Genomic DNA, 115,343 nt, shown 5'->3' on the forward strand with positions numbered 1-115,343 from the left:
GGCTGGATGTGAGCGCCCTGACCGGTATCGAACTCCTCGTCACACCGGCCCGGCTGAGCCGGGTGGCGCTGCGGCTCACCGCGGGCCCGGATCGCCGGCTGCTGCCGCTGGCGCTGTACACCGATTCGGGATCGGGCCGGGAACTGCATCTGCTGGGCCTGCGGCGGCTGGCCGACGCCCTGATACGCAGTGAACTCCCCTCGGCGCTGCTGGTCGCCGATGTCCTGGTGCATCAACTGCGCGCCGAGGCACGCGACGCGGGGCTGCCGGAACGCCCGCTGTATCGCGCGGTCGTCGCGGCGCGGTCCAAGGACTACGTCGGCACCGTCCGGCTCACCGACGAGGAGATCGCGGCCCTCTACTGAGCCGAACCCGCCCTACCGCTCGCCGCCGGGTCGTGGCGGGCGACGCGCTCGTGCGGCGGCGGAGCCGAGGTGCTCAGCCCACCGTCCAGGTCTCGGTACCGGTGAGCAGGTTCTGCAGGGAATCGCCGGTCACCGGGAACCGCTCGCGGGCCGCGGCGTTCTGGGCGCGGACACCGTCGTCGTAGGTGGGGCGGTCGACGGCCCGGAAAACGCCGGTGACCACATGGTCGAGGTCCTGGTCGGAGAGCCGCGACAGCGCGTAGGCGTATTCGGGATCGTCGGTGTGGGCGTCGTGGACGACGATCTCGTCGGCGGGGATATTCGTCGCCGGCACCACCGCCAGCCCGAATCCCCGGCGCACCACCGCGTACTCGCCGTCGGCGCCGAACCGCATCGGTTCGCCGTGGCGCAACCGGATCAGCCGCGATTCGCTGTCGCCGCGGCGCAGCACATCGAACGAGCCGTCGTTGAAGATCGGGCAGTCCTGCAGGATCTCCACGAACGAGGTGCCGCGATGCTCGGCGGCGGCCCGCAGCACCTCGGTGAGCCCGGCGCGATCGGAGTCCAGTGCCCGGCCCGCGAAGGTGGCCTCCGCGCCCAGCGCCACCGACAGGGTGTTGAACGGGTGGTCGACCGAACCCATAGGGGTCGACTTCGTCACCTTGCCCGGTTCGGAGGTGGGGGAGTACTGGCCCTTGGTGAGACCGTAGATCCGGTTGTTGAACAGCAGGATCGTCATATTCACATTGCGGCGCAGCGCGTGGATCAAATGGTTGCCGCCGATGGAGAGGGCGTCGCCGTCACCGGTGACCACCCAGACCGACAGATCCGGGCGGGTGACGGCCAGCCCGGTCGCGATGGCGGGCGCGCGGCCGTGGATGGAGTGGATCCCGTAGGCGTCGAGGTAGTACGGGAACCGGCTCGAACAGCCGATCCCGGAGACGAACATCAGATTCTCCCGGCGCAGCCCGAGTTCGGCCAGGAAACCGCGCACCGTGGCGAGGATGACGTAGTCGCCGCATCCCGGGCACCACCGCACCTCTTGGTCGGAGGTGTAGTCCTTGGCCTTCTGCGGTTCCGTCGCCGCCGGGACCCCGGACAGCCCGGAGACCGGGGTGATACCGAGTTCGGTGCCGGTCAGTGAGGTTTCGACGATCGTCATGATGCGCCCCCGTTCGTGCGATAGGTCGCCCGGGCCCGCGCGGCGACCACCTTGTCCTGTTCGAGGCCGGGCAGTGAACCGTCCAGGGCGGCGTCGATAACGCCGACGAGCTCCTGCGCGGAGAACGCCGTCCCCGCCACCTTGGTCCAGGGCTGGACGTCCACCAGGTATTTCGCCCGGAGCAGCAACGCCAGCTGACCGCCGTTCATCTCGGGCGCGACCACCGTGCGGTAGCGCCGCAGCGTCTCGCCGAGATCGGGCGGCAACGGGTTCAGATGCCGCAGAGACAACTGCGCGACGCGGGCGCCGCGACGCCGGACCCGGCGGCAGGCCTCGCCGATCGGCCCGTAGGAACTGCCCCAGCCGACCACCAGCACGTCGGCGTCACCGCCCGGATCGTCGACCTCGACCGGCGGCACCGTGATCCCGTCGATCTTGGCCTGCCGCAGCCGCACCATGAGCTCGTGGTTGGCGGGGTCGTAGGAGATATCGCCGCTCCCGTCCGCCTTCTCCAGCCCGCCGATCCGGTGCGCCCGGCCCGCCGTGCCCGGAACGGCCAGCGGCCGCGCGAGGGTTTCGGGGTCCCGGGCGTAGGGCAGGAAATCCCCGTCGCCGCCCGGATCGAAATCGGGGTCGATCGGGGGCAGCTCGGCGACCGTGGGAACGGCCCACGGTTCCGAGCCGTTGGCGATCGCGCCGTCGGACAGCAGCAGGACCGGCGTCCGGTAGGTGAGGGCGATCCGTGCGGCCTCCACGGCGGTGGCGAAACAATCGGCCGGTGAGCGCGGCGCCAGTACCGCCACCGGGGATTCGCCGTTACGGCCGTAGAGGGCCTGTAGCAGATCGGCCTGTTCGGTCTTGGTGGGCAGTCCGGTGGAGGGGCCGCCGCGCTGGACGTCCACGATCACCAGCGGTACCTCGGTCATCACCGCGAGTCCGATGGATTCGCTCTTGAGGGCCAGCCCGGGACCGGAGGTACTGGTGACACCGAGCGCGCCGCCGAGGGCGGCGCCCAGCGCGGCGCCGATCCCGGCGATCTCGTCTTCCGCCTGGAAGGTGGTGACGCCGAAATTCTTGTACTTGCTCAGCTCGTGCAGGATGTCGGAGGCCGGGGTGATCGGGTAGGTGCCCAGGAACACCGGCAGGCCCGCCAGCGATCCGGCGGTGATCAGGCCGTAGGCGAGCGCGGTGTTCCCGGTGATCTGCCGGTAGGTCCCGGCGGGCAGTGCGGCCGGGGCGATGCTGTAGGTGGTCGCGAAGGCCTCGGTGGTCTCGCCGTAGTTCCAGCCGGCCCGGAAGGCGAGGATATTGGCCTCGGCGATATCCGGTTTGGCCGCGAACTTCTCCCGCAGGAACTTCTCGGTGCCGCCGATCGGCCGGCCGTACATCCAGGACAGCAGGCCCAGCGCGAACATGTTCTTGGCCCGCTGGCCGTCCTTCTTGCCCACCCCGGCCGATTCGGTGGCGGCCAGGGTCAGCGAGGTCATCGGCACCTGATGGACCACGAAGTCCGCGAGGCTGTCGTCGGCCAGGGGGTCGGCCGCGTAACCGACCTTGGTGAGGTTGCGCTTGGTGAACTCGTCGGTGTTCGCGATGAGGGTGGCGCCGCGCGGCAGCTCGCCGAGATTCGCCTTCAGCGCCGCCGGGTTCATCGCGACCAGGACGTCCGGCTGATCACCGGCGGTGAGGATATCGTGGTCGGCGATCTGGATCTGGAACGACGAGACACCCGGCAGCGTGCCCTGCGGAGCCCGGATCTCGGCCGGGAAATTGGGCTGGGTGGCCAGATCGTTGCCGAAGGCCGCGGCCTCGTGGGTGAAGCGGTCGCCGGTGAGCTGCATACCGTCACCGGAATCGCCCGCGAAACGGATCACCACACGATCCAATACCGCTGCGCCGGAATCGTTTCCGGTGAGCGTGGTCTCGGGACGGCCGGTATTTTCCTGGTGCGAAACCATACGCGTGCGTCACTTCCTCGTCGAAATGAGCTGCCAATCGCCAAACTACCCCGCCGGGTGGGTACCGCGCCGGAAAAAACACGCGCCCAGTGTCGCTCTGACGTGCCCCGCCGCGCCGGAAGGGCACTGTTCAGGGCTGCTACCAGGCCGGATGCGGAGGGTGGAGGCCGATCACCCGCCCGCCGGCCGATCCCGGCCTCCGAGCGGCGGCGCTCCGGGTGGTACGACCCCGTCAGGCGAAGAGTTCGAGCTGCGGTGCGGTATCGGGGGCCGGGGCGGGTTCGGCGCTCGGCTCCTCCCGGTGCTCCGGGAGCAGATCGTGCGTACGCAGGAGCGGGTCGACCCGTTCCCGGAGCCAGGAGGCGTACTCCGGGGCCACCTGCGCGCCGCGCCGGTAGAGCGGGCGGTAGCGGCGCAGCAGCGCCGGATGGTGTTCGGCCAGCCAGCCGAGGAACCAGCCGCGGGTGCTGCCCCGCAGATGCAGCGGCAGCACCACCGCCGACGACGCGCCGGCCGCGGCGAGTTCGGTGAACAGTTCGTCGAGCTGGGAGCGGCCGTCGGTGAGATAGGGAATCACCGGCGCCACCATGATGTTGACCTCGAACCCGGCCTCGGCGCAGGCCCGCACCAGATCCAGCCGGGCCCGGGGTGAGGGGGTGCCGGGTTCGAGGCCGCGGTGCAGATCGGGTTCCAGGACGGCCAGCGAGATGCCGATACGCACCGGCACTTCGCGGGCGGCGAGGGTGAGCAACGGCAGATCCCGGTGCAGCAGGGTGCCTTTGGTGAGAATGGAGAACGGGGTGCCGGAATCGGTGAGGGCGCGGATGATTCCCGGCATCAGCCGGTAGCGCCCCTCGGCCCGCTGGTAGGGGTCGGTATTGGTGCCCAGCGCCACCTGTTCGCGGTGCCAGGACCGCCTGGTCAGCTCACGCCGCAGCACCGCCGCGATATTGGTCTTCACCACGATCTGGGTATCGAAATCGGTTCCGGCGTCCAATTCCAGATATTCGTGGGAGCCCCGCGCGAAGCAGTAGCGGCACGCGTGCGAACAACCCCGCATCGGATTCACGGTCCAGCGGAAGGGCAGGTTCGACTCGTCGGGGATCTTGTTCAGCGCACTCTTGCAGAGCACTTCGTGAAAGGTGATCCCGTCGAACTCGGGAGTCTGTACGGTGCGGGCGAACCCGGCCCGGCCGAGGCCGGGCAGTGCGCCGTCGTCGGCGTCCAGGGTCTGGTTCTGCCACCGCACCCGACCAGTCGAACACGCGTTCTAATGACTGTCAAGCCGCCGGGGTGAAATCGGAGAGTGGCGCCTGCGGGTCGGCGAAGAAGGCCACCAGATCCCGGACGGTGTCGTCGATCGGGCGCGGCTGGTATCCCAGTTCCCGGCCCGCCTTGCCGCGGTCGACCAGCGGCGCCGAAACCAGCGCGCCCAGAGCCGCCTTCGAGACTATATCGGTGCCGAGGCGTTTGCCGATCGGCTCCATCACCGGAATCAGGCCGGAAACCAGTTTCGGCGAGATGGAGAAGCGGGGTCCGCGTTTGCCCGCGTGCCGGGCGGCCCTCCGGCACAGGTCGAGCATGGAGATCATCTCGCCACCGAGCAGGTAGTTCTCCCCGGTGCGGCCGCGTTCACCGGCCAGGATCAGGCCGCGGGCGACATCACGGACGTCGACCAGATCGAAACCGCCGTCGATCATGGCCGGTATACGGCCGCGCGCGGCATCGCGCAGGGAGCGGTTGATCCGGGAGAGCGGGGTGCCGTGATCGGCGGGGCCGAAAACGCCGGTGGGATTGCAGATCACCGCGTCGAGCCCGGCCTCCACGACCTTGCGCAGTTCGATCTCCCCGGCCCATTTGGAGCGGTCGTAGACAGGCAGATCCGTGTCGGTGGAACGGAGCGTGGTCTCGTCGATGTTCCCGCCGCAGCTGTACTGATCGAAGGCGTGGATCGAACTCGCGTGGACGAACCGGCGCACCCCCACCGCGTGCGCGGCCTCGGCGACCACCCGGACGCCTTCGGTGTTCACCCGCCAGGCGAGGTCGTTCTTGTCCGCGAGGGTGATCACGGCGACCAGGTGGTACACGAGCTCCACGCCCTCGAGGGCGGCCCGCATGGATGCGGGGTCGAGCACATCGGCGCTCACCCAGGTGATATTCGCCGCGCCGGCGTCCCGGGGCGCCACCCGGTCGATGGCGACGACCTCGTCGCCGCGTCCGGCGAGCAGCGGGAGCAGATTCGTACCCAGATAGCCGGCTGCGCCGGTCACCGCGACCTTCATGGGGACGAGGATATAGAACTTGTTCTAATTTGCAACACGTTCTAATTCTGCCGCCCGCGCGCGGCCTCGTGCGCGGGCGGCCCGGTGGGCTATATTCGGGCGGCGACCATCGCACGCCGCAGGGGCGCATAGCGTTGCGGTGAAAAGAGTTCCATGCAGGTGGTCGCGACGACGTTCGGAACGAATCAGGGGGGAGCCCGATGAGTAATCTGTCGGTGGAGACCGAAGCGCTACGAGCCTTCGGCATCACCAACGCCGGAATCGGCACCGAAATCGCCGCCGCGGGTAACTTCGACACCCTGGCGCAGGTCGCGGCGATGACGCCGGTCTTCGGATTGATCGGCGCCGACTATCTGGCCATGTTCGCGGCCGCGCAGGTCCTGCAGGCGCGCGATATCAACGATCTGTCGGCCAAATACCAGAAACTGTCCCAGGCGGCCTTCACCTCGGCGCTGAACTACGACGGCACCGACGGCGGGAACGCCGGGGCGCTCGGCGCGGCGGGAGCGGCCCTGTGAGGCCGCTCGATACCGCCGAGGGCTCGGCGGGGCTGATCGCCCCCGAACTGCAGCAGGCCGTCCCCGCCGAGGCTCCGGTGACCACCGCGGCGCAGACCGCGCCGGATCCGAACGCGGCGATCCAGGACGTACCACTGGCCCAGCTCCCGGACGGCGAGGTCCCGGTCGAGGCACCGGAATTCGTGCTGTCCCAGCGGATCTCCGAGGACGGTCCCGCGGCCACCACCGTACCGGCGGGGGCGCCCGGGCTGTCCGGATTCCCGAACGACCCGGCCCAGGCCCAGGACATCCTCTCCGGTGCCGCCGAGGACGCCGCGACGCAGGCCGGGGACCTGCTCGGCGTGGTCAACCAGGCGGCGGCGCCGGTGGTCGACGCCGCCGAGGGTGTTCTCGGCCAGGTCACGGCCGCGGCCGGCGGCGCGGGTGCGCCCGCGGCCGCGGCGGCCGCACCCGGGACCGCCACCCCGGCGGCCGCCGCCCCGGCGCTGCCGTCCGATCCGGTGGGCGATCTGCTGAGCGGAGCCGCGCTGCCCGCACTACCGGGAATCGATGTGCTCTTCCAGCCGATCAAGGATCTGCTGAGCAGTTTCGGGACCGGTGTCATGGGCGCCCTCGACCCGACCGCCATCCTGAGCCAGTCCTCCCAGATCATCGAGCTGGCCATGGGGGTCGGCAAGAGCAGCCTGTCGGCGATGGGGCAGTCCTGGGAGAGCGAGGCCTCGCAGACCGCGCAGACCGCCGGTCAGGAGGCCAACAACTCCGGGATGCAGACCAGTCAGCGCGGTATCGATATCGCGGCGCTGACCCAGGCCGCGGCCACCGTGGTCCAGCAGGGCAACGGCCAGCTCACCACCATCGCCTCGTCGTTCCTGGGGCAGGCGGTCGCGCTGGCCCCGGTCGTGATGACCCCGCCCGCGCAAACCGCGCTCATCGCCTCGGCCACCCAGCACCTGGGCCAGGCGGTGAGCGTCGCCAATATCACCCGCGGCGATCTCGCCGGTAAGACCGCGGAACTCAACGGCATGGTGCAGCAGTTGCTCGGGGTCGACGGGCAGCAGGCCGCCGAGGCCGCCCAGAACGTCGCGCAGAGTATCGGCGAGCCGATCATGCAGCAGGCGCAGAGCGTCGCCTCGGATACCTCGGGCCTGGAATCGGTGCTCGGCTCGACCACGGGCGATCCGGCCTCGACCACGGCCGCCGGTGTGCAGTCACCGCTCGGCAGCCCCTCGGGTAGCCCGGGCCTGTCGACCGGGAGTCCGGGGCTGTCCACCGGATCGCCGAGCGGGAGTCCCGGTTCGCCCGGATCGCCCGCGCTACCCGGGGTGCCGGGCGCGACCCAGAATCCGATGAGCACCGTGCTGCGTCCCGGCGCCCTCACCGCCGGTATGCCCGGTTCCGCCGCCACCTCACCGGCCGGCTCCTTCATGGGCGGCGCGCCCGGCGGCGCGGCGGGGCAGCGCAACAACGACGAGGAACACGGTCGCACCGTGGAGGCCTACCGGAGTCCGACGGGTAACGACGATCTCACCGGACCGCTCGGCGAATCGGCGCCGGAGGTCATCGGCGCGGTGGACGCCGATGAGGACCTCGGCTACGACAACCAGTTCTGACCGGGCACCCGCCCGGCCGTCAGCGCAGGCCGGGCGGGTTGTTCAGATTCGGGGCCGAATAGGTGTCGCAGGCTTCGACCTGCCCGGTCCGATAGCCGTTCAGGAACCAGCGCTGCCGCTGTTCCGACGCGCCATGGGTCCAGACCTCGGGGTTCACCCGGCCCTGCGCGCTCGCCTGGATCCGGTCGTCGCCGACGGCGGAGGCGGCCGAGAGCGCGTCCCGGATATCGCTGTCGGTCAGCGGTCGCAGGAACGGGGTGTCCGATCCGGGCGCCGGGGTCCGGTCGGCGTAGTGCGCCCAGATCCCGGCGTAGCAGTCGGCCTGTAGTTCGGTGCGCACCGCGCCCGATTCCGGGCCCCGCGGATCCTGCTGCGCCCGCCCGATATCGCCGAGCAGGGTCTGGATGTGGTGGCCCACCTCGTGGGCGACCACGTACTCCTGGGCGAGCGGCCCGCCGGTCGCGCCGTACCGGTCGACGAGTTCCTGGAAGAACCCCACATCGAAGTAGGCGGTGCGGTCGGACGGGCAGTAGAACGGGCCCACCTCACTGGTGGCGTATCCGCAGCCGGAGGAGGCGCGGCCCGGATCGATCTGCGCATGCTCGTTGAAGGTCATGGTCGATCCCGTCTGTGAACGTGATTGCCACGGCTTTGCTCGGCTGTTCGCAATATATCGGTTTCCGGGTGCCCGAGGCGGCGCACTACGATGGCAACCGCATCCGGAGGCCGTCCCGGTGTGCTCCGAACGTCGAAAGGAAACCCGTGCTGCGCACCCACTTGGCCGGTTCACTGCGAAGTGAACAGGCCGGTCAGACCGTTACCCTTTCCGGTTGGGTGGCCCGGCGGCGTGACCACGGTGGCGTGATCTTCATCGATCTGCGCGACGCTTCCGGGGTTGCCCAGGCGGTGTTCCGCGAGGGACCGGCCGCCGAGCAGGCGCACCGGCTGCGGGCGGAGTACTGCGTGCGGGTGGTCGGCGTGATCGAGCAGCGACCCGAGGGCAACGAGAACCCGGAACTGCCGACCGGCGCGGTGGAGGTAAACGTCAAGGAACTCGAGGTACTCAACGAGAGCGCTCCGCTGCCGTTCCAGCTCGACGAGCAGCCCGGTGAGGAGGCGCGCCTGCGCTACCGCTACCTGGATCTGCGCCGCGAGGGCCCGGCCCACGCCATCCGGCTGCGGTCGAAGGTGAACGCCGCCGCCCGCTCGGTACTGGCGCGCCACGAATTCGTCGAGGTCGAAACCCCGACCCTCACCCGCTCCACCCCCGAGGGCGCGCGTGACTTCCTGGTCCCCGCCCGCCTGCAGCCCGGGAACTTCTACGCGCTCCCGCAGAGCCCGCAGCTGTTCAAACAGCTGCTCATGGTCGGCGGTATCGAACGGTATTTCCAGATCGCGCGCTGCTACCGGGACGAGGACTTCCGCGCCGACCGACAGCCCGAGTTCACCCAGCTCGACCTCGAGATGAGCTTCGTGCGCCAGGAGGATGTGATCCTGCTGGCCGAGGACATCCTGGTGGCGCTGTGGGAACTCATCGGTTACCGCATCCCCACCCCGATCCCGCATATGACCTACGCCGAGGCGATGCGCCGGTTCGGCAGCGATAAACCCGATCTGCGCTTCGGGGTGGAGATCACCGAATGCACGGAGTACTTCGCCGAAACCCCGTTCCGGGTGTTCCAGGCGCCCTATGTGGGCGCGGTCGTCATGCCCGGCGGTGCGAACCAGCCGCGGCGGCAGCTCGACGCGTGGCAGGAATGGGCCAAACAGCGCGGCGCGAAGGGTCTGGCCTATGTGCTGGTCGGCGAGGGCGGTTCCCTCACCGGCCCGGTGGCCAAGAACCTCAGCGATGCCGAGCGGGCCGGACTGGCCGCCCATGTCGGCGCCGAGCCCGGCGACTGTGTGTTCTTCGCCGCCGGTCCGGCCAAGGCGCAGCGCGCGCTGCTGGGCGCCGCCCGGTCCGAGATCGCGCAGCGGGTCGGGCTGGTCGACGAGAACGCCTGGTCGTTCGTCTGGATCGTGGACGCTCCGCTGTTCGAACCGGCCGCCGACGCCACCGCCAGCGGTGATGTGGCGCTGGGACATTCGGCGTGGACGGCGGTGCACCACGCCTTCACCTCGCCGAAGCCGGAATCGCTGGACACCTTCGATACCGACCCCGGCAACGCGCTCGCCTACGCCTACGACATCGTCTGCAACGGCAACGAGATCGGCGGCGGCAGTATCCGTATCCACCGCAAGGACGTGCAGGAGCGCGTGTTCAAGGTGATGGGGATCAGCGAGGAGGAGGCCCGGGAGAAGTTCGGCTTCCTGCTCGACGCCTTCGCCTTCGGCGCGCCGCCGCACGGCGGTATCGCGTTCGGCTGGGACCGGATCGTGGCGTTGCTGGCCGGGCTCGATTCGATCCGTGAGGTGATCGCGTTCCCGAAGACCGGCGGCGGCGTCGACCCGCTCACCGACGCACCCGCGCCGATCACCGCGCTGCAGCGCAAAGAAGCCGGACTGGACGCGACGCCGAAACCCGACGGCCAGGTCGAGACCGCGGCCGGAAACGGTGCGGTCCAGGCGGCGGGCAAGGGCGGCCCCGCCTGACCTCGCTCATACCGGAGAGATGGGCCCGCCGGTGAGCGTGCGATACGCGTAGGTGACCGCGATCGCCGCCACCGGCCCGGCCACCAGCAGGCCGAAACCGCAGGCGAGCAGGCCGAGCAGGGTGACCACCAGCACGGTCAGCACCAGGAGCAGGACCCGGCCCGGAGCCCGCATCACCAGCAGAAAACTGGATTTGATGGCCTCCACCGGCGTCTGGCCCTGTTCCACCGCGAAGTGCAGCGAGAACATACAGCCGATCCCCACCAGGATCCCGGGAATCAGGCACAACGCCGACGCGAGTGTCGTGGCCAGGAAGGCGAGCAGCGCGGTCAGGAACGCGTTGCCGACACTGCCGATATAGAAGTACGACCCGAAACCCGGCCGGTAACCGTCGGTTTCGTACAGGGCGCCGCGGACCAGCGCTGTCTGCAATACCCACAGGCCGGCCATCACGCCCGCGAACAGCACCAGCAGCGGCAGCACCGACGTCGGCTCGAGCAGCTGGACGATGGCGTAGAAGGCCAGGTAGATGATCAGGCCGAGGGAGGTCACCGCCACCCACGGGCCCGGATTGAGCCGGAACTTCTCCACGCCGTAGCTCAGCGCATGTCCGATATCGAGGTGACCCGGGATACCGGTGCCCACGGCCTGGTAGCCGTACACCGGGGCTTCGGCACCTGCGGCGTTCCGGTCCGTGCCGGTGGCGGTGTTCTGGTCCGGACCGGTGCCCGGGGGACCGTAGACCGGCTCGGCGGCGGCCGGCCGGACGGGCTCGGTCTCGATCTGGGTGGGGGCGCCCGGTGCGGTGCTCCGGCCGGAGGGCGAGGTGACGACCGGCGCGGGTTTTCCCAGGCCGACAGACCCTGCCGCAGACGGCGTGGCCGCCGACTGCGAGGGCGTCGCGGGCTCCGGCGGCCCGCTCGCGGCCGGCCCGCTCGGCGGCGGCGCCGGTGTCGCGGACGGCGTGGCCGGGGGTGGGGTGGCCGGTTCGCCGGCGGCGGGCGCGGACGACGGCTTGCCGCCGGGAGCGGATGGGTTGCCGGGCGTGTCCGGGGTTCCGGGGGAGTCCGAGGGGGAACGCGGTGTGTCGGTCACGCTGGCATACCTTTCGACTCAACTGGTTTCCGGTGTGGCGCACAGCAGTTCAGATCGAGAAAACCCGACCCGTACAGCGCTGTCAAGCAGGCCGGGCGCGCGCCGGAGAACACGCCTGACACGCCGGACGACACGGAAAGGTTGCGTAACCGCTCGCTAGAAGTGACCGAATGCGAGTAACTTGAGATGCGATGACTGCACTACTGGCCGAACGAGCCACCGAAGTCGTATCCGCAGCACAACAGTTGCTCACAAAGCGAATGGGTGCTCCGGTGAAGCTGAGTGATCCCGTCGAACTCAGCGGAAGCGGACGGACGACTGTCCTACGTGTACGGGTCGCCGAGAACGCCTTCTCCCTGCCACGCACGCTGATCATCAAGCAGGTGCGGGGCTCTGTCGCGGACCCCAAGAATGTGACGATCACCCCCGGTGTCGCCAGCGTCGACTCCGCGTTCCTGCGGGAAGCGGTGTCCTACCAGTTCACCACCGCGCTCAGCCGCGGTGAACGGCCCGGCGCCTACCTGATCGCGCACAGCCTGCCCGACCGGTTGCTCGTCCTCAGCGACCTCGGGGACAACACCCGGCTCACCGATGTGCTGCGCTCCGGCGCGGAACCGGCCACCCGCAACGCCATGATGGCATTCGCGCAGGCCCTCGGCCGGATGCACGCCGCGACCATCGGCCGCGAACCCGATTTCGTGGCCCTGCTGCGGCGTGTCGACGTCACCCATCGGGTCGACGGTATCGCCCAGCAGGCCGAAGCCGCGGTCGCCGAGGTCCCCGGCCTGCTCCGGCGCGAATTCGGCCTCGAGGTGCCCGATGAGGTCACCGAGCAGATCGCGCACGGCGCCCGGCTCTTCTCCGGCGGCCGGTTCCGGGCCTTCAGCCCGTCGGACCTGTGCCCCGACAATGTGATCATCAACGACGAGGGCGCCCGCATCCTCGACTACGAATGGGGCGGCTACCGCGACGCCACCCTCGATATCGCCTACGCGCTCGTATCCTTCCCCGGCTGCCTCTGCGATATCGAACTGTCCCGAGAACGCGCCGCGCAGATGGTGGAGGCCTGGCGCGCCGAAGTCGTCGGCGTCTGGCCCGCGCTGGCCGACGACGACCTGCTGGCCGGCAAGATCCTCGAAGCCCGCCTGATCTGGGCCTGGATGAGCACCTACTGGTTCCTGCCCGCCGACCACGCCCGCATAGCCGCCGCCCGCGAACACGGCCTCTCGGTCCCCCGCTCCGACGCCCTGCTCAACCGCTGGGCCGGAGTAGCCGAGGACGCCCGCTGCCTCGGCAACGACGCCGTCGGCGACTTCGCCGAAGCCGTCTGCGCCGTCATCGACGAACACCTGAGCTGAAACTTTGGAGCGGCTCCGCCGCTCGAGGCGGGGCCCTATTAACCCCGGTTCTTCACTCCCGCCGGTCGGTCGCTGCGCTCCCTCCCTCTGGTCGCTCCAGAACCGGGGCGGGCCCCGCCAGGCGGAGGGCGACCCTCGGGAAAGTGCGGGAAAGTGCTCGAGAAACCACGTGACGCCCGTGTGAACCGCTCAGCTGTGGCTGTCCCGGGCAGTCCGGACTGTGGGTTGCTGTCCTGGGCCTACCGGTTGGTAGAAGGGTTCGGCCCGCGTCTGCTGTCAGCGCTCGAAGCGCATGTGGCGAAGCCACGAGTCTCGAGCGCTGACAGCAGACGCTCAGGAGGGCCGAGCCTCGAGCAGCGGAGCTGCTCCATGCACATAGCTGGGAGTTGCTCAATAGACTCGATGGTCATGAGTGACGGTCTGTTCGATATGCCGGGTGCGGGGCCGGTCGCCGAGGGGATGGGGGCCTCGGGAGTCCCGGATCAGGCCGCTCGGGAGGCGGGGGTGCGGGCGCCGCTCGCGGTGCGGATGCGCCCGGCGACGCTCGACGAGGTGGTGGGGCAGCAGCATCTGCTCGGGCCCGGTTCGCCGCTGCGGCGGCTGGTGGAGGGGTCGGGGGCGGCGTCGGTGCTGCTCTACGGTCCGCCGGGTACCGGGAAGACCACGTTGGCGTCCCTGATCTCGTATGCCACCGGCCGCCGGTTCGAGGCGCTGTCGGCGTTGTCGGCGGGAGTCAAGGAGGTGCGGGCGGTCATCGATGTGGCCCGGCGGCGGCTGGCGGCGGGTGAGCAGACGGTGCTGTTCATCGACGAGGTGCACCGGTTCTCCAAGACCCAGCAGGACGCGCTGCTCGCGGCGGTCGAGAACCGGATCGTGCTGCTGGTGGGCGCGACCACCGAGAATCCGTCGTTCTCCGTGGTGTCGCCGCTGCTGTCGCGGTCGCTGGTGTTGCAGCTGCATTCGCTCGAGCCCGAGGATATCCGGGCGGTGCTGGCCCGGGCGCTGGCCGATCCGCGCGGGCTGGATGATCAGTTCACCGTCACCGAGGAGGCGCTCGACCATATCGTCCGAATCGCGGGTGGGGATGCGCGGCGGGCGCTGACGGCGCTGGAGGCGTCGGCGGAGTCGTCGCTCGACGGCCGGATCGATCTCGATCTGGTGGCCGCGAGCGTCGACAAGGCCGCTGTGCGCTACGACCGGGCCGGTGATCAGCACTACGACGTGATCAGCGCTTTCATCAAATCGATCCGGGGTTCCGATGTCGATGCCGCGCTGCACTATCTGGCCCGGATGCTGACCGCGGGGGAGGATCCCCGGTTCATCGCGCGGCGGCTGATGATCCATGCCAGTGAGGACATCGGGATGGCCGATCCCACCGCACTGCAGACGGCCACGGCCGCCGCGCAGGTGGTGCAGCTGGTGGGGTTGCCGGAGGCGCGGCTGGCGCTGGCCCAGGCGACCATCCATCTGGCGACGGCGCCGAAGTCGGGTGCGGTGGTGGCGGCGATCGGCGCGGCGATGGCCGATGTGGCGGCGGGCAAGGCGGGGGCGGTGCCACCGCATCTGCGGGACGGGCACTATTCGGGCGCCGCTCGCCTGGGCAACGCTCAGGGGTATCGGTATCCGCACGACGATCCGGACGGCGTGCTGGCGCAGCAGTATCCTCCGGACGAACTCGTGGGTGTGGACTACTACCACCCGACCGGTCACGGTCACGAACGGGCCGTCGGACCCCGGGTGAGCACGTTGCGCAGGATCGTTCGCGGACTGCGGCCCGGAAACCCGGCTCGGTGAAAAACGGGGTGCACGGCACCGGTAGGCTGGATATTCGTGCAGACCCACGAGATCAGACGGCGGTTCCTGGACCATTTCGTTCGTGCCGGGCATACAGAGGTGCCCAGCGCGTCGCTGATCCTCGATGATCCGAATCTGCTGTTCGTGAACGCGGGCATGGTGCAGTTCAAACCGTACTTCCTCGGCCAGCAGACTCCGCCCTACCCGCGGGCCACCAGTGTGCAGAAATGTGTGCGCACCGGTGATATCGAGGAAGTCGGCGTCACCACGCGGCACAATACGTTCTTCCAGATGGCGGGCAATTTCTCCTTCGGCGACTACTTCAAGGAAGGCGCCATCCGCTTCGCCTGGGAGCTGATCACGAAGTCCCAGGAGGACGGCGGGTACGGATTCGACCCGGATCGGATCTGGGTCACCGCCTACGAGGCCGATCCGGAGGCCGCCCAGATCTGGCGGGAGGTCGTGGGGATTCCGGAGGAGCGGATCCAGTTCCGCGACGGTAAGGACAACTACTGGGATATGGGCGTGCCCGGTCCCGGTGGGCCCTGTTCGGAGATCTACTACGACCGCGGTCCCGAGCACGGGCGCGACGGCGGGCCGGTGGCCGACGAGGACCGGTACCTGGAGATCTGGAATCTGGTCTTCATGCAGGACATCCGCGGTGAGGACAGCCCGAAGCTCGGGTTCCCGCCGGTCGGTGTGCTGCCGAAGAAGAACATCGACACCGGGATGGGCGTCGAGCGGATCGCGATGCTGCTGCAGGGCGTCGAGAACGTGTACGAGACCGATCTGCTGCGCCCGATCATCGACCGGGCCGAGGAACTCACCGGCCGCTCCTACGGTGTGGAGCATGCCGACGATGTGCGGTTCCGGGTCATCGCCGACCACGCCCGCACCTCGGCCATGCTGATCGCCGACGGCGTCAATCCCGGCAACGACGGCCGGGGCTACGTACTGCGGCGGCTGCTGCGCCGGATCGTTCGTTCGGCCCGGCTGCTCGGTGCCGAGCAGCCGGTGATGAGTGATTTCATGCGGGTGGTGAGCGATCTCATGGCGCCCTCGTATCCGGAGCTCGCCACCGATTTCGGGCGGATCGAAACGGTCGCCGTCGGTGAGGAGACCGCGTTCCGCAAGACCCTGAGCACCGGGTCGAAACTGTTCGACGAGACGGCCGAGCAGGTGAAGGCCGCGACCCCGTCCGGTAAGACCGGCACCATCTCCGGCGCCGACGCCTTCACGCTGCACGACACCTACGGCTTCCCGATCGACCTGACCCTGGAGATGGCCGCCGAGGCCGGGCTGTCGGTGGACGAATCCGGTTTCCGGTCGCTGATGGCCGAGCAGCGGCGCCGCGCCAAGGAGGACGCGCACGCGCGCAAGCACGCGCACGCCGATCTGTCGGTGTACAAGGAATTCGTCGACCGCGGTGATACGGAGTTCACCGGGTTCGACGAGCTGACGTCGGAAGCGCAGGTGCTGGCGCTGATCGCCGACGGTGTCCGGGTGCCGACCGCGATCGCCGGCACCGATATCGAGGTCATCCTGGACCGCAGCCCGCTCTACGCCGAATCCGGTGGCCAGATCGCCGATCGCGGCAGTATCACCGCGGCGGGGACCAAGCTCACCGTCAACGATGTACAGAAGATCGCCAAGAAACTCTGGGTGCACCGCTGCACGGTGGACCAGGGCCAGATCACCGATGGCGATGTGGTGCTGGCCCAGGTGGATCCGGCCTGGCGGCGGGGCGCTACGCAGGGGCATTCCGGTACGCATATGGTGCATGCCGCGCTGCGGCAGGTGCTCGGGCCCAACGCGGTGCAGGCGGGTTCGATGAACAAGCCCGGCTATCTGCGCTTCGACTTCAACTGGCAGGGCCAGCTCAGCGAGCAGCAGAAGGCCGATATCGAGGCCGTGTCCAACGACGGTGTGGGCGCCGACTACCCGGTGAACACCTTCGTCACCGATCTGCCGAAGGCCCGCGAAATGGGCGCGCTGGCCCTGTTCGGCGAGAACTACGGCGACCGCGTGCGCGTGGTGGAGATGGGCGGGCCCTTCTCCATGGAACTGTGCGGCGGTACCCATGTGGGTCATTCCTCCCAGATCGGCCCGATAACGCTGCTGGGCGAATCGTCGGTCGGGTCGGGGGTCCGGCGTGTGGAGGCGTTCGTGGGCCTGGACTCCTATCGTCATCTGGCCAAGGAGCGGGCCCTGCTCGCCGGGGTCGCGTCGATGCTGAAGGTGCCCTCGGAGGAGGTGCCGGGCCGGGTCGAGCAGTTGGTGGACCGGCTCAAGGTGGCCGAGAAGGAAATCGAGCGGACCAAGGTCGCTGCGGTGCTCTCCTCGGCCGGGAACTTCGCCGACGCCGCCGAACGGCACGGCGAGGTGCTGCTGGTCGCGGCGGCGGCGCCGAAGGGCGTGGCGGCCGGTGATCTGCGCACACTGGCCACCGATATCCGGGGACGGCTGGGCGGCAATCCCGCCGTCGTGGTGTTGCTCGGAAATAACGAGGGCAAGGTGCCGTTCGTGGTGGCCGTGAACAAACCGGCCCAGGAGAAGGGTTTCGCCGCCGGCGATCTCGTCGGGGTCTTCGGTCCGAGTATCTCGGGCCGGGGCGGCGGGAAGCCGGAGATGGCCCAGGGCGCCGGTTCGGACCCGTCGGGTATCGAAGCGGGTCTCGCGGCGGTCCGCGGCCATATCGGCGCACACGCCGGCTGATGGCGGCGTCCGGCGGCGGACCCTCCGTCGACCGGCCCGATCCCCGGGTCGACCCGGGGCGGGGCCGGCGGCTGGGTATCGATGTGGGCAGCGTGCGCATCGGCGTGGCGGTGAGCGATCCGGACGGGATACTGGCCACGCCCGTGGAAACCGTGCCGCGTGACGAGAAGGCCGGCCGGTCGCGGCGCGGTCCGCGCGGCGGGAATCCCCCGGGCGGGTCGCGTCCGGCGGCGACCGGACCGGCGCCCGCTACCGGCAAACCTTCCGTTCCCGCCCCCGCGGCCGGTACGGATATCGCGCGGATCGCCGCGCTCGCGGACGAATACGAGGTCGTGGAGGTCGTCGTCGGCCTGCCGCGGACGTTGCGCGGCGAGAAGGGCACCTCCGCGACCATGGCGTCGGAGTTCGCCGGAAGGTTGCGCGACGCGCTGCCCGAAGTGCCGATCCGGCTTTCCGACGAACGTTTGACTACGGTGTCTGCTGCACGCGCTCTGCGGGACAGCGGTGTTCGAGCGCGCGGACAGCGGCAGGTGATCGACCAAGCGGCCGCCGTCTCGATCCTGCAGAGCTGGTTGGACGAACGGAGTTCGATGATGAGGTCGGCCGAGGACGCGGCGCGTGCCGCGTTGTCCGGAGACGATGAATGACGGATCGATGGGCGCAGGCGGAGGCGCGATTCCGGCAGCGTGAGGCCGAACGGAAGTACCGCCGCGACGATCGGGCCTGGGCGCAGTCGCGCCGGGCACCGGCGCCGGTGGCCGCCGAACCGGACGGGGTCGCGGAACCGGATACCGGCTGGGACCCGTACGAGGACGACGACACCGCCGTCATCCCGCGCTATGTCGACGAGGAATTCGACGACGAGGAATTCGACGACGACTACGACGAACTCGACGACGAGCCCGAACCGAGACCCCGCAGCCATCGCCGCGCCCGCCCCGCGACGCGCCGCACGGCACCGCGCGGCGGACGGGCCGCCGCCCGCAAGGCCGCCCGGAAACAGGAGGGTGGCCGGCGCCGGATGATCTGGGTGGCCGCCGCGGTGCTGCTCGTGCTGGTTCTCGGTGCCGGTGTCTACAAACTCGTCAACCGCTACACCCCGGCCGAGGATTTCGCGGGACCCGGCGGCGCGCCGGTGGTGGTGCAGGTGAAATCCGGCGATACCGCCACCGAGATCGCCGAGACCATGGCGGACGCGGGTGTCGTCGCCAGTTCGGCGGCCTTCTACGAAGCCGCCGTGCAGAGCGAGGGAATGAACGCGGTTCAGCCCGGCTACTACGCGGTTCCCGAGCGCAGTCCGGCCGCCGACGCGGTCGCGGCGCTGGTATCGCCCGGATCGCGGGTCGGCAATGTGGTGATCTCCGAGGGCCGGCAGCTGCACGATCAGCACGATGTGAACACCGGCGCCCGCAAGGAGGGCATCTACACCAAGATCGCCGCCGCCAGCTGTGTCGGCGCCGAGGCCGAACGCCGGTGCGTCACCTACGAACAGCTCGAGGAAGCCGGCGCCAACCCCGATCTGGCCGCGCTCGGCGTACCGGAATGGGCGGTGGAGGGAGTGCGCCAGGTCCCGGACCGGCGCCGCCAGCTCGAGGGCCTGATCGCGGCCGGCAGCCTCGATTTCGATCCGAGTGGTTCCGCCGCGGATATCCTGCGTCAGCTGGTCACCGAGAGCGCGCGCAGCTACGAGGCCACCGGATTGCTCGAATCCGGCAAGACCAACGGCCTCAGCCCCTACCAGACCCTGATCGGCGCCTCGCTGATCGAGCGGGAAGCCCTGCCGCAGGATATGAGCAAGGTCGCCCGGGTGATCGTGAACCGGCTCGAGGTAGACCAGCCGCTGCAGTTCGACTCGACGGTGAACTACGCGCTGGACAAGACCGAGGTCGCCACCACCGACGCCGATCGCTCCCAGACCACCCCGTGGAACACCTACGCCATGCCCGGACTGCCCGCGACGCCGATCTCGTCGCCGTCGCTGGCGGCGATGGAGGCGATGGAGACACCCGAGCCCGGTAACTGGCTCTACTTCGTCACCGTCGACAAAGAGGGCACCACGTTGTTCACGCAGAGCTACAGCGAACATCTGCAGAACATCGACCTGGCCATGGAGAGCGGGATCCTCGACAGTGGCCGCTGAACCGGCGGGCGCGCCCGCGCCGCGCCGCGCCGCGGTGCTGGGCAGCCCCATCGCCCATTCGAAATCTCCGCTGCTGCATCTGGCCGCCTATCGCGCGCTCGGCCTGGACTGGACCTACGAGCGCATCGAATGCACCGCCGAGCGGCTACCGGGTCTGGTGGACGGTCTGGGCCCGGAATGGGTCGGCCTGTCGGTGACCATGCCCGGGAAGGAAGCCGCCCTGGCGTACGCGGACGAGCGCACCGAGCGAGCGGTACTGGTCGGATCGGCCAATACGCTGGTCCGGACCGCGACCGGCTGGCGCGCGGATTGCACGGATGTCGACGGTGTGCTCGGCGCGCTGCGCGGCGCCGGCGTGACCGGGTCGGCACGGGCGGTGGTGCTGGGGGCCGGCGGGACCGCCCGGCCCGCGCTGCTGGCCCTGGCCGAACTGGGCGCCCGTGAGATCACCGTCGTCGCCCGCGATGCCGGGCGCGCGGCCGGAGCCCGGACGCTGGCCGAGCGGCTGGGCGCCGATACGGAAGTGATCGGCTTCGACGCCCCCGACCTCGGGGCGCGATGCGCCGCGGCGGGGGCGGTGGTGAGCACCGTGCCGTATCAGGCGGCGGCCGCGGTGGCCGAGTCGGTCGCGCGGGCGCCGGTGGTGCTCGACGCGGTGTACAACCCCTGGCCCACCCCGTTGGCGGAAGCCGTGGCCGCGGCCGGGCATACCGTGGTCGGTGGACTGCAGATGCTGCTCGAACAGGCATACGGGCAGGTCGAGCAGTTCACCGGGCGGTCCGCGCCGCGGGCGGCGATGGCCGCCGCGCTGGACTGACCGGTCGCCGGGGCCCGGCGATATTCTGTAACGGGTTCTAGCCCGGGCCGCGGGGCGTTATGGTGATCTGCATGACTGCGTGGTTGTTGCGGGCATTGGCGCTCGGAGGCCTGGCCGTCGTGTTGCGAGTACTGCTCGGATTCGCGATGGGCTTCATCCCCACCTACGGATTGTGGCTCCGGCTGCTGTGCCTGGTGATCCTGATCGGGGCGGCCGTGGCCTGGGGTCTCCACGACGGCCGCGCCGACCGCCGCGCCCACGCGAACCCGGAACACGGCGCCGATCTGACCATCCGGTGGCTGCAGGCCGGAGTGCTGGGCGGCATCCTCTGTGGTCTGGTGTCCTGGGTGCTGGACTTCGTTCCGGGCGTCGACCTGGGCGATGCCGGGCTGCTCTTCGAGGCCACCGCCGCCTCGGCCTTCATCGTGCTGCTGATCTTCGTTCCCGCGCTCATCGGCGTCGGGGTGGGCCGGCGGCTGGCCAAACGGGACGGGCACCGGCCCGCCGATACCGATGTCCTGCGGCCGGCGGGCTCGCCGGCCTGAACCCCGTCACCGCGATCGGCCGGTCCCGCCCGATCGGCGTCAGGGGACGATATTCGGATTCCGCCGGAACATATTGTCCGGATCGTAGGTCCGCTTGATCGATGCCAATCGGGCGAAGGTCTCCGGCGGATAGGCGTCGCGAAGTCCCTCCTCGTCCCCTCCGGCCAGATAACCGGAGTAGGCGCCCGCGGCGTGTGGAGCCAGAGCCTGCCACAATGCCGCGGTCCAGGCCCGATGGTGCGCGTCCGGCCCGGTCTCGTCCCAGGCGTTGTCCACCGCGAGATAGAACGAGGCATCCCGATGGGCGAAAGCGGTCGCCGCGGCGGGCACCCGCGCCACGGCGCCGCCCAGTTCGCGCAGTGCGATCACGCCGTACGGGGAGGTCGCCCGGGCGGCGAACTCCACGACGGTATCGATCACCGCGTCGGTGAGATCCGGCAGATAGCAACTGCGCACCGCATGGGCCCGCGGCGTGGCCGCCGTCTCCGTCAGCCGGAACAGGCCGGGGTAGGGCATCGCGGTGACCGTATCGGCGAGCGGGATCCGGCCGGCCAGCGACCGTAACGGCGTCAGTGCCCGCTCCGCGCCGCCGGGGTCGCCGGAGTAGCACGGGAAGATCAGGTGGACCGGACTGCCGTGCGCCGCGGCCGGGATGAACGGCAGCGGTGGCGCCTGACCGATGAAGGTCAGCGTCGTCAGCGCATCGGGTGCGACGCGGACCGCCTCCGCGTAGGCACGCAGGGTGCCGGGAGCGAGCGGGTACACGAGCGCGCCGCCCAGTACGGTCGTCACGGGACGCAGACGCAGGTCGAGCGCGGTGACGATACCGAAATTGCCGCCGCCACCGCGCAGGGCCCAGAACAGCTCGGCGTTCTCGGTCGCGCTCACGGTCCGCAACCGGCCGTCCGCGGTCACGATCTCCAGCGACAGCACATTGTCGACCGTCATGCCGTACCGGCGCATCAACCAGCCCATACCTCCGGCCAGGGCGGCCCCCGCCACCCCGACGGCGGCGACATCGGCGCCGGGCGCCGCCAGCCCGAACCGGTGGGCGGCCGTGGCCAGTTCACCCCAGGTGACGCCCGCGGCCACGTGCGCGAGGCGGCGATCCGGATCGATCTCGATACCCGTCATCCGCGACATATCCACCACCGGCGCTCCGTCGGCGGTGCCGTACCCGGCGGGACTGTGGCCGCCACCGCGGACGGCCGGACGCAGCCCGTGCCTGCGCGCGTACCGCACCACTTCGGCCACCTCGTCGGCGGTGGCCGGCCGCACGATCGACGACGGCCACCGGTCGACGGCACTGTTCCATACCCGGCGGGCTCGTTCGTAGCCGTCGTCGCCGGGCCGGACGATATCGCCGGGCGGGTCGCTCGCCGGGTCCGGTGGTGCCGATACGGCGGGCCCCGGCGGCCGGTCGTCGTTCATGGTGTGCCTCCTCGGTTCACCGTCGCGCGGGTCGCCGGATCCCACCCCTCGGTGAGATCCCGCGACGGGCGTGGACGGCGCGGTGCGTCGAGTATCGGCGCCCACGGGCCCACCCGTCTTGGACAAAATTGACCGGCGCCAGAACACTGGATAGGAGAAGCTGTCGGACGGGGGCGGCGCTCGTGATACCGGATTCGGGCCACGAGCCGCCACCGAGGTGACGAGGGCGCAGAGGAGATGTGGCGGTGAGCGACTGCCCCGATACTGCCGGTGCGAGGGATCCGAACGCGGAGGTACGGAGCGTCGACCGGATGCCGGATGCCCGGCTGCGGCCGCTGCTCACCCGGCCCTACCAGGGTTTTCCGACGGCCGCGCGGCCTCGTGAACACCGGAGCATCCCGGCGGGCATGAGCGTGCAGATCGTCATCAAACTCGCCGATTCGCCCCGGCGCCCACCGGAGTTCCTGGTCGGTCCGCGCAGCCGCCATATCCCCATCGAGGGGGCCTGTGCGCCGTCCTATGTCGAGGTCTCACTGGACCCGCTCGGCGCCTACACACTCCTCGGCGCGCCCGGGGCCGCGCTGAACGGTGTGCTGTCGGATCTGTCCGATGTGATCGGCGCCCGATACCGGACAGTGGTCGACCGGATGCGCGAGCAGGGCACCTGGCGGGAGCGGTTCGCGCTACTGGACGAATTCCTGCTGACCCGCGCGGAATCCGGCCGGCCGCCGCCATCCGGTGTGGAGCGGGCCTGGTCGATGCTGACGGCGAGCGGCGGTGCGGTACCGATCGCCGCGATCGCCCGGGACGTCGGGTGGAGTCACCGGCATCTCATCACGACCTTCACCCACTGCACCGGGATGACGCCCAAACTGGCCGGACGGCTCATCCGCTTCGACCGGGCCCGGCGATATCTGGCAGACCATCCCGAGGCGGCTCTGGGGCAGGTCGCGGCTGCCTTCGGATACGCCGATCAGTCGCACCTCACCCGGGAGTTCCGGGAGTTCTCGGGTACCACCCCGGCCGGATACCGCCGTCGGTCCGGGACCGAATCCGTACGGCCGAACGACCGCACGGCATAGGCCGCGGTCAGAGCAGAATCGCGCTCCCACCCGGGGATCCGGCACCGGCGACCGCCGAGTACGCGGCGGCGAGCAGGGCCGGATCGGGGCCCTCGAGCCGGCCGGGTTTGGCCAGTCCGTCGAGTACCACGAACCGGAGTACACCGGAGCGGGTCTTCTTATCGGTTTGCATACTCTCCAGCAATTGGGGCAGTGCGTCGGGGTCGTAGGTGGTGGGCAGGCCGACGCTTGCCAGGATGCTGCGATGCCGGTCGGCGGTCGCGTCGTCGAGACGCCCGGCCAGCCGGCCCAGTTCGGCGGCGAACACCAGGCCCACGGACACCGCCGCGCCGTGACGCCACCGGTAGCGTTCCCGGCGTTCGATGGCGTGCCCGAGGGTGTGCCCGTAGTTGAGGATCTCGCGCAGCGCCGATTCCTTGAGATCCGCCGCGACCACCTCGGCCTTGACGGCGATGGCGCGCCGGATCAGTTCCGGGAGGACGTCACCGGTGGGATCCAGCGCGGCCTGCGGGTCGCGCTCCACCAGATCGAGGATCACCGGGTCGGCGATGAAACCGGCCTTGATGATCTCCGCCATCCCGGCGACGATCTCGTTGCGCGGCACGGTTTCCAGGGTCACCAGATCCACCAGGACGGCGGCCGGTTCGTGGAAGCAGCCCACCAGGTTCTTACCGGCCTCGGTGTTGATCCCGGTCTTACCGCCCACCGCCGCGTCCACCATGGCGAGCAGGGTGGTGGGCACGTGCACGATCTTCACCCCGCGCATCCAGGTCGCGGCGACGAAACCGGCCAGATCGGTGGCGGCGCCGCCGCCCAGGCTCACGACCACATCGCTGCGGGTGAGGCCGATCCGGCCCAGCACCTCCCAGCAGAAACCGGCGACCGCGAGTTCCTTACCCGCCTCGGCGTCCGGGATCTCCACCCGGTGGGCGTCGAGCCCGGCCTCGGCCAGGGTGCTGCGGACCACCTCGGCGGTCTCCACCAGCGACGGCTGATGGAAAAGGGCGACGGTGCGCACACCGCCCGCCCCGGTGACCACATCCACGAGGTCACCGAGCAGGCCGCGTCCGATGATCACCGGATACGGCTGTGCGGTGCGGACCTCGATACGCGTCGGTTCTGTCACGTGTGCTGCTCCGATCCTGTCTCTGTCTGCTCGGCCTGTTCTCGTTGCGCCCGGCGGGCCCGGGCCCGCCGCGCCCGCGCTCGCCGCGACCGGCCCGGGGTACGCATCTCGGTGCCGGATTCGGGACCGGCCGCCGTGCCCGCGGCCGCCGCGGCCCGGTCACCGGAGGTGTTCGCCGTCTCGGCCGTCTCGGTGACCCCCGCGGCCGCGCGCTGCTGTGCCGCCGAACGGCGGGCCCGCGCCCGGGCCCGGCGGCGAGCCCGGGATCTGCTGGTGCGCTGCGGGTTCGCGGCGGTGTCGTCGGCCGGCGGATCCGTAGTGACCCGCGCCGATTCCAGGGACAGTTTGCCCAGGATCGAACGGACGACCCGGCCGGGGCTGCGACCGTCGGTGCGCACCCGCACGGTGGCTACCTCCCGGTAGAGCGGTCGCCGGATCCGCATGAGCTCGCGGTACTTCGCACCCGGATCGGCGCCGCCCAGGAGCGGCCGGTGGGTGCTCGCGCCGGTGCGGCGCAGCCCTTCGGCGAGGCTGATCTCCAGGTAGACCACGGTTCGGTCGCGCAGCAGCGTCCGGGTGCGTTCGGAGAGCACGGCACCGCCGCCCAGTGAGACCACCCCGCGCTCGGTCCGCAGCGCCCGGCCCACGATCTCCTCCTCGATCCGGCGGAATCCGGGTTCGCCGTCGGCGGCGAAGATCTCCGGAATGGTCCGTCCCGCGGCCTCTTCGATCCCGGCGTCGGTGTCGTAGAGGTCGACGCCCAGTTCGCGGGCCAGTTTCCGCCCGATCGTGGTCTTACCCGCCCCGGGCGGTCCGATCAGCACCACCGGTGCGGTGTGCGGATCGGTCTGCGCGGTCATTACGCCGGGTCGGTGGCGACCGGGTCGCCCGCGCTCAAGTGCGGGCGACCGCTGATCCGCTTCCGGTAGCCGTCGAGGTTGCTCACCGTCTCGGCGATCGAATCGCCGCCGAACTTCTCCAGTACGGCCTGGGCCACCACCAGCGCGACCATCGATTCCGCCACCACTCCGGCCGCGGGCACCGCGCAGACATCGGAGCGCTGGTGGATCGCCACCGCTTCCTCGCCGGTGGTCATATCGACGGTGGCCAGTGCCCGCGGCACCGTCGAGATCGGTTTCATGGCGGCCCGGACCCGCAGCGCCTCGCCGTTGGTCATACCGCCTTCGAGTCCGCCCGCGCGGTTGGTGGAGCGCAGCACGCCGTCGGGCCCCGGACGCATCTCGTCGTGCGCCAGGCTGCCGCGCCGGCGCGCGGTCTCGAAGCCGTCGCCCACCTCGACGCCCTTGATCGCCTGGATGCCCATGAGCGCGGCCGCGAGTTTGGAGTCGAGCCGGTTCTCGCCGCTGGTGAACGAGCCCAGCCCGATCGGCAGCCCCGCGATGACGACCTCGACCACTCCGCCCAGGGTGTCGCCGTCCTTCTTCGCCGCCTCGATCTCGGCGATCATCGCGGCCTCGGCCGCCGAATCGAAGGCGCGGACGGGGCTGGCGTCGATGGTGTCCAGATCGCCGGCGGAGGGCACCACCCCGGTGGTGTTCGCCGCGGTGCCGATGGAGACGACATGGGAGAGGACCTCCACGCCGACCGCCTGGCGCAGGAACGCGCGTGCGACGGTACCGGCCGCCACCCGGGCGGCGGTCTCGCGGGCACTGGCGCGTTCCAGCACCGGCCGGGCGTCGTCGAAACCGTATTTGAGCATCCCCGAATAGTCGGCGTGGCCGGGCCGCGGCCGGGTCAGCGGGGCGTTGCGGGCCAGATCGGCCAGTTCGGCCTCGTCCACGGGGTCGGCGGACATCACGGTGGTCCACTTCGGCCATTCGGAATTGGCCACCTCGATGGCGACCGGCCCGCCCATGGTGCGGCCGTGCCGGACCCCGCCGATCACGGTGACCTTGTCGGCCTCGAACTTCATCCGGGCGCCGCGGCCGTAGCCGAGCCGACGGCGCGCCAGTTGCGCGGAAATCTCCTCCGAGGTCACCTCGACACCGGCGACCATCCCCTCGAGGATGGCGACGAGAGCGGGTCCGTGAGATTCTCCAGCAGTTATCCAGCGCAGCACGCCGACCATCTTCCCATGTCGGCGCGACGACCGGGGCACGCGGTCGACGGAGTTCGGCGGCCCGCCGGGGCGGCCGTGACCGGGATTGCCAGGTGATCACCACAGAACGAGCCCGATAAGTGTCGCGACACACATGGACGGCCCGTGTGGCACGGTCACCGCGGGGTGGCCGGGGGAGCGGGCGCGGGACGCGGCCTCCCCGGGCGGTGCGGCGGCGCGCGCCCGCCGGACCGGCAGCAGCACGGCACCGGCCACCGCCGTGCACACCGGTGCCGCCACCGCCGAACACACCCAGGCCTGGGCGCCACCGCCGAGGGCCGCCACTGCACCCAGCCCGAGCGCCAGTTTCACGTCACCGGCGCCCAGTGCCGCCGGTCGTAGCAGGTGGACGAGGAGATACGGCACCGCCAGCAGGGCCGCCCCCCGGATCGCCGTATCGAACTGACCGGCGAGGGCGGCATAGCCCAGTGCGATACCGGCGCCCGGCAGGGTGAGCCGATTCGGTAACCGCCGGGTCCGGATATCGGTGAGGCTCAGCGCGCAGCACCACAGGAGTACGAGGAGAAAACCGAGTTCCGCCATGCCTTTCACCCTCGCGGCCGCCGGGCCGCGATCGGGGCCTCGATCGCGGAATGTGGACAACCGGTCCGACGCCCCCGGATTGTGAACAACCGACGCTCCGGATCGGCCGGACGCGCGGTCTTGTGTCCCGGCGGCCGGTCGGCGGTAACTTTGATCCATGTCTGCTGATGCCGGCCGTGGCCCGCTGGTCCGGCCCGATTACGCCGTCCGGCGTGGGTTGCTGCGCAACCTGCTGGTGGAGAACGAGATCGACGGCCTGCTGGTCACCGATCTGGTGAATATCCGCTACCTCACCGGTTTCACCGGTTCCAACGCCGCGCTGCTGGTGCACTCCTGGGACACCCCGGACGCCGAGGACCGCACGGTGATCGCCACCGACGGCCGCTACGACACCCAGGTGGCCGCTCAGGTGCCCGATCTGCGGGCCGAGATCGCCCGCGCGGTCACGCGCCGGGTGGCCGAACTCGCGGGGGAATGGAAATTCGGGCGGCTCGGCTACGAAAGCCATATCGTCACCGTCGATCAGCATCGCGCCCTGCTCGAACTGGCGACCGGGCTGGAGTTCGTCGCCACCCCGGGCCTGGTGGAACAGTTGCGGATGGTCAAGGACGACTACGAGGTGGACCGGTTGCGGGCCGCCTGCGCGGTCGGCGACGAGGCGCTGGCGGCGCTGCTGGCGAACGGGGCGCTGCGACCCGGCCGTACCGAGCGCCAGGTCGCCCGGGATCTGGAATGGGCCATGTTCGAGCGCGGCGCGGCCGGTATCGCCTTCGAGACCATCGTGGCCGCGGGCGCGAACTCCGCGATCCCGCATCACCGCCCCACCGACGCGGTGCTGGCCACGGGCGATTTCGTGAAGATGGATTTCGGCGCCGTGGTGGACGGCTATCACTCGGATATGACCCGGACCTTCGTGCTCGGCGCCCCCGCGCAGTGGCAGCGCGAGGTCTACGACCTGGTGCACGCCGCCCAGCGCGCCGGCCGGGAGGCGCTGCGGCCCGGTATACCGTGCGCCGATGTGGACGCCGCGGCGCGCGAGGTCATCGCGGCCGCCGGGCACGGGCGCCTGTTCGTCCACGGCCTGGGCCACGGGGTGGGGCTGCGCATCCACGAAGCGCCCGGAATCGCCAAAACGGGCACGGGTACACTCCAGTCTGGCGTGGCGGTGACCGTCGAACCAGGTGTGTACTTTCCCGGCCGCGGCGGGGTCCGGATCGAGGACACGCTCGTGGTGCGCGAAGGGGGCCCCGACCTGCTCACCAATACCAGTAAAGACCTGACCGTCGTCGAATGACGCCGGTCGCCCGAGAACCGAGGAGACCCGAAGACAGTGGCGGACACCAGCGACTTCAAGAACGGCCTCGTGCTGAAGATCGACGGTAATCTCCAGCAGATCGTCGAATTCCAGCACGTGAAGCCGGGCAAGGGGCCCGCCTTCGTGCGGACCAAGCTGAAGAACGTGCTGTCCGGCAAGACCGTCGACAAGACCTTCAACGCCGGTGTCAAGGTGGAGACCGCCACGGTCGATCGCCGCGATATGACCTACCTGTACCACGACGGTTCCGATTACGTCTTCATGGACGGTCAGACGTTCGACCAGCTCTCCATCGCAGAGGGCACCATCGGCGAACAGGCCCGGTTCCTGCTGGAGAACATGACGGTGCAGGTCGCCACCCACGAGGGTGCGCCGCTGTACGTGGAACTTCCGGTCTCGGTCGAGCTCGAGGTCACCCATACCGATATCGGACTGCAGGGCGACCGCTCCACCGGTGGTACCAAGCCGGCGACCGTCGAGACCGGGGCGGAGGTGCAGGTCCCGCTGTTCATCAACACCGGCGACAAACTCCGCATCGACACCCGCGACGGCAGCTACCTGGGCCGCGTCAACTCCTGACGTGGCAGACCAGCCCGCGGACCGGAAATCCGCGTACAAGAAACTCGGCGCCCGCCACAAGGCCCGGCGCCGCGCGGTCGATCTGCTCTTCGAGGCCGAGGCCCGCGATATCGACCCGGCGGATCTGGCCGACGAGCGGATCGAACTCGCCGGGCGCGATCAGGCGGTGGCCCCCGTGCACGCCTACACCCGCACCCTGGTCGACGGGATCGCCGAGGACCTCGATCGGGTGGACGGCACCATCGAGTCCTATCTGCAGGATTGGACGCTGGGCCGGTTGCCGGCGGTGGATCGCGCGATCCTGCGGGTCGCGGTGTGGGAGCTGCTCTATGCCCCGGATGTACCGCCGATCGTCGCGGTGGACGAGGCGGTGGAACTGGCCAAGGAGTTGTCCACCGATGATTCCCCCGGGTTCGTGAACGGGGTGCTGGGGCAGGTCGTCCTGGTGGCTCCGCAGATCCGCGCGGCCGCGGCGGCCGCCGGACGCGCCGAATCCGATCCGGAGGACTGAGGTGCGCAAGTACCTGGTACTGGCCCTGCGTACCCCGGCCTACGATCCGGCGGTCGCCGAACCGCACCGCCGGTTCCTCGCCGAACTGCGGGCGGCGGGCATGCTGCAGGAATCCGGCCCGTTCACCGACGGTAGCGGTGGTGCCTACCTGGTCCTCGCGGATTCGCGGCAGGCCGCCGAGGCGGTGGTGTACACCGATCCGCTGCACACCACCGGCTCATCGCGGATCACCGTCCACGAATGGGAGATCACCGGCTGACCGGTGCCCGGATTCCGCGGTCCGGCTGCGCCGCGTACCTCGTTGAGAGGACGATAGGGTAACTATCGCAATATCCCTTGATATCGAGGAGCGCGGACAATGACCGAGAACGCGGGCGTCACCCTGCCCGAGGGCGGGTGCACCGCCGCCGAGGCCTGGGAGATCTTCGATCGGCTGCCGGCCGCGCGCGTGGACGAGGTGACCACCGGCCGCTGGCGCGGCGCGGAGTTGCCCACCGGTCATCCGATGGACGGCTCACTGTCCGAATCCGGCTGGTACGGCAAACAGTTCGACGCCCCCGACCAGGTACATCCGCTGCTGTTCACCGATGAGCGCGGGACCGTGTTCGCGGTGGATCCACGCCGGGTGCCGCTGTCGCTGGCCGGAAGGATCCCGGCGCACTGGCTGCGGCCGGTCCGCAACAATCTGCGCACCCTGGCGCCGCTGCTGCGTACCCGCAAGGCCACGGCGCGGTTGCGCGATATCGAATACCGCGGGGTGGTGAGTGCCGCGATGGTCTACGACCACCTGCCCATCATCGACCATTTCCGCCGCCTCGACGCGGACACCCTGCTCGGCGTCATGGATATGCGGGGGCTGTCCGAACCGTATTTCTTCGTGCTGAAGCGCTGATCGCGGCGCCGTTCAGGGCCGGAGGACGATCCGGCCCAACGGAACCCGGGACTCCAGCAGCCGATGCGCTTCGGCGGCGCGGTCGAGGGGCAGGATCGTTTCGACCGGAGGACTCAGCGCCGGAATCCGTTCGAGGATCGCGGCGCGGGCCCGGTGCACCCGTGCGTGGAACGCCGGTCCGGCGCATCCGGTCAGGGTGAGCCCGCGCGGGATCAGGTCCGGCGCCGCGACCCGGGCGGGCTCGCCGGAGAGCCGGCCGTAGCTCAGCATGCGCCCGGTGCCGGGTGTCATGGCGTCGAGCAGTGCGGTGGCGGAGGTGCCGCCCAGGGAGTCGAAGACGATATCGATGGTGCCGTCCGGCCCGGTGCCGATCTCCTCGGCCCACTGCTGCCGACGGTGGTCGATCACCTCGTCGGCGCCGAGTTCCTTCGCGCGGCGGGCCTTGTCGGGGCCACCCGCCGTCGCGACGACCCGCGCCGCGCCGAATTCCCGGGCCAGCTGGACCAGATAGCTGCCGACCCCGGTCGCCGCTGCCTCGACCAGGACCGTTTCGCTCCCGGTGAGCGCGGCGGTTTCCAGCAGGGCCAGCGCGACCGATCCGCTCATCATCGCCGCGGCGGCATCGGTGGTCGTGACATTCTCCGGTATTCGCGTTATCGATTCGGCTCCGGCGCACACGGATTCGGCATAGGAGCCGGTTCCGCCGGTATCGGCAACCACCCGCTTGCCCAGGTGTTCGGGGTCGACTCCCTCGCCCAGGCCGATCACCTCTCCGGCGGCCTGGAACCCGAACACCACCGGTGGCGGCGAGGCCATCGGGAAATCGCCGGACCGCAATCGGGTCTCGGGATACAGCACGGGGATCGCTTCGGTTCTGATCAGGACTTCGCCAGGTCCGGGCCGTGGCGCCGGCACCTCCCGCGGTACCAGGACCTCCGGTCCGCCGGTCGCTGTCATTACGATTGCCTGCATTGATACTCCATAAGTTGACTGCTGGTCCATTTACTCGTCGAAGATATGGACCGGCGGTCAAGTTGTCAACGGAAGTGGTGTGATGGCCCCCAAGGAACGTGCGGACGCCGCCCGCAACCGGCGCGTCATCCTGGATGCCACCGCGGCGTTGCTCGCCGAGCACGGTCCCGAGGCCGTCACGATGGACCGGGTGGCCGCCGCGGCGGGAGTCGGGAAGGGGACGATCTTCCACCGCTTCGGGAACCGGGCGGGGCTGCTGCACGAACTGGTGGCCGAAAGCGCGGTCGACCTGATGGCCGCCGTCACCGACGGCCCGCCGCCGCTGGGGCCCGGGGCGCCGGCCGCCGACCGGTTGCTCGCCTTCTTCGACGCGATGGCACGGCTGGTGATCGACAATCTGGCGCTGATGGAGGTCTACCGCTCGGTTCCGCCGCATCCGCGCACCGCGGAGTTCCACCTGTTCTGGCGCGACCACATCACCGCACTGCTGGGTGCGGCCCGGCCCGACCTGGACGCGGAGACGGTCGGCCGGTTGCTGATGGATGGGCTGGCGGGGCAGACCGTGCCCGAGATGGTCCGGGCGGGAGCGACCGACCGGCTGCTCGCGGCGGTCGCGCAGCAGGTGCGGGCGGTCCTGCGCGCGCCGTGACGCGCGTCAGCGCACGTTGCGCGGGCGGAACTGGATACTGATCCGCGGCCCCGTCGCCCGGCGGGTCTTGGGTACCGCGTGTTCCCAGGTGCGCTGGCAGGAGCCGCCCATGACGAACAGGTCACCGTGACCCGGGTGGAACCGCAGGCTCGGCCCGCCGGCCCGGGGGCGGAGCAGTAGTGGGCGCGGCGCGCCCAGGGTGAGGATGGCGACCATGGTGTCGTGGGTGGCGCCGCGGCCGACGGTGTCGCCGTGCCAGGCCACGCTGTCGCGGCCGTCGCGGTAGTAGCAGAAACCGGCCGTGCGGAACGGTTCGCCGAGTTCCGGGCCGTAGTGCGCGCTGAGGGATTCGCGTGCCCGCGTCAGGATCGGGTCGGGTAGCGGATCGGATTCGGCGTAGAAGCGGAGCAGGCGCGGAACGTCGACGACCCGGTCGTACATGGGCCGGCGTTCGGCCTGCCAGGGCACCGTCGCGGCCAGCCGGTCGAACAGGTCGTCGGCGCCGAGTAGCCAGCCGGGCCGGAGATCGACCCAGGCGCCGGCCGTGAGTGGGGTCCGCCGGGTCTCGGCGAGCGGGGTGAGTTCCGCCGCGCCGAATCCGTCGAACAGCGATCCCTGGAGTGCCATGCGGACACAGTAACGCAGTATTCGAACATATGTTCACATCGGCCCGGGTGCCTGCCGCCGGATTCCCTGGCGGATCTCGCCGGTTCGCCGCTGCCCGCCCGGCCGGCGGAGTTACCGTCTCGGGTGGGACCGGCCGCCGGCCGGTCGACGGAGTCCGGGCAGGGGAGAGCTGTGACCGAACCATCTGTACAGGTGCCGACGGCCGGGGTGGCCATGACCGCGATCGGTGTGGCGGTGATCCGGGAACGCGAGAGCCGCCGGCCGGATCGGCTCTACGACGATCCGCTCGCGGCGGCGTTCGTCGCGGCGGCCCGGCCCGGGTTCGACGCGGGGCGATGGTCGCGCCTGGAGGATCTGGCCGACCAGTTCTTCGAAGGCCGGTCGCTGGCGGTCCGGGTGGTGGACGACAGCGTGACCGAGGCGGTGGCCGCGGGGTGCGGGCAGATCGTGCTGCTCGGCGCGGGGCTGGATACCCGGGTATTCCGGCTCGGGCTGCCCGCCGACACCGTGTTCTTCGAAGTGGACCTGCCCGAACTGTTCGATTTCAAGGAACCGGTGCTGACCGCTCACGGCGCCCGGCCCGATTGTGAGCGCCGGGTCGTGGCGGCCGATCTGCGCGGCGACTGGGCGGATGCGCTGGCGCGGCGGGGGTTCCGGCCCGAGGTCCCCACGCTGTGGGTGGACGAGGGAGTTCTCAACTACCTCCCGCGACGTGACGCCCACGCGGTGGCGGTGATGATCACCGGACTGTCGGCGCCCGGCAGCCGATTCGGCATCGGCCGCTTTCAGGTCGATTCCGCCGAGTCGAAGTACCGGGCGCTGCGGGAGCTCGTGGCCGCGGACAGCGATGCCGCGCGCCCGGTCAACGGGCTCGGCCCGGACGCCGAGGACTGGTTCGCCGAGAACGGCTGGCGCACCCGGTTCCGCGCCTGGAACGATCTCGTCGCGCCGTACGAGCGCCCGGGCATGGGCGACGTACCCGGAATGGGGACGGTGCTCGCCGTCCGCGAATGATCGGCGGGCGCTACGGGTTCGCGCCGGATCGGGAAGCCCAGTGGGTGCGCAGCCGGGCGAGGACGGCGAGGGTGGCGGGGCTGTGCAGGCGGCGCGGATGTGTCAGGACGTGGATTTCGCAGGAGGGCAGCTCCGGGCCGCGCACCACGCCCAGATCGCCGGCGCGGATCTCGGATTCCACCGTGATCGCGGGCAGCGCGGTCCAGCCCAATCCGCTGGCCACGCACCGTTTGATGGCCTCGACGCTGCCGAACCGGGACCGGCGTCCCGGGCGGGCGCCGGTGGCGGCCAGGCACGCCGCCACATCATCGCTGTACCCGCAGCCCTCCTCGATCAGGAGTGCGTCGCGGGCGGCCAGATCCGCCCAGGTCGCGGGGGTCGCCGACCGATCCGGCCGGTCGAGGAGGAGCAGCGGCTCGGTGCCGAGCCGTTCCGTGCCGAGTTCGGTGACGGGGGCCCGGGGTTCCATGATGAGACCCACCTCGGCGGTCCCGCGGTACACCGCCTCGACGGCCTCGCCGAGACCTGCCGGTCCGACCCAGATCTGGATCCCGGGTTCGGCGCCCCGCAGTGCGCCGATCACCGCGGGTAACCGGTAGGTACACAGCGATTCGGGGGCGACGATGCGCACCGTCCCGGTCGGGCGGGCGCTGCCGCGCGCGGCCTCGTGGAGACGGTTCTCGGCGTCGAGCAGGTCTTCGGCGTGCTCGATCAGCCGGGCGCCCGTATCGGTCACCACCGCGCCGGACGGCAGCCGGTCGAGCAGGCGCCGGCCGAGTTGCTGTTCGAGGCGGTGGATATGACCGGTGACCGTGGACTGGGTGTAGCCGAGGTCGAGCGCCGCGGCGGTGAAACTTCCCGAGCGCGCGACCGCGAGGAAGCTGCGCAGAATCCTGGTGTCCATCGATGCGGTCCCGGGGTTGTCGCGGGCGGGGCTATCGAGTTTCGTGATGGGTTGGATAGAAACTCATTGTTGGACAGAATACCTCGTGCCGGTGAGGGTGGAGGGATACCGACGGAGGGAGGCCCGGCGAATGACCACGGAGACCGGAAGCGGCGGCAGTGCGAAATCCCGTATGCGGGTGCCGGGATCACCCGGAAGTCCGGAGCGTCCCCGGGGTTTCGGTGTACTGCTGGCGGTGACCTTCCTGGCGTTCGTCGACTACGCGGCGCTGCTGCCGGTGGTGCCCCTGTGGGCGGCCGCCGGCGGCGCGGGCAGTGTGGCGGTGGGCGCGACCACGGGGGTCATGATGGCGGCCACCGTCGCCACCCAGCCGGCGGTGCCGTGGCTGTTCCGGATCGTGGAGCTGCGCACGATGGTGGCGGCCGGCGCGGTGCTGCTCGGGGCGCCGACACCGCTGTATCTGCTGTCCGCGCAGCCGGCGCCGATCATCGCGATCACGCTCCTGCGCGGCGTCGGGTTCGCGCTGGTGGTGACCGCGGGCGCGACTCTGGTCGCCGATCTCGCGGCCGAGGGCCGACTGGCCTCGGCGGCATCGCGGTACGGGGTCGCGGCGGCGCTGCCCAACCTCGTCGCGCTCGCCGGTGGAGTCTGGGCCGCGCGTACCTGGGGCTTCGGGATGGTGTTCTGGGGCGCCACGGTGGCCTGTCTGGCGGGTGCGCTGCTGGCGGTGCGGTTGCCGGCCGGGCGGCGCGGCCGGTTCCGGTTCACCTCGATGACCGATGCCGCCGGGATCGGGGCGCCGATCGTGCTGTTCCTGGCGACGGCGGCCTCGTTCGGAGCGGCCACCACGTTCCTGCCGGTCGCGGTCGAGGACCCCGGGACCGCCTTCTGGGCGCTGCTCGCGGCATCGGCCGGGCTGGTCTGCGCGCGGCTGGCGGCGGGGGCGTTCGGAGATCGCTACGGTGCCGGGCGGGTGTTGCCGTTCGCGGTGCCGGGTTGCGCGGCCGGGCTGGGATGCCTGGCCGCGTCCCTCGAGTCGGCACCGGGACTGCTGATCTTCGGAGCGGCCCTGCTGGGCGCGGGATTCGGTGCCTGCCAGAACGATTCGTTCGTGCTCACCCTCGAGCGCCTGGGCCGTGACCGCGGCGGAACGGCGAGCACGATCTGGAATATCGCCTACGACGGTGGCCTGGGTGCCGGGGCCGTCGCACTCGGCTGGTTCATCGGCAGCGCCGGGTACGCGGGCGCCTTCCTCGGTATGGCCGCGGTCGTGGGCGCGCTCGCATTGGTCCTCTTCCGGCTCCCCGGGCGACGGCTACCGTGATCGGGGCGGCCGCGGGCCCCGCCCGTCCGTAAACTCTGCGGGCGAAGCGGTTTCGCCGACAACGGGAGGAACGATGACTGTGGGGACCGGGTCGGCGGGACGTACCTACGTCGTCACGGGTTCGGCGTCGGGGATCGGCGCCGCCACCGTCGCGCTGCTGCGCGAACGCGGGGCGACGGTGATCGGATGTGATCTCGACGAGGCCGATATCCGGGCGGACCTGGCCACCGCCGAAGGCCGCCGGTCCCTGGTGGATAGCGTCTCGGCCGCCGGGCCGATCGACGCGGTGCTGGCCATCGCGGGCGGCGGCCGGACCGGGCTGCTGGAAACCAACTACTTCGGCGCCGTGGCGACCCTGCGCGGTCTGCGCCCGCTGCTGGCGCGCGGTCGCGCCCCACGCGCGGTGGCGGTCTCGTCGACGTCGTCACTCGCGCCGGCCGACGACCGGCTGATCCGGGCGTGTCTCGACGGCGACGAGGCCGGCGCCGTCGCGCTACTGGACGCCGACCCGGCCCTCGGAGGTCCGACCGGTGGTTACGGTGTCGCCAAACGCGCGCTCAACCGATGGGTGCGCAACAATGCCCCGGCTCCGGAATGGGCCGGGGCGGGAATCGCGCTCAACGCGGTCGCCCCGGGAGTCGTCGATACGCCCGCCGCCTCCTGGATCTTCGCCGACGAGCAGACCCGCGCCGCCGTGGAGGCCGCCGCACCGCAGCCGTTCGGTGGTTTTCCGGGCCGGCCGGAATGGATCGCCGAGGCCGTCTGCTGGCTGGCGAGCCCGGACAACCGTTTCGTCACCGGCCAGATCCTGTTCGCCGACGGCGGTGGGGAAGCGGCGGCGGTCGGCGACCTCCATTGGCGCTGACCGGGATCCCCGAGCCGCCGCCGGGAGCCTGCGGAGCGCACCGCCGTCCGGCGGCGTAATCGCCGGCACATCCGCGCCGGACCCGTCCGCCCGTGTCCCGGCTCACACTCCCGGGCACGTTCTCACCTGGTGAAAGGCGCCGTCGAGCGGCTGATAGGCTGCTTCGCGTAAGACATCCTTTAACGGACCGTCCTGTGAGGCGGGGAAGGAGGTCGGCATGGCTGTGCCCGAAGAACGGGCCGCCACGTCCGGCGCTGCCGAATCGACGCCACCCCAGCAGCGGCATACGCCGGAATGGGTGGCGGCGGGGCGGGAGCTGTTGTCTCCCTCCGATGTCGGCCGGACCGTCGCGCGCATCGCGCATCAGATCATCGAACGCACCGCCCTCGATTCGGGGGATTCCGAGGCGCCCCGGGTGGTGCTGATCGGTATCCCGACCCGCGGCACCACGCTCGCGACCCGGCTCACCGACAAGATCGAGGAATTCTCCGGAGTGCGCCCGGCGCTGGGATCGCTCGATATCACGCTCTATCGCGACGACCTGCGCAGCAAACCACACCGGCCGCTCGAACGGACCTCGGTGCCCGAGGGCGGGATCGAGGACGCGCTCGTCGTCCTGGTCGACGATGTGCTGTTCTCCGGACGGACGGTCCGGTCGGCGCTGGACGGGCTGCGCGATCTGGGCCGGCCCCGCGCCGTCCAGCTCGCCGTCCTGGTCGACCGCGGGCATCGCGAGTTGCCGATCCGGGCCGATTTCGTGGGTAAGAACGTGCCCACCGCGCGCACCGAGGACGTCTCGGTGCTGCTGACCGAACACGACGGCCGCGACGGTGTGTTCCTGCATCAGGGGGAGGGACAGTGAGACATCTGCTGACGGTGACCGATCTGGATCGCGACACCGCCACCGAACTGCTCGACGAGGCCGAACGGTTCGAACAGGCGCTACTCGGCCGCGAGGTCCACAAACTTCCCACCCTGCGCGGGCGCACGGTGATGACCGTGTTCTTCGAGAACTCCACCCGTACCCGGGTCTCGTTCGAGGTCGCGGGCAAGTGGATGAGCGCCGATGTGATCAACGTGAGCGCGAGCAGTTCCTCGGTGTCCAAGGGGGAGTCACTGCGCGATACCGCCCTGACCCTGCACGCCGCCGGTGCCGACGCGCTGATCGTGCGGCATCCGGCGTCCGGAGCGGCCCACCAGATCACCCGCTGGTTCGAGGACTGGTCGCGCCGTTCGGGTAGCGGGGTGCCGGCCGTGATCAACGCCGGCGACGGTACCCACGAACACCCCACCCAGGCCCTGCTGGACGCGCTCACGCTGCGGCAGCGGCTCGGCGATATCGCCGGGCGGCGGGTGGTGATCGTGGGCGATATCCTGCACAGCCGCGTCGCGCGGTCCAATGCCTTCCTGCTCGCGACCCTCGGCGCGGAAGTGGTGCTGGTGGCGCCGCGGACCCTGCTGCCGGTGGGCGTCGAGGGCTGGCCGGTGCGGGTTTCCACGGACCTGGATTCCGAACTGCCGGGGGCCGACGCGGTGCTGATGCTGCGGGTGCAGGCGGAACGGATGAACGGCGGTTTCTTCCCCTCGGCGCGGGAGTACTCGATCCGCTACGGCCTGTCCGAGCGCAGGCTGGCGCTGCTCGACGAGCATGCGGTGGTACTGCACCCCGGTCCGATGCTGCGCGGCATGGAAATCGCGTCGTCGGTGGCCGATTCGCCGCGCGCCGCGGTGCTGCAACAGGTGACGAATGGAGTTCATATGCGGATGGCGGTGCTGTTCCGCCTGCTGATCGGCGTGCAGGAGGCCGTGGCGTGAGCGGGTCAGGCCCGGAGGCGGGAGCGGAGCGTAACCCCGCAGGGCCCCCGCGAACGCCCGGGCAATACGGCGTGAGCGGGTCGGGCCCGGAGGCGGTGCTGATCACCGGGGCGCGTCTGTACGGGGACGGGGAGCCGGTCGATGTCCTGATCTCGGGTGGTGTCATCCGGGAGATCGGTACCGGTCCGGCCGCCGAGGACGCGGAGATCATCGACGGTACGGGACAGGTGCTGCTGCCCGGTTTCGTGGATCTGCACACCCACCTGCGCGAACCCGGCCGCGAGGACACCGAGACCATCGAATCCGGTTCGGCCGCGGCGGCACTGGGCGGGTATACGGCGGTCTTCGCCATGGCCAACACCTCGCCGGTCGCCGACACCCAGGTCGTCACCGATCATGTGTGGCGGCGCGGCCAGGAGGTCGGGCTCGTCGATGTGTACCCGGTCGGCGCGGTCACGGTGGGGCTCGACGGTAAGCAACTCGCCGAGATGGGCACCATGGCCGCCGGGGTGGGCGCGGTGCGGATGTTCTCCGACGACGGTCACTGTGTGCACGACCCGCTGATCATGCGGCGCGCGCTCGAATACGCCCGTTCGCTCGGCGTACTCATCGCCCAGCATGCGGAGGAGCCGCGGCTGACCCGGGGCGCGGTCGCGCACGAGGGTCCGACCGCGGCCCGGCTGGGCCTGGCCGGCTGGCCGCGGGCCGCCGAGGAATCCATCGTCGCCCGCGACGCGCTGCTGGCCCGCGACGCCGGCGCCCGGGTGCATATCTGTCACGCCTCCACCGCGGGCACCGTCGAACTGGTGAAATGGGCCAAGGAGCAGGGCATCGCGATCACCGCCGAGGTGACCCCGCATCATCTGCTGCTCACCGACGCCCGGCTCGAGACCTACGACGCGGTGAACAAGGTGAACCCGCCGCTGCGCGAACTCTCCGATACCGAGGCGTTGCGGCAGGCACTGGCCGACGGGATCGTCGACTGTGTCGCCACCGATCACGCCCCGCACGCCGAACAGGACAAATGCTGTGAGTTCGCGGCGGCCCGGCCCGGCATGCTGGGGCTGCAGACCGCCCTGTCGATCATCGTGGAAACGATGGTGCGGCCCGGGCTGCTGGACTGGCGCGGGGTGGCCCGGGTGATGAGCGAACGCCCCGCCGAAATCGTCGGGCTCGACGATCAGGGCCGGCCGATCGCGGTGGGCGAACCCGCCAACCTGGTGCTCGTCGACCCCGACACCACCTGGACCGTCGCCGGCGCGGAGCTCGCCAGTATCGCGAACAACACCCCGTTCGAGACGATGTCGCTACCCGGCCGGGTGACGGCCACGCTGCTGCGCGGACGGATCACCGCCCGCGACGGTGTGGTCGCCGCGGGCGCCGGCGCCGGGGCGGGAGAGCGCTGATGGAACGCACACTGTGGGTACTGCTCTGCGTCGCGCTGTGGCTGCTGGCGATGTATCTGATGTATCGCGGCTGGCGTAACCGCGCGGCCCGGCAGGCCGAGCGGATCGGTGAACTGCCGGCGGTACCGCAGGACACCGGCGCGCGAATCCTGGAACCGACCACGGGCCTCTACCTCGGCAGCACCATGGCGCCGAGCTGGCAGGACCGTATCGCGGTGGGCGATCTCGGCTACCGGGCCACCGCGGAACTGAGCCGCTACGAAAAGGGGATCCTGCTGGCACGCCAGGGCGCCACGGCGATCTGGATCCCGCAGGAATCCGTGACCGCGATCCGGACCGAACGCGGGCACGCGGGCAAGGTGATGACCGAAGGCGGGGTGCTGGTGATCCGCTGGACACTGCCCACCGGGACCGAGATCGACACCGGATTCCGCGGCGACGACAAGACGGTGTATCCGGCCTGGGCGCGGGCAACGACGGGAGACGACGAGAAATGACGAGCACGACGACGGCCGCGGCCCTGGTTCTCGAGGACGGACGGGTGTTCCGGGGCGCCTCCTACGGTGCCGTGGGCCAGACCCTGGGCGAAGCGGTGTTCTGCACCGCGATGACCGGCTACCAGGAGACCCTCACCGATCCGAGTTACCACCGCCAGATCGTGGTGGCCACGGCGCCGCAGATCGGCAACACCGGCTGGAACGACGAGGACGACGAATCGCAGCGGATCTGGGTCGCCGGGTACGCGGTACGCGATCCCGCGCGGCGTGCATCGAACTGGCGCGCCACCGGCACCCTGCCGGGGCAGCTGGAACAGCAGAACATCGTCGGTATCGCCGGCATCGACACCCGGGCGGTGGTGCGGCATCTGCGCAGCCGCGGGTCGATGAAGGCCGGGATCTTCTCCGGCCCGGCGCTGGCCGGGACCGACGAACTCCTCGGCCGGGTGACCGGCCAGCAGTCCATGCTGGGCGCCGATCTCGCCGGTGAGGTGAGCACCGAGCAGGTCTACACGATCGAACCCGCGGGCACGCCCCGGTTCACCGTCGTCGCGGTCGACCTCGGCATCAAATCCAATACCCCGCGGATGTTCGCCGAGCGCGGGATGCGGGTGCACGTGGTGCCCTCGTCGGCCACCCTGGACCAGATCCTGGAGCTGAAACCCGACGGCGCCTTCCTGTCCAACGGCCCGGGCGATCCGGCCACCGCGGACGGCGCGGTCGCGCTGACCCAGGGCCTGCTCGACAAGGGCCTGCCACTGTTCGGCATCTGCTTCGGCAACCAGATCCTGGGCCGGGCGCTGGGCCGCGGTACCTACAAGATGAAATTCGGCCACCGGGGTATCAACATCCCCGTGGTCGAACACGACACCGGCCGTATCTCCATCACCGCGCAGAACCACGGGTTCGCGCTGGAGGGGGAGCGCGGCGAACAGTTCGACACCCCGTTCGGCAAGGCCGAGGTCAGCCATGTCTGCGCCAACGACGGCGTCGTGGAGGGGGTGCGCCTGATCGACGGCCGCGCCTTCTCCGTGCAATACCACCCGGAAGCGGCCGCCGGGCCCCATGACGCCGCGTACTTGTTCGACCGGTTCGCCGGTCTGATGAAGGGAGCCTGATGCCACGCCGTACCGACCTCGAACATATTCTGGTCATCGGTTCGGGTCCGATCGTCATCGGTCAGGCGTGCGAGTTCGACTACTCGGGCACCCAGGCCTGCCGGGTGCTGCGGTCGGAGGGCCTGCGGGTCTCCCTGGTCAACTCCAATCCGGCGACCATCATGACCGACCCGGAATTCGCCGATTCCACGTACGTGGAGCCGATCACCCCGGAATTCGTCGAAAAGGTCATCGAGAAGGAACGCCCCGACGCGCTGCTGGCCACGCTGGGCGGGCAGACCGCGCTGAACACCGCTGTCGCGCTGCACGAGCGCGGAGTGCTGGAGAAGTACGGTGTCGAGCTGATCGGCGCCGATTTCGAGGCCATCCAGCGCGGTGAGGACCGGCAGAAGTTCAAGGACATCGTGGCGAGCGTCGGCGGCGAGAGCGCCCGCTCCCGGGTCTGCCACACCATGGACGAAGTCCGGGACACCGTGCGCGAACTGGGTTTCCCGGTGGTCGTGCGGCCCTCGTTCACCATGGGCGGGCTCGGCTCCGGAATGGCCTACAACGATACGGATCTCGACCGGATCGCCGGCGGCGGCCTGGCCGCCTCGCCCACCGCGAATGTGCTGATCGAGGAATCCATCCTCGGCTGGAAGGAATACGAGCTCGAGCTGATGCGCGACGGCCGCGACAATGTCGTGATCGTCTGCTCCATCGAGAACGTGGACCCGATGGGCGTGCACACCGGTGACTCGATGACCGTGGCGCCCGCTCTCACCCTCACCGACCGCGAATACCAGAAGATGCGCGATCTCGGTATCGCCATCCTGCGCGAGGTCGGCGTGGACACCGGCGGCTGCAATATCCAGTTCGCGGTGAATCCCGCCGACGGCCGCCTCATCGTCATCGAGATGAACCCCCGCGTTTCGCGCTCCTCGGCGCTGGCGTCGAAGGCGACCGGATTCCCGATCGCCAAGATCGCCGCCAAACTGGCCATCGGCTACACGCTCGACGAGATCGTCAACGACATCACGAAGGAGACGCCGGCCTGTTTCGAGCCGACCCTCGACTATGTGGTGGTGAAGGCGCCGCGGTTCGCGTTCGAGAAGTTCCCGGGTGCGGACCCCACGCTGACCACCACCATGAAATCGGTGGGCGAGGCGATGTCGCTGGGCCGCAACTTCTCCGAGGCGCTGGGTAAGGTCCTGCGGTCGCTGGAGACCAAGGCCACCGGTTTCTGGACCGTGGACGACGGCAGGTGGGCCCCGGCGTCCGGTGATCAGGCCGATATCGACGCCGCGATCGCCGAGATCCTCACCGATCTGCGCACGCCGACCGAGGGTCGTATCTATCAGGTGGAACGCGCCCTGCGGTTCGGTGCGAGCATCGAAGCCGTCGCCGAGGCGTCCGGGATCGACCCGTGGTTCGTCGCCGAGGTCGCCGGCCTGGTGGAATTGCGCACCGAACTGCTGGAGACCCCGGTCCTGGACGAGGCGCTGCTGCGGCGGGCGAAGTACCACGGCCTGGCGGATCGCCAGATCGCCGCGCTGCGGCCGGAACTGGCCGGTGAGGGCGGGGTGCGCGCCCTGCGGCACCGGCTCGGCGTGCGGCCGGTGTTCAAAACCGTCGACACCTGCGCGGCCGAGTTCGAGGCCAAGACCCCGTACCACTATTCCGCCTACGAGCTCGACCCCGCGGCCGAATCCGAGGTCGCGCCCCAGCCCGATCGCGACAAGGTGATCATCCTGGGGTCCGGGCCGAACCGGATCGGCCAGGGCATCGAATTCGACTACTCGTGCGTGCACGCCGCGCAGACCCTGTCGGCGGCCGGATACGAGACGGTCATGGTCAACTGCAACCCCGAGACCGTGTCCACCGATTACGACACCGCCGATCGCCTCTACTTCGAACCCCTCACCTTCGAGGATGTGCTCGAGGTCTATCACGCCGAATCCGAATCCGGCACGGTCACCGGAGTGATCGTGCAGCTGGGCGGCCAGACCCCGCTCGGTCTCGCCGAGAAGCTCACCGTCGCCGGGGTCCCGGTGGTGGGCACCAGCGCCGCGGCCATCGACCTGGCCGAGGACCGCGGCGAATTCGGCGACGTCCTGGTCGCCGCCGGGCTGCCCGCGCCGAAGTACGGCACCGCCACCACCTTCGAACAGGCTCGTAAGATCGCCGCCGATATCGGGTACCCGGTACTCGTGCGCCCGTCCTACGTGCTGGGCGGCCGCGGGATGGAGATCGTCTACGACGAACAGTCCCTCGAGGGCTACATCTCCCGCGCCACCGAACTCAGCCCCGAACATCCGGTGCTGGTGGACCGCTTCCTGGAAGACGCCATCGAGATCGATGTCGACGCGCTCTGCGACGGTGACGAGGTATTCCTCGGCGGTGTCATGGAACATATCGAGGAAGCCGGGATCCACTCCGGCGACTCGGCCTGCGCGCTGCCGCCGATCACACTGGGCCGCAGCGATATCGAGGCGGTCCGCCGCTCCACCATCGCGCTGGCCAAGGGCATCGGCGTCAAGGGCCTGCTGAACGTGCAGTACGCGCTCAAGGACGACGTCCTCTACGTCCTCGAGGCCAACCCGCGCGCCAGCCGCACCGTCCCGTTCGTCTCCAAGGCCACCGCCGTACCGCTGGCCAAGGCGGCCGCGCGGGTCATGCTCGGCGCCACCATCGCCGAACTGCGCGCCGAGGGCATGCTGCCCGAAGGCGACGGCGGGCACGTGCCCCTGGACGCCCCGGTCGCGGTCAAGGAAGCGGTCCTGCAGTTCCACCGCTTCCGCGGCCCCGACGGCAGCCAGGTCGATTCGCTGCTCTCCCCGGAGATGAAATCCACCGGCGAGGTCATGGGTATCGACGCCGATTTCGGGACCGCCTTCGCCAAGAGCCAATCCGCGGCCTACGGTTCGCTGCCCACCGAGGGCACCGTGTTCGTCTCCATCGCCAACCGGGACAAACGCGCCATGGTGTTCCCGGTGAAGCGCCTGCACGACCTCGGATTCCGCATTCTGGCCACCGCCGGCACCGCGGAAATGCTGCGCCGCAACGGCATCCCCTGCGAACAGGTGCGCAAGCATTCCGATCCGGTCTCCGGTGGGGGCGCCACACCGCCCGAGCCGTCCATCGTGGACCAGATCCGTGACGGTGAGGTCGATATGGTCTTCAACACTCCCTACGGCAACGCCGGCCCGCGCGTGGACGGTTACGAGATCCGCAGCGCCGCGGTGGGGGTGAACATCCCCTGCATCACCACCGTCCAGGGAGCGGCGGCCGCGGTCCAGGGCATCGAGGCCAGTATCTCCGGCGGGCTGGGAGTGCGTTCCCTGCAGGAACTGCATTCGGCGCTGCGTGGCTGACGGCGCGACGGTGACGGCGGGCCGGATCGGAACAGCGGAGGACGAGACGATGACGAGTACCTTCGGCCGGCGGCTCGCCGCCGCCCAGCGCGCCCGGGGACCGATCTGCGTCGGTATCGACCCGCATCCGGCCCTGCTCGCCGCCTGGGATCTCACCGACGACGCCGACGGCCTCGAAACCTTCGCCGAAATCTGCGTGGAGGCCTTCGACGGCATCGCCGCGATCGTCAAACCGCAGGTCGCGTTCTTCGAGGCCTACGGGTCGGCGGGAATCGCGGTCCTCGAACGCACCATCGAGGTACTGCGGGCCTCCGGGACCCTGGTCCTCGCCGACGCCAAACGCGGCGATATCGGCTCCACCATGGACGCCTACGCCCGCACCTGGCTCGGCGACGGGCCCCTCGGGGCCGACGCTGTCACCGTCTCGCCCTACCTCGGGTACGGGGCACTGCGGCCCGCCCTCGACCTGGCCGGCGCCAACGGGCGCGGGGTGTTCGTGCTCGCCGCCACCTCCAACCCCGATGCCGCCGAGGTGCAGCGGGCCGATACCGGCGGCCGCAGCCTCGCGCAGGCGATGGTCGACGCGGCGGCGGAGAGCAACCGCGGCGAAGAGCCCGGGTCGGTGGGGGTGGTGGTCGGTGCGACGCTGGCCGAGATCCCCGATCTGACCGGGTTGAACGGGCCGATTCTGCTGCCGGGAGTGGGGGCGCAGGGCGGTACGGCCGCGGCTGTGCGGGCGTTGCTCCCCGCGGCGGTGTGGCCGGCGGCGGTGCCGAGTGTGTCCAGGGACGTGTTGCGGGCCGGGCCGTCGGTGGGGGCGCTGCGGGGACGGCTGGGAGAGTTCCAGGACGAGTTCGCCTGGTTGGGGTAGGGGAGTAATTTCGGAGCAGCTCCGCTGCTCGAGGTTCGGCCCTTCTGAGCGTCTGCTGTCGGCCCTCGAGACTCGCGGCTGCGCCGCATGCGCTTCGAGGGCCGACAGCAGACGCGGGCCGAACCCTTTTCTTCGGGCACGTGGGATTCGTGGTGGGGAGGGGCTGTGGGGGGAGTTGTTCGGTGTCCGGAGCGGGTGGGGTCGCGTACCGGGTGGGGCCTGTGCAGTCGGGTGGGGGTATGGGGTGCGGCTGTGTTGGAGAGGTTTGCGGGTGGGTGGTCCAACCGGACTATTCGGACGGCGGGATCGGTCGGGGAACGGGGTGGTTCGGGTGGAATTTGCCCGGCGGGGTGCCTTCGGGGGTGTACGGCCGAAAATTTCCGAGAAAATTCCTGGTAGGGCGGTTGGAGGGTTGCCGGCGGGCGCGGCGGCGGGCTGGTTATCGGACCGCAACTGCGCCTTTTTCTCCAAAACTGCCTGTTGAAGCGGCATTTCGTGGTCCGGGCGGTGTGGCGGGGGCGGGTGGCAAGCTGCCGTGCGGCGTGGTCGGCAAGGGGGCGTTACCGGGTCCGATTCATGCCCTGACCTGGGGGGTGGGTTCGCAATCCGGGGGCGTCGTGGGTACGGTCGCTGAGACTGCCGGGTAGTTCGGCAGGTCTTGATGCAATGAACGATGAGACGGAGGAACCGTGGCCCTTCCCCAGCTGACTGATGAGCAGCGCGCCGCTGCTCTGGAGAAGGCGGCTGCCGCTCGCCGTGCTCGGGCGGAGCTCAAAGATCGCCTGAAGCGCGGCGGCACCGACTTGAAAGAGGTCCTCGGCCAGGCCGAGACCGATGAGATCATCGGCAAGATGAAGGTGCGCGCACTGCTGGAAGCCCTGCCCAAGGTCGGCAAGGTCAAGGCGGAGGAGATCATGAACGAGCTCGAGATCGCGCCGACCCGACGGCTGCGTGGTCTCGGTGATCGGCAGCGCAAGGCGCTGCTCGCCAAATTCGATCTCGGCGCCTGACACCCTCGGTGATCGAGAACATGACGAAGGGTCGGCTGGTTGTACTGGTCGGCCCCTCGGCCGTGGGCAAGTCCACCGTGGTGCGCTGTGTCCGCGAACGGCTGCCGGAACTGGTTTTCAGCGTCTCGGCGACGACTCGGGACCCGCGTCCCGGTGAAGTCGACGGTCGCGACTACCGGTTCGTCAGCCGGGCCGAGTTCGACGCGATGATCGAGTCCGGCGATCTGCTCGAATGGGCGGATATCCACGGCGGGCTGCAGCGGTCGGGTACGCCCGCCGCGCCGGTGCGCGCCGCCCTGGCGGAGGGGCTACCGGTCCTGATCGAGGTCGACCTCGAAGGAGCGCGATCGATCCGCCGGGCGATGGCGGAGGCCGTGCTGGTGTTCCTCGCGCCGCCCAGCTGGGAGGAGCTGGAGAACAGGCTGCGTAGCCGGGGCACCGAATCGCCGGAGGTCATCGAACGCCGGCTGGAGACCGCACGGGTGGAACTGGCCGCACGTGACGAGTTCGACACAGTGATCGTGAACGACACCGTGACCAGCGCCTGTGAGCAGTTGGTATCGTTGTTCGTCAGCACGAATTCCAATTCGTAGCCCGATGCGCGGCAGGTGAGTCGCCGCGTGTCCGAGCCACCGACCCCGCAGGAGCTTCCTCAGTGAGCAGTACGGATATCGCCGCGCCCGCCTACGACACCCCGGTCGGCCTCACCAATCCGCCGATCGACGAGCTGCTGGACCGCACCTCGTCCAAGTACGCCCTGGTGATCTACGCCGCCAAACGCGCCCGCCAGATCAACGACTACTACAACCAGCTGGGCGACGGAATCCTCGAATACGTCGGCCCCCTGGTCGAGCCGCTGCCGCAGGAGAAGCCGCTGTCGGTGGCGATGCGGGAGATCCACAGCGATCTGCTCGAGCACACCGAAGGCGAATAACAACCCGCTGACGGGGCGAACGGCCGATAGGGCAGGAGGCGCGCTATGGCGCGGGTAGTTGTCGGGGTGGGCGGCGGAATCGCCGCGTACAAGGCGTGCGCCCTGGTGCGGCGGTTCACCGAGACCGGTCATACCGTCCGGGTGATCCCCACCGAAGCGGCGCTGCAGTTCGTGGGCAAGGCGACCTTCGAGGCGCTGTCCGGCCACCCGGTGCACACCGGGGTGTTCGCCGATGTGCCCGAGGTCCCGCATGTGCGCCTGGGGCAGGAGGCCGAACTGGTCGTCATCGCCCCCGCGACGGCGGACCTGATGGCCCGGGCCGCGCACGGCCGGGCCGACGATCTGCTCACCGCGACCCTGCTCACGGCCCGATGTCCCGTCCTCTTCGCGCCCGCGATGCATACCGAGATGTGGGAGCACGCCGCGACCGTGGCGAATGTCGCGGCGCTGCGCGCCCAGGGCGCCACGGTGATGGAGCCGGCGTCCGGCCGTCTCACCGGCACCGATACCGGCCCCGGCCGCCTGCCCGAGCCCGAGGAGATCTTCGGGCTGGCGACGCTGCTGCTCGAACGCACCGACGCCGTGCCCCGCGACCTGGAGGGCAAGCGGGTCGTGATCACCGCGGGCGGTACCCGGGAACCGCTGGACCCGGTGCGTTTCCTGGGCAACCGCAGCTCCGGCAAACAGGGGTACGCGCTGGCCCGGGTGGCCGCCCAGCGCGGCGCGCAGGTGACCCTCATCGCGGGCAACACCATCGAGATGGCGCCGCCGGCCGCGGTCGAACTGGTGCATATCACCACCGCCGACCAGCTCAAAACAGCCGTGGACAAACACGCGGTGGGCGCGGACGCGGTGATCATGGCCGCCGCCGTCGCGGATTTCCGGCCCACGTCGGTGGCCGCCGCCAAGATCAAGAAGGGCAAGGCCGAGCCCGAGAGCATCGCGCTGTCCAAAACCGAGGATATTCTCGCGGGTCTGGTCCAGGCGCGGCGCGAGGGGCAACTGCCCGGTACCGCGATCGTCGGATTCGCCGCCGAAACCGGTGACGACGACGGTGACGTGATCACCCACGCCCGCGCCAAACTGGCCCGGAAGGGGTGCGACCTGCTGGTGGTCAACGCGGTCGGTGAGGGCAAGGCGTTCGAGGTCGACACCAACGACGGCTGGCTGCTGGGGGCCGACGGAAGCGAGCAGGCGCTCGATCACGGCTCCAAAGCACTGCTGGCCAGCCGGGTCCTGGATGCTCTGGGGTCGTTGCTGCGCTGAGTCCGGCGCCGTCGGGGACCCGGCCCGGTGCCGGGTTCGGCTCGGCGTGATTCGAACTCTCCGCGTTCCCGCCGCCCCCGTCCACCGGGTATCGACAGGGGGCCTGACCAGCGTGCACGCCGCCGCCGGCCGGGGCGGGCATACCGGACGCGGAAAATCACCGGCCACGGGCGTACTGTTCGGAAACCTGTCCGGCGGACTGCTCGGAAGCTCCAATCGGTCGGCCCGTTCTAATAGTCTGAGAGTCCGGGGTGATGACCGCTAGCCGTGCGCTACGGTCCATCTGGGACACGAGTAACCGTTGAGGAAGAGGGAAACTGTGCGCACGTCCGGTAGCCGGCTATTCACCAGTGAGTCCGTGACCGAGGGTCACCCGGACAAGATCTGTGACGCCATCAGCGATTCCATCCTCGACGCCCTGCTGTCCCAGGATCCGCGCAGCCGGGTGGCCGTGGAAACCCTCGTGACCACCGGTCAGGTGCATGTCGCCGGCGAGGTCACCACCGAGGCCTACGCGGATATCCCGCATATCGTCCGGGAGAAGATCCTGGAAATCGGATACGACTCCTCGGCAAAGGGTTTCGACGGCAACTCCTGCGGTGTGAACATCGCGATCGGCTCCCAGTCGCCGGATATCGCGCAGGGCGTCGACACCTCGCACGAGGCGCGGGTCGGCGGTTCCGACGACGAGATCGAACAGCAAGGCGCCGGTGACCAGGGCCTGATGTTCGGTTACGCCAATACCGACACGCCCGAACTCATGCCGCTGCCGATCGCGCTCGCGCACCGGCTGTCCCGCAAGCTCACCGAGGTCCGCAAAACCGGCGTGCTGCCCTACCTGCGCCCGGACGGCAAAACCCAGGTCACCATCGAGTACGACGGTGACAAGGCCGTACGGCTGGATACCGTGGTCCTGTCCACCCAGCATGCCGCCGATATCGACCTGGACAACCTGCTGGCCCCCGATATCCGCGAGAAGGTCGTCGACGCGGTCCTGGCCGATATCGCCATCCCCGATCTGGATATCTCCGATATCCGCCTGCTGGTGAACCCGACCGGAAAGTTCGTGCTCGGTGGCCCCATGGGCGATGCCGGCCTGACCGGCCGCAAGATCATCGTCGACACCTACGGCGGGATGGCGCGGCACGGCGGCGGCGCCTTCTCCGGTAAGGATCCGTCCAAGGTCGACCGGTCCGCCGCCTACGCCATGCGCTGGGTCGCCAAGAACGTGGTCGCCGCGGGTCTGGCCGACCGGGTGGAGGTGCAGGTCGCCTACGCGATCGGCAAGGCGGCTCCGGTCGGGCTGTTCGTCGAGACCTTCGGCACCGAGAAGGCCGATCCGGCGCGTATCTCCTCGGCCATCGCCGAGGTGTTCGATCTGCGTCCGGGCGCCATCATCCGCGACCTGGACCTGCTGCGGCCGATCTACGCGCCGACCGCGGCGTACGGGCATTTCGGCCGCACCGATATCGACCTGCCCTGGGAGCGCACCGACCGCGCGGAGAAGCTGCGCGCCGCCGCGGGACTGTAGGTCTCCGCTCGCGTGGCGCGTCCGGCGTCCGGCAATCCGGCGGAACCCGGGTTGCCGGGTATGCCGGACGCCCCGGAGGCCCGCGCGGCCGCGGCCGGCGCGCCGGTGCGGTCCCGCGCGGGAACGCGTCGTCGGCCCCCGGCGCGGGATGCGGGTGAATCGGAGCAGCCGACCCATCCGATCGCCCGGGTGCTGCCGTTGCTCACCCCGGCTCATCTGGACCGTGACTTCGACTATCTGGTGCCGCCGGAGTTCGACGAGATCGCCCGGCCCGGGGTTCGTGTCCGGGTGCGGTTCGCCGGGCGGCTCGTGGACGGTTACCTGCTGAGCCGCCTCACCGAATCCGACCATCAGGGCACCCTCGTGCGCCTCGAGCGGGTGGTCTCGCCGGAGCGGGTTCTCACTCCGGAGATCCTCCGGCTCGCCACGACGGTCGCGGCGCGCTGCGCCGGCACGCGCGCCGATGTGCTGCGGCTGGCGATCCCGCCCCGGCATGCGCGCGTGGAGAACGGCGGATCCGCGAAAAGCGCCGCGAAGCAGAAGATCCGGAAGGCCGAGGCAGGCCCGGAGGCGCCGGAAACGGAGTCCGGGCACGAGGGGCCGGAGCCGCGCGTCGGCCCGCTGCCGGACGAGCCGGTTACCGGAACGGATCCGGCGGAGCCCGTCGGATCCGCCGATGCCGGCACCCGGGACCCTGCGCCCGATCTCCCGACACCGGCGGACGGCGAGAGCTCACAGACGGGCCGCGAGAGCGATTCGGAGCAGGACGCCGGCGAAACGCGGGTGCCCCCAGGGGAATCGGACCTACCGGCAGAGGCGGACGGGGACGCCTGGCGGCGATACCGGCACGGTGACGCCTTCCTGTCGGCCCTGGCCGGCGGCCGGGGTCCCCGCGCGGCCTGGCAGGCGCTGCCGGGGGAGGACTGGGCCCGTCGTCTGGCCGAACTGGCCGCCGTCGTCTGCGCGGCCGGGCGCAGCGCGATCCTGATGGTCCCGGACCAGCGTGATCTGGACCGGGTCCTGCGGGAATGCGAACAGCTCGTGGGTGAGCGCGCGGTCGGGTTGTCCGCCGGGCTCGGCCCCGCCGCCCGTTATCGGCGCTGGCTGGCGATCCTGCGCGGGACCGCGCGGGTGGTCGTGGGGACGCGCAGCGCGGTGTTCGCGCCCGCGGTGGATCTGGGGCTCGTCGCCCTCTGGGACGACGGCGATGACACCTATGCCGAACCGCGTTCGCCGTATCCGCACGCGCGTGAGGTCGCCATGCTCCGCGTACACGAGACGGGCGCGGCATTCGTGGCGGCGGGGTTCGCGCGCACGGCGGAGATACAGGCCGTTGTCGAATCGGGCTGGGCGCACGACCTGCTGGCCGACCGTGCGACCCTGCGCGCCGCCGCGCCGCGGATCACCGCACCGGGCGATTCCGATATGGCCCTCGAACGTGATCCCATCGCCCGCGCGGTGCGGATACCCGGGGCGGCGTTCGCCGCGGCCCGCCGCACCCTCGCCGCCGGGCACGGGGTGCTGGTCCAGGTGCCGCGGCGCGGCTATGTACCGGCTCTGGCCTGCACGAAATGTCGCGTCCCCGCCCGGTGCCGGCACTGTGTGGGCCCGCTGTCGCTGCCCGGCGCCGATCCGGGCGCCGCCGGAGATCAGACGCCGCAGAGCCCGGTGTGCCGCTGGTGCGGACGCACCGAGGCCGCCTTCCGGTGCCCGTCCTGCGGTGGCCGGGCCCTGCGCGCGGTCGTCATCGGGGCGGCGCGCACGGCCGAGGAACTGGGCCGGGCCTTCCCCGGAGTGCCGATCCGGGGCTCGAGCGGATCGGCGATCCTGGACACCGTTCCACCCGGACCGCAGGTCGTGGTGGCGACGGTCGGCGCCGAACCCGTGCTACCCGGCGGATACGGTGCCGGGCTGCTGCTGGACGGCTGGGCACTGCTGGGCCGCGCGGATCTGCGCGCCGCCGAGGACACCCTGCGCCGCTGGCTGGGCGCGGCCGCGCTGGTGGCGCCGGACGGGCAGGTGCTGGTCATGGCCGATCCCGCCGTGCCGACCGTGCAGTCGCTGCTGCGCTGGGATCCGACCGGCCACGCCGCCGCCGAACTGACCCAGCGGGCCGAAGTGGGCTTTCCGCCCGCCGCGCGGATGGCAGCGGTCGACGGCACCCCCGATTCCGTGGCCGATCTTCTCGCTGTGGCCGATCTACCGCCGGGGGTGGAGGTTCTCGGTCCGGTCCCGCTGCCCGTCGCCGCCCGGATGCCCGCCGGAACCCGCGGCGACGGCGACAGCGGTCCCCTCGAGGTGGAGCGGGTGCTGTTGCGCGCTCACCGCGCACAGGGCGGCGCCCTCGCCCGCGCGCTCACCGCCGCGCAGGCGATCCGGAGCAGTCAGCGCGCGGACGCTCCGCTGCGCGTACAGATAGATCCCCTCGATATCGGCTGACCGGCCGCGACCCGCGGTCTGCCCGGCCCGCCCGGACGCAGCCGGATCCGCCGCCACGATTCCGGTGGCCGCGGCCGGCTCGCGTACGACACCGGGGCCGGGGATCAGCCGATCGAGTGCGCGGGCCGCCGCACGGGCCCCGGTGCGGGCAGCCGCGCGTGCGGTCGTAGTGGGTGGCCTCCCGGTGGCAGTCGAGCGAATGACCATCATCCCGGTCCGGGAATTCTCCGGCGACTCTTGCGTTGGATAGATTGCCGATATATCGTCGATGCTATGCAAACAGATCGAGTAGCACAGGAGGCTGCTATGGAACACATCGAGAACGCGGAATTTCGCAAGGGTGGCCGGGGCCGCTGGTCCCGGCGGCAGCGGCCGGGCGCCGATTTCGGACCGGGGGGAGCCTCGTTCCGGCACGGCGGGCCGCCCGGATTCGGTCCGGGCTTCGGGCCGCAGTTCGGTCCGGGCTTCGGACCCGGGTTCGGTGGCCCGGGCTTCGGTCCGGGCTTCGGGCGCGGCCGGGGCCGCGGCGGTCGCGGCCGGCGCGGTGACGTGCGGGCGGCGATTCTGCTGCTGCTCACCGAACGCCCGATGCACGGCTACGAACTCATCCAGCAGATCCGGGAGCGCAGCGACGATCTCTGGCGGCCCAGCCCGGGGTCCATCTACCCCGCACTGTCCCAGTTGGAGGACGAAGGGCTCATCACGATCGAGAAGGTGGCCGGCCGTAAGACCGCGCAACTGACCGAGACAGGTAACACTCATGTCACCGAACACCGGGAAGAACTCGGCGATCCCTGGGCCGAGGTCAAGGAGGGCGTAAGCGAGCACACCAGTGATCTGCGCGCGCTGATCCCGCCGCTCATGGGCGCTGTTGCCCAGGTCGCGGCGGCCGGCACACCGGAGCAGGCGGCCCAGGCGGCCGAGGTGCTCACCGGCGCGCGGAAAGCCTTGTACCGCATCCTCGCAGAGGATGAGACACCGGAAAAGTAACGGGGTGATCAAGACCCGGTGCCCCGGTTTCCCGCAGGGCCGGCAGGGGAGAAGATTGTGTCGTGATACGACATGGATGGCCGATGGGGTGGGACGGTGCACAACGTGGCAGGCTCCTGCTACGGATGCTGACGGTGGCCGTCGCACTGGCTGGGTCGGTGGTGCTCGCGACCGCGGGCAGCATCGCCCAGCCGCCCGGATACCTGCCGCCGGTGATCCCCACCGACCCGGGCCCGCCCCAGCCGGACCATCTGGCCGCGGTGCTGTTCATGAAATCCCACCCGGGCGCGGTGCCCCGGGGCGTCAACGATTTCGGATGTGTCCCGGACGCCGCGCATCCGCGCCCGGTGATCCTGGCGCACGGTACGGACGCCAGCGCCTACACCGACTGGTCGGCCATCGGGCCGCGGCTGGTGGACGAGGGCTACTGCGTATTCGCGCTGAACTACGGGGGCCGGCCGGGTTCCACGAGTTACGGCACCGAGGACATCGTGCTCAGCGCACACCAGATCGCGTGGTTCGTCGACGAGGTCCGGTCCGCCACCCGGTCCGATCGTGTCGATCTCGTGGGATTCTCCCAGGGCGCCAATGTCACTCGCTACTACGCGAACAAACTCGGGGGCGCACCGAAGGTCGGCACCTGGGTGGGCGTGGCCTCGCCGACCTACGGCGGAGTCATGTACGGTCTGGTGCCCTTGGCCCAGCGGATCCCCGGGGCGCTGGATGTGGCCGCGCTGGCCATCTCTCCCGCGGCGGTGCAGCAGGCCCAGGGGTCGCCGTTCATGACCGAACTCAACGCCGGCGGCGATACCGTGCCCGGCGTCCGCTACGTCACCATCGGCAGCCGGGTCGACGAGATGATCCAGCCCTTCGAGAACATCGCCATCCGCGGGCCCGGCGCGCAGAACCTCGTCATCCAGGACCTCTGCCCGGTGAACCTGACCGGGCATTTCCACATGGTGTACGACCCGTTCGTCCTCGGCCTGCTGCTCGGCGCCCTCGATCCGGCCCGCACGGCGAAACCCGCCTGCGTACCGGTGGCGCTGGGCACCGGTATCCCCGAGGTGATCATCGGCGGCAATATCTGAGCGGTGGGCAGGGGTCACTAGAATGAGACCTTCCTGCCCTGCCCACCAGTCTTCGGGAGCCATCGTGACCGTCCAGTCCGTCCGCCTCTTCGGCGATCCGATCCTGCGAGCCCGCGCGACCGAGGTCACCGAATTCGGCCCCGAACTGCGGCAGCTGGTGACCGATCTGACCGACACCATGTACGACGACGGCGGCGTCGGTATGGCGGCCCCGCAGATCGGCGTCGGACTGCGGGTCTTCGTCTACGACACCGGTGACGCCCGGGGGCACCTGATCAACCCGGTGTGGACGGCGCTCGGTGACGAGGAACAGATCGGTCCCGAGGGATGCCTGTCCATCCCCGGTGTCAATCACGACACCCGCCGGGCGATGCGGGTCCGGGCCACCGGCGTGGACGCCGACGGCACACCGGTCGATTTCGAGGCCGAGGGCCTGCTCGCCCGGTGCGTGCAGCACGAAACCGATCATCTGGACGGCACCCTGTTCATCGACCGGCTCGACGCGCCGCTGCGCAAACAGGCCATGCGCACCATCCGTGAATCCGATTGGTTCGCCGCCGGGATCACGATCCGGCCGAGCCGCGCGCTGGCCGAGCGGGACCACTGATGCGGATCGTCTTCGCCGGCACCCCCGATCCGGCCGTCCCCGCGCTGCGGCGGTTGCTCGAATCCCGGCACGACGTGGTCGCGGTGGTGACCCGGCCCGACGCCGCGGCCGGGCGTGGCCGCTCGGTGCGGCGTTCGCCGGTCGGGCAGGTCGCCGACGAACACGGTATTCCGGTGCTCACCCCGCACAAGCCCGCGGAACCCGAATTCGCCGCCGCACTGCGCGATCTGGCGCCGGAGTGCTGCCCGGTCGTCGCCTACGGGGCGTTGCTGCCGCCGGAGATCCTGGAGATCCCGGCGCACGGCTGGATCAACCTGCATTTCTCGCTGCTGCCCGCCTGGCGTGGCGCCGCGCCGGTGCAGGCGGCGATCGCCGCCGGGGACGAGATCACCGGTGCCTCCACCTTCCGGATCGAGAAGGGACTCGACACCGGTCCGGTCTACGGTGTCGTGACCGAACGCATCGCTGTCACCGATACCGCCGGAGAACTGCTGACCCGTCTGTCCGACAGCGGCGCCGCCCTGCTGGAGCAGACCCTCGACGGTGTCGAAGACGGCACCCTGCAGGCGATTCCGCAACCCGCGGACGGTGTCTCGTACGCACCCAAGATCACCGTGGAAGCGGCCCGGGTGCGCTGGGACCAGCCCGCCCTCGCGGTCGGGCGCGCGGTACGCGCGGTCACCCCCTTCCCGGGGGCCTGGACCACAGTGGCGGGGACCCGGCTGAAACTCGGCCCGGTGGAACTGGTGGAGGACGCGCTGCCGGAAGGGCAGCTCGAGGTACGCAAATCGGAGGTTCTCGTGGGTACCGCGACCACCGCGGTGCGCCTGGGACAGGTCCAGCCGCAGGGCAAACGCGCGATGGCCGCCGTGGACTGGGCGCGTGGCGCCCGCCCGGCGCCGGGCACGGTGGCCGAGTGACCGGCCCGGCGAACGACCGGCCGCGCGGCTTCCGCCGGCACCCGAAACCCGAACCGGCTCCGGGCGACGCCGAGCGTGACCGCCCGGACGAATCCGGCGGCCCGGGCGGGCGACGCGCCGAACCGGGCGGTCGCCGGAACACCCCGGGCCGGGGCGAACGGGAGACCGATCCCCGTCGCGACGTCCGGCCGCCCCGGTCGGCGCGCGGCGACGCCCGGCCGGAGCACGGTGAGCGCCGGCCGCGGCGTGGTGACGCCGGATCGGGGCGCGGCGAGCGCCGGCCCGAGCGTGGCGAGTACGGACCGGGGCCGGGTGACCGGACGGGTTCGCGGTCGTCCGGAAGCGATTCCGGACAGCGCCGTGGCCGGCCGGGAAATCGCGGCGCGGATGACCGCGGGCGGGATTCCGCCGACCGTGGAGGATTCTCCGGCGGAGGTCCTCGCGGAGACCGGGACCGCCGCGGCGGCCCCCGCACGACCGATGATCGTCACGAACGCCGCGGCGCCGCGGACCGTCGCGACGCGGCTCGCCGCGGTGGTGCGGGCCGGGACGCCGATATGCGCGGTGAGAGCGACCGGGGGCCGGCGCGAAGTGGTGGCGCCGGTCGCGGGGCCGATGCGCCCGGTGGCACTCGCCGAGGTCGGGAGCAGGGCCCGCGGAATCGGCAAGCGGACCGGGTCTCCGGTTCCGGTGGCGGCGGCCGGTCCGCCGCCGGCCGGACCGCACCCGCCCGGGTGATCGCCGACCCCGCCCGGCAGGCGGCGCTGGATACGCTGCGTGCCGTTCGCGAGCGGGACGCCTACGCCAACCTGGTCCTGCCGGGGCTGCTCCGCGAGTACGGCGCCGAGGGCCGGGATGCCGCGCTGGCCACCGAACTCGGTTACGGCGCGTGCCGCGCTCTCGGAGTTCTCGACGCGGTGATCGCCGAATGCGCCGGCCGCGCTGTCGAGGAGATCGACGGGCCGCTTCTGGATATTCTGCGGCTGGGTACCTACCAGTTGCTGCGGACGCGGATCGAACCCCATGCCGCCGTGCATACGTCGGTCGAGTTCGCCCGGGCCGAAAGCGGTACCGGGCGCGCCGGTTTCGTCAACGCCGTCCTGCGCCGGGTCGCCGAGCGGTCGCCGCGGGAGTGGGTGGAACGGCTCGCGCCGCGCGATACCGTCGGACGGCTCGCCTTCGAGTTCGCCCATCCGGTGTGGATCGCCCAGGCCTTCGCCGACGCGCTCGGCGCCGACGCCGGTGAACTCGGCGAGCTGCTCGCCGCCGACGACGCCCGGCCGGTGGTGCATCTGGTGGCCCGCCCCGGCGATATCACCGCCGAGGAACTGGCCCTGGTCACCGGCGGTGACGAGGGCCGCTGGTCGCCGTACGCGGTGTACCTCGACGGCGGCGGCGACCCCGGTGCGCTGGAACCGGTGAAAGAGGGGATGGCCGCCGTCCAGGACGAAGGCAGCCAGCTGGTGGCCCTCGCCCTCACCCGCGCGCCCCTGCTCGGCGAGGACGGCGGCCGCTGGCTGGATCTGTGCGCGGGCCCCGGCGGGAAAGCCGCGCTGCTCGGCGCGCTCGCCGGCATCGACGGCTTCCACGTGGACGCGGTGGAGCAGGCCCCGCACCGGGCCGAACTCGTACGTACCGCCACGCACGATACGCCGGTGGAGGTTCATATCGCCGACGGCCGCGACAGCGGTCTGACCCCCGGCTACGACCGCGTCCTGGTGGATGCGCCGTGTACCGGGCTGGGTGCGCTGCGGCGCCGGCCGGAAGCGCGGTGGCGCCGGACACCCGGTGATACCGCCGATCTGGTCACCCTGCAGCGGGAACTGCTGACCGCCGCGTGGGACCTGGTCCGGCCCGGGGGCGTGGTCGTCTACTCGACGTGCTCGCCGCATCTGCCGGAAACGGTCGCGGTGGTCGCGGATACGGTGCGGCGCACCGGTGCCGAACAGTTGGACGCGCGGCCGCTGCTCCCCGGTGTCACCGGTATCGGGGGCGGACCCGCCGTGCAGTTGTGGCCGCATCGGCACGGTACCGACGCCATGTTCGTGGCGGCGCTGCGCAAACCCGTGTGACACCGCGCCGGCCGGGCGGCGAATATCCGAGCCCGCCGCCACGCGACCGGGCAGACTGGCAGGTATGACCCTCACCTGGGCACATGTGGTGCGGATGGCGACCGAACTGCCGGAGGTCGCCGAATCGACCTCCTACCGGACGCCGGCGCTGAAGGTCGCGGGCAAGAGTTTCGCGCGCCTGCGCAGCGAAGCCGAGGGCGGTCTCGCGCTGCGTTGTGAGATGGAGGAGAAGCAGGCGCTGCTGACCTCGGGTGACCCGGCGTTCTACACCACCGCCCACTACGACGGGTACCCGTATATCCTCATCGACCTCGATCGTGTCGACGCCGGGCAGTTGCGCGAACTACTCGATGCCGCCTGGTGGCTGGTGGCCCCGGCGAAACTGCGCCGGGACCGGGAACAGGGCGCGGACCCCGCGTAACCGGGCCCGCGAACCCCCGCTCATCCCGCGACGGTGGCGGTATCGGTGGCTTCGGCCCGCACCCAGGTGCTGTTCACCGCGGCATTACCGGAGATCCGGTCCACCTGCTCCGGATCGTGCAGCAGGTTGACGTTCGCGCCCGGTAGCGCCGCGGCCACCGTCCAGCCGACACCGGGTTCCCGGTGCCCCCACCCGTGCGGGATCGCGATCGTCCCCGGCCGGATATCGTCACTGATCTCCACCGGAACCACGATCGATCCGATCGGCGAACTGACCGTCACCCGGGCGCCGTCGGACAGGCCGCGGGCCCGCGCGTCGCCGGAATTCATCAGGGCGGTGCAGCGGTCGCGGCCCTTCACCATCGACGGCACATTGTGCAGCCACGAATTATTGCTGCGCAGATGCCGCCGGCCGATCAGCCGCAGATCGTAACCGTCGTCGCGCACCGCGCCCGCGGTCCGGGCCGCGTCGAGCAACCGGCGCGCCTCGGCGACGAACATGGGGGGCGCGAGCCGGACCAGCCGGTCCTCGGTGGCGATGAGCGACCGCAACCGCGGCCGCAGCGGACCCAGATCGATACCGCCGCGCGCTTCGCGCACCTTCCGCAGGGTGACGCCCGCCCGCCCGCGCCGCAGCACCCCGTGTGGCCCGACCGCCACCCCGAGCGCCGTCGCCCGCAGCGGGCTGAACCGGGCGAAGACCGCGTTGAGGGCCCGCCCGGTGACCGAACGCAGTGGCAGCGGCAGGATCTCGGTGGTCAGCCGGGCCATGATCTCCCAGTCCTCGAGACCCTCGCCGTCCGGTTCGACCGCCCGCGCGTTGTACCGGATGTTGTTGTGCACGCTGAACAGGGTCAGCAGGATGTCGACGTCCTCGCGCTCCAGCGGCGACAGCGGCGGCAGGATGATATCGGCGTGCCGGGTGGTCTCGGTGATGTACATATCCACGGCCACATAGAAATCCAGCGAGCCGAGCGCCTTGTCCAACTGCCCGCGCTGCGGTGTCGACAGCACCGGGTTCCCGGCGTAGGTGATCATGGCGCGAATCCGCTCCGGCCCCTCGCCGAGGATCTCCTCGGCCAGTGCCGCGACCGGCAGTTCGAAGCGGAACGATTTGTACTTTCCGGAGCGATCGGTCCAGGCGCCGTAGGCCGGTGACATCCGGCGGGCCAGCGGCAGCAGATCCACCGCCGGGGTGGCGTACATCTGGCCGCCGGGCCGGTCGAGATTGCCGGTGACCGCGTTGACGGTGTTCACCAGCCAATGCGTGATCGTCCCGGTGAGGGTCTGGCAGACACCGATCCGCGCGTACATCACCGCCGATTTCGCCGCGGCGTGCTCACGGGCCAGCCGGCGGATCGTCTCGGCGTCCACCCCGGCGTAGGGCGCCGCGTCCTCCGGGGCGAAACCGTCGACCAGTTCGCGCAGGGTGTCCAGGCCGCCGCACTGCGCGCGGACCGCGGTGCGGTCGTAGAGCTTCTCGGTGATCAGCACGTGCAGAACGCCCAGCAGCAGATACGGGTCCCCGCCGGGCAGCACCGAGACGTGCTCGTCGGCCAGCCGCGCGGTCTCGGTGCGCCGCGGGTCGATCACCACGACCTTCCCGCCGCGTTCGCGCACGTCCTTGATCCGGTTCTTGGCGCCCGGCATGGTGGTGACCGAACCGTTGGACACCGCCGGATTGGCGCCCAGGATCACCAGCCGGTCGGTGCGGTCGATATCGGCGATGGGCATCAGGAAATTCGAGCCGTACATCTGCCACGCCACGAATTCCTGGGGGAACTGGTCGATGGAGGACGCGGTGTAGAAGTTCCGGGTCATCAGGCCGGCACGCAGCGCCATCGCGTACATGATCGCCGAATTGTGCGCGGCCGGATTGCCCAGGTACATACCCACGGCGTGCGGGCCGTGCTCGCGGCGCACCTGCCGCAGCCGCGCGCCCACCTCGCGGAAGGCCTCGTCCCAGCCGATGGGTTCGAACCGGTCGCCGACCCGCCGGACCGGGGTGCGCAAGCGGTCCGGATCGTCGTGCAGGCCGGCCATGGCCGTCGCCTTCGGGCAGATATAGCCCTTGGACAGGACATCGTCGGGGTTGCCCTCGATCCGGCCGACCTTCATATCCTCGACGGTCACCAGGATGCCGCAGTGGGCTTCGCACAGGGTGCACTGCCGGGCGATGGTCTCAGCGGTCATCTCGTCATCACTTTCCGCCTCGACGGCGAAGTGGCCGCCTGAGATAAATTCCCACTCAAACTCTCACGTTCGAGGGTAGACCGACCGGCGAAGCGGGCACAACAGCCGCGACGCGCTATTCGCGCGCCGACTGTTCCCGCAACCGGGCCAGCGTTTTGGCGAGAATGCGCGAGACATGCATCTGGGAAATACCCATCTGCTGCGCGATCTGTGTCTGCGTCATCGACTCGAAGAACCGCATGGTCAGAATCCGGCGCTCGCGCTCCGGCAGTCCGGCGAGCAGTGGCCGGATCGCCACATATTCCTCGACGCGGTCGAACTGGGCCTCTTCCTCGCCCAGCGTGTCCAGCAGGGAGGCATCGGTATCGCGTCCCACCGACGCCGCGTCGATCGAGGTGGGCTGATAGGCGTTTCCGGCGATGACCGCCTGGGTCACCTCGTCCGGATCCACTTCGAGTTCGGCGGCGATCTCCTTGGCCGTGGGGGAACGCCCCAGCGACTGCGACAGCGAGTCGACCGCGGCGCCGATCCGCAGATGGGTTTCCTTCACCCGGCGCGGCACCCGCATCGCCCAGGTGTTGTCCCGGAAATACCGGCGCACCTCACCCATGATGGTGGGCACCGCGAACGACAGGAAATTGGAACCGCGGGAGATATCGAAGCGATCCACCGCGTGCACCAGACCCACCCGCGCGACCTGGGTCAGATCGTCGAACGGTTCGCCGCGGCCGCTGAACTTCCGCGCGATATGGTCGGCCAGCGGAATGCAGCGGGCGATCAGTTCATTGCGCAGCCGGGCCTGCTCGGCCGACTCCGGCGCGGTGGCCGCCAGCCGGGTGAACAATTCGGCGACATCGTCGTACCCGCTCACCTGTGGCGTATCCGCCAGATCGGTATCGTCCTCGGTGCTGTCGGCGTCGCTGCCGGTCCGGCCGTTCTCGGCGCCGGCGCCGTCGGAACCGGTGCTCCCGGATCCGGGCCCATCGGAATCAGCGGTCCCGGATCCGGTGGTCCGGGACCGGGCGTCGTGCTCGTCGTCGGCGGATTCGAGCGGCTTATCCCTCTCGGTCACGCTTTCCCCCGGACCCGACGGAATTCGACCGTTGTCGGATATCCGGAAACCTGCTGATCGAAGGGCTCCTGCCGGGCGTCCACCGCATCGGTCAACGTCCGCAGCACATGCCAGCCGAAACTCCGCGCGTCCGGCAGTCCTTCCTGGGCGGCGACGCCGTCGACCTGGACGCGCAACTCCGACTCGCCGATGGTGAACACGCAGCGCAGACCGGTCCCCTCGGCCGCCACCCCGATCAATGTGGAGCAGGCCTCATCCACCGCGAGCCGGATATCGGCGATCTCGTCCATCGTGAAATCGCTGAGCAGGACCAGGGTTTCGGCGAGCCCTCGCACAATCGGCAGCTGTGACACCGAAGCCGCAACCCGAATCTCCACCGGGGCGCCGTAAATCCCCTCATCCGCCGAAGTATTGATCACCCCCGCAGGCTACTGCGTTATCGGCGCGCCGCCGCGCGCGGGGTTTGTCCCCCTGAGCGTCGCCTGTCAGACCTCGGGACTCGTGGCTTCGCCATATGCGCTTCGAGGTCCGACAGGCGACGCGGGAAAAACCCGGATGCGGAGTTCGATTGAGGACGGAAACTGGCCTGAATGGGGGCAATACTCGGGTCATGAGCGAAATCGAAACGACTGTGGGACAGCCGGGTCCGGCCGAGATCACCGATTACAACGATCCGAACGCGCCGTGGAATCAGGAGTGGGACCAAGAGGGCGGTATCGCCGGCTGGAACGACGACGTGATCAAGGAGTTCCGGGAGAACTCGGGCAAGGTGGGCGGCGCTTACGCGGGTGGCGACCTCATCCTGCTCACCACCACGGGAGCCAGGAGCGGTAAGCAGCACACGACGCCGCTGGGGCCCCTGTTCCGGGGTGACACCATGTTCGTGAGCTCGTTCATCGAGGACAAGTACCCGGCCTGGTGGCACAACATCAAGGCGAATCCGCGGGTCACCGTCGAGCTCCGGGACAAGACCTACACGGCGACCGGCCGGGTGCTCGAAGGCGCGGACTACGACGAGTTCGCGACCTGGGTACTGGCCGAGAACCCGCTGCTGGCGGACTTCCAATCGAAGATCGACCGGCCGATGCCGCTGGTCGTACTCACCCTCGACGGCGAGCGCTGAGGGTTCCCGGGAACCGCCCGGCACCGGTGCGCCGACCAGTGCGCACCGGTTCCGGGCCGCCCGGCGGCCCGGCGATACGAGGTCTGCCGGGTCTGCGGCGACCGGGCGAAGGAGCGGATATCGGGGGTCGACAGGGCCCCGGCCCCGCCACGCCGGAGGCGACGCCAATAAACTCCGCGTGTGACTGCGTCCGAACCCTCGTTCACCCGTCCCGGCGTTCCGATGATCGCGCCGTCGATTCTTTCCGCCGATTTCGCGCGGCTGGCCGAGGAGGCCGATGCCGTGGCGGGGGCGGATTGGCTACATGTCGATGTGATGGACGCGCATTTCGTACCGAATCTGACCCTCGGTCTGCCGGTGGTGGAGAGCCTGCTGAAGGCCACCGATATTCCGCTGGACTGCCATCTGATGATCGAGGACCCGGGCCGCTGGGCGCCGCCGTACGCGGAGGCGGGGGCCTACAACGTGACCTTCCACGCCGAGGCGACCGATGATCCGGTGGCGGTGGCGCGCGATATCCGGGCGGCCGGTGCCAAGGCCGGGTTGTCGGTGAAGCCGAATACGCCGATCGAGCCCTACCTGGAGATCCTGCGCGATTTCGACACCCTGCTGGTGATGAGCGTGGAACCCGGCTTCGGCGGGCAGTCCTTCATCCCGGAGGTGCTGGAGAAGGCGAAGGCGGTGCGCCGGCTGGTCGACGCGGGGGAGTTGCGGCTGGTGGTGGAGATCGACGGCGGGATCAACGCCGACACCATCGAGCAGGCGGCGCGGGCGGGTATCGACTGTTTCGTGGCCGGGTCGGCCGTCTACAACACCGAGGACCCCGGCGCGACCGTGGAGAAGCTGCGGTTGCGGGCCGCCGAGGCGCGGTCGGCGCATCCGGTCACCCGCTGAGGTAACCGCATTCGTCGTGGTCCCGAGGGCGCGTCAGCGGAGGGCGCGCCCGCTCTCCCGGGCGGTCTCGATCACCGTGTGCTGAGGCGGCCGGGTGCCGAGCGCTTCGGGGCCGGCCACCCAGACCCGGTAGCCGCTGCGTTCGTCGTCAGCCGAGGGCAGCACGATCTGGCTGCCGGTTCCGGCGACCGTCGTATAGAGACGGAACAATTCGGCGGCCGCGGTGGCGGTGTATTCGTCGTGGCGGGTGGGGCCGGTGAGGAACGTCCAGCGGCGCGCCCGGGGATGGGCGAAGACGGGCCCGGCGATACCGGCCGCCCGTAATGCCTGCAGCACTCGCTCGCCGAGTTCGGTGGGCATGGTCACCGCGCCGTAGGTCGCGCCGACATGCAGCATGATGCGTTGCGACGCGGGGTCGACCACGGCGGGCAGCAGATCCTTCTCGCGGTACCGCCGGCAGTGCCGTTCCAGGGGGGACTCGGTGAATGTGGTCATAGCGGGCGGCTTCCTCGAGTGGTGGACGTGCCGGGACGGGGCAGGGGCGACCGGCGGGTGAGGTGGTCGCGTGGATCGGCTCCGGCACGGCGGCGAGAGGGATCCGGTGCCCGGACAACACTGTCGCTGGGCCGAGGGCTCCGGAGCTCCGGCCCGGCGCCGGGGGCGATCTGCCCGGGGCGGCGTGGACGTATCCGGTTGTACGGGTGAAGGCTTGTGGCACACGGTTTTCCGCGGCGGTGGCCGTGATCGGTGGACCTGTACCCGGCCGTGTCCCGCGGCGGTCGGGGTCGGGGTGAGCCGGTCACCTCACAATATTGCGTTAGCCGGTGTGAGCGTGCAAATCGAGAAACATTTCGGGTTTCAATGATGTATCGGTAGGGGAAAGGGAGATGTTTCGGTTTCCGTTCCGGGGATATTCGACCCCGTTGAGGGGGTAACCGCACTGTCCGTGTGAAGAGTGACCTACGTCTCCCGATCGGAAAATTTCCGGAATGGACATCCGGCGGATCCTCCCGGCCCGGAGGGGCCGACCGGCGCTCCACCCCGCCCCCGCGCGCCCACTAGTCTGGTCGTGGACGGCGAACTGGGAATATTCGGTACCACTCCCGCCGTTCCGTATGCGGAACATCGATCTGGAACGGGAGAAGGCATGTTCACAGGCATCGTCGAGGAATTGGGCGAGATCGTCGCCTGCGAACAACTCACCGACGCCGCGCGGCTGAGTATTCGCGGCAAACTGGTGACCTCCGATGCCGGGCACGGTGATTCGATCGCCGTGAACGGCGTCTGCCTCACCGTCGTCGATGTGCTCGACGATGTGTTCACCGTCGATGTGATGGGCGAGACCCTGCGGCGAAGCGGTATCGGCGGCCTGGGCCCCGGTAGCCGCGTGAATCTGGAACGCGCCGCCGCCGTGAACAGCCGGCTCGGCGGTCATATCGTGCAGGGGCATGTGGACGGCACCGGGACCATCCTGAGCCGCACCCCGGCGAGCAACTGGGAGGTCGTCCGGATCTCGCTGCCGGACGCGATCGCCAGGTACGTGGTGGAGAAGGGGTCCATCACCGTGAACGGCGTCTCGCTGACCGTCTCGGCGCTGGGCCGCTCGGAGAGCCCGGCCCCCGACGGCGCCCGCGACTGGTTCGAGATCTCGCTGATTCCGACCACCCTGAGTCTGACCGACCTCGGCGCCTCCGCGCCCGGCGCGGTCGTCAACCTCGAGGTCGATGTGATCGCGAAGTACGTCGAACGGCTGCAACAGCGCGGCTGACACCGGGCGCCGCGGTGTCTTCGGCGCGGTCCTGCGCGCGGCCCGTCGCGGCGGCGGCCGGATACCTGCGGCCGCGACCGGACCGCCTGGTGGGACACAGTAGTGTGATCGGGACCAATCGAGATGGAGCATTGCAGACGTGACCAGGTTCGACAGCATCGAGCGCGCCGTCGCCGATATCGCGGCCGGTAAACCGGTCGTCGTCGTCGACGACGAGGATCGGGAGAACGAGGGCGACCTCATCTTCGCCGCGGAGAAGGCCACTCCCGAACTCGTGGCGTTCATGATCCGCTACACCTCCGGCTACATCTGTGTACCGCTCACCGGTGACGACTGCGACCGGCTGGGACTGCCGCCGATGTACGCGGTGAACCAGGACAAGCACGGCACGGCCTACACCGTGTCGGTGGACGCCCGGGAGGGCGTCACCACCGGGATCTCCGGCGCCGACCGCGCCACCACCATCCGGCTGCTCGCCGACGGCGACGCCAAACCGAACGATTTCACCCGCCCGGGACATGTGGTGCCGCTGCGGGCCAAGGACGGTGGCGTCCTGCGGCGTCCCGGGCATACCGAGGCCGCGGTGGACCTGGCCCGGATGGCGGGGCTGCGCCCCGCCGGGGTGATCTGCGAGATCGTCAGCCAGAAGGACGACGGGCATATGGCCCGCACCGACGAGCTGCGGGTCTTCGCCGACGAGCACGAGCTGGCGCTGATCTCGATCGCGGAGATGATCGCCTGGCGGCGCAAGCACGAGAAGCATGTCGTGCGGGTGGCGCAGGCGCGGATTCCGACGCTGCACGGTGAGTTCACCGCCGTCGGATACCAGAGCATCTACGACGACGTGGAACATGTCGCGCTGGTCCGCGGCGATCTCGGCGAGGGCGAGGACGTGCTGGTCCGGGTGCATTCCGAATGCCTGACCGGTGATGTGTTCGGCTCGCTGCGCTGCGATTGCGGGCCGCAACTGGACGCGGCCCTGGAAATGGTGGCCGCCGAGGGGCGCGGGGTGGTGCTGTACATGCGCGGCCACGAGGGCCGCGGTATCGGCCTGATGCACAAACTGCAGGCGTATCAGCTGCAGGACTCCGGGCACGATACGGTCGACGCGAATATCGAGCTCGGGCTGCCGGCCGATGCGCGCGACTACGGCACCGGGGCGCAGATCCTGGTCGACCTGGGTATCCGGTCGATGCGGCTGCTCACCAACAATCCGGCCAAACGGGTCGGCCTCGACGGGTACGGGCTGCGGATCACCGAACGGGTGCCGATGCCGGTGCGCGCCAATGCCGAGAACCTGCGCTATCTGCGCACCAAACGCGACCGGATGGGCCACGACCTGGTGGGGCTGGACGATCTGGACCTGGGGGAGACCGCGCAGTGACGACACCGGCATCGAAAGGCGGAAACCGATGAGCGGCACCGGGGTCCCGGATTTCACCCTCGCCGACGCCAAGGATCTGCGGCTGGCCATCGTCGCGTCCCGGTGGCATACCGAGATCTGCGACACCCTCGTCGCCAACGCCGAACGGGTCGCCGCCGACGCCGGGGTCCGGCACACCACCGTCGCGCGGTGCGCGGGTGCGATGGAGCTGCCGGTACTCGCCCAGGAACTGGCCCGCACCCATGACGCGGTGGTCGCGCTCGGTGTGGTGATCCGCGGCGACACCCCCCATTTCGAATACGTCTGCGACGCGGTGACCGCGGGGCTGACCCGGGTCTCGCTGGACGAGAGCACCCCGGTCGCCAACGGCGTTCTCACCACCAACAACGAGAAGCAGGCCCTGGACCGGGCCGGTCTCCCCGATTCGGCGGAGAACAAGGGCGAGCAGGCGGCGGCGGCCGCACTGGACGCCGCTCTCACGCTGCGTGGATTACGGGCGGCGGGCTGAACCGATGCCGGTGGAACGGATATGGCGCCGGGCCGGTACCGCCCGGACCGAAGAACCCGGCTGGGAGCTGGAGGTGCGCGCGCGGAAATCGCGGCGGACCGCGGTGATCGTCGCCGCCGGACTGCTCATCGCCTTCACCCTGCTCGGTGTGTTCCTGCGGATCGACTACACCGGGGTGAACTTCCGCGTCGTGGACCAGTTCGCGATGGTCGCCATCGGGATCTTCGGCGCGATCGCCGTACTGCTGCTCACCCGGCCGCGGGTCCGGGCCGGCGCGCGCGGGGTCGTGGTACGTAATGTTCTCGGCGACAACGAGTTCGAGTGGAAACATATCCGCGGCGTCTCGTTCCCGGACCGTAAGGCCTGGGCCCGGCTGGAGTTGGTGAACGACGACTACGTGCCGATGCTGGCGATCCGTTCCAACGACGGCGAGCATGCCGCCGACGCCCTGGACCGGCTGCGCGAACTCGGCGCGAAGTACACCGGACGGGACTGAGCCCGCACCGGTCAGCGGGTATCGCCCAGGACTTCGCCCTCGCGGCGCGGATCGGCGCCGCCGACCCAGCCGGTCTCGCCGTCCCGGGCCAGCACACTCAGCCCGCTCGTCTGCGGGGCCACCGATACCTGATGTCCGCGTTCCCGGAGCCCGGTCACCAGCGGGTCGTGCGCGCCGTCGTCGCGGGTATCGATCGCCGGATGCTCGCCGCCGACATTGGTGACCGGGGTATTGGCGGCGCCGAACGCCACCGCCGAGACCGCCTGCTGCGGGTCCAGGCCCCAGTCCAGCATGCCGACCAGGGTTTTCACCACGAACTGGATGATCACCGAACCACCCGGTGAACCGACCACATGGGTGAGCGGGCCCGGGGCGCCGTTCTCGCCGCTTTCGAAGACCAGGGTGGGACTCATGGAACTGCGCGGGCGTTTCCCGGGCTCGATCCGGTTGGCCACCGCGGCGCCGTCGGGACCCACCGGATCGGCCGCGAAATCGGTGAGCTGGTTGTTGAGCAGGAAGCCGTCGACCATATGGAACGATCCGAAGGCCGATTCCACGGTGGTGGTCATCGCGGCGGCGTTGCCGTAGGAGTCGACCACCGAGATATGGCTGGTGCCGTGTTCGGGCTGCTGCGGTCCGGCGCCCAGCGTGGTGGGCCCGAAATCGCCGGGCCGCGCTGTGCCCATACTGCGGGCGGGATCGATCAGCCCGGCCCGCTCCTTCAGATAATCCGGGTTCACCAGCGTATCGGGGGAATTGCCCGGCAGCGGAATGTAATCGGGGTCGGCGATGTATTTGTCGCGGTCGGCGTAGGCGAGGCGTTCGGCCTCCGCGATCAGATGCGCCGCCTCGGCCCGGGGGACGCCGCCGTTGCGGTCCACCCGCTCCGGGGGCAGGCCGGGGATATCGAAGTTCTCCAGGATGCCGAGGGTCGCGGCCACCGTGATACCGCCCGACGAGGGTCCCGGCATCCCGCAGACCTCGTGCTCCCGGTATTCCGTGCACAACGGGGCCCGCTCCACCGCGCGGTAGGCGTCCAGGTCGGCGGACGACAGCAGACCCGGGGTGCGCCCGCCGCTGCCCGAGGCGGCCGCCTCGACGATGGCCTCGGCGATGGGTCCGGTGTAGAAGGATTCCGCCCCTTCGGTGGCGACGGTGTTCATGGTTTTCGACAGCGCCGGATTGGTGAGTACGGTGCCCGCCGGTTTCGGTGACCCGTCGGGATTCAGGAAATACTCGGCGGCGGCGGGATCGCGGGACAGTTCGGCGGCGGAATCGGCGATCTGGCCGGCCAGCCGGGGACTGATCTCGAACCCCTGGTCGGCCAGCGCGACGGCCGGTTCGAACAGTTCCCGCCATTCGGTGTGCCCGTGTTCGGTATGCGCCTTCTCGAGCAGCCGGACCACCCCGGGCACCCCGATCGACCGGCCGCTGGCGCGGGTGTCCGGGCGGGGTTCGGTGCGGTCGGAGTCGCTGATCCAGCGCAGATAGTTCTCGGTGGCCTCGGCGGGGGCGGTCTCCCGGCCGTCGTAGGCCTGGATGGTCTCGTGTTCGGCGTCGTAGTAGAGCAGGAACGCGCCGCCACCCAGACCGGAGGCCTGCGGTTCGGTGAGACCGAGCACCGTCTGGGCGGTGACCAGCGCGTCGGCCGCGGTACCGCCGGCCCGCAGCACCTCGCAGGCGGCCCGGGTGGCATGCGAGTTGGCCGTGGATACGGCGTACCCGCTGGTGTGGACCGCGCTCATCTCCGAGCGGTAGCCGGAGGCGATCTCGGGGTTGGTGGCGAGATCGCGCGAAGGGGGCGCCGCCGAACCGGGCGCCGGGGCGGCGGTGACCGGGGTCCCGTTGGGGGACGGGGTGCACGGGCCCGCGGCGCCGGAGTCGTCGCCGCAGCCGCTCAGTGAGGCGGCCACGAGCAGACCCGTGACCGACAGTGCGTACCGAATCCGTTGTACCGGGCGCATATTCCGAACTCTAGCGGTCCGGGGCGGGGTAGCGGCGGACCATCGGGGAAACGTGTCCGAGGCCGCTACTACGCTGGTTGCGTGGCAGATCCCGCGACGTACCGGCCGCAGCCCGGCACCATCCCACTCGAACCCGGCGTCTACAAATTCCGGGATTCGTACGGACGGGTGATCTACGTCGGCAAGGCGAAAAGCCTGCGTAACCGCCTGAACTCGTATTTCGCCGATGTGGCCGCGCTGCACCCGCGGACCCGGCAGATGGTCACCACCGCCGCGAGCGTGGAGTGGACCGTGGTGTCCACCGAGGTGGAAGCGCTGCAGCTGGAATACAACTGGATCAAGGAATTCGACCCCCGCTTCAACGTCCGCTATCGCGACGACAAGTCCTATCCGGTGCTCGCGGTGACCCTGAACGAGGAATACCCGCGGCTGTTCGTCTACCGCGGCGCGCGGAAGAAGGGCGTCCGCTACTTCGGCCCCTATGCCCACGCCTGGGCGATCCGGGAAACACTGGACCTGTTGCTGCGGGTATTCCCGGCACGGACCTGCTCGGCGGGGGTCTTCAAACGGCACAACCAGATGGGCAGGCCCTGTCTGCTCGGCTATATCGACAAATGTTCGGCGCCCTGCGTGGGCCGGGTCTCCGCGGCCGAGCACCGGCGCATCGTGGACGATTTCTGCGATTTCCTGGCCGGGCGCACGGACCGGATGGTCAAGGATCTGGAACGCCGCATGCGCGCGGCCTCCGAGGACCTCGATTTCGAGACCGCCGCGCGGCTGCGCGACGACACCCAGGCACTGCGCCGGGCCCTGGAGAAACAGGCCGTGGTGCTGGGTGACGGCACCGACGCCGATGTGATCGCGTTCGCGGGCGACGACCTCGAGGTCGCGGTGCAGATCTTCCATGTGCGCGACGGCCGGGTGCGCGGGCAGCGCGGCTGGGTGGTGGACAAATCCGGCGACGCCGCCGATACCGCGGAGGCCGGCGGTGAGCTGGCGGCACTGGTGGAACAGTTCCTCACCCAGTTCTACGGCGAACAGGCCGCCGTCGCCGCGCAGACCGCCGGTGAGCAGCCGGGGGCGGTGGTACCGCGGGAGGTACTGGTACCGGAACTACCCGCCGATGTGGACGAGGTCCAGCGCTGGCTGTCGACCCTGCGTGGCGCCGCGGTCCGGGTCCGGGTCCCGCAGCGCGGGGACAAGAAGGCCCTCGCGGAAACCGTCGCGCGCAACGCGAAGGAGGCGCTGGCCCAGCACAAACTCCGCCGGGCCGGAGACCTCACCTCGCGGTCGGTGGCCCTGCAGGACATCCAGGACGCCCTCGACCTCGACACCGCCCCGCTGCGGATCGAATGCGTGGACATCTCCCATGTCCAGGGCACCGATGTGGTGGCGTCGCTGGTCGTGTTCGAAGACGGGCTCCCCAAGAAATCCGATTACCGGCATTACGCCATCCGGGAGGCCGCGGGCGAGGGCCGCTCCGACGACGTCGGCAGTATCGCCGAGGTCACCCGGCGCCGGTTCACCCGGCTGCGGCGTGAGCGTGACGCGGCCGAACAGGCCGATCTCGCGGGTACGACTCCGGAACCACAGTCCGAGCCGGCGGCCGGACCCGGGACCGGCGGGCTCCCGGACGAAGAACTCACGTCACGGCCGGGGATCGATCCCCGCACCGGGCGCCCACGCAAATTCGCCTATCCGCCCAATCTGTACGTCGTCGACGGCGGCGCGCCACAGGTGGCCGCCGCGGCCGGGGTCCTGGAAGAGCTGGGGATCACCGATGTCGCCGTGGTGGGGCTGGCCAAACGCCTGGAAGAGGTGTGGGTGCCGGGCGAACCGGATCCGGTGATCCTGCCGCGCACCAGCGAGGCCCTCTACCTGCTGCAGCGGGTACGCGACGAGGCGCACCGGTTCGCGATCACATTCCACCGCAGCAAACGGTCGCGGCGGATGACGGCCTCGGCCCTGGATTCGGTCCGCGGCCTGGGCGCGGCCCGGCGGACGGCGCTGGTGACCCATTTCGGCTCGGTGGCCCGGCTCAAGGAAGCCACGGTCGAGGAGATCATCGAGGTACCGGGAATCGGCCGCACCACGGCCGAGGCGGTACTGGCGGCACTGCAGGATCGTTAGCGGAGGCGGTGTCACTCATCGCGCTCGGCACGGTGTCACTCATCGCGCTCGGCGCCGTGTCACTTATCGCGCTCGGCGCGGCGGCCGCCGCAACTACACGGTGACCCCCTCGTGTCACGTACGTTAGGTTCTGCGCCCCCTCGCAGCTCCGGGGCGCGGGCGTACAGCTACGTGACCGAAACGCATTCCCGAACACGGATCCGGGTGGTACATGACTCGCGTCGAATCGAACAACAGTACGAAGACGGTCCAGGGCGCCGACCCGGCGATCCCGGTCGAGGTCGTCATGGTGACCGGCCTGTCCGGCGCCGGCCGGGGGACGGCGGCGCGGGTCCTCGAGGATCTCGGCTGGTACGTCACCGACAATCTGCCGCCGGAGCTGATCGGACGGATGGTGGAGCTGGGCGCATCCGCCGACCCGCCCATCCGGCGGCTGGCCATCGTGATGGATGTGCGGAGCCGGTTCTTCACCGGCGATCTGCCCGCGGTGACCGAGCAGCTACGCACCCGCGGGGTGCCCACCCGGATCCTGTTCCTCGAGGCCTCCGACGATGTGCTGATCCGCCGGTTCGGTTTCGCCCGGCGCCGGCATCCGCTGCAGAACGACAGCGCCGACGGAACCCTGTCGGCCGGGATCGCGGCCGAGCGGGTGCGGCTCGCCGGAGTGAAATCGGCGGCCGATGTGGTCATCGACACCACCGAGCTGTCGATCCACCAGTTACATCGCAAACTTGAGGAGGTCTACGGCGGCGGCACGCCTGCCGCACTGCAGCTGACGGTGCAATCGTTCGGCTTCAAGTACGGTGTCCCGCTGGACGCGGACATGGTTCTGGATGTGCGTTTTCTCCCCAACCCCCACTGGGTACCAGAACTTCGGCAGCACACCGGTCAGGAAGCGGTGGTCAGTGACTACGTGCTGTCGCGTCCGGGCGCCGAGGACTATCTGCGGACCTGCGACCACCTGATCGAGCTGACCACCCAGGGTTACCGCCAAGAGGGGAAGCGATATATGACGGTCGCAGTGGGCTGCACCGGCGGCAGGCATCGCAGCGTCGCCATCGCCGAGGCCCTCGGCGGACTCACCGGCGGCCGGATCGAGGACGGCGCGGACGGACCGGTGGACGCGGTACGGGTACTGCATCGGGATCTGGGGCGCGAATGAACAACCCGGACAGCGACCCACTCCCATCGGCCGACCCGGCGATCGTCGCACTCGGCGGCGGCCACGGGCTCTACGCCACCCTCACCGCGGTCCGCGCGATCACCAGGCGGATCAGCGCGATCGTCACGGTCGCCGACGACGGCGGTTCCTCCGGGCGGTTGCGCCGGGAGCTGGGAGTCCCGCCGCCCGGAGATCTGCGGATGGCGCTGGCCGCCCTGTCCGCCGACGCCGACGGTGTGCTCACCCGCACCGTGCAGCACCGGTTCGGCGGCACCGGCGCACTGGCCGGGCATTCCGTCGGCAATCTGCTGCTGGCCGGGCTCACCGAAGTCCTCGGCGATCCGGTGGCCGCGCTGGACCAGGTCGGCGCCCTGCTGGAAACCACCGGCCGGGTGCTGCCCATGTCGACCATCCCACTCGATATCGAAGCCGATGTCTCCGGGCTGGAGGCCGATCCGCGGGTGAGCCGCTGTATCCGCGGTCAGGTCGCGGTCGCCACCACTCCCGGCAAGGTGCGGCGGGTGCGGTTGCTGCCCGCCGACCCGCCCGCCTGCGTCGATGCCATCGCCGCCATCGAACGGGCCGATACGGTGATCCTCGGACCGGGATCGTGGTTCACCAGTGTGATCCCGCATCTGCTCGTTCCCGGACTGCACGAGGCCCTGGTGCGGACCCGGGCCCGCAAAGTGCTGATCTTGAATCTCGCCGCGCAGCCCGGTGAGACGGCGGGTTTCTCCGCGGAACGGCATCTGCATGTATTGTCCCAGCACGCACCGGATTTCGCGGTCGACGAGGTTCTGGTCGACGCCGGAGGCGTGCCGGAAGGGCGCGAGCGTGAACATGTGGCCAGAGCTGCCGGGCAATTACGGGCACGAGTAGTCTTTTCCGATGTCGCCGACGCGGGAACGGCCCGGCACGACCCCGGAAAGCTCGCCGCCGCACTGGATCAACTGATCCGCGAGCCTCGGCCACAGGTGCCGGGGGTTCGAGTCGAGGGACGGCACATGGGTCAGGATGTGCGGTCCGGGTTGGGTGGAAAGGAGCACGTCTCGTGGCGATGACAGCCGAAGTGAAAGACGAGCTGAGCCGGCTCGCCGTAACGCAGGTGAGTGCGCGCAAGGCCGAACTGTCCGCCCTGCTGCGTTTCGCCGGCGGCCTGCATATCGTCGGCGGGCGGGTGATCGTCGAGGCCGAGGTCGATATGGGTTCCATCGCCCGGCGGCTACGGCGGGAGATCTTCGAACTCTACGGATACGGGTCGGATGTCCATGTGCTCAGCGCCGGTGGCCTGCGCAAATCCTCCCGCTACGTGGTCCGGGTCGCGAAGGAGGGCGAGGCCCTGGCCCGCCAGACCGGACTGCTCGATGTCCGCGGCCGGCCGGTCCGCGGGCTGCCCGCCCAGGTCGTCGGCGGGAGCGTCGCCGACGCGGAGGCCGCGTGGCGCGGCGCCTTCCTCGCCCACGGTTCGCTCACCGAACCGGGCCGCTCCTCGGCGCTCGAGGTGAGCTGCCCGGGCCCGGAAGCCGCGTTGGCGCTGGTCGGCGCGGCCCGGCGGCTCGGGATCTCGGCCAAGGCCCGGGAGGTGCGTGGAACCGATCGCGTGGTCGTCCGCGACGGCGAGGCGATCGGCGCCCTGCTCACCCGGATGGGCGCGCAAGATACCCGGCTCACCTGGGAAGAACGCCGGATGCGACGTGAGGTACGCGCCACCGCCAACCGGCTCGCGAACTTCGACGACGCCAATCTGCGCCGCTCGGCCCGGGCCGCCGTGGCCGCGGCGGCGCGGGTGGAGCGGGCGCTGGAACTACTCGGCGACGATGTACCGGACCATCTGGCCGCGGCGGGGAAGCTGCGGGTCGAACACCGGCAGGCCTCGCTCGAAGAACTCGGGCAACTGGCGGACCCGCCGATGACCAAGGACGCGGTGGCGGGGCGGATCCGGCGGTTGCTGTCGATGGCGGACCGGCGGGCCAAGGAGCTGGGGGTGCCGGATACGGAGTCGGCGGTCACGGCGGAACTTTTGGACGACGCGTGAATCTTGGCGCCGACCCGTCAGTGCAGGGTTCGGGCTGTAATTTTGGAGCGGCTCCGCCGCTCGAGGTTCGGCCCTCCTGAGCGCCTGCTGTCGGCCCTCGAGACTCGTGGCTTCGCCACATGCGCTTCGAGGGCCGACAGCAGGCGCGGGCCGAACCCTTCCACGGGCTCGTGAGGTTCGGTGGCCGGGTGGGACCCGGGGGTGATCGGCAACCAGTGGTTGCGGGTCCGTGCTATGTTGGCCATCCGGGATGGCCGGTTCGTGAGGATGTTCTGAGCAGGCTTGCTCGCGCCGAGTTCAGCAGCCCACAAAGGGTTCGGCCCGCGTCTGCTGTCAGCACTCGAAGCGAGGCGGCGCAGCCGCGAGTCTCGAGTGCTGACAGCAGACGCTAAGGGGGCCGAACCCCGCACGCGCCAGCGCGCCAACAACACAGCAGGGGTGTGTCGGAGAGGTCGCGGTCAGGCATTAGTGTGGGTGGGGCATCGGAATTATCCGCTTGACAGCTGAGGAGCGAGAAACGTGACTGTCCGGGTAGGTATCAACGGCTTCGGTCGTATCGGACGCAACTTCTTCCGGGCGGTGGAGGCGCAGAAGGCGCTGGGCACCACCGATATCGAGATCGTGGCGGTCAACGACCTCACCGACAACGCGTCCCTCGCCACGCTGCTGAAGTACGACTCGATCCTGGGCCGCCTGCCCAAGGATGTGTCGCTCGACGGCGAGGACACCATCGTGGTCGGGGATCAGCGCATCAAGGCGCTGGCCATCAAGGAGGGCCCGTCGGCGCTGCCGTGGGGCGATCTGGGCGTGGACGTCGTGGTCGAGTCCACCGGTATCTTCACCGACGCCACCAAGGCCAAGGGTCACCTGGCCGCGGGCGCGAAGAAGGTCATCATCTCCGCCCCGGCCAAGGGCGAGGACATCACCATCGTGATGGGCGTCAACGACGACAAGTACGACGGCAGCCAGAACATCATCTCCAACGCGTCCTGCACCACCAACTGCCTGGGACCGCTGGCGAAGGTGCTGAACGACGAGTTCGGCATCGTCAAGGGCCTGATGACCACCATCCACGCCTACACCCAGGACCAGAACCTGCAGGACGGCCCGCACAAGGATCTGCGCCGCGCCCGCGCCGCCGCGGTGAACATCGTGCCGACCAGCACCGGTGCGGCCAAGGCCATCGGCCTGGTGCTGCCGGAACTCAACGGCAAGCTGGACGGCTACTCCCTGCGGGTGCCGATCCCCACCGGCTCGATCACCGACCTCACCGCCGACCTCGCGAAGAAGGCGACCGTCGACGAGATCAACGCCGCGTTCAAGGCGGCCGCGGACGGTCCGCTGAAGGGCATCCTGAAGTACAGCGTCGACCCGATCGTCTCCAGCGATATCGTCACCGATCCGCACTCCTCGATCTACGACGCGCCGCTGACCAAGGTCATCGACGATCAGGTGAAGGTCTACTCGTGGTACGACAACGAGTGGGGCTACTCCAACCGTCTCGCCGACCTCATCGGCCTCGTCGGCAAGTCGCTCTAGGGCCGGCGTGAGCATCAAAACTCTGGACGACCTCCTCGCCGAGGGCGTCGAGGGCCGGGGCGTCCTGGTGCGCTCCGACCTCAACGTTCCCCTCGACGACGGCACGATCACCGATGCGGGCCGCATCATCGCCTCGGCGCCGACCATCAGGGCGCTGGCCGAGGCCGGCGCCAAGGTGGTCGTCACCGCACACCTCGGCCGTCCGAAGGGGGCCCCGGATCCGGCGCTGTCGCTGGCTCCGGTGGCCGCCCGGCTGAGCGACGAACTGGGCCGCAATGTGCAGCTCGCCGGCGATGTGGTGGGTCAGGACGCGCTGGCGCGTTCCGAGGGGCTCACCGACGGTGACGTCCTGCTGCTGGAGAACATCCGCTTCGATCCGCGCGAGACCAGCAAGGACGACGCCGACCGGGCGAAACTGGCGGCCGCGCTGGTGGAACTGGTCGGTGACGACGGCGCGTTCGTCTCCGACGGGTTCGGTGTGGTGCATCGCAAGCAGGCCTCGGTGTACGACGTGGCGACCCTGCTGCCGCATTACGCGGGCACGCTCGTCGCGGCCGAGGCCGAGGTGCTGGCCAAGCTCACCGAATCCACCGACCGCCCGTACGCGGTGGTGCTCGGCGGGTCCAAGGTGTCGGACAAACTCGCCGTGATCGAGGCGCTGGCCCCCAAGGTCGACACCCTGGTCATCGGCGGCGGGATGTGCTTCACGTTCCTGGCGGCCGAGGGTCTGCCGGTCGGATCCTCGCTGTTGCAGGAGGAGATGATCGAGACCTGCAAGGGTCTGCTGGACCGCTACGCCGATGTGATCCATCTGCCCCGCGATATCGTGGTCGCCGACTCCTTCTCCGCCACCGCGGAATCGAAGGTGGTGGAGTGCAACGAGATTCCCGACGGCTGGATCGGCCTGGATATCGGCCCCGAATCGGTACGGCGCTTCGCGGCGCTGCTCACCGAGGCGCGGACGGTGTTCTGGAACGGCCCGATGGGCGTGTTCGAGTTCGAGAAGTTCGCGGCCGGCACCCGGGGGGTGGCCGAGGCCATCGCCCAGGCCACCGGTAAGGGCGCGTTCACCGTGGTCGGCGGCGGTGATTCCGCGGCGGCCGTCCGGGCGCTCGGTATCCCGGAGGGCGATTTCTCGCATATCTCCACCGGCGGCGGGGCCTCGCTGGAATACCTGGAAGGCAAAACGCTGCCCGGGATCAGCGTGCTCGACGACGCGGAAGGTGCGTAATGGCTCGGAAACCGCTGATCGCGGGCAACTGGAAGATGAACCTCAACCATCTCGAGGCCATCGCCCTGGTGCAGAAGATCGCGTTCGCGCTGCCCGACAAATACTTCGACAAAGTCGACGTCACGGTGATTCCGCCGTTCGTCGATCTGCGCAGCGTGCAGACGCTCATCGAAGGCGACAAACTGCGCGTCACCCACGGTGCGCAGGATGTATCGGTGCACGAATCGGGCGCCTACACCGGTGAGGTCAGCGCGGCCATGCTGGCCAAGCTGAATTGCGCGTACGCGGTGGTCGGGCATTCCGAGCGTCGTCAGTACCACAACGAGGACGACGCCACCGTGCTCGCCAAGGCGAAGCAGGCCCTGAAACACGGGATCACCCCGATCGTCTGCATCGGCGAAGGGCTCAACGTCCGTGAGGCGGGTACGCACGTCGAGTACAACCTCGAACAGTTGCGGGGCTCGCTGAAGGGCCTGTCGGCCGCCGAGATCGCGAAAGTGGTCATCGCCTACGAACCCGTCTGGGCCATCGGCACCGGCAAGGTCGCCACTCCGGCGGATGCGCAGGAGGTGTGCGGCGCGATCCGCGGTGAGCTGGCGCAGCTGGCGAACGAGCAGGTCGCCGATTCGGTGCGGGTGCTCTACGGCGGCTCGGTCAACGCCAAGAACATCGGTGAGCTGATCAAGCAGACCGATATCGACGGCGCGCTGGTCGGCGGGGCCTCGCTCAAGGGTGACGAATTCGCCACCCTGTCGGCGATCGCGGCGGGCGGTCCGCTGCCCTGAGGTAGATCCGGACAGTTCACCGAGGCCCGCCGGGATATCGTTCCCGGCGGGCCTCGGCCGTTCGGGCGGACGGATGATCGTTACGGGTCGTGGCCGCGGGGCACTGCCGGGAAGGAGACGATCGAATCCGCCGGCGCGGAATTCGGCGGTGTCTCCACCAGCACCTGCGCGAGACCGTTCTCCCGATCCAAGCGCACCTGGTTGATACCGGTGGTGGCGTAGACGTCGTGGCGCATGCCCTCCTGATGCAGGACCGCCGCGGCGTCGCGGGCATGACCGTACCGGGGGTCGCCGGCGTCGCAGCACAGCATGACGAGCGGCCTGTCCGGTGCGGATCGGGAGGCCGTCACGAAGTAGCGGTTCGAGGCCAGGACATGGCCGAAGAAGCGTCCGGGTACCAGCAGCGTGCGCCAGTCGGGTTCGGTGTCGCTGCCGATGTTGGCGTCGACCTCGAAGCCGCGGCGGGTCGCGTGCGCGTGGGCGTAGAGCACCCCGCCGCCGGTATCGTCGGCCCAGGGAGCGCGCAGCGCCGGGCCCGAATCCCGGAACAGAGGCGCGCCGGCGGGGGTCCCGGGGATGCGTACCTGCGGAACGAATTCTGTGTCGCTCGCCCGGTTCGGCATACGTGACCACGCGGAATACGCTTCGACGTCGGAGGGGCCGGGTCCGCCGTTCTTGGTGGGAAACGACACCCCGAACACCTCGCCGCGGTGATTCACCAGGGGCCGGGCGCGGATCTGGTGTGGTTCGAAGGTGTAGTGCTGGTTGCGGGCGTCCCATCCGGCGAGCCAGGGGCCGCGGGTCGAGATCTCGTTCACCCGTACCAGGCCCGCCGCGTCGGCGTTCGTCGCCGCGCGGCCGGCATTGCGGAGTTCCCCGCCGAACCGGGTGAACCGGCTGTGCGCTTCGCGCATACCCGCGACGGCCGAATCCGCCAGCGCGCCGGTGATCTCCTGCATCAGGCGAACCGTGCCCCTGCCGGATATCGGCTCGTCCAGCACCATGGCTACGAGTATGCGGGTCCGGTGCGCGGTGGGAAGTGTTCGAAATATGCGGGCGCCGAGCGCATCCGGACGCTACGGTACCGGAAACTGTTGCAGCGTCGATCGAGCAACCGGAGTGAACGAGCCGCTGAGGAGCTCCAACGTGGGTGACCCATCGCCGGAGGCAGTTCGGTACGGCGACTGGTTCGTCCTGGTCGATCCCGGCTGGGAGCCCGGCAGCCGGTCCACGCCGCCGCCACCCGAAGTGATCGTGGGCGGCTGGGAACTGGGACCGGACGGGACGGCCGGCCCGTTCCGGCCGAACCCGCGGTATCGCCCCGGCGATCCCGCCGCGCCCACCGATCCGTTGGATGCCCTGCTGCGGCTGGTCGTGACCGCGGGGCGAATCGGCAGTGAAGTCCTGGACACGATGGCCGATACCGTCGTGGAGATCGGCTGCGACAGCGAGGACCGGCCGCTGCTGGGGCGGGCACCGGACGGGACGCCCTGCGTCGTCGTGGTCACCGCGGAATCACAGAAAACCCCTCTCGATGTGGACAGGTGGTGGCCGGTACACGGCCGCGATCTCGCCGGGCTGGTTCCGCCCGGTGCCGACGTGCTCGTCAACCCCGCCGGTGCCGCGCCCGTCCGGCTGCGCACCGAGGCGTTGTACGGGAGGGACCCCGGCGGCGAACACGCCTGAACACGGTGCGCCGGGTGGAGCACCGCGAGAATCCGGTGGTCGCGGCCGCGGCGTCCGGCTACCCGGCGCGCAGCGTCAGCCCGTGGCCGTTCGGATTGCGCAGGGTCAGGACGTCGGCGTCGACCGTGGCGTGGGCGGTCCCGTCGAGAGCGGCCAGCACCGCCTGCTCGACCTCCATGACCTCCGGTGCGCACATCATGCGGGTGGTGGCCGCCGTGGCGGCGATATCGGCGCCGTCCGGGGTGCCGGTGACCTCCGCCCGGCCCGTGATCCGGTTACAACCGGCGAAGCCGGTGAGCCCGCCGTCCTCGGTGAAGGTCAGGGTGGGCCGCACTTCGTCGATGGTGCGCGACCGCACCTGGGCGTCGGGGGTGAGCAGGGTGGTGACCACCCATTCGGTACCGCGCAGCGGGCGGTCGGGGAGCAGCACCTTCTTATCGGTCAGGACGACGGTGGTGCTCTTCCCGGTCAGCCGCAGCCGATCCTGATCGAGCTGCCAGGTGGGATCGGCGCGCAGCAGGTCGCCGACCCAGGCGTCGGAGCCCGCCCGGTCGCCCGGGCATCCGATCAGCGTGCTCGCCAGATCGGAGACGTGCAGAACGTGGTCACGCAGATCCACCGCACCGGTGTGGGTATTGCACCCGGCCTCCGCCGCGATCCGGCCGTCGGTGAACGTGAGGGTGAGCGGCCCGCCGCCGGGAATGGGCGCACCGGTGACCTCGGTGGATATATAGGTGTGGCCCATGGGGGTGGGTTCGGGTGCGGCCGGCCCCGGCTCGTCGTCCGAACACGCTGTCGCGGCGAGGACGAGCAGTGACAGTGCGGCGCCGATTCGCAGCGCTGGTCCCGGCATGACCGCGATGCTACCGGCGCGCGGCCCGATCCCGTGCGCCGGAACCCGCCCTGGCTCGGATCGCGCTGATTCCAACGCTTCCGGCCCGGTCCGTTGTCCTCGTATCCTCGCCCGGCGATCGACGCGGGAGCGAAGGGAACACGATGTCACTACTGGAAACCGGGCCGGCCGCGACCCGCCCGGACGATCGCGCCTCGACGCCCGACCGGCGGCTCGAGGCCGCCGACACCAGGAAAGCGGTGGTGGCGAGCCTGATCGGCACCACCGTCGAGTGGTACGACTTCTTCCTGTACGCCACCGCGGCGGGTCTGGTCTTCGACAAACTCTTCTTCCCGAACAACAGCGCGTTCGTCGCGACATTGCTGTCGTTCGCGACCTTCGCCGTCGGTTTCGTGATGCGGCCGGTCGGCGGACTGGTGTTCGGCCATATCGGCGACCGGATCGGCCGGAAGAAAACGCTGGCCCTGACCATGGCGATCATGGGCGGGTCCACCGCGCTGATGGGTGTCCTGCCCACCGCCGCCGCGATCGGTGTCGTGGCCCCGATCCTGCTCCTGCTGCTGCGGATGCTGCAGGGTTTCGCCCTCGGCGGTGAATGGGCCGGCGCGGTACTGCTCGCCGTCGAGCACAGCCCACGCCGGAAGGTCGGACTGTTCGGTAGCTATCCGCAGGTCGGCCTGGCACTCGGGCTCGCCCTGGGAACCGGTGTGTTCGCGGTGCTGCGCACGACGCTGAGCGAAACGGCGTTCCTCGAGTACGGCTGGCGGATCGCGTTCGGCGCCAGCCTGGTGCTGGTGGTGATCGGTTTGGTGGTGCGCCTGAAAATCGATGAGACGCCCGCTTTCCGGGAGGTCGACCGGCTCAACCGGATTTCGAAGGTGCCGGTGGTCCAGCTGTTCCGCGACGCCCGGTCCCGGCGCAACACCGTTCTCGGATTGCTGTCGCGCTGGGGCGAGGGCGCGGCGTTCAACACCTGGGGTGTTTTCGCGATCACCTTCGCGACCGGGCATCTCGGCTTCGAGCAGGTCCCGGTGCTGGTGGCGGTGACGGTCGCGGCCTTGGTGATGGCGGCGCTCATCCCGGTCTCGGGCCTGCTCGCCGACCGTTTCGGTCCACGCCGGGTCTACATCGCCGGTATCGCGGCCTACGGAGTGCTGGTGTATCCCGTCTTCGCGCTGTTCGAGACCGGGAACATCGTGATCTTCGCGGCGGCGATCATCGCGGTCTTCGGGGTGGCGCACGCCCTGTTCTACGGCGCGCAGGGCACCCTGTACGCGGGGCTGTATCCGGCCGAGGTGCGGTACACCGGGTTGTCCTTCGTGTACCAGTTCTCCGGAATCTACGCGTCGGGCCTGACACCGCTGATCATCACGGCGCTGATCGCGGCGGGCGGTTCGACACCGTGGTTGGCCTGCGGTTATCTGGTGGCGACCGCGGTGGTGAGTGTGATCGCCACCCGATTCATCAGCGAGGACGACCGGCTCACCGCCTGAGCGCGCGGGGCTATGCTGTCCCGAGTGACCACCGCCGCCTCGAAACCTGTTTCCACATGGGCGCCGTTGCGGTCCCGGGTCTATCGCGCGCTGTGGATCGCGCAGCTGGTCTCCAATCTCGGCACCTGGATGCAGATGGTGGGGGCGCAGTGGGTGCTGGTCGATCAGCCGAACGCGGCCGCCCTGGTCTCGTTCGTGCAGACCGCCACCACGCTGCCGGTGATGATCCTGTCCATTCCCTCCGGTGTCCTGGCCGATCTGCTGGACCGCCGCCGCCTGCTGCTGGGCGCGCAGTCCACGATGGCGGTGCTGGCGATCATCCTGGCGGTCGCCACCGCCACCGGGCACACCACCCCCTCGGTGCTGCTCACCCTGCTCTTCCTGCTCGGCTGCGGGCAGGCCATCGTGGCGCCGTCCTGGCAGGCCATCCAGCCCGAACTGGTACCCCGCGATCAGATTCCGTCCGCGGCGGCGCTGGGCAGTATGAACATGAATATCGGCCGTGCGGTCGGGCCCGCCGTCGCGGGTGTGCTGGTCGCGGTCTCGGGACCGGCGCTGGTGTTCACGCTCAACGCGCTGTCCTTCGGGGCGATCGTCGCCGCGCTGCTGTTCTGGCGCCGGCCGCGGGTCGAGCGCGAACTGCCCAGCGAACGGCCGCTGGCCGCGCTGCAGGCGGGTACCCGGTTCATCAAGGCCGCGCCCGCGATCCGGCGGGTGCTCCTGCGCACGATCCTGTTCGTGGCGCCCGCGAGCGCGCTGTGGGCGCTGCTGCCGGTCATCGCGCGTGATCAGCTCGGGCTCGGCTCCTCGGGATACGGCATCATGCTCGGCGCGCTCGGGGTCGGCGCGGTACTGGGCGCGGTGAGCCTGGCCCGGGTGCGGGCCGCGCTCACCCCGACCCAGCAGGTCGCGGCCGCGGCGGTCGTATTCGGGCTGGCGTGCGCCGGTACGGCGCTGCTGAAGGTCGAGGCGCTGGTGCTGCTCCTGCTGGTGTGCGCGGGCGCGGCGTGGCTGCTCACCCTGTCCACCATGAACGCCACCATGCAGCTGCTGCTGCCCGGCTGGGTCCGCGCCCGCGGGTTGTCGGTGTACATGCTGGTGTTCATGGCCGGCCAGGCGGTCGGTTCGGTGGTGTGGGGTCTGCTCGCCGGGGCCTACGGTGCGGTGACCGCGTTGCTGGTGGCGGCGGCGCTGCTCGGGGTCTGCGCGATCAGCGCGATCTGGCTGCCGATGCGGCAGTTCGCGGCCGGGTTCGATCTGACCCCGCACGCGTACTGGCCGGAACCGCAGCTGGTGGTCGAGCCCGATCCCGACGACGGTCCGGTGCTGGTGCTCAAGGACTACGACGTCCCACCGGAGCGGGTGCCCGAGTTCTTGGACGCGATGGCCTTCGTGGGCCGGTCGCGGCAGCGTACGGGCGCCATGGAATGGCGGATCTATCGCGATGTGGGCGCGGCGGACCGCTATGTCGAGGCCTTCGTGGTGCGGTCCTGGTCGGAGCATATGCAGCAGCACAAAGTGCGGCTGACCGCGCAGGATCTACTCCGTGAGCGCGCGGTCGCGGAGTTCGCCCGCGACGAACGGCTGACCCACCTGGTGTCGGTCGAACCGAGGCCTAGTTAGACTGTCCCGCATGCGGATGTTCCTGGATATCCTCCTGATCGTCACCAGCCTGCTGCTGGTGCTGCTGGTGCTGCTGCACCGCGCCAAGGGCGGAGGTCTGTCCAGCCTGTTCGGTGGCGGTATGCAGTCGAGCCTGTCCGGCTCCACGGTCGCGGAGAAGAACCTCAACCGCATCACCATCTTCACCGGCCTGGTCTGGTTCATCGCGATTCTGGGGATCGGGCTGGAGATCAAGTTCGCCTGATACCGGCGGTGCCGGGCGCGCCGCCCCCGTCGGAGGGGGATCGGCGCGGGCGGCGGTCAGTCGTTGCGAGGCACCCGGCCGTCGAGGTCGGTGAATCCGTAGTCGTCGGCCAGATCGGCCACCTTCCACGCGGCGCCCGATCGCTTCTTGCGCTCGGTGTCGGCGGCCAGCGCGACCACCGCGCGGCCCGCGAACCGGGGGCTCTCGGCGAGGTTCAGGTCGAAACTGCCCTCGCCGGGCAGTGTGACGATCCGGTTGCCCTCGTCGTCGGCCGGGACCAGCTGCAGTAGCTCGGTGTTCACGATGCCCGGCCAGATCGACACCACGCTCACCTCGGTATCGGCCAGATCGTGGGCGAAATCGGCGGTCATCCGGTCCAGCGCCGTTTTCGCGACCCCGTAGACGGCGTTGTGCATATAGCGCACCGAACCGGGTGAGGAGACGTTGACGATCAGCCCGCCGCCTCGGAGCAGCAGCGGGGCCGCGTAGACACTCGCGGCGTAATGCGAGCGCACGCCGATATCGAACGTCTCGTCCCACGCCTTCGGCGGGACCTCCCAGAATTTGCGGCCGAGCCAGCGGGCGGCGGCGGGGGAGTTGTAGACATTGTTCACGAGCACATCGAGGCGGCCGTGCGCGGCGCCGATCTGGTCGAAGAGTTGTTCGGTCGCCGCGTCGTCGCCGTGATCGCAGATCACCGGCACCCCGGTGCCGCCGAGTTCGCCGATGCGCTCGGCCGTCTCCTGTACGGTGCCCGGGAGCGCGCCCGGCTGCTGCGATCGCCCGGTCACGTACACGGTGGCGCCCGCCGCGCCCAGTTCCAGCGCGATACCTTTGCCGATCCCGCGACTCGCGCCGGTGACCACCGCGATTCGATCTTTCAGGGGGTGTTTTGTTCCGCTCACAGTTCCGGGACGTTACCGTGAAACTGTAACGCGTTCTAGTATTTGGGAGGTGCGGTGGAGCCGACACACCGGTTCGTCACCACCGGCGGCGTGCGGATGCATATCGCCGAACAAGGTCAGGGTCACCCCGTGATCTTCTGTCATGGGTTCCCGCACACCTGGTACGTGTGGCATCGCCAGCTGTCGGCGCTCGCCGCGGCCGGGTACCGGGCGATCGCGCCCGATCTGCGGGGCGCGGGCCGTACCGAGGCGCCGGTGAGCGTCGAGGACTACACCAACGAGGCCGTGATCGGCGATCTGCTGGCCCTGCTCGACGATATCGACGCCGACCGGGCGGTATTCGTGGGCGTGGATTTCGGCGCCGCGCTGCTCTGGGAACTCACCCTGCGGGCACCGGAACGGGTGCGGGCCGCGTTCGTGCTGAACAACCCGTTCGCGCCGCGCGCGCCGAAACCTCCCGGGTACTACTGGTCGAAGATGGCGCAGCGACATTTCCTGCACCTGCAGTACTTCCAGGAGCCGGGTGTGGCCGACGCCCACCTGGCCGAGCGGCCGCGGGAATTCCTGTCCCGGGTCTACTACGCGCTCAGCGGCGACTACCACTACCTCGACGTCTGGAACCATCCACCCGGCACCCGCTATATCGAGGCGCTGCCCGTGGCGCCGGAACTGCCCTGGCCGTGGCTGCCGGCGGCCGAATTCGACGTGCTGGCGGCGGATTTCGAGCGCACCGGTTTCACCGGTGGGCTCAACTGGTATCGGGCGATCGATCGGAACTGGGAACTCACCGAGGACTACGCCGACGCCGTGCCGAGGGTGCCGGTCTATTTCGCCTACGGCGAGAAGGATCCCGATATGGAGGGTTTCAGCGGCCGCGATCCGCTCGTCACCATGCGCGCCGCGCTCCCGGATCTGCGTGCCGTGGAACGGATTCCCGAGGCCGGGCATCTCGTCCAGCTCGAGGCGACCGACGCGGTGAACTCCTTTCTGCTCCGCGGGCTGCGCGAGGTCACCGGCTGACGGCCTGCTCGCCGCCGATCTCCGCCACCACCAGCCGGTAGCCCGCGTCCCATTCGGTGCGTCCCGACAGATCCCGGTTGCGCGCGTGCCACACCCCGCTCGCGAGATCCGCGCGCAGCCGGTCCAAACCGGAGCGCAGGGCATCCGGCGGGGTGAGGGCCAGCATCGACATCCCGGCGCGGACCTCCGGTTCGAGGTAGGCCCGCGGCCGCCGCCAGTAGGCCGCGCCGAATCCGTCCAGGCAATCGGCGGGGACCGGCACCGGGTGGACGCGTACCGTGCCCGGGAGCGACGCCACGAGGCGGGGTAGCGGTACCGCCAGGCCGGCATCGGTCGCGGCGGCGGCCGGGAGGTAGTCGCGCAGCAGCCAGAACTCCCGCATCACCGTATGGTCCCAGGTCAGGATGACGATACGGTGCCGCGCGACCCGGGCCAGTTCGTCGAGTCCGCGGTCGAGCCGGTGCCAGTGGTGCACGGTGAGCACCGCCAGGGCGGCGTCCACCGCGCCGGTGGCGACCGGTAACGCTTCGGCGATACCGCGGACGGCCGGTGCGGCGGATCCGGGCCGCTGGGCGAGCATCACCGCACTCGGCTCCACCGCGAGGACCGTGTGCGCCGGTTCGTAGGCGCCCGCCCCGGCGCCCACGTTCAGCACGGAGGCGGTGCCCGTCAGATGACGCCGGATCAGGTCCGCGATCCGGGGATCGGGGCGTCTGGTGTGCGAATAGGTCCGGCCTGTTCGGTCGTACAACATATGACCGCCCTGTCGTGGTCGGGTGAACCTCCATTTTAGAATGTCAATTCTAGAACAGAGCAACTAGAATGATCATGTGGGCAGATCCGCGAAATACGACAGCGACGCCATTCTCGACGCCGCGCTCGCGGTGATCGCCGAACACGGCCCGGCGGCCGCCACCACCGGTGCCATCGCCCGCCGGCTCGGCGCCCCCACCGGGTCCCTCTATCACCGGTTCGCTTCGCGGGATCTGCTGCTCGCGCAGCTGTGGATCCGCGGGATCCGGCGCTTCCAAACGGGGTTCGTGGCGGCGTTGCGTGCCGGGGATATCGAGGCCGCCGCGCTGCACAGTGTGCGGTGGTGCCGTGCCCACACCGCGGAGGCGGCGGTCCTGCTGCTGCACCGCCGCACCGATCTGGCGCAGCAGTGGCCCGAGGAACTCGGTACGCAGCTGGCCGATCTGAATCGCGAGGCCGCCGCGGCCTATCGCGCCCTGCGCGACCGGTATCCCGATATCGACCGCGACCGTCTCGATTTCGTCCTGTTCGATCTGCCGTCGGGCGCGGTCCGGCGGCATCTCACCGCACTCCGACCACCGCCGCCCTGGGTGGACGATCTGGTGCGCACCGCCATACGAGCACTGCTGGAGGAACGACAATGACCGAATCGGCCCACCCGCCCGCCGCCGCCCCGCCCGCGGACACCTTCTTCCGGCCACTCGACGAGGGCCGATTCGCTCCCACTCCGGCCACCGCCTCGCCGTGGGGGCCGCAGACCCAGCACATGGGCCCGTGCTCGGCGCTCCTGGCCCGGGCGGTGGAACGGGCGCTGCCGGCCGCCGACGGTAAACGCCTGGCCAGGATCACCGTGGACGTCCTGGCCCCGATTCCCCTGGAACCCTTGACCATCCGGGTCGCCACAGTCCGGCCGGGCCGCCGTACCGAACTAGTCGAAGCCGTCGCCGAAGTCGCGGGCCGGCCGGTGCTCACCGCACGGGCCTGGTGCCTGCGGACAACGGACGCGGATTTCCCGGCCGTATCCGGCGGGCCCGCACTGGTCTCCGGTGATCCGCGGCCGCAGGCGCTGCGGTTCCCGGGCGCCTACCTGGAGGGATATATGTCCGCGGTCGACTGGTATTTCGTGGACGGCGGGTTCGATGTGCTCGGACCCGCGCGGGTCTGGGCCCGGCCGCGGATCCCGTTGCTGCCCGGGGAGATCCCGTCGTCGTGGCAGCGGGTGCTGATCGTCGCCGATTCCGCCTACGGCGCGGCCCTGTCCCTGGACCTGGCGCGCTACCCGGTCATCAACACCGATCTGTCGGTGGCGCTGTACCGCGACCCCGTGGGGGAATGGATCGGCCTGGACTCACGGATGGCGATCGCGCCGGACGGGGGTGCGCACAACACCGCCACCGTGCACGATGCCACCGGCCCCGCCGGAACGGCGAACCAGGCGTTGCTGGCCACCGCGGTGTCGTAGGGCTCCGGCGGCCGATCGGAGAGCGGGCGGTTCCGTAGCCTGGGCGGTATGCCTCGCCACGGTGTTCTGTTCGATTTCTCCGGCACCCTGTTCCGTTTCGAGCCGACCCCCGACGGACTGGTCGACGAGTCGGGACGGCCGCTGACCGCGGAGTCGCGCACCGAGGTGGTGCGGCGGATGACCGCTCCGGCCGGGTATCCGCCCGGGCTACCGGAGGAGCTGAACGAGCAGTGGCGACGGCGCGATCTCGATCCCGCACTGCACCGGGAGGTGTATTCGGCGCTGCTGCGGGGATCGGGTGTCGGCAACCCGGACCGCCTCTACGATCAGCTCCTCGGCGCCGATGCGTGGGCGCCCTACCCCGATACGGTGGCCGCGTTGAAACTGCTGGCCGATCGAGAGGTCGCGGTGGCGGTGATCAGCAATATCGCCTGGAATATCGAGCCGGTGTTCGAGCGCGCCGGCATCGTGGACCAGGTGCGCGCGTTCGTTCTGTCCTATCGCGAGGGCGCCGTGAAACCCGATCCGCGGCTGTTCGCCACGGCGTGCGCGCGAATCGGCGTGGCGCCCAGCGAAGTGCTGATGATCGGAGACAGCGCCGTTGCCGACGGCGCGGCCGCCGAGATCGGCTGCGGTATCGCCCTCGTCGACGCGGTTCCGGTGGATCAGCGGCCACACGGGCTGCTGGACGCGCTCGCCGCGCACGGGTTCGGGTGAGCCCGTAGCCGGGACCAATGACTTCCCGGCGTCCGGCCCGTCTGCACCGATACGACAGAAGGGACGGCAGCCGTGGACAAACCCGAGGTGTTGCTCGACGGAATCGTGTTCGGTGAATCGCCGCGCTGGCGCGACGGCCGGCTCTGGTTCTCCGACTGGGGCGCCAACCAGGTGATCGCGCTGGACCCGGGCGGGCGGCACGAGGTCGTCGCCTCGGTGCCGTCGTTTCCGATGTGCATCGATTTCCTGCCCGACGGTCGCCTGCTCATCGTGGACTCGGCCGGGGGACGGCTGCTGCGCCGTGAACCCGGCGGCGATCTGGTGACGCATGCCGATCTGTCGGGCGTCACCGACAAGCCCTGGAACGATATCGTCGTCGACGCCCGGGGCAACGCCTACGTCAACAGCATCGGGTTCGATTTCCCGGGCGGTGAGTTCGCGCCGGGGTTCGTGGTCGCGGTCGACCCCGCCGGTGCCGTGCGGCCGGTCGCGCGGGATCTGGCGTTCCCGAACGGTATGGCGATCACCGCGGACGGCGCGACGCTCATCGTCGCCGAATCCTACGGTGAGCGGCTCACCGCCTTCGATATCGAGGATTCGGGTGACCTGCGGAACCGGCGGGTCTGGGCGCCGACCCCCGGCGATCACCCGGACGGGATCTGCCTCGACGACCAGGGCGCGGTCTGGTACGCCGATGTCGGCAACCGGCACTGTGTGCGGGTCCGCGAAGGCGGCGCGGTGCTCGATATCGCCGAATGCGATCGCGGGGCCTTCGCCTGTGTGCTGAGCCGTGAGGAGAAGCCGCGGTTGTTCGTCGTCGGACAGGAGTTCGGGGAGTCGGAGGCGCCGGCGCCGACCGGGCAGGTCGTCGCGTTCGCGGCGCCCGCGCCGGGCGCCGGCCACCCCTGAGCCCGCGGCCCGGTCCGGCAATGGCCCGGGTCCGGTCGCCGATGGTGCAGGATTGCTACCCATGACGCTGCTCTGGGATCAGCACGCCTGCCTGCCCCTGCGGCCCGGTGCCGACGTGGGAGAGCTGGCGCGGTTCCGGCGGCCGGGCCCGACCTTCGTCTCGGTGAACGTGGGGTACAGCCCGCAGAGTTTCGCCGATTCGGTGGGCCTGCTCACCGACTACCGGAATTCGATCCTGGAACACCCGGACCTGACGCTGGTTTCGGCGGTCGCCGAGATCGAGGCCGCGGATGCGTCGGGCCGCATCGGAATCGCGTTCGATCTGGAGGATTCCGGACCGCTGGACGGCGATCTGGACAATCTGCGGGCGTTCACGGACCTCGGGGTACGCACGCTGCTGCCCACCTACAACCACGCCAACCGGGCCGGCTCCGGCTGCCTGGATACCGACGACCGCGGACTCACGGCGTGGGGCGCCGACCTGGTGCGGGAGATGAACGCCGTCGGGATGGTGCCGGACGGGTCGCATTGCAGTGCCCGGACCGGACTGGATATGTGTGAGGTCTCCGCCCGGCCGGTCGTCTACAGCCACTCCTGTATGCGGGCGGTCTGGGACCATCCCCGCAATATCACCGACGACCAGGCCGGAGCCTGTGCCGCGACCGGGGGAGTCGTCGGGATCACCGGGGTCGGTATCTTCCTCGGGCCCAACACCCCGACTCTCGAGGCGATGACCCGGCATCTGGAATACGCGGTCGAGCTGATCGGTATCGATCACGTGGGTGTGAGTACCGACCATTCGTTCGATGCCGCGGATTTCCTGGCCGAGATCCGCGACAACCCGCATCTGTTCGACGAGTCGTACACCAGGTGGGGCCCGATCCGCTGGATGCCGCCGGAAACCTTCATCGGGCTCGGCGCGCATCTCGCGGGGCGGGGCTGGACCGATAGCGATATCACGGCGGTGCTCGGCGGTAATTTCCTGCGGGTCGCCGGTGCCACCTGGCCGGGCTGACGGCCGGTGACCGCTCCGGGATCGGCGGGGCGCCGCGGCGAATCCGTCGTTTCGCCGGCGCCCCGCCGGGTCCCGGTCCGGTGGCCCGGACCGTCCGCTACCCGGCGCGCCGGGTCACCACGGCATGGGCAGCCACCGGTCGAAGAACCAGAAGCCGTGGCCCTGCGGATGGTGCGGGGCGGGGTCGATATGGTGCTGCCCCGGATTCGGCTGATGGTCCGGACCGGGCTGCGCGTTCGCGGCGCCCGCGCCGAGACCCACCGCGCCCAGCCCGATACCGCCGACCACGGCCGCCTTCGCCAGCTTCGACTTCATCATCGTCCGCATTACGAGAATGCCTCCTCTACACACGGCCCGGCCTTCGGGCCGCCGGGCAGGCGCGTGCCTGCCCGATACCGCCATCGTGGGCGGCCCGCCTCGAGGTGGACTCGGAGCGACCTGCGAATTTCCTGGCAACCCGGCCGCACGGGGAGCCGGGTCAGTGCGCGAGCATCAACTTGCCCGCGGCGTTCTCGATCGCGGATTCCGTCAGCAGTACCGTGGCCGCCGCCGGACCCAGCGGGACGAAACTGTCCGCGCTGGTCACTCGCACCTGCCGGCCGGTGAAACCGCCGTCGATCAGGGCCGCGCAGACCGATTCGGCGACACCGCCGCTGTGCCGGGTCTCATCGGCCACCAGGACCCGGCCGGTCGCCGCGGCGTGCTGCAGGAGGTCGGCCACGGGCAGCGGTGACAGCCAGCGCAGATCCAGGACGCGGGCGCCGATCCCGCGGCGGGCGAGCCGCCGGGCCACCCGCAGGCACATCGGGACCGAATTGGCGAAGGCGACCAAGGTGATATCGGTTCCGTCGCCGTAGACGCGGGCGTGCCCGATCGGGACGTGATCCGGCGCCCCGGCCGGTACCGCCCACTGACCGTCTCCGGGTTCGTACAGGTCGCGGGTGTGATAGAGCGCGATGGGCTCCAGGAAAACGCAGACCCGGCCGTCCACCCGGGCCGCCGAAACGCAGGTCCGCAGCATCGCCGCAGCGTCATCGGGCCGCGCCGGCGACGCCACCACCACACCGGGGATATCCCGCAGCGCCGCCACCGAATTGTCATTGTGGAAATGCCCGCCGAAACCCCGCTGATAGGCGTAGCCGGCGATCCGTACGACCATGGGATTGCGGTAGTGGCCCGCGGAGAAGAACGGGAGGGTGGCGGCCTCGCCGCGCAGCTGGTCGAGGGCGTTGTGGACATAGGCCAGGTACTGGATCTCCGGTATCGGGACGAACCCGGCGAGCCCGGCGCCCAGGGCGGTACCGAGGATGCTCTGTTCGTCGAGCAGGGTGTCGAAGACCCGGCGTGCGCCGAACTGCCCCCGCAGCCCTTTGGTGACGCCGTAGACTCCGCCCTTCCGGCCCACGTCCTCACCGAATACCAGGATGTCGGTATCGCGGGTGAGTAGTTCGGCCAGGGTGCGATTGATCGCCTGCGCCAGGGTCTCCGTCGTCGCGGATCGGCGGCCGTTCTCGCGCTCGGCATCCGCGCGCACCGATTCCGGGCGAGCCGGGGCCAGCGGTGCGACCACGGCCTGGCGCGAACCCAGTCGTGGCGCCCGGCGTACCTCCTCGGCGACGGCGGCCACCCGCGCGGCGACGGTCTCGTAGCGCCGCAGGATCTCCTCCGGGGCGCAGGCCCCCGTGGCGACCAGCAGGCGCGCGGTCGCCGCGAGCGGGTCCCGGGCCAGATCGGCCTCGATATCCGCGCGATCACGGTAGGCCGTCTCCACATCCGACCCGGCATGCCCGAACAGCCGCACGGTGCGCAACCGCAGGAACGCCGGACGCCGCTGTGCGCGGACCCAGTTCACCGCCGCGCCCACCGTGGTGAGGGCGTCGGCCAGATCGCACCCGTCGGCGGAGAAATAGCGCAGTCCCGGACGGTGCCCGTAGGCGTGTTCGATCCAATCCGGTGGGGTGGGCACACTGATCCCGATCCCGTTGTCCTCGCAGAGGAACAGCACGGGCACGGGAACCCCGAGATGCGCGGTGTGCATCGCGGTGTTGATCGCGCCGGTGGCGGTCGAATGATTGGCCGAGGCGTCGCCGAATCCGCACAGCACCACCGCATCCGCCGGCCACGGGCACGCCAGACCCAGGCCCGCGGCACGTTCGAGGGCGAACGCCAGCCCCACCGCGCGTGGCAGGTGGGAGGCGATGGTGGAGGTCTGCGGGATGATATCGGCCGCCGCGCTGCCGAACACCTTGTGCCGGCCACCGGAAATCGGATCCGCCGCGGCGGCCACCACGCCGAGCAGCAGATCGCGCACCGGGTCGGCGATACCCGCCTGCCCGGCCCGTTCCAGGAACAGCGCGCCGGAACGGTAGTGCGGCAGGACGGGATCGGTGACCCGGCTCGTGGCGGCCACGGCGATATTGCCCTCGTGCCCGGCCGAGCCGATGCTGTAGAAACCCTGCCCGCTCGCGGTGAGCCGCCGCGCCTCCAGATCGGCCCGGCGACTCGTCGCCTGGACCTCGAACAGCGCGAGGAGATCCCGCCCGGTGAACCCGCCGGGAAGCGGCCGGGCCGCGGCGGATGAACCCCCGGCTCGCAGGCCGGTGATCTCGGCGCGCAGCCGGGCGTCGGCCTCCTCGATACTCACCGATACCAGCGTAAACGGGAGCCCGCGGAGAGGCCGGGTGCCGGCCCGGCAAGTCGGCGTGTGGGCGAGGGCCGCGGCACGGCTCGCCACCTTGTGCTCGGACAGATGTCTGGCCTAGTGTCTGGTTGTGGTGGAATCGTCGTGGCGGATCGAGGGGGTCCCGGCGCAGAGCGGCCGGGTCGCGGTGATCACCGGTGCCAACACCGGAATCGGTTACGCCACCGCCCACGCGCTGGCCGCGACGGGCGCCACCGTGGTTCTGGCCTGCCGCAACCAGGCCGCCGCGCGGGCCGCGGCCGGACGGATCACCGCCGAGGTCGCCGGAGCGCGGGTGCACACCGTCGCTCTCGATCTCGGCAGCGGAGTGTCCATCGCCCGATGCGCGGAGGAGATCCGGACCCGGTGGCCCGCACTGGATCTGCTGATCAACAATGCCGGAGTCATGGCGTCCCGGCACGACCGCACCGCGGACGGATTCGAAACCCATTTCGGGATCAATGTGCTGGGGCCGTTCGCGTTCACCGCCCGGCTCATCGACGCGGTGCGTGCCGCGCCGGCCGGGCGGGTGGTGACGGTCAGCAGTGTCACCCACCGGCATCGCAAGGCCACGCTCGACTTCGCCGATCTGAACGGCGAGCAGACCGCCCCCTCCGTGGCCTATGCCCGCTCCAAGATGGCCGGTATGGTCCTCACCTTCGAACTCGACCGGCGCCTGCGCGCCGCCGGCCCGGGCGCCCTCGCCCTCGCCGCCCATCCCGGCGGGGTGCGCACCGAGATCCTGCGGGAGCAGCGCGGCGTGATCCGGTGGGTCTACAACCCGCGCCTGGCGCCGTTGACCGGCTGGTTCACCCAGAGCCCGGCCGACGGCGCGCGGCCGGTGCTGCGTGCCGCGCTCGACCCCGAAGCGCAGGGCGGCGATTTCTACGGCCCCGCCGGTTTCGCGGAACTGGTCGGCGCGCCGGTACCCGTCCGGGCCTCCACCCGCGCGCGCGATCCGCGCACCGGTGCCCGGTTGTGGCGGCGCGCGGAAGAACTCACCGGTGTCGAATTCCCGGTGCCCACGGCCCCGGAGCCGGGGTAGGCTCCGTGCCATGACCCGGATCCGCCGGATACTCGCGCGCGGGCCGAGCTTCGCTCAGCTCGGGTGGGTCGCAGTGCTGACCCTCGTCGTGGCGACCACCGCCGGTCTCGACGGCCCGTCCACCGCCGTCGGTGCCGCGCTCGCCGTGGTCGTCGTCATCGCCTTCGCCGGCCGCCGGGCGGCCGTGCTGCTGCGCGCGCTCACGACCACCGTGGCCGGCCCGCCACCCGAGGAGAAGCGCCTGCGCGGCGCTTTCCGCAGGCAGAGCGCTCCCGACACCCCCGGTCGGCCACGTCTTCCCCGAGCACCCGGCCGCGTCCCGGCCGCCGCCTAGCCCACTCCGGCGCTGCGCGCGGTCTTCGAAGCCGTCCTCCTCCTCTCCGCGTCGCGGCCGCCCCACGAGGCGCCCGGCGTCGACCCGTCCGCATATCCCGGTGTCCCGGTGCCGTGCGGTGGAAAGGTGCTCGCACCGTGCTCGACTTCATCTACTATCCCGTCTCCGCGATCCTGTGGTTCTGGCACCAGGCGTTCGGGGCGGTGCTCGGTCCCGACAACGGCTTCGCGTGGGCGCTGGCGGTGGTATTCCTCGTCTTCACGCTCCGGCTGCTCCTGCTGAAACCGGCGATATCCCAGGTCCGCACCGCGCGCCGGATGCAGGAGCTGGCGCCACGGATCAAGGCGCTGCAGCAGGATCACGCCGGCGACCGGCAACGCCAGGCCGTCGAAATGCAGCGGCTCCAGAAAGAACACGGATTCAATCCGCTGATGGGATGCCTCCCGGCGCTGGTGCAGGTGCCGGTGTTCCTCGGTCTCTACCATGTCCTGAAATCGTTCAACCGCACCGGGACCGGGCTCGGTGAACTCGGGCTGAGCCCCGAGGTCAACGCGCATACGCCGAACTATCTGTTCGGGGTCGGCGAAGTGCAATCCTTCCTCGGCGCCCGCATCTTCGGTGCGCCGCTCTCCGCGGCGATGACGACCCCACCGGACACCCTGGCCTCCTTCGCCGCCTACGGCGGGGTGCCCACCGTGGCGGCGATCGCGGCGGTCGGGATCCCGCTCATGATCGCCGCGGGCCTGGCCACGCATTTCAACGCCCGCGCGTCGATCGCGCGGCAGAGCCCCGAGGCCGCGGCGAATCCGCAGTCGTCGCTGCTGAACAAGCTGATGCTGTGGGTCTTCCCGCTGGGAGTCCTCGTCGCCGGGCCGGTACTGATGATCGCCGTCCTGCTGTACTGGGTGAGCAACAATCTGTGGACCTACGGCCAGCAACATCTCGTCTTCACCCGGATCGCCCGGGAAGAGGCCGGCACGCGGACCGCCGGCGCCGAGCCCGGCCCGGCCGATACCCTCCCGGCGCCGGGTGCACGGCCCCGGGGGCGGGCCGGTGGACGCCGTAAACGCAAGCGCACGACGTAGTGCTCGCCCGGCGCCGGACGCCCGGACGGGGCCGGGGTCCTGCGGCGGGACGGTCAGCCCAGACCGGGTGCGGCGGCCCGATCGACCAGCCAGACCGTCGATTCCGTGCCCCGGGCACCGGCCGCGGGGACCTTCAGCGGATCCGCGCCGTTGAGCGCCGCGGCCACCGGTTCGGCCTTGTTGGCGCCGGAGACCACCAGCACCACCTGCCGGGCGCGGCGGATCGCGGGATAGGTCAGGGTGACGCGCACCGGGGGCGGTTTGGGGGAGTCGGTGACCGCGACGGCCAGTTCGTGCTGTTCGCCGAGGGTTTCGGTGTGGCCCGGGAACAGGGAGTTGATATGACCGTCCGGGCCCATACCGAGCAGGTGCAGATCGAACGCGCCGTAGGTCGCGAGGTGGGCGCGCAGCGCGGTGGCGTACTCGGCGGCGGCTTCGACCGGGTCCGGGTATTCGCCGTCGGACGTGGCCACCGTGTGGATCCGCGCGGGATCCACCGGGACGTGGTCGAGCAGGGCGCGGTGCGCCTGCAGTTCGTTGCGCTCGGGATCGCCGGCGGGCACGAAACGTTCGTCGCCCCAGAACACATCCAGCTGCGACCAGTCCAGGGCGCCCGGGTTCGCGCGCACCTTCTCCAGGAGCGTGATCCCGGTGCCACCACCGGTCACCACCACCGAGGCGGTGCCCCGGGCGGCCTGCGCGGCGGTCAGGGTATCGACGAAGAGGCGGGCGGCGGCGGTGGTCAGCGCATCACCGTCGGGGTAGACCTCGACGGTGGTCTCGGAACTAGTGGTCATAGGTCACCCTTTCGATTCCGGCGAGGGCTTCGGCGTAGATCTCGTCGGCGTCCAGCCGGCGCAATTCCTCCGCCAGGCAGTCGCGGGTTTCGCGGCGCGCCAGGGCGATCCGCTGCACCGGATCGCCGGTACGGGTGAGGGTCGCGGTGACCCCGGTCTGCGGACGGGCGATGGCGATGGACACCGTCGGCCGGTGCAATTCGACGACGAGGTCCCCGGTCCGGCGGTGCACCGGGCAGCCCAGCCGCCCGGCCAGCCAGCCGGCGAGCATATCGAGGGCCGGTTCCTCGCGCAGGCCAGACACGGTCACCGATTCCACCGGCTCGAACGGGGGTTCGTCCATCGCCGCGGCCAGCAGGGCCCGCCAATAGGTGATCCGGCTCCACGCCAGATCGGAATCGCCCACCGCGTAGGAGCCGCGGCGGGACCTGATGGTCGCCTGCGGATCCGGGGCGAAGGTGGCGTCGGTGATCCGGCGGGTCGCCAACCGGCCCACCGAATCCTTGGACGGGAAGGCCGGGGCGCCGCGCGGCCACCACGCCACCACGGGCGTATCGGGCAGCAGGAACGGGATGACCACGCTGCTCTCGTGGCTCACCAGTTCGCCCTGCAGCCGCAGCACGATCACCTCGGCCGCGCCCGCGTCGCCGCCGACCCGGATCTGCGCGTCCAGCCGCGTCACCGCGAAGCGGTCGCCGCGGGCCAGCACGACCACCCGGCAGGGGTGTTCGCGGCTGGCGTCGTTGGCGGCGTCGATGGCGTCCTCGGCCTCGGAGCTGTCCAGCGTGCACACCACCAGCGTCAGCACCCGGCCCATGGTGATCACACCGTTGCTCTCGCGCAGCTGCACCAGGCGTTTGGTGACGGCCCCGGTGGTGGTGTCGGGGATATCGATGATCACGGACGCCGCCATTCCCGGCCGGTGCGGGCCAGCATCTCGGCCGCCGAATCCGGGCCCCACGTCCCGGCCTCGTACTGTTCGGGTTTACCGTCGGCGGCCCAGTGCGCGAGCACCGGATCCAGGATGCGCCAGGACAATTCGACCTCCGCGTTGACGGGGAACAGTGAGGGTTCACCGAGCAGCACGTCCAGGATCAGCCGCTCGTAGGCTTCCGGCGACGATTCGGTGAACGCCTCGCCGTAGCTGAAATCCATATTCACGTCGCGGACTTCCATCGACGATCCGGGCACCTTCGATCCGAACCGCATGGTGATGCCCTCATCCGGCTGTACCCGGATGACCAGTGCGTTCTCGCCGAGATCCTCGGTCATGGTCTGATCGAAGGGCAGATGCGGGGCACGTTTGAACACCACCGCGATCTCGGTGACCCGGCGGCCCAGCCGTTTACCGGTGCGCAGATAGAACGGCACACCCGCCCAGCGCCGGGTATCGACCTCGAGGGTCAGCGCGGCATAGGTCTCGGTGCGCGACTGCGGATCGAAACCCTCCTCGTCCAGCAGGCCCACCACCTCCTGGCCGCCCTGCCATCCGGCCGCGTACTGACCGCGGGCGGTGGTCTCGTCGAGCGGTTCCACGAGTTTGGTGGCGGAGAGGACCTTGATCTTCTCGTTCTGCAGCTGGCGGGGTTCGAAGCTGATCGGCTCCTCCATCGCGGTGAGCGCGAGCAGCTGCAGCAGATGGTTCTGGATCACATCGCGGGCTGCGCCGATTCCGTCGTAGTATCCGGCCCGGCCGCCCAGCCCGATATCCTCGGCCATCGTGATCTGCACGTGGTCGACGTAGTTCGCGTTCCAGATCGGGTCGAACAACTGGTTGGCGAAACGCAGCGCCAGAATGTTCTGCACCGTCTCCTTGCCGAGATAGTGGTCGATCCGGAAGACCGTCTCCTCCGGGAACACCCGGTTCACCAGCGCGTTGAGTTCGCGGGCGCTGTCCAGGTCGTGACCGAAGGGCTTTTCGATCACCACCCGCCGCCAGGGTGCGCGGCCCTCGACGCCGGCGGTGTTGGTGAGTTTGTGCCGGTGCAGCTGATCGAGCACCACGGGGAAGGTGTTCGGCGGGATCGACAGATAGAAGGCGTGATTCCCGCCGGTGCCGCGTTCGTCGTCGAGCCGGGCGAGGGTGCCGGCGAGCCGGTCGAAGGCCGCGTCGTCCTCGAACGTGCCCTGGACGAAACGGAATCCCTCCGCCAGGTGGTCCCAGACCTCCTGGCGGAACGGGGTCCGGGCGTGGGCCCGGACCGCGTCGTGGACGATCTCGCCGAAATCCCGGTCCGACATCTCGCGCCGGGCGAACCCGACCAGGGCGAAACCGGGGGGCAGCAGCCCCCGGTTCGCCAGGTCGTAGATGGCCGGCATGAGTTTGCGCCGGGAGAGATCTCCGGTGACACCGAAGATCACCATGCTGCACGGTCCCGCTATCCGCGGTATCCGTTTGTCCCGGCCGTCCCGCAGCGGATTACGCCACGGGGTGCCGGATACCGTCTGCGTGCTCTCCGGAGCGCCGGCCATGGGCGTCAGTTACCTCCTGCGGCGGATTTCAGCTCCGCCGTGGTGGCCTCCAGCAGTTCCTCCCAGGACTTCTCGAACTTCTCCACGCCCTCGCTCTCGAGCACGGCGAACACATCGTCGAGATCGATACCCGCCGCGCGCAGCTGCTCGAACACCCCGGCCGCGTCGTCGGCGGTACCCGAGACCGTGTCCCCACGCACCTCGCCGTGATCGGCGACGGCCTCGAGGGTCTTCTCCGGCAGGGTGTTCACCGTGTTCGCGGCGACCAGTTCGGTGACGTAGAGAGTGTCCGGGTAATCCGGGTTCTTCACGCCGGTGGAGGCCCACAGCGGCCGCTGCCGGTTCGCGCCGGCCGAGGCCAGATGGTGGTAGGTCGACGCGTGATCGCCACCGGAGCCGAAGACATCGAGGTATTCGGCGTAGGCGAGCCGGGCGTTGGCAACACCCGCCTTACCGCGCAGCGCCAGGGCCTCGGGAGTGCCGATCGCCTCGAGCCGTTTGTCGATCTCGGTGTCGACCCGGGAGACGAAGAACGAGGCGACCGAGTGGATCCTGGCCAGATCGTGGCCGGCGACGCGCGCATTGCGCAGCCCGTCGAGGTAGGCGCCCATGACCGAGCGGTACCGCTTGACCGAGAAGATCAGCGTGACATTGACGCTGATGCCTTCCGCGATCACCGCGGTGATCGCCGGCAGACCCTCCTCGGTGGCCGGGATCTTGATGAACAGGTTCGGCCGGTCGACGATCTTCCACAGTTCGACGGCCTGGGCGACGGTCTTGTCCGCGTCGAAGGCCAGCCGGGGATCGACCTCGATGGAGACCCGGCCGTCGACCCCACCGGACTGTTCGAACACCGGGGCCAGCACATCGCAGGCCGCGCGGACGTCGTCGGTGGTGATGGTGCGGATCGCGGCGTCGACATCGGCGCCGCGGGCGGCCAGCTCACGGACCTGCGCATCGTAGGCGTGACCCTTGCTGAGGGCGCCCTGGAAGATGGTCGGGTTGGTGGTGACCCCGACGATCCCGCGGGTGGCGATCAGTTCGGCGAGGTTGCCGGAGCCGATCCGATCGCGTGACAGATCATCCAGCCACACCGATACCCCGGCCGCGGCCAGGGCGGCGATGTTCTCGTTCTGTGCCATGAACCCTTATCCCTTCACGTTGTCGAGCGTGCGCTGCGCAGCGGCCACGACAGCCTCCGGCGTGAAGCCGAACTCGCGGAACAAGGTCTTGTAATCGGCCGAGGCGCCGAAATGCTCGATCGACACGATCTCGCCCGCGTCGCCGGTGAACCGGTACCACGGCATGGCGATACCGGCTTCGACCACGACCCGGGCGGCTACTGCCGGGGGCAGCACCTCGTCGCGATAGGCCTTGTCCTGCGCGTCGAACCACTCCACGCACGGCATCGAGACCACCCGGGTTCCGATACCCTGCTCCTCCAGCGTAGTGCGCGCGGCCACGGCGAGCTGGAGCTCGGAGCCCGTGCCGACCAGAATCACCTGCGGGACGCCGGTGGACGCCTCGGCGAGGATGTATCCGCCCTTCGACACGCCTTCGTAGCTGGTGCCCTCCTGGACCGGCAGGTCCTGGCGGGTCAGGGCCAGCGCGGCCGGGCCGCCGGTGCCCACCGCGTCGCTGGAGACGAACGGCGAATTGTGCTTACCGCTGTGCTTCTCGATCACCGCGCGCCAGGCGTGGGCGGTCTCGTTGGCATCGCCGGGGCGCACCACGGACAGGCCGGGGATGGCGCGCAGCGCGGCCAGATGCTCGATCGGCTGGTGGGTGGGGCCGTCCTCGCCGAGCCCGATGGAATCGTGGGTCCAGACGTAGGTCACCGGCACCCGCATCAGCGCGGCGAGCCGCACGGCCGGGCGCATGTAATCGCTGAACACCAGGAAGGTGCCGCCGTAGGGCTTGGTGGGGCCGTGCAGGGCGATGCCGTTGAGGATGGAGCCCATCGCGTGCTCGCGGACACCGAAGTGCAGGGTGCGGCCGTAGGGGCTCGCCTTCCACATGCCGGTGGAGATCGATTCGGGACCGAAGCTCAGCGAATCGGGGATGGTGGTGTTGTTGGATTCGGCGAGGTCGGCCGAACCGCCCCACAGTTCCGGCAGCACCGGGCCGACCGCGGCCAGGACCTTGGCCGAGGCCTTACGGGTGGCCAGGCCCTTGGCGTCGGGCTCCCAGGTGGGCAGGGTGTCGACCCAGCCCGCGGGCAGCTGCCCGTTGAAGAGCCGGTCGAACAGTTTCTTGGCCTCGGGGGCGCGCTGGGCCCAGGCGTCGAATTCGACGGTCCAGCCGGCGTGCGCCTTCGCCCCGCGCTCGGCGGCCTTGCGGGTGTGCGCGATGACCTCGTCGGTGACCTGGAAGCTCTGCTCGGGATCGAAGCCGAGGGCGCGCTTGGTGGCGGCCACCTCGTCGGCGCCCAGCGCGGCGCCGTGCGAGGCGCCGGTGTTCATCTTGTTGGGCGCGGGATAGCCGATGATGGTGCGCAGCAGGATCAGCGACGGTTTGCCCGTCTCGGCCTTGGCCGCGGCCAGCGCGGTCTCGATGGCCACGACGTCCTCGCCACCCTCGACGACCTGGACGTGCCAGCCGTAGGCCTCGTACCGGGCCGCCACGTCCTCGGTGAAGGCGATGGTGGTGTCGTCCTCGATGGAGATCTTGTTGTCGTCGTAGATCACCACCAGGTTGCCCAGCTGCTGGGTGCCCGCCAGCGACGAGGCCTCGGAGGTGACGCCCTCCTCCATATCGCCGTCGGAGGCGATCACGTAGATGTGGTGATCGAACGGGCTCGCGCCGGTCGCGGTCTCGGGATCGAACAGGCCGCGCTCGCGGCGGGCCGCCATCGCCATCCCGACCGCGGACGCCAGGCCCTGGCCCAGCGGCCCGGTGGTGATCTCGACACCCTTGGTGTGCCGGTACTCGGGGTGGCCCGGCGTCAGCGAGCCCCATTTGCGGAGAGTGCGCAGATCCTCGAGTTCCAGCCCGAAGCCGGCCAGGTACAGCTGGATGTAGAGGGTCAGGCTGGAGTGACCGCAGGACAGCACGAACCGGTCACGGCCGACCCATTCGGGATCGGCCGGGTCGTGGCGCATGGTGCGCTGGAACAGGGTGTAGGCCAGCGGCGCCAGGCTCATGGCGGTGCCCGGGTGGCCGTTCCCGGCGGTCTGCACCGCGTCGGCGGCGAGAACCCGCACGGTGTCGACAGCCTTGGTGTCCAGATCAGTCCAGTCGTCCGGAAGGTTCGGCTGGGTGAGGGCGCGGATGTCGTCTGTCACTGACACGACCGTGTTTCTCCTGACATTTCGAGGCGTCGAAAAATGGCGGGCGGGGTGGCGAACCGGTGCGGCGCGGTGACTGTGGCGCCGCATACACCCCCTACCCTAATTGCGCCCGGCCGCCCCCGGTGCGCGCCCCCCGGCAAGTTCCGCGCGGCCGTGTCGCGGCCGCGACGGCGGCGAGCGCCGCCCGCACCGGCCCGGCGCGCACAGGGGCGAGCGGGGGAGTGCCCGGGGCGTGGGTCTACCATCGTCTGTAGTAGTAGCCGCGTCGCAGCCGCGCGCTGCTCGTTCCTACAGCCGGATGCGAAGCACAGCGTGCGAGGAGAGATAGTGCGGATCGGTCATGACACGGGGGTCGGCGGCGCCCACGATTCCGCCCCGGCACCCGCGGACCGCGTCCTCGGCAGTGCGGCACTGGCCCGGGTGGCCCGCCGCCCGCTGGCCTATATCGCGCTCACCAAGCCCCGCGTCATCGAACTGCTGCTGGTGGCCACCATCCCGACCATGCTGCTCGCCGACCGCGGCGAGGTCGATATCCGGCTCATCCTGGCCACGCTGTTCGGCGGCTGGATGGGCGCCGCGAGCGCGAACACCCTCAACTGTGTGGCCGACGCCGATATCGACAAGGTGATGAAGCGCACGGCCAAACGCCCGCTGGCCCGCGACGCGGTGCCGACCTCGCACGCGTTCGTCTTCGGCGTGGTACTCGGGATCGGCTCGTTCGCCTGGCTGTGGTGGCAGGCGAACCTGCTCAGCGGGGTGCTGGTCGTCGCCACCATCCTGTTCTACGTCTTCGTCTACACGCTGGGACTCAAACGCCGTACCTCGCAGAACGTGGTGTGGGGCGGCGCGGCGGGCTGTATGCCCGCGCTGGTCGGGTGGTCGGCGGTCACCGGCACCATCGGCTGGCCCGCGCTGGCGCTGTTCGGCGTGATCTTCTTCTGGACGCCGCCGCACACCTGGGCCCTGGCCATGCGGTACAAGGAGGACTACCGCGCCGCCGGGGTGCCCATGCTGCCGGTGGTCGCCACCGAACAGGCCGTCACCAAGCAGATCGTGATCTACACCTGGCTGACCGTGCTGACCACCCTGGCGCTGGTCCCCGCCACCGGGGTGATCTACACGGCGGTCGCGCTGGTCGCCGGAGCCTGGTTCCTGCTGATGGCCCATCAGCTCTACTCCGGGGTGCGGCGCGGCGAATCGGTGAAACCGCTGCGGCTGTTCCTGCAGTCGAACAATTACCTCGCGGTGGTGTTCTGCGGCCTGGCGATCGACTCGGTCCTCGGCTGGACCACCCTGGGCGAGGTCTTCTTCGGCTGAGTCCGGCGGCGCGGCGCACGGGGTCCGCGCCGGCCGCCGCCGTCAGGACACGGAACCGAGATAACCGTCCGGCCGCACCAGGATCCGGGTCCCCTCGACGGCGTCGTAGGCGTCGAACGCGGATCCGCCGATATCGATCAATGCCGGACCGCCGGGCTCCGTACCCGGCCGGACCACCCGGTACGCGCGGGTTCCGGGAACGGCGGGCAGTTCGCCGCCGCCGAAGCACAGCATTGTCGCGTGCGGCCCCCGGAAGAGATCGAAGAGGCGGACCCGCCGGCCTTCGGCGTCCTTCAGCGGTGCGTCCGGTGCGCGGTCACCGGGGGCGATACGGCGGGTATCGGCCGGATCCCGATACGTGATATCGAGTTGCCGGGTCTCCTCACCGCGTCGCATGGCGTCCTCCGCGCCGTCGGTGAGTTTTCCGAGCAGTTCGGTACTGATCCCGAGTACGCGGGCCGCGACGGCACGGCGTTCGGGGTCGTAGGTGCGCAGCGGCGCCTCGTCTCCGGCGAGTGCGGCCGCGAGTTTCCAGCCCAGGTTGTAGGCGTCCTGGATACCGGTGTTCATACCCTGGCCGCCGGTCGGCGGGTGGACGTGCGCGGCGTCCCCGGCCAGGAGCACCCGGCCGGACCGGAACCGCGCGGCGAGCCGGATATTGGGTCGCCAGACGGTGACCCAGACGAGGTCGGTGAGGGTGATATCGCGGTCGCCTCGATAGCGATCCACCCGGGACTGCAGGTCCGCGAGCGTGGGTTCGACCTCGGTATCGATATCGCCGGGTGCGGCGAACTGGAAATGGCGCCCGCCCGGTAGCGGCGAGAACGCGATACCGCGCATGGGGTCCGCGGCCGCGGCGAACCAGTAACCGCGGTCGTGGTCGAGTGCGTCGGCGCGGACGTCGCCGAGCAGCATGCGGATCGAATCGTCGGTGGTCCCTTCGAACGCGATACCCGCCGTTTTGCGCACGGTGCTGCGCCCGCCGTCCGCGCCGGCCAGATAGGCGGCGCGAACGGTTTCGGCACCGCCGGGACCGGACAGCCGGGCCGTCACCCCGGACTCGTCCTGGTCGAACGACACCAGCGCGGTGCCCGATTCCACCCGGACCCCGAACTCCGCCAGCCGGGCGCGCAGGATCGCCTCGGTCTGCGCCTGGCCGAGGAACCACGGATTCGGGTAGGGAACGCCGGGGGTGGGATCGAGGGGGTCGCTCATCCGGTGCTCACCGGCGAACTCGCCGTCCAGATAGGCGCGCATGACCGGTGCCGGGGCCCCGGCCGCGTGGACCGCGTCCAGGACGCCCAGATCGTCGAAGACCTCGAGGGTGCGCGGCTGGATGCCGTCGCCGCGGGAACCGGGGCAGAACTCGGTGGCCTTGTCGATGACCCGGACCGCGATATCACGGCGGGCCAGGTCGATGGCGAGGGCGAGCCCGGTGGGACCGGCGCCGACGACGAGAACGGAAGACGTCACGGGAACTCCTGACAGATTTGGATGAATATAGATTCAGTGAATCTGAATTCAGTATTGTGGTTGGTAGGTTGCCGTGTCAAGGAGGTGAGGCGGGTGGCGACGAGCCGTCGGGAGCGTGCGGAGGAAACGGAGCAGGCGCTGAAAACCGCCGCGCGGCGGGTGTTCGCGGAGCGCGGCTACCTGAACACCAAGATCACCGACATCACCGCGGCGGCGGGCCGGTCGGCGGGGTCGTTCTACAACCATTTCTCCGGCAAGGAGGAACTGCTCCGCGCGCTACTGGCCGATCTGGGCGCGGCCGGTGACGCACGGGCCGGTCGGGAGGAACACAACCCGGATTTCAGCGATCCGTCCGCCGTCCGGTTCCATATCGCCGGATTCTGGGATTTCGCCCGGGACCACGCCCCGGTGCTGCGGGCGATGGATCAGGCGGCGCTGGTCAACGAGGAGTTCGGCCGGGAGCTGGGGCGATTCGGCGCGGCGCAGCGGGCCGATATCGCCGACCATCTGGACGGGCTGGTGGCGAAGGGGATGACGCTGCCGGGCACCGTCGACACCAGCCTCGCGATGATGTTCTTGCTCGTCCAGGCGGTATCGACCGCGGTCGAGGACGGTGCGCTGGAGATACCGGACGGCGAGGCCGTGGAGAGTCTCACGCGGTTCGTCTACCGCGGGCTCACCGGCCGCGACTACTGAGGAAGGTGTCCGGTCCGCGTATCGGTCAGGGCAGCAGGACGATCGACCCGGTGGTCCGGCGGCTCTCCAGGTCGCGATGCGCCTGTTCGGCCTCGGCGAGTGGATAGGTCGCGCCGATCCGGACGGTGAGCGAGCCGTCGGCGACCGCCTCGAGGATATCGCGGGCCCGCCATTCGAGTTCGGCCCGATCGCGGGTGTAGTGCGCGATATTCGGCCGCGTCACGAAGACCGAACCGGCCGCGTTGAGCCGCTGCAGATCCACCGGCGGTACCGGTCCGCTGGCCGCGCCGAACAGCGCCAGCGTGCCGCGCACCCGCAGCGACGCCAGACTGGCATCGAAGGTCGCCGCGCCCACGCCGTCGTAGACCGCGGCAACACCGGCGCCGTCGGTGAGTTCGCGGACCCGGTCGGCGAGGCCGTCGCCGTAGCGCAGCACCTCCCAGGCGCCCGCGGCGCGGGAGAGGCTCTCCTTCTCGTCCGAGGACACCGTGGTGATCACCCGGATATCGCGGGCCGCGGCCAGTTGGGTGAGCAGCAGTCCCACCCCGCCGGCGCCCGCGTGCACCAGGATCGTCTCGCCCGGTTCGGGTTTGTAGACCGATTCGATCAGATAGTGCGCCGTCATCCCCTGCAGCAGCGCCGACGCGGCCACCGGCGGATCCACATCGCCGGGGACGGTCACCGCGACCGCGGCGTCCACCACGGTGCGCGGCGCGTAACTGTTCGGGGCGGCCGCCCAGGCGATTCGGTCGCCGATCGCGAATCCGGTGGTCTCGGCGCCGATCTCGGCGACGATCCCGGTCCCCTCGGAACCCGGGATATAGGGCACCGGACGAGGGTAGGTGCCGGTGCGGAAATAGGTATCGATGTAGTTGACACCGACGGCGTCGACATCGACCAGTAGCTGATTCGGCCCGGGTACCGGTTCGGGGACCTCGGTGAGGGTCAGGACTTCCGGACCGCCGTGCCTGTCTACCTGGATGGCGCGCATGGTCCAGTTCTACACCCGCGCCGCCGCCGCGCTCCCGCGGGTCCGGGGATCCGCCGTGTTCACGCGGTCCCTACCGCGGACGGCCCGGCCGGGGGCGCGTTACCCGCCGGTAGACTCCGGTCCATGAGTGCTGAAACCGCCACCGTCACCGTTCGCGCACCGAAGGAGATCGTCGACTCGGTCCGTGCATTCGTCGCCGCGCACGGGGGCTCGGCCGAAGCCGTGCTGCAGCCGGTGGGCCGCCGGGGTGTCCGGGTCACGCTGGTGGGAGCCGACGGTGTGCTCGGCGACCGGATGGTGGCCGATACCGCGACCGCGCAGGCCGTGGTCGAGGCGGTGGACGGTCTGACCGCCGCCGAGGGCTGGGAACGCGAACTCGTATCGCGGACCACGCCGGCCGCCGGTCACTGGGCGAAGATGGCCGGCTGGGTCGCGAAGCAGACCCGATTCCCCGTGGCGCGCAACGAGAAATAGGTCCCGGGTTATGTGATACCTGTGGGTACTCACAGGTCGGCCCCCGGGCCTTCAGGTAGCTCGAACAGATTCGTGGACAAAAACTACTGACGAGTAACCGGTTCGCGCTACCGTTAGTGCCTCGAGCGACAGCCTGGGGTAGAAGGAGCCGATATGACGGTCAGTAGTCCGACCCGTGCCCGACTCACGGTGTCCGGCCGTCCCATTTCCAATCATCTCCGCGATGTTTCGACGCTGTCCCGTCAGATGGTGGGCCATTTCGTCGAGCACGTGGCGCCGTGCGGAACCCTGCCGGGAGACGCCTTACAGGGCGATGTGACCGCGGTGACGCGGCTGTGTCTCGAACTCACCCTCAGCCGGCTCGACGGGCGCGAACTCCCGGAGCGGATCGAACAGGTGCGGGAGGCCGCCGCCGAATGGGCGCGGGAGGGTATCCCGATCGACACCATCAACCACGCCATCCACGAGGGCTTCAAACTCGGTTTCGACCGGATCATGTCCACCGCCGGTCCCGCGGATTCGGCGACCCTGGTCGCGACCGCCCGCCGGATGCTGGAGATCCTGGACACCATCACCTCCGAGGTCGCGCTCGCCTACGTGGGCGAATACCGCGGTGTCGTCTCCGAACACCACACCGCCGTACACACCCTGACCTCCGCCCTGCTCGGCGGGCACAGCACCGCCACCATGGCCCGCGAATGCGGTATCGAGATCGCCGCGTCGTATCAGGTACTGGCCCTGGCGCTCCCGCCGCATCCGGACGAATCGGCGCCACAGGTGGACGGGCGGATCGTCGCGCGCCGCAAACTACGCCGGGTCCAGGCGGAACTGGCCCGCTGTTGCGGGGAACGGGCGCTCTCGCTGCTGAGTATCGACGGCGGTACGGTCCTGCTGCCCGCGGAAGCGTTCCCCGACGAGACCCTCGACGCGCTGATCGACGGGTTGTCCCGGGTCGCGCAGGTGCCGGTCACCGCCACGGTGGTCACCGCCGCGCCCACCGAGATCCCCGATGCCACCGATCGGGCCCATGAGCTGCTCGATACGGTGCAGCGCATCACCGACGGCGGCGGGCTGCACCGGTTCACCGATCTGGCCCTGGAATTCCAGATCACCCGGCCCGGTCCGGCGCGTGAGCATCTCAGCGCGATCCTGGACCCGCTGGACGAACATCCCGAACTGCTGGAGACGCTGCGCCAGCACATCGCCAACAATTTCAACCGGCAGCGCACCGCGCGGCTGATGCATATGCACACCAATACGCTCGACTACCGGCTCAAACGGGTGCGGCTGCTGACCGGGTTCGACCCGGCGATCCCCACCGGCCTGTGGTATCTGACCTCCGCGCTGGTCGCCCGGAGCTACACCAGCGGCACGTGACCGTCAGGCGGGTTGCGAATCCGGTTCCCGGACCGCGGCCGGCAGCGGTTCGCGGGTGCGCAGCGACGCCCACAGCGTCGCGGTGGCCGCCGTGCACAGCGCCGCGCCGCCCACATGGATCGCGACCAGGGCCGCGGGCACATCGGTGAAGTACTGCACCACCCCGACCAGGGCCTGCGTCAGTACCAGGCCGATCAGGACGAAGTACCGGTCGCGGACCGGTTTGGTGATACCGGTCGCGTAGAGACCGAAACCGAGCCCGATGAGCAGGGCCAGGTAGCCGATGAGCAGCTGCGCGTGCAGATGCACGAGGGTCGTGATCTCGATCTCGAGCCGGGCCACCGGGCGATCGATGCTCTTGTCGCCCGCGTGCGGGCCCGCGCCGGTGACCAGGGTGCCGGCCACCAGGACGCCGGCCAGGGTCACACCGCTGAGCGCGGTGAGCATGCGCAGCGGGCCCGGAGCGCGGACGGTCTCCACGCCGTCGTCGGGGGTGGCCACCTTCGAGACCAGCACCGCGGCCAGCCAGACCATGAGCATCGAGGCCAGCAGATGCAGGGCGACGGTCCACCACAGCAGCCCGGTCAGCACGGTGATACCGCCGAGGATCGCCTGCAGCACGGTACCCGCGGGCATCAACCAGGCATAGACCAGGACTTCACGGCGACGCCGGGCCCGGATGACGGCGAGAACGATGAGCGCCGCGCACAGGGTGACCGCGAAGACGAGCATCCGGTTGCCGAACTCCACGGCCTGATGGATCCCGGGCACTTCCGAGACGCCGACCGGCGTGAAACTACCCGGGAAGCACTGCGGCCAGGTCGGGCAGCCGAGCCCGGAGGCGGTGACCCGCACGATCGCGCCGGTCACGGCGATTCCGGCCTGGGTGGCGAGCACCGCCAGCGCGATCAGGAGCTGGGTGCGGCGCGACGGCAGGGGGAGCCGGTCGACGAGTCGCAGGAAGGCGCGAGTGAGCACGTCACGATGGTAGCGGGCGCGCCGGAGGCCGCCGCCGCCGGTCTACTACGAAGTGTCGTGGTCGACCGGGCGGGTTACTCGAACCGGAACCAGCGCACGGCCAGCAACCCGGCCCCGGTACCCCAGAGCGCCAGCACGATCACGCCGAACCAGTCGACGCTTCCGCGCAGCGCGTCCTCCAGAGCGACGGCCAGCGCACCGGAGGGCACCAGCCGCACCAGGGTGTGCACCACCGACGGCAGTTCCTCGGAGGCGAAGACCACACTGGCGATACCCAGCATCACGAACCAGAGGATATTGGCCAGGGCCAGCACCACCTCGGCCTTGAGGGTGCCGCCCAGGAGCAGTCCCATCGCCGCGAAGGTCGCGGTACCGAGTGCGATCAGCAGGGCCCCCAGCGCGAGTCCCGCCGGGGTCGGGCGCCAGCCCAGGGCCACCCCGATCAGGCCCAGCAGTACGGCCTGCAGGATCACCACCAGCAATACCGCGCCGCTCTTACCCGCGACGATCCCCCAGCGGGGCAGGGGAGTGGCGCCGAGACGTTTGAGCGCGCCGTAGCGCCGGTCGAATCCGATGGCGATGGCCTGGCCGGTGAACGCCGTCGACATCACGGCCACCATCATCACCGCGGGCACGATCTTGTCGATCTTGTCCGGGCCCATATCGCCGAAGGGCAGCAGCGCCAGCCCGATCAGCAGGGTGATGGGGATGAACATGGTGAGCAGCAGCTGCTCACCGTTGCGCAGCAGCAGCACCAGATCCAGGCGGGTCTGCGCGAGCAGCATGGCGCCCCGGCCGGCGGGACGTGGATCGGGCGCGAAGGTTCCCGGCCCGAAACGGTTGGCGGTGAGATCCGGCTTCGTCACACGATCTCCCTCGCAGCGGATGGATACGGTCCGCGGCGCCCGCGGCGGAGGTATCGCGTCATGCGCGCAGATCCCGTCCGGTCAGTTCCAGGAAAACGTCCTCGAGCCGGCGCTGGTCGATGCGGATATCGGTGGCGAGCACGTTGACCCGCGCGCACCAGGCGGTCACGGTGGCCAGCACCTGCGGGTTGATCTCGCCCTCCACCAGATACGAGCCGGGGCCGGTCTCCTTGGGGGAGAACCCCTCCGGCAGTGCCCGTTGCAGCAGGGCCAGATCGAGATTCGGGGGTGCGGCGAAGCGCAGCTGGCCGGCGGCGCCGTGCGCGGTCACCTCGGCCGGTGTGCCGGACGCGACGATCCGGCCGTGATCGATGATCACCAGATGGTCGGCCAGCTCCTCGGCCTCGTCCATGAGATGGGTGGTCAGCAGTACGCTCACCCCGTCCCGGCGCAGCGCGTCGATCAGTTCCCACACCATGATCCGGGCCTGGGCGTCCATCCCCGCGGTGGGTTCGTCCAGAAAGACGATCTCCGGCCGTCCGACCAGGGCGCAGGCCAGCGACAGCCGCTGCTGCTGGCCGCCGGAGAGCCGCCGGTAGGGCGTGCGGCGGCTGTCGGCCATACCCAGCACACCCAGCAGCCATTCGGGATCGAGCGGGTCGGCCGAATAGGAGGCGACGAGATCCAGCATCTCACCGGCCCGGGCGCCCGGATAGGCGCCACCACCCTGCAGCATCACGCCGATCCGGGGCCGCAGCCGTTCGGAATCGGCGATCGGATCGAGTCCGAGCACCCGCACGCGCCCGGCGTCGGGCCGTACGAATCCCTCGCACATCTCCACCGTCGTGGTCTTACCGGCACCGTTCGGCCCGAGCAGGGCGAACACCTGCGCCGGTTCGATGGTGAAAGCGATACCGTCCACCGCGGTCGTCTCGCCGTAGCGTTTGGCGACATGGTCCACCTGGACGGCGGGCACCCGGGAAACGGTCACGAGGTCACACCGTATGCCTCGGCCGCCTGTGACGGGGGCGACACCCCCTGCTGGGCACGCCACGGCAGGGCGTTGCGGGTGACCACGATGAACAGCACCGAGACGATCACCGTCGCCACCGCCGACCCGACGATCTGGAAGACCTCGAGGTCGGCGCCGCGCGGCATCAGGATCACGCTGACGACCGCGGAGATGCCGATGGCGGGTGCCCGGAACACCGGCCGGGTGGCCCAGGCCGCCAGCGGCACGATCGCCCACAGCAGATACCAGGGCTGCACCACCGGGAACAGCAGCACGATCGCGCCCAGGGCGACACCGAGCGCGCCGACCGGGTGGACCCGTCCGGTCCAGGTGGCCACCAGCATGCGCACCGTGATCACGCCCGCCACCACCGCGGCGATGGGCCGGGTGATGCTGAGCAGGGCGGTGGTGTGGTCGCCCAGGCCGAGCAGGACCCCGCCGAATCCGGTGACGATGCCCAGCGCCGTCGGCAGCGACATCCAGCTGCGTACCGCGCTGGCGGTGTTGAGCGTGTTCAGCCAGCCGAAGCCGAGTCCGCTCACGGTGCTGATCACCAGGGTCGTCACGATCGCGATCAGCCCGAGCAGCCCCGCGGCCGCGAGAACGGGCCGCAGACCGGGACCCCAGCGCCGGGCCAGGGCCATACCCGCGAATCCCAGGGCGATGATCGAGGTGATCTTCACCGAAGACGAGAGGCTGATGGTGACCGCTCCCGCGATCAGCAGCGCCCAGCCGCGCCCGTCCAGCGGCGGGGGACCGCCGTCACCGGGGATCCCGTGGATGGCGCGCAGCATGAATTCCAGGCCGGCCAGCATCAGGCCGAGCATCAGGGCGTCGTTGTGCACCCCGCCGACGAGATGGAAAAGCACCAGCGGATTGGCCACACCCAGCCACAGCGCGCTGACCGGAGCCACCCCGCAGCGCACCGACAGGCGCGGCAGCGCCCAGACGATCAGTGCGACCCCGGCGAGCGCGAGCAGCCGGTGCACCCAGACCCCGGCCAGGATGTTCTCCCCGGTGACCTGGGCGATGCCGTGCCCGATCCAGAGGAACAGCGGCCCGTACGGCGCGGGTGTCTCCCGCCAGATGTTGGGGACGTTGTTGGTGAGCACGTTGTCGATCCCGAGCCCGGCGACCGGCCCCTCCTGATAGGGGTCGATACCCCGCGCGGCGATCTCGCTCTGCGCCAGATAGGAGTACACATCGTTGCTGAACATCGGCGGTGCGACGCACAGCGGGATGATCCAGAGCAGCAGCGTGCGGTCGAGTTGGCGGCGGGTCAGCCGGTGCCGCGGCCCGCCGCCGAGCCCGCCGACGGCGAAGCGGCCCAGCAGCAGCCAGGCCAGCACCACGGTCGCGGTGCCCACCATGCACATGGCCAGGGAGCCGGTATGGGCGCGCGCGAAGATGCCCAGTACCCGCATCCCGGAGGTCGGATTCTGGTGGACCGGCTGCGCCCCGATACCGAGCGCGCTGATCGCCATCAGCACCGTGCCGGTGGCGCCCATCAGCCGGATCCGGTCCAATTGCGCGCGTTCGCGCCGGTCCAGTCCCGGGACCTCGGATTCGTCGCTGTGCAGGACCGCGATGGTGTGCTCGGAGGCCGGAACGTCGAGTCCGAGGGCGCGCCGCACCAGTCCCAGTGCGCGCTGCCCGCGCGACGCCGATGCGCCCGGGGCGCCTGCCTGTCCTGCCACGGTCACCGAGACTAGTTCGCCGCGGCCGCAGTTCGCGCCCGGCGGTGGCTTTCCGGAGCCCCCGCACCGGAGTGAAGCACATCACTGTGCGAATTACGCCGGGCGGCGGCGACCGGGACTTGTTCGCCGGAGCAGGCGGTTTCCGGGTCCGGCCGGAAATCGGCGGGCGACGGGGACCCGCCTGGTCAGGGCACCCTTATTAGATTTCGGGAACGAATTCCGCCACACTGATGTTGTGAAAACTGTGGGTTTGCCGAACACGGACGAAAGGGCTGGTCACCGGACCGGTGCCGGATCCGTCGGCGTGCCCGTGACCGGCGGGGAAGGTCATACCCGGGCGGCGATCGTACGACTGCTGCTCGAGGAGGGTCCGATCACCGCGACCGCGATCGGTAGCGCGCTGGGACTGGCTCCGGCCGGGGTGCGCCGGCACCTCGACGCGCTCATCGAATCGGGCCAGGCGCGGGCGGGGCGTTCCGCCCCGTGGCAGCAGAAGGGCCGCGGCCGCCCGGCCAAGCAGTATCAGCTCACCGGCGCCGGGCGCAGCATGCTGG

107 protein-coding genes and 1 pseudogene (2 of these 108 running past the window's edge) are annotated in these 115,343 nt (G+C 70.1%); 72 read left to right on the plus strand and 36 right to left on the minus strand.

Annotated features, from left to right (window positions below):
* Positions 1-365, plus strand: the 3' portion of a protein-coding gene (locus ACZ6SF_RS01600) for a hypothetical protein (protein WP_466059756.1). The gene continues 280 nt to the left of window position 1, outside the view; 365 of the gene's 645 nt are visible here — the last part of the coding sequence; its start codon lies off the left edge, out of view; it ends in the stop codon at positions 363-365.
* Between the two features lie 73 nt (positions 366-438).
* Here ACZ6SF_RS01600 and ACZ6SF_RS01605 read toward each other — a convergent pair whose 3' ends face one another.
* The 4 genes from ACZ6SF_RS01605 to ACZ6SF_RS01620 form a co-directional block, all read right to left on the minus strand.
* The gene (locus tag ACZ6SF_RS01605; RefSeq protein ID WP_466059757.1) at positions 439-1,527 is read right to left on the minus strand and encodes a 2-oxoacid:ferredoxin oxidoreductase subunit beta; all 1,089 of its coding nucleotides are present in this window, start codon (positions 1,525-1,527) and stop codon (positions 439-441) included.
* The gene (locus ACZ6SF_RS01610) at positions 1,524-3,485 is read right to left on the minus strand and encodes a 2-oxoacid:acceptor oxidoreductase subunit alpha (protein WP_466059759.1); all 1,962 of its coding nucleotides are present in this window, start codon (positions 3,483-3,485) and stop codon (positions 1,524-1,526) included. The genes ACZ6SF_RS01605 and ACZ6SF_RS01610 overlap by 4 nt, the downstream gene beginning before the upstream one ends.
* A 232-nt stretch (positions 3,486-3,717) precedes the next feature.
* A complete protein-coding gene (locus ACZ6SF_RS01615) occupies positions 3,718-4,734 on the minus strand; it encodes an Rv2578c family radical SAM protein (protein ID WP_466059761.1) in 1,017 nt (338 codons plus the stop codon).
* A gap of 31 nt (positions 4,735-4,765) precedes the next feature.
* Positions 4,766-5,767, minus strand: coding sequence for an NAD-dependent epimerase/dehydratase family protein (locus ACZ6SF_RS01620; protein ID WP_466059763.1), 1,002 nt, complete (start codon positions 5,765-5,767; stop codon positions 4,766-4,768).
* A 200-nt stretch (positions 5,768-5,967) separates the two neighbouring features.
* Here ACZ6SF_RS01620 and ACZ6SF_RS01625 point away from each other — a divergent pair, with 200 nt between their 5' ends.
* Together ACZ6SF_RS01625 and ACZ6SF_RS01630 are read left to right on the plus strand one after the other, a co-directional pair.
* Positions 5,968-6,285 (plus strand): type VII secretion target, encoded by a 318-nt coding sequence (locus ACZ6SF_RS01625; protein ID WP_466059765.1) that lies wholly within the window; start codon positions 5,968-5,970, stop codon positions 6,283-6,285.
* The gene (locus tag ACZ6SF_RS01630; protein WP_466059767.1) at positions 6,282-7,895 is read left to right on the plus strand and encodes a hypothetical protein; all 1,614 of its coding nucleotides are present in this window, start codon (positions 6,282-6,284) and stop codon (positions 7,893-7,895) included. Before ACZ6SF_RS01625 ends, ACZ6SF_RS01630 begins: the two co-directional genes overlap by 4 nt.
* Positions 7,896-7,914: 19 nt before the next feature.
* Here ACZ6SF_RS01630 and ypfJ read toward each other — a convergent pair whose 3' ends face one another.
* Positions 7,915-8,565 (minus strand): KPN_02809 family neutral zinc metallopeptidase, encoded by a 651-nt coding sequence (gene ypfJ / locus ACZ6SF_RS01635; protein ID WP_466061305.1) that lies wholly within the window; start codon positions 8,563-8,565, stop codon positions 7,915-7,917.
* A 92-nt stretch (positions 8,566-8,657) separates the two neighbouring features.
* On the opposite strand from ypfJ, the gene aspS reads away from it, so the two are divergent.
* The gene (gene aspS, locus ACZ6SF_RS01640) at positions 8,658-10,487 is read left to right on the plus strand and encodes an aspartate--tRNA ligase (RefSeq protein ID WP_466059769.1); all 1,830 of its coding nucleotides are present in this window, start codon (positions 8,658-8,660) and stop codon (positions 10,485-10,487) included.
* 6 nt (positions 10,488-10,493) lie between these two features.
* Here aspS and ACZ6SF_RS01645 read toward each other — a convergent pair whose 3' ends face one another.
* Positions 10,494-11,582 (minus strand): hypothetical protein, encoded by a 1,089-nt coding sequence (locus ACZ6SF_RS01645; RefSeq protein ID WP_466059771.1) that lies wholly within the window; start codon positions 11,580-11,582, stop codon positions 10,494-10,496.
* A gap of 191 nt (positions 11,583-11,773) precedes the next feature.
* On the opposite strand from ACZ6SF_RS01645, the gene ACZ6SF_RS01650 reads away from it, so the two are divergent.
* The 7 genes from ACZ6SF_RS01650 (at position 11,774) to ACZ6SF_RS01680 (ending at position 20,951) form a co-directional block, all read left to right on the plus strand.
* Positions 11,774-12,940, plus strand: a complete 1,167-nt coding sequence (locus ACZ6SF_RS01650; protein WP_466059773.1) for a kinase — start codon at positions 11,774-11,776, stop codon at positions 12,938-12,940.
* 408 nt (positions 12,941-13,348) lie between these two features.
* Entirely contained in the window at positions 13,349-14,734 is a 1,386-nt protein-coding gene (locus tag ACZ6SF_RS01655) for a replication-associated recombination protein A (RefSeq protein ID WP_466059775.1), read from the plus strand.
* 36 nt (positions 14,735-14,770) lie between these two features.
* Positions 14,771-17,449 (plus strand): alanine--tRNA ligase, encoded by a 2,679-nt coding sequence (alaS, locus tag ACZ6SF_RS01660; protein WP_466059776.1) that lies wholly within the window; start codon positions 14,771-14,773, stop codon positions 17,447-17,449.
* A complete protein-coding gene (gene ruvX / locus ACZ6SF_RS01665; RefSeq protein WP_466059778.1) occupies positions 17,449-18,096 on the plus strand; it encodes a Holliday junction resolvase RuvX in 648 nt (215 codons plus the stop codon). Before alaS ends, ruvX begins: the two co-directional genes overlap by 1 nt.
* Complete coding sequence (locus ACZ6SF_RS01670) at positions 18,093-19,589, plus strand: endolytic transglycosylase MltG (RefSeq protein ID WP_466059780.1); 1,497 nt, start codon at positions 18,093-18,095, stop codon at positions 19,587-19,589. The genes ruvX and ACZ6SF_RS01670 overlap by 4 nt, the downstream gene beginning before the upstream one ends.
* A complete protein-coding gene (locus tag ACZ6SF_RS01675; RefSeq protein ID WP_466059782.1) occupies positions 19,579-20,406 on the plus strand; it encodes a shikimate dehydrogenase in 828 nt (275 codons plus the stop codon). The genes ACZ6SF_RS01670 and ACZ6SF_RS01675 overlap by 11 nt, the downstream gene beginning before the upstream one ends.
* A gap of 71 nt (positions 20,407-20,477) precedes the next feature.
* Positions 20,478-20,951, plus strand: coding sequence for a B-4DMT family transporter (locus ACZ6SF_RS01680; protein ID WP_466059784.1), 474 nt, complete (start codon positions 20,478-20,480; stop codon positions 20,949-20,951).
* A gap of 39 nt (positions 20,952-20,990) precedes the next feature.
* Here the strand turns inward: ACZ6SF_RS01680 and ACZ6SF_RS01685 are convergent, their stop codons facing one another.
* Positions 20,991-22,382 carry an FAD-binding oxidoreductase gene (locus tag ACZ6SF_RS01685; protein WP_466059786.1) on the minus strand — a complete coding sequence of 464 codons (1,392 nt, stop codon included), beginning with the start codon at positions 22,380-22,382 and terminating at the stop codon, positions 20,991-20,993.
* Between the two features lie 245 nt (positions 22,383-22,627).
* Between ACZ6SF_RS01685 and ACZ6SF_RS01690 the strand changes: the two genes are divergently transcribed.
* On the plus strand, positions 22,628-23,464 hold the full coding sequence (locus ACZ6SF_RS01690) for an AraC family transcriptional regulator (RefSeq protein WP_466059788.1): 837 nt from the start codon (positions 22,628-22,630) through the stop codon (positions 23,462-23,464).
* 7 nt (positions 23,465-23,471) lie between these two features.
* Here ACZ6SF_RS01690 and aroB read toward each other — a convergent pair whose 3' ends face one another.
* The 4 genes and pseudogenes from aroB to ACZ6SF_RS01710 all read right to left on the minus strand — a co-directional run bounded on the left by aroB (position 23,472) and on the right by ACZ6SF_RS01710 (position 27,252).
* The gene (aroB, locus tag ACZ6SF_RS01695) at positions 23,472-24,590 is read right to left on the minus strand and encodes a 3-dehydroquinate synthase (RefSeq protein ID WP_466059790.1); all 1,119 of its coding nucleotides are present in this window, start codon (positions 24,588-24,590) and stop codon (positions 23,472-23,474) included.
* A 170-nt stretch (positions 24,591-24,760) separates the two neighbouring features.
* A pseudogene (locus ACZ6SF_RS01700) lies at positions 24,761-25,450 on the minus strand (shikimate kinase); the annotation flags it as partial.
* Positions 25,450-26,670: a chorismate synthase gene (aroC, locus tag ACZ6SF_RS01705; RefSeq protein WP_466061306.1), complete on the minus strand. Its 1,221-nt coding sequence runs from the start codon at positions 26,668-26,670 to the stop codon at positions 25,450-25,452. The pseudogene ACZ6SF_RS01700 and the gene aroC, both read right to left, overlap by 1 nt.
* Before the next feature lie 96 nt (positions 26,671-26,766).
* Complete coding sequence (locus tag ACZ6SF_RS01710) at positions 26,767-27,252, minus strand: prepilin peptidase (protein WP_466059792.1); 486 nt, start codon at positions 27,250-27,252, stop codon at positions 26,767-26,769.
* Positions 27,253-27,409: 157 nt separating this feature from the next.
* Here ACZ6SF_RS01710 and ACZ6SF_RS01715 point away from each other — a divergent pair, with 157 nt between their 5' ends.
* The 5 genes from ACZ6SF_RS01715 (at position 27,410) to ACZ6SF_RS01735 (ending at position 30,549) form a co-directional block, all read left to right on the plus strand.
* Positions 27,410-28,546: a M24 family metallopeptidase gene (locus ACZ6SF_RS01715; protein ID WP_466059794.1), complete on the plus strand. Its 1,137-nt coding sequence runs from the start codon at positions 27,410-27,412 to the stop codon at positions 28,544-28,546.
* Between the two features lie 36 nt (positions 28,547-28,582).
* Positions 28,583-29,146, plus strand: coding sequence for an elongation factor P (efp, locus tag ACZ6SF_RS01720; protein ID WP_466059796.1), 564 nt, complete (start codon positions 28,583-28,585; stop codon positions 29,144-29,146).
* A 1-nt stretch (position 29,147) separates the two neighbouring features.
* On the plus strand, positions 29,148-29,657 hold the full coding sequence (gene nusB / locus ACZ6SF_RS01725) for a transcription antitermination factor NusB (RefSeq protein ID WP_466059798.1): 510 nt from the start codon (positions 29,148-29,150) through the stop codon (positions 29,655-29,657).
* A gap of 1 nt (position 29,658) precedes the next feature.
* Entirely contained in the window at positions 29,659-29,916 is a 258-nt protein-coding gene (locus ACZ6SF_RS01730; RefSeq protein ID WP_466059800.1) for a YciI family protein, read from the plus strand.
* Positions 29,917-30,015: 99 nt separating this feature from the next.
* Positions 30,016-30,549, plus strand: coding sequence for a DUF4334 domain-containing protein (locus ACZ6SF_RS01735; RefSeq protein ID WP_466059802.1), 534 nt, complete (start codon positions 30,016-30,018; stop codon positions 30,547-30,549).
* 12 nt (positions 30,550-30,561) lie between these two features.
* On the opposite strand, the gene ACZ6SF_RS01740 is transcribed toward ACZ6SF_RS01735, so the two are convergent.
* A complete protein-coding gene (locus ACZ6SF_RS01740; protein ID WP_466059804.1) occupies positions 30,562-31,521 on the minus strand; it encodes a quinone oxidoreductase family protein in 960 nt (319 codons plus the stop codon).
* A gap of 82 nt (positions 31,522-31,603) precedes the next feature.
* Between ACZ6SF_RS01740 and ACZ6SF_RS01745 the strand changes: the two genes are divergently transcribed.
* Positions 31,604-32,170, plus strand: a complete 567-nt coding sequence (locus tag ACZ6SF_RS01745; protein ID WP_466061307.1) for a TetR/AcrR family transcriptional regulator — start codon at positions 31,604-31,606, stop codon at positions 32,168-32,170.
* Between the two features lie 6 nt (positions 32,171-32,176).
* On the opposite strand, the gene ACZ6SF_RS01750 is transcribed toward ACZ6SF_RS01745, so the two are convergent.
* The gene (locus ACZ6SF_RS01750; RefSeq protein ID WP_466059806.1) at positions 32,177-32,797 is read right to left on the minus strand and encodes an alpha-ketoglutarate-dependent dioxygenase AlkB; all 621 of its coding nucleotides are present in this window, start codon (positions 32,795-32,797) and stop codon (positions 32,177-32,179) included.
* Between the two features lie 171 nt (positions 32,798-32,968).
* On the opposite strand from ACZ6SF_RS01750, the gene ACZ6SF_RS01755 reads away from it, so the two are divergent.
* On the plus strand, positions 32,969-33,811 hold the full coding sequence (locus ACZ6SF_RS01755; protein ID WP_466059808.1) for an SAM-dependent methyltransferase: 843 nt from the start codon (positions 32,969-32,971) through the stop codon (positions 33,809-33,811).
* Positions 33,812-33,821: 10 nt separating this feature from the next.
* On the opposite strand, the gene ACZ6SF_RS01760 is transcribed toward ACZ6SF_RS01755, so the two are convergent.
* Complete coding sequence (locus tag ACZ6SF_RS01760) at positions 33,822-34,715, minus strand: LysR family transcriptional regulator (protein ID WP_466059810.1); 894 nt, start codon at positions 34,713-34,715, stop codon at positions 33,822-33,824.
* 130 nt (positions 34,716-34,845) lie between these two features.
* On the opposite strand from ACZ6SF_RS01760, the gene ACZ6SF_RS01765 reads away from it, so the two are divergent.
* From ACZ6SF_RS01765 to ACZ6SF_RS01870, 22 genes are all read left to right on the plus strand, one after another.
* On the plus strand, positions 34,846-36,039 hold the full coding sequence (locus ACZ6SF_RS01765; RefSeq protein ID WP_466059812.1) for an MFS transporter: 1,194 nt from the start codon (positions 34,846-34,848) through the stop codon (positions 36,037-36,039).
* A gap of 73 nt (positions 36,040-36,112) precedes the next feature.
* Positions 36,113-36,904, plus strand: coding sequence for an SDR family oxidoreductase (locus tag ACZ6SF_RS01770; RefSeq protein ID WP_466059814.1), 792 nt, complete (start codon positions 36,113-36,115; stop codon positions 36,902-36,904).
* A 217-nt stretch (positions 36,905-37,121) separates the two neighbouring features.
* The gene (pyrR, locus tag ACZ6SF_RS01775) at positions 37,122-37,766 is read left to right on the plus strand and encodes a bifunctional pyr operon transcriptional regulator/uracil phosphoribosyltransferase PyrR (RefSeq protein WP_466059816.1); all 645 of its coding nucleotides are present in this window, start codon (positions 37,122-37,124) and stop codon (positions 37,764-37,766) included.
* The gene (locus ACZ6SF_RS01780) at positions 37,763-38,719 is read left to right on the plus strand and encodes an aspartate carbamoyltransferase catalytic subunit (protein ID WP_466059818.1); all 957 of its coding nucleotides are present in this window, start codon (positions 37,763-37,765) and stop codon (positions 38,717-38,719) included. The genes pyrR and ACZ6SF_RS01780 overlap by 4 nt, the downstream gene beginning before the upstream one ends.
* 71 nt (positions 38,720-38,790) lie before the next feature.
* A complete protein-coding gene (locus tag ACZ6SF_RS01785) occupies positions 38,791-40,125 on the plus strand; it encodes a dihydroorotase (protein ID WP_466059820.1) in 1,335 nt (444 codons plus the stop codon).
* Complete coding sequence (locus ACZ6SF_RS01790; RefSeq protein WP_466059822.1) at positions 40,125-40,622, plus strand: PH-like domain-containing protein; 498 nt, start codon at positions 40,125-40,127, stop codon at positions 40,620-40,622. Before ACZ6SF_RS01785 ends, ACZ6SF_RS01790 begins: the two co-directional genes overlap by 1 nt.
* Positions 40,619-41,740, plus strand: coding sequence for a glutamine-hydrolyzing carbamoyl-phosphate synthase small subunit (gene carA, locus ACZ6SF_RS01795; protein ID WP_466059824.1), 1,122 nt, complete (start codon positions 40,619-40,621; stop codon positions 41,738-41,740). The genes ACZ6SF_RS01790 and carA overlap by 4 nt, the downstream gene beginning before the upstream one ends.
* Positions 41,740-45,093 (plus strand): carbamoyl-phosphate synthase large subunit, encoded by a 3,354-nt coding sequence (gene carB / locus ACZ6SF_RS01800; RefSeq protein ID WP_466059825.1) that lies wholly within the window; start codon positions 41,740-41,742, stop codon positions 45,091-45,093. Before carA ends, carB begins: the two co-directional genes overlap by 1 nt.
* Positions 45,094-45,142: 49 nt before the next feature.
* Complete coding sequence (pyrF, locus tag ACZ6SF_RS01805) at positions 45,143-45,964, plus strand: orotidine-5'-phosphate decarboxylase (protein WP_466059827.1); 822 nt, start codon at positions 45,143-45,145, stop codon at positions 45,962-45,964.
* A gap of 689 nt (positions 45,965-46,653) precedes the next feature.
* On the plus strand, positions 46,654-46,974 hold the full coding sequence (gene mihF / locus ACZ6SF_RS01810) for an integration host factor, actinobacterial type (RefSeq protein WP_033241619.1): 321 nt from the start codon (positions 46,654-46,656) through the stop codon (positions 46,972-46,974).
* Positions 46,975-46,994: 20 nt separating this feature from the next.
* Positions 46,995-47,567 (plus strand): guanylate kinase, encoded by a 573-nt coding sequence (gene gmk / locus ACZ6SF_RS01815; RefSeq protein ID WP_466059830.1) that lies wholly within the window; start codon positions 46,995-46,997, stop codon positions 47,565-47,567.
* Between the two features lie 62 nt (positions 47,568-47,629).
* Positions 47,630-47,908, plus strand: coding sequence for a DNA-directed RNA polymerase subunit omega (rpoZ, locus tag ACZ6SF_RS01820; protein WP_033241620.1), 279 nt, complete (start codon positions 47,630-47,632; stop codon positions 47,906-47,908).
* Positions 47,909-47,953: 45 nt separating this feature from the next.
* Positions 47,954-49,174, plus strand: coding sequence for a bifunctional phosphopantothenoylcysteine decarboxylase/phosphopantothenate--cysteine ligase CoaBC (coaBC, locus tag ACZ6SF_RS01825; protein ID WP_466059832.1), 1,221 nt, complete (start codon positions 47,954-47,956; stop codon positions 49,172-49,174).
* Between the two features lie 319 nt (positions 49,175-49,493).
* Positions 49,494-50,705, plus strand: a complete 1,212-nt coding sequence (metK, locus tag ACZ6SF_RS01830) for a methionine adenosyltransferase (RefSeq protein ID WP_466059834.1) — start codon at positions 49,494-49,496, stop codon at positions 50,703-50,705.
* Between the two features lie 60 nt (positions 50,706-50,765).
* The gene (locus ACZ6SF_RS01835; RefSeq protein WP_466059836.1) at positions 50,766-53,144 is read left to right on the plus strand and encodes a primosomal protein N'; all 2,379 of its coding nucleotides are present in this window, start codon (positions 50,766-50,768) and stop codon (positions 53,142-53,144) included.
* Positions 53,145-53,450: 306 nt separating this feature from the next.
* The gene (locus tag ACZ6SF_RS01840) at positions 53,451-54,134 is read left to right on the plus strand and encodes a PadR family transcriptional regulator (RefSeq protein WP_466059838.1); all 684 of its coding nucleotides are present in this window, start codon (positions 53,451-53,453) and stop codon (positions 54,132-54,134) included.
* Between the two features lie 83 nt (positions 54,135-54,217).
* Positions 54,218-55,222 (plus strand): esterase/lipase family protein, encoded by a 1,005-nt coding sequence (locus tag ACZ6SF_RS01845; protein ID WP_466059840.1) that lies wholly within the window; start codon positions 54,218-54,220, stop codon positions 55,220-55,222.
* 64 nt (positions 55,223-55,286) lie between these two features.
* A complete protein-coding gene (gene def / locus ACZ6SF_RS01850) occupies positions 55,287-55,829 on the plus strand; it encodes a peptide deformylase (protein ID WP_466059842.1) in 543 nt (180 codons plus the stop codon).
* Entirely contained in the window at positions 55,829-56,749 is a 921-nt protein-coding gene (fmt, locus tag ACZ6SF_RS01855; RefSeq protein ID WP_466059844.1) for a methionyl-tRNA formyltransferase, read from the plus strand. Before def ends, fmt begins: the two co-directional genes overlap by 1 nt.
* A gap of 228 nt (positions 56,750-56,977) precedes the next feature.
* A complete protein-coding gene (locus ACZ6SF_RS01860; protein ID WP_466059846.1) occupies positions 56,978-57,487 on the plus strand; it encodes a hypothetical protein in 510 nt (169 codons plus the stop codon).
* Positions 57,484-58,821, plus strand: coding sequence for an RsmB/NOP family class I SAM-dependent RNA methyltransferase (locus ACZ6SF_RS01865; protein ID WP_466059848.1), 1,338 nt, complete (start codon positions 57,484-57,486; stop codon positions 58,819-58,821). The genes ACZ6SF_RS01860 and ACZ6SF_RS01865 overlap by 4 nt, the downstream gene beginning before the upstream one ends.
* Positions 58,822-58,885: 64 nt before the next feature.
* A complete protein-coding gene (locus ACZ6SF_RS01870) occupies positions 58,886-59,242 on the plus strand; it encodes an MmcQ/YjbR family DNA-binding protein (RefSeq protein WP_466059850.1) in 357 nt (118 codons plus the stop codon).
* Between the two features lie 20 nt (positions 59,243-59,262).
* Here the strand turns inward: ACZ6SF_RS01870 and ACZ6SF_RS01875 are convergent, their stop codons facing one another.
* The 3 genes from ACZ6SF_RS01875 to ACZ6SF_RS01885 all read right to left on the minus strand — a co-directional run bounded on the left by ACZ6SF_RS01875 (position 59,263) and on the right by ACZ6SF_RS01885 (position 62,925).
* Positions 59,263-61,434 (minus strand): molybdopterin-dependent oxidoreductase, encoded by a 2,172-nt coding sequence (locus ACZ6SF_RS01875; protein WP_466059852.1) that lies wholly within the window; start codon positions 61,432-61,434, stop codon positions 59,263-59,265.
* Positions 61,435-61,549: 115 nt separating this feature from the next.
* Positions 61,550-62,323: a SigB/SigF/SigG family RNA polymerase sigma factor gene (locus tag ACZ6SF_RS01880; RefSeq protein ID WP_466061308.1), complete on the minus strand. Its 774-nt coding sequence runs from the start codon at positions 62,321-62,323 to the stop codon at positions 61,550-61,552.
* A gap of 179 nt (positions 62,324-62,502) precedes the next feature.
* Entirely contained in the window at positions 62,503-62,925 is a 423-nt protein-coding gene (locus ACZ6SF_RS01885) for an ATP-binding protein (RefSeq protein WP_466059854.1), read from the minus strand.
* A 191-nt stretch (positions 62,926-63,116) separates the two neighbouring features.
* Here ACZ6SF_RS01885 and ACZ6SF_RS01890 point away from each other — a divergent pair, with 191 nt between their 5' ends.
* Together ACZ6SF_RS01890 and rpe are read left to right on the plus strand one after the other, a co-directional pair.
* Positions 63,117-63,629 (plus strand): nitroreductase/quinone reductase family protein, encoded by a 513-nt coding sequence (locus tag ACZ6SF_RS01890; RefSeq protein WP_466059856.1) that lies wholly within the window; start codon positions 63,117-63,119, stop codon positions 63,627-63,629.
* 222 nt (positions 63,630-63,851) lie between these two features.
* Positions 63,852-64,523: a ribulose-phosphate 3-epimerase gene (gene rpe / locus ACZ6SF_RS01895; protein WP_466061309.1), complete on the plus strand. Its 672-nt coding sequence runs from the start codon at positions 63,852-63,854 to the stop codon at positions 64,521-64,523.
* Between the two features lie 33 nt (positions 64,524-64,556).
* Here rpe and ACZ6SF_RS01900 read toward each other — a convergent pair whose 3' ends face one another.
* The gene (locus tag ACZ6SF_RS01900) at positions 64,557-65,018 is read right to left on the minus strand and encodes a hypothetical protein (protein WP_466059858.1); all 462 of its coding nucleotides are present in this window, start codon (positions 65,016-65,018) and stop codon (positions 64,557-64,559) included.
* 652 nt (positions 65,019-65,670) lie between these two features.
* Here ACZ6SF_RS01900 and ACZ6SF_RS01905 point away from each other — a divergent pair.
* The 4 genes from ACZ6SF_RS01905 (at position 65,671) to ACZ6SF_RS01920 (ending at position 68,679) form a co-directional block, all read left to right on the plus strand.
* Complete coding sequence (locus ACZ6SF_RS01905; RefSeq protein WP_466059860.1) at positions 65,671-66,291, plus strand: riboflavin synthase; 621 nt, start codon at positions 65,671-65,673, stop codon at positions 66,289-66,291.
* A 139-nt stretch (positions 66,292-66,430) separates the two neighbouring features.
* Complete coding sequence (locus ACZ6SF_RS01910) at positions 66,431-67,675, plus strand: bifunctional 3,4-dihydroxy-2-butanone-4-phosphate synthase/GTP cyclohydrolase II (RefSeq protein WP_466059862.1); 1,245 nt, start codon at positions 66,431-66,433, stop codon at positions 67,673-67,675.
* Between the two features lie 28 nt (positions 67,676-67,703).
* Positions 67,704-68,183 (plus strand): 6,7-dimethyl-8-ribityllumazine synthase, encoded by a 480-nt coding sequence (gene ribH / locus ACZ6SF_RS01915; protein ID WP_466059864.1) that lies wholly within the window; start codon positions 67,704-67,706, stop codon positions 68,181-68,183.
* A gap of 4 nt (positions 68,184-68,187) precedes the next feature.
* Complete coding sequence (locus tag ACZ6SF_RS01920) at positions 68,188-68,679, plus strand: PH domain-containing protein (protein ID WP_466059866.1); 492 nt, start codon at positions 68,188-68,190, stop codon at positions 68,677-68,679.
* 11 nt (positions 68,680-68,690) lie between these two features.
* Here the strand turns inward: ACZ6SF_RS01920 and ACZ6SF_RS01925 are convergent, their stop codons facing one another.
* The gene (locus tag ACZ6SF_RS01925) at positions 68,691-70,643 is read right to left on the minus strand and encodes a gamma-glutamyltransferase family protein (protein ID WP_466059868.1); all 1,953 of its coding nucleotides are present in this window, start codon (positions 70,641-70,643) and stop codon (positions 68,691-68,693) included.
* A gap of 81 nt (positions 70,644-70,724) precedes the next feature.
* On the opposite strand from ACZ6SF_RS01925, the gene uvrC reads away from it, so the two are divergent.
* The 7 genes from uvrC (at position 70,725) to tpiA (ending at position 79,525) form a co-directional block, all read left to right on the plus strand.
* The gene (gene uvrC, locus ACZ6SF_RS01930; protein ID WP_466059870.1) at positions 70,725-72,773 is read left to right on the plus strand and encodes an excinuclease ABC subunit UvrC; all 2,049 of its coding nucleotides are present in this window, start codon (positions 70,725-70,727) and stop codon (positions 72,771-72,773) included.
* 211 nt (positions 72,774-72,984) lie between these two features.
* Positions 72,985-73,935 (plus strand): RNase adapter RapZ, encoded by a 951-nt coding sequence (gene rapZ / locus ACZ6SF_RS01935; RefSeq protein WP_466059872.1) that lies wholly within the window; start codon positions 72,985-72,987, stop codon positions 73,933-73,935.
* Positions 73,932-74,996, plus strand: a complete 1,065-nt coding sequence (locus ACZ6SF_RS01940; protein WP_466059874.1) for a gluconeogenesis factor YvcK family protein — start codon at positions 73,932-73,934, stop codon at positions 74,994-74,996. The genes rapZ and ACZ6SF_RS01940 overlap by 4 nt, the downstream gene beginning before the upstream one ends.
* Positions 74,993-75,970 (plus strand): DNA-binding protein WhiA, encoded by a 978-nt coding sequence (gene whiA, locus ACZ6SF_RS01945; protein WP_174375588.1) that lies wholly within the window; start codon positions 74,993-74,995, stop codon positions 75,968-75,970. Before ACZ6SF_RS01940 ends, whiA begins: the two co-directional genes overlap by 4 nt.
* Before the next feature lie 519 nt (positions 75,971-76,489).
* The gene (gene gap, locus ACZ6SF_RS01950) at positions 76,490-77,509 is read left to right on the plus strand and encodes a type I glyceraldehyde-3-phosphate dehydrogenase (RefSeq protein ID WP_466059876.1); all 1,020 of its coding nucleotides are present in this window, start codon (positions 76,490-76,492) and stop codon (positions 77,507-77,509) included.
* Positions 77,510-77,516: 7 nt separating this feature from the next.
* Positions 77,517-78,740, plus strand: a complete 1,224-nt coding sequence (locus ACZ6SF_RS01955; protein WP_466059878.1) for a phosphoglycerate kinase — start codon at positions 77,517-77,519, stop codon at positions 78,738-78,740.
* Entirely contained in the window at positions 78,740-79,525 is a 786-nt protein-coding gene (gene tpiA, locus ACZ6SF_RS01960) for a triose-phosphate isomerase (RefSeq protein ID WP_466059880.1), read from the plus strand. Before ACZ6SF_RS01955 ends, tpiA begins: the two co-directional genes overlap by 1 nt.
* A gap of 80 nt (positions 79,526-79,605) precedes the next feature.
* Here the strand turns inward: tpiA and ACZ6SF_RS01965 are convergent, their stop codons facing one another.
* A complete protein-coding gene (locus tag ACZ6SF_RS01965) occupies positions 79,606-80,529 on the minus strand; it encodes a hypothetical protein (protein ID WP_466059882.1) in 924 nt (307 codons plus the stop codon).
* A gap of 142 nt (positions 80,530-80,671) precedes the next feature.
* On the opposite strand from ACZ6SF_RS01965, the gene ACZ6SF_RS01970 reads away from it, so the two are divergent.
* On the plus strand, positions 80,672-81,211 hold the full coding sequence (locus ACZ6SF_RS01970; protein WP_466059884.1) for a type VII secretion system-associated protein: 540 nt from the start codon (positions 80,672-80,674) through the stop codon (positions 81,209-81,211).
* A 58-nt stretch (positions 81,212-81,269) separates the two neighbouring features.
* On the opposite strand, the gene ACZ6SF_RS01975 is transcribed toward ACZ6SF_RS01970, so the two are convergent.
* Positions 81,270-82,064, minus strand: coding sequence for an META domain-containing protein (locus ACZ6SF_RS01975; protein WP_466059886.1), 795 nt, complete (start codon positions 82,062-82,064; stop codon positions 81,270-81,272).
* A 143-nt stretch (positions 82,065-82,207) separates the two neighbouring features.
* On the opposite strand from ACZ6SF_RS01975, the gene ACZ6SF_RS01980 reads away from it, so the two are divergent.
* Genes ACZ6SF_RS01980 through secG form a run of 3 tightly spaced genes read left to right on the plus strand, consistent with a single transcriptional unit; the run spans position 82,208 to position 85,424 of the window.
* Positions 82,208-83,557, plus strand: coding sequence for an MFS transporter (locus tag ACZ6SF_RS01980; RefSeq protein ID WP_466059888.1), 1,350 nt, complete (start codon positions 82,208-82,210; stop codon positions 83,555-83,557).
* Positions 83,558-83,569: 12 nt separating this feature from the next.
* A complete protein-coding gene (locus ACZ6SF_RS01985; protein WP_466059890.1) occupies positions 83,570-85,180 on the plus strand; it encodes an MFS transporter in 1,611 nt (536 codons plus the stop codon).
* Positions 85,181-85,190: 10 nt separating this feature from the next.
* Entirely contained in the window at positions 85,191-85,424 is a 234-nt protein-coding gene (secG, locus tag ACZ6SF_RS01990) for a preprotein translocase subunit SecG (protein ID WP_062995774.1), read from the plus strand.
* Between the two features lie 56 nt (positions 85,425-85,480).
* Here secG and ACZ6SF_RS01995 read toward each other — a convergent pair whose 3' ends face one another.
* Entirely contained in the window at positions 85,481-86,329 is an 849-nt protein-coding gene (locus ACZ6SF_RS01995; RefSeq protein ID WP_466059892.1) for an SDR family NAD(P)-dependent oxidoreductase, read from the minus strand.
* 54 nt (positions 86,330-86,383) lie between these two features.
* On the opposite strand from ACZ6SF_RS01995, the gene ACZ6SF_RS02000 reads away from it, so the two are divergent.
* Positions 86,384-87,349 carry an alpha/beta fold hydrolase gene (locus ACZ6SF_RS02000; protein ID WP_466059894.1) on the plus strand — a complete coding sequence of 322 codons (966 nt, stop codon included), beginning with the start codon at positions 86,384-86,386 and terminating at the stop codon, positions 87,347-87,349.
* Here the strand turns inward: ACZ6SF_RS02000 and ACZ6SF_RS02005 are convergent.
* Entirely contained in the window at positions 87,339-88,103 is a 765-nt protein-coding gene (locus ACZ6SF_RS02005) for a class I SAM-dependent methyltransferase (protein WP_466059896.1), read from the minus strand. The genes ACZ6SF_RS02000 and ACZ6SF_RS02005 overlap by 11 nt on opposite strands.
* A gap of 76 nt (positions 88,104-88,179) precedes the next feature.
* Between ACZ6SF_RS02005 and ACZ6SF_RS02010 the strand changes: the two genes are divergently transcribed.
* The 5 genes from ACZ6SF_RS02010 (at position 88,180) to ACZ6SF_RS02030 (ending at position 92,205) form a co-directional block, all read left to right on the plus strand.
* Positions 88,180-88,746 carry a TetR/AcrR family transcriptional regulator gene (locus ACZ6SF_RS02010; RefSeq protein WP_466059898.1) on the plus strand — a complete coding sequence of 189 codons (567 nt, stop codon included), beginning with the start codon at positions 88,180-88,182 and terminating at the stop codon, positions 88,744-88,746.
* Entirely contained in the window at positions 88,743-89,564 is an 822-nt protein-coding gene (locus ACZ6SF_RS02015; RefSeq protein ID WP_466059900.1) for a thioesterase family protein, read from the plus strand. Before ACZ6SF_RS02010 ends, ACZ6SF_RS02015 begins: the two co-directional genes overlap by 4 nt.
* 48 nt (positions 89,565-89,612) lie before the next feature.
* Positions 89,613-90,281, plus strand: a complete 669-nt coding sequence (locus ACZ6SF_RS02020) for an HAD family hydrolase (RefSeq protein WP_466059902.1) — start codon at positions 89,613-89,615, stop codon at positions 90,279-90,281.
* A gap of 72 nt (positions 90,282-90,353) precedes the next feature.
* Positions 90,354-91,190, plus strand: coding sequence for an SMP-30/gluconolactonase/LRE family protein (locus tag ACZ6SF_RS02025; protein WP_466059904.1), 837 nt, complete (start codon positions 90,354-90,356; stop codon positions 91,188-91,190).
* A 61-nt stretch (positions 91,191-91,251) separates the two neighbouring features.
* A complete protein-coding gene (locus tag ACZ6SF_RS02030; protein WP_466059906.1) occupies positions 91,252-92,205 on the plus strand; it encodes a dipeptidase in 954 nt (317 codons plus the stop codon).
* A 114-nt stretch (positions 92,206-92,319) separates the two neighbouring features.
* Here the strand turns inward: ACZ6SF_RS02030 and ACZ6SF_RS02035 are convergent, their stop codons facing one another.
* A complete protein-coding gene (locus ACZ6SF_RS02035; RefSeq protein ID WP_466059908.1) occupies positions 92,320-92,523 on the minus strand; it encodes a hypothetical protein in 204 nt (67 codons plus the stop codon).
* Between the two features lie 160 nt (positions 92,524-92,683).
* Positions 92,684-94,858 carry a thiamine pyrophosphate-dependent enzyme gene (locus tag ACZ6SF_RS02040; protein WP_466061310.1) on the minus strand — a complete coding sequence of 725 codons (2,175 nt, stop codon included), beginning with the start codon at positions 94,856-94,858 and terminating at the stop codon, positions 92,684-92,686.
* 118 nt (positions 94,859-94,976) lie between these two features.
* Here ACZ6SF_RS02040 and ACZ6SF_RS02045 point away from each other — a divergent pair, with 118 nt between their 5' ends.
* The 3 genes from ACZ6SF_RS02045 (at position 94,977) to yidC (ending at position 97,349) form a co-directional block, all read left to right on the plus strand.
* Positions 94,977-95,930, plus strand: coding sequence for an oxidoreductase (locus ACZ6SF_RS02045; protein ID WP_466059910.1), 954 nt, complete (start codon positions 94,977-94,979; stop codon positions 95,928-95,930).
* Between the two features lie 10 nt (positions 95,931-95,940).
* Positions 95,941-96,264, plus strand: coding sequence for a DUF6412 domain-containing protein (locus ACZ6SF_RS02050; RefSeq protein WP_466059912.1), 324 nt, complete (start codon positions 95,941-95,943; stop codon positions 96,262-96,264).
* A gap of 137 nt (positions 96,265-96,401) precedes the next feature.
* Entirely contained in the window at positions 96,402-97,349 is a 948-nt protein-coding gene (gene yidC / locus ACZ6SF_RS02055; protein WP_466059914.1) for a membrane protein insertase YidC, read from the plus strand.
* A 53-nt stretch (positions 97,350-97,402) separates the two neighbouring features.
* Here the strand turns inward: yidC and pgl are convergent, their stop codons facing one another.
* The 5 genes from pgl to tkt are packed head-to-tail and all read right to left on the minus strand — an operon-like array spanning position 97,403 to position 103,908.
* Positions 97,403-98,146, minus strand: a complete 744-nt coding sequence (gene pgl, locus ACZ6SF_RS02060; RefSeq protein ID WP_466059916.1) for a 6-phosphogluconolactonase — start codon at positions 98,144-98,146, stop codon at positions 97,403-97,405.
* Positions 98,136-99,047, minus strand: a complete 912-nt coding sequence (gene opcA, locus ACZ6SF_RS02065; RefSeq protein ID WP_466059918.1) for a glucose-6-phosphate dehydrogenase assembly protein OpcA — start codon at positions 99,045-99,047, stop codon at positions 98,136-98,138. The genes pgl and opcA overlap by 11 nt, the downstream gene beginning before the upstream one ends.
* The gene (zwf, locus tag ACZ6SF_RS02070) at positions 99,044-100,618 is read right to left on the minus strand and encodes a glucose-6-phosphate dehydrogenase (RefSeq protein WP_466059920.1); all 1,575 of its coding nucleotides are present in this window, start codon (positions 100,616-100,618) and stop codon (positions 99,044-99,046) included. The genes opcA and zwf overlap by 4 nt, the downstream gene beginning before the upstream one ends.
* Before the next feature lie 5 nt (positions 100,619-100,623).
* Positions 100,624-101,760, minus strand: a complete 1,137-nt coding sequence (gene tal / locus ACZ6SF_RS02075) for a transaldolase (RefSeq protein ID WP_466059921.1) — start codon at positions 101,758-101,760, stop codon at positions 100,624-100,626.
* A gap of 6 nt (positions 101,761-101,766) precedes the next feature.
* Positions 101,767-103,908: a transketolase gene (gene tkt / locus ACZ6SF_RS02080; protein WP_466059923.1), complete on the minus strand. Its 2,142-nt coding sequence runs from the start codon at positions 103,906-103,908 to the stop codon at positions 101,767-101,769.
* 327 nt (positions 103,909-104,235) lie between these two features.
* On the opposite strand from tkt, the gene ACZ6SF_RS02085 reads away from it, so the two are divergent.
* Complete coding sequence (locus tag ACZ6SF_RS02085) at positions 104,236-105,225, plus strand: heme o synthase (RefSeq protein WP_466059925.1); 990 nt, start codon at positions 104,236-104,238, stop codon at positions 105,223-105,225.
* Between the two features lie 42 nt (positions 105,226-105,267).
* On the opposite strand, the gene ACZ6SF_RS02090 is transcribed toward ACZ6SF_RS02085, so the two are convergent.
* The gene (locus ACZ6SF_RS02090; protein ID WP_466059926.1) at positions 105,268-106,698 is read right to left on the minus strand and encodes an FAD-dependent monooxygenase; all 1,431 of its coding nucleotides are present in this window, start codon (positions 106,696-106,698) and stop codon (positions 105,268-105,270) included.
* A gap of 93 nt (positions 106,699-106,791) precedes the next feature.
* Between ACZ6SF_RS02090 and ACZ6SF_RS02095 the strand changes: the two genes are divergently transcribed.
* Entirely contained in the window at positions 106,792-107,394 is a 603-nt protein-coding gene (locus tag ACZ6SF_RS02095) for a TetR/AcrR family transcriptional regulator (protein WP_466059928.1), read from the plus strand.
* A 25-nt stretch (positions 107,395-107,419) separates the two neighbouring features.
* Here the strand turns inward: ACZ6SF_RS02095 and ACZ6SF_RS02100 are convergent, their stop codons facing one another.
* Positions 107,420-108,385, minus strand: a complete 966-nt coding sequence (locus ACZ6SF_RS02100; RefSeq protein ID WP_466059930.1) for a quinone oxidoreductase family protein — start codon at positions 108,383-108,385, stop codon at positions 107,420-107,422.
* Positions 108,386-108,508: 123 nt separating this feature from the next.
* Between ACZ6SF_RS02100 and ACZ6SF_RS02105 the strand changes: the two genes are divergently transcribed.
* On the plus strand, positions 108,509-108,859 hold the full coding sequence (locus ACZ6SF_RS02105; protein ID WP_466059932.1) for a hypothetical protein: 351 nt from the start codon (positions 108,509-108,511) through the stop codon (positions 108,857-108,859).
* A 153-nt stretch (positions 108,860-109,012) separates the two neighbouring features.
* Entirely contained in the window at positions 109,013-110,236 is a 1,224-nt protein-coding gene (locus ACZ6SF_RS02110; protein WP_466059933.1) for a PucR family transcriptional regulator, read from the plus strand.
* A 3-nt stretch (positions 110,237-110,239) separates the two neighbouring features.
* Here ACZ6SF_RS02110 and ACZ6SF_RS02115 read toward each other — a convergent pair whose 3' ends face one another.
* The 4 genes from ACZ6SF_RS02115 to mptB form a co-directional block, all read right to left on the minus strand.
* Positions 110,240-111,214, minus strand: coding sequence for a COX15/CtaA family protein (locus ACZ6SF_RS02115; RefSeq protein ID WP_466059935.1), 975 nt, complete (start codon positions 111,212-111,214; stop codon positions 110,240-110,242).
* 74 nt (positions 111,215-111,288) lie between these two features.
* Entirely contained in the window at positions 111,289-112,080 is a 792-nt protein-coding gene (locus ACZ6SF_RS02120; protein WP_466059937.1) for an ABC transporter permease, read from the minus strand.
* A 58-nt stretch (positions 112,081-112,138) separates the two neighbouring features.
* On the minus strand, positions 112,139-113,071 hold the full coding sequence (locus ACZ6SF_RS02125; RefSeq protein ID WP_466059938.1) for an ABC transporter ATP-binding protein: 933 nt from the start codon (positions 113,069-113,071) through the stop codon (positions 112,139-112,141).
* The gene (mptB, locus tag ACZ6SF_RS02130; RefSeq protein WP_466059940.1) at positions 113,068-114,789 is read right to left on the minus strand and encodes a polyprenol phosphomannose-dependent alpha 1,6 mannosyltransferase MptB; all 1,722 of its coding nucleotides are present in this window, start codon (positions 114,787-114,789) and stop codon (positions 113,068-113,070) included. The genes ACZ6SF_RS02125 and mptB overlap by 4 nt, the downstream gene beginning before the upstream one ends.
* A gap of 235 nt (positions 114,790-115,024) precedes the next feature.
* Here mptB and ACZ6SF_RS02135 point away from each other — a divergent pair, with 235 nt between their 5' ends.
* Positions 115,025-115,343, plus strand: the 5' portion of a protein-coding gene (locus ACZ6SF_RS02135; protein WP_466059942.1) for a helix-turn-helix transcriptional regulator. The gene runs 548 nt beyond the window's last position; only the first 319 of its 867 coding nucleotides appear in the window; it begins with the start codon at positions 115,025-115,027; its stop codon lies beyond the right edge, outside the window.

The organism is Nocardia sp. NPDC049935 (genome assembly GCF_055586645.1).

Coding starts and splice junctions, on each gene's coding strand:
- ACZ6SF_RS01605 (WP_466059757.1), bottom strand. CDS start 1,527: ATGACGATCGTCGAAACCTCACTGACCGGCACCGAACTCGGTATCACC.
- ACZ6SF_RS01610 (WP_466059759.1), bottom strand. CDS start 3,485: ATGGTTTCGCACCAGGAAAATACCGGCCGTCCCGAGACCACGCTCACC.
- ACZ6SF_RS01620 (WP_466059763.1), bottom strand. CDS start 5,767: ATGAAGGTCGCGGTGACCGGCGCAGCCGGCTATCTGGGTACGAATCTG.
- ACZ6SF_RS01625 (WP_466059765.1), top strand. CDS start 5,968: ATGAGTAATCTGTCGGTGGAGACCGAAGCGCTACGAGCCTTCGGCATC.
- ACZ6SF_RS01650 (WP_466059773.1), top strand. CDS start 11,774: ATGACTGCACTACTGGCCGAACGAGCCACCGAAGTCGTATCCGCAGCA.
- ACZ6SF_RS01655 (WP_466059775.1), top strand. CDS start 13,349: ATGAGTGACGGTCTGTTCGATATGCCGGGTGCGGGGCCGGTCGCCGAG.
- ruvX (WP_466059778.1), top strand. CDS start 17,449: ATGGCGGCGTCCGGCGGCGGACCCTCCGTCGACCGGCCCGATCCCCGG.
- ACZ6SF_RS01670 (WP_466059780.1), top strand. CDS start 18,093: ATGACGGATCGATGGGCGCAGGCGGAGGCGCGATTCCGGCAGCGTGAG.
- ACZ6SF_RS01680 (WP_466059784.1), top strand. CDS start 20,478: ATGACTGCGTGGTTGTTGCGGGCATTGGCGCTCGGAGGCCTGGCCGTC.
- ACZ6SF_RS01685 (WP_466059786.1), bottom strand. CDS start 22,382: ATGAACGACGACCGGCCGCCGGGGCCCGCCGTATCGGCACCACCGGAC.
- ACZ6SF_RS01710 (WP_466059792.1), bottom strand. CDS start 27,252: ATGGCGGAACTCGGTTTTCTCCTCGTACTCCTGTGGTGCTGCGCGCTG.
- ACZ6SF_RS01715 (WP_466059794.1), top strand. CDS start 27,410: ATGTCTGCTGATGCCGGCCGTGGCCCGCTGGTCCGGCCCGATTACGCC.
- ACZ6SF_RS01735 (WP_466059802.1), top strand. CDS start 30,016: ATGACCGAGAACGCGGGCGTCACCCTGCCCGAGGGCGGGTGCACCGCC.
- ACZ6SF_RS01740 (WP_466059804.1), bottom strand. CDS start 31,521: ATGCAGGCAATCGTAATGACAGCGACCGGCGGACCGGAGGTCCTGGTA.
- ACZ6SF_RS01745 (WP_466061307.1), top strand. CDS start 31,604: ATGGCCCCCAAGGAACGTGCGGACGCCGCCCGCAACCGGCGCGTCATC.
- ACZ6SF_RS01750 (WP_466059806.1), bottom strand. CDS start 32,797: ATGGCACTCCAGGGATCGCTGTTCGACGGATTCGGCGCGGCGGAACTC.
- ACZ6SF_RS01760 (WP_466059810.1), bottom strand. CDS start 34,715: ATGGACACCAGGATTCTGCGCAGCTTCCTCGCGGTCGCGCGCTCGGGA.
- ACZ6SF_RS01765 (WP_466059812.1), top strand. CDS start 34,846: ATGACCACGGAGACCGGAAGCGGCGGCAGTGCGAAATCCCGTATGCGG.
- ACZ6SF_RS01770 (WP_466059814.1), top strand. CDS start 36,113: ATGACTGTGGGGACCGGGTCGGCGGGACGTACCTACGTCGTCACGGGT.
- pyrR (WP_466059816.1), top strand. CDS start 37,122: ATGGCTGTGCCCGAAGAACGGGCCGCCACGTCCGGCGCTGCCGAATCG.
- ACZ6SF_RS01790 (WP_466059822.1), top strand. CDS start 40,125: ATGGAACGCACACTGTGGGTACTGCTCTGCGTCGCGCTGTGGCTGCTG.
- carA (WP_466059824.1), top strand. CDS start 40,619: ATGACGAGCACGACGACGGCCGCGGCCCTGGTTCTCGAGGACGGACGG.
- carB (WP_466059825.1), top strand. CDS start 41,740: ATGCCACGCCGTACCGACCTCGAACATATTCTGGTCATCGGTTCGGGT.
- pyrF (WP_466059827.1), top strand. CDS start 45,143: ATGACGAGTACCTTCGGCCGGCGGCTCGCCGCCGCCCAGCGCGCCCGG.
- gmk (WP_466059830.1), top strand. CDS start 46,995: ATGACGAAGGGTCGGCTGGTTGTACTGGTCGGCCCCTCGGCCGTGGGC.
- coaBC (WP_466059832.1), top strand. CDS start 47,954: ATGGCGCGGGTAGTTGTCGGGGTGGGCGGCGGAATCGCCGCGTACAAG.
- ACZ6SF_RS01835 (WP_466059836.1), top strand. CDS start 50,766: ATGCCGGACGCCCCGGAGGCCCGCGCGGCCGCGGCCGGCGCGCCGGTG.
- ACZ6SF_RS01840 (WP_466059838.1), top strand. CDS start 53,451: ATGGAACACATCGAGAACGCGGAATTTCGCAAGGGTGGCCGGGGCCGC.
- ACZ6SF_RS01845 (WP_466059840.1), top strand. CDS start 54,218: ATGGGGTGGGACGGTGCACAACGTGGCAGGCTCCTGCTACGGATGCTG.
- fmt (WP_466059844.1), top strand. CDS start 55,829: ATGCGGATCGTCTTCGCCGGCACCCCCGATCCGGCCGTCCCCGCGCTG.
- ACZ6SF_RS01870 (WP_466059850.1), top strand. CDS start 58,886: ATGACCCTCACCTGGGCACATGTGGTGCGGATGGCGACCGAACTGCCG.
- ACZ6SF_RS01875 (WP_466059852.1), bottom strand. CDS start 61,434: ATGACCGCTGAGACCATCGCCCGGCAGTGCACCCTGTGCGAAGCCCAC.
- ACZ6SF_RS01890 (WP_466059856.1), top strand. CDS start 63,117: ATGAGCGAAATCGAAACGACTGTGGGACAGCCGGGTCCGGCCGAGATC.
- rpe (WP_466061309.1), top strand. CDS start 63,852: ATGATCGCGCCGTCGATTCTTTCCGCCGATTTCGCGCGGCTGGCCGAG.
- ACZ6SF_RS01900 (WP_466059858.1), bottom strand. CDS start 65,018: ATGACCACATTCACCGAGTCCCCCCTGGAACGGCACTGCCGGCGGTAC.
- ACZ6SF_RS01905 (WP_466059860.1), top strand. CDS start 65,671: ATGTTCACAGGCATCGTCGAGGAATTGGGCGAGATCGTCGCCTGCGAA.
- ribH (WP_466059864.1), top strand. CDS start 67,704: ATGAGCGGCACCGGGGTCCCGGATTTCACCCTCGCCGACGCCAAGGAT.
- ACZ6SF_RS01920 (WP_466059866.1), top strand. CDS start 68,188: ATGCCGGTGGAACGGATATGGCGCCGGGCCGGTACCGCCCGGACCGAA.
- ACZ6SF_RS01925 (WP_466059868.1), bottom strand. CDS start 70,643: ATGCGCCCGGTACAACGGATTCGGTACGCACTGTCGGTCACGGGTCTG.
- rapZ (WP_466059872.1), top strand. CDS start 72,985: ATGACTCGCGTCGAATCGAACAACAGTACGAAGACGGTCCAGGGCGCC.
- ACZ6SF_RS01940 (WP_466059874.1), top strand. CDS start 73,932: ATGAACAACCCGGACAGCGACCCACTCCCATCGGCCGACCCGGCGATC.
- whiA (WP_174375588.1), top strand. CDS start 74,993: ATGACAGCCGAAGTGAAAGACGAGCTGAGCCGGCTCGCCGTAACGCAG.
- tpiA (WP_466059880.1), top strand. CDS start 78,740: ATGGCTCGGAAACCGCTGATCGCGGGCAACTGGAAGATGAACCTCAAC.
- ACZ6SF_RS01965 (WP_466059882.1), bottom strand. CDS start 80,529: ATGGTGCTGGACGAGCCGATATCCGGCAGGGGCACGGTTCGCCTGATG.
- ACZ6SF_RS01975 (WP_466059886.1), bottom strand. CDS start 82,064: ATGCCGGGACCAGCGCTGCGAATCGGCGCCGCACTGTCACTGCTCGTC.
- ACZ6SF_RS01980 (WP_466059888.1), top strand. CDS start 82,208: ATGTCACTACTGGAAACCGGGCCGGCCGCGACCCGCCCGGACGATCGC.
- ACZ6SF_RS01985 (WP_466059890.1), top strand. CDS start 83,570: ATGCTGTCCCGAGTGACCACCGCCGCCTCGAAACCTGTTTCCACATGG.
- secG (WP_062995774.1), top strand. CDS start 85,191: ATGCGGATGTTCCTGGATATCCTCCTGATCGTCACCAGCCTGCTGCTG.
- ACZ6SF_RS02005 (WP_466059896.1), bottom strand. CDS start 88,103: ATGTTGTACGACCGAACAGGCCGGACCTATTCGCACACCAGACGCCCC.
- ACZ6SF_RS02015 (WP_466059900.1), top strand. CDS start 88,743: ATGACCGAATCGGCCCACCCGCCCGCCGCCGCCCCGCCCGCGGACACC.
- ACZ6SF_RS02020 (WP_466059902.1), top strand. CDS start 89,613: ATGCCTCGCCACGGTGTTCTGTTCGATTTCTCCGGCACCCTGTTCCGT.
- ACZ6SF_RS02030 (WP_466059906.1), top strand. CDS start 91,252: ATGACGCTGCTCTGGGATCAGCACGCCTGCCTGCCCCTGCGGCCCGGT.
- ACZ6SF_RS02035 (WP_466059908.1), bottom strand. CDS start 92,523: ATGATGAAGTCGAAGCTGGCGAAGGCGGCCGTGGTCGGCGGTATCGGG.
- ACZ6SF_RS02050 (WP_466059912.1), top strand. CDS start 95,941: ATGACCCGGATCCGCCGGATACTCGCGCGCGGGCCGAGCTTCGCTCAG.
- pgl (WP_466059916.1), bottom strand. CDS start 98,146: ATGACCACTAGTTCCGAGACCACCGTCGAGGTCTACCCCGACGGTGAT.
- zwf (WP_466059920.1), bottom strand. CDS start 100,618: ATGGCCGGCGCTCCGGAGAGCACGCAGACGGTATCCGGCACCCCGTGG.
- tal (WP_466059921.1), bottom strand. CDS start 101,760: ATGGCACAGAACGAGAACATCGCCGCCCTGGCCGCGGCCGGGGTATCG.
- ACZ6SF_RS02100 (WP_466059930.1), bottom strand. CDS start 108,385: ATGCGCGCCATCCAGGTAGACAGGCACGGCGGTCCGGAAGTCCTGACC.
- ACZ6SF_RS02105 (WP_466059932.1), top strand. CDS start 108,509: ATGAGTGCTGAAACCGCCACCGTCACCGTTCGCGCACCGAAGGAGATC.
- ACZ6SF_RS02110 (WP_466059933.1), top strand. CDS start 109,013: ATGACGGTCAGTAGTCCGACCCGTGCCCGACTCACGGTGTCCGGCCGT.